This window comes from Streptomyces sp. NPDC110618 (genome assembly GCF_055657065.1).
The window spans coordinates 169982-282155 of sequence record NZ_JBVKBN010000002.1; the positions used below are offsets into that span (position 1 = coordinate 169982).

Consider the following 112174-nt stretch of genomic DNA (forward strand, 5'->3'; position numbering starts at 1 on the left):
AAGGTGCGGCTGCTGTACAAGCCGCACCCGCTGACCGGCTCGGTCGACCCGCGCGCCGGCGCCGCCGACCTGCGGATCCGGGAGCTGGTCCGGGCCGCCAACCGGGGGCGGTCGGGGCCGCGGCCCGCCGACAACGGCGAACTGGCGCGGCGCACCGCCGAGTTGGACCGGATCACCGCGACCGACTTCCGGGCCGCCGCCGACCAGGTCGAGCGGATGCTGGCCCAGTCGGCGCCCGAGGAGGGGCGGGCGCGCGCGGTGGCCGAGGCCACGGCCGCCTGGGAGGACGCCTACTGGGCCTCACTGCCGGAGTGGGAGCACCAGATCGTGCTCGGCCCCCGGCCCACCCTCTTCTCCTGCTTCAACCACTCCGACCTGCTGGTCAGCGATGTCTCCAGCGTGGTCAGCGACTTCCTGGCGAGCGGCAAGCCGTACGCGGTGGCCAACACCAGCGGTCTGGCGGAGGACGTGTTCCGCAAGACCTTCCCGACCGTCCGGGCGGCGACCGTGCTGACCCCGGACGCGGCCGGGGTGCCCGCTCTGCTGGCGTCGGTGCGCGATCCCGAGCTGGACGAACTGGCCGGGGCGCGGGTGGAGTTGAAGCGGTATCTGCTCGGCCCGGACGAGCCGACCTCCCAGGAGCGCTTCAACGCGGCGGTACGCGCCCTGTGTTCGGCCGCCGAGGAGCGCAGGGTGCGGACGGCGGCCCAGTCCGCGCCACCCGTCCCGACCCCGCGGGACGAGCGCGAGGCCCGGACGCCGGACGGCACCAGGACCTCATGACCCGGGACAACTGAACCCTGACAGGGGGCGGCGATTTCGCCGCCCCCTCGCGCATTCCCGGATGACGCAAGAGCAACGACCGGCAGCAGCCCCACCCAAAAACGCCTCATTGAACATGTCTATGACATGAGCACATATGGCAACATCCGTTCGACACAAGCATGTTCGAACGAATGTAGGGGTTCTGTTGCGCTCAGCATCACGCCACGTTCTCGGCCGCTCCGCCGCGGTCTGCCTCTCACTCTCCCTCGCCGCGGGATTACAGGTCGGCTTCGCCGGCGGGGCATCCGCGGCCGTCACCGCGGGACCGGTGTTCAACGATCCGACCGGCACGGTAGCCCAGCAGCGGGCGATACGCACCACGTTGCTGGACTACATAGGCCAGTCGCCGGCCGGGTCCTCCATCAAGGCGTCCGTCTATCACCTGTGGGACGCCGGGCTCGCCCAGGCTCTCGCCGACGCTCACGCGCGCGGCGTGCACGTCCAGTTGATGATGGACAGGACCACGGTCAGCGACAATCCCGACAACACCTCCTACGGCACCCTCGCCGCGGCCCTCGGCACCGACCTCACCAAGAGCTCGTTCGTGGGGCTCTGTCCGGCCGGCAAGTCGTGCCTGGGCGACCCGTCGCTCGGCACGTCCATCAACCACAACAAGTTCTGGCTCTTCTCCCAGCTCGACGGGGCCTCCGACGTCGTCGTCCAGACCTCGTCGAACATGACGCCCTCCAGCTACAGCCGGTTCTGGAACGACGCGTACGTGCTCACGAACAACGCGACCATGTACGCGGCGTACAGCACCTACTTCACCAAGCTGGCCGGCAAGAAATGGCAGAACTGGAAGTACAGCCACACCGCCAGCAGCCCGTACAAGGTGTACTTCTTCCCGCGCCCGGCGTCCGACCCCTCGCCGGGTGACACGATCACGGGCGTGCTGGACAACGTCTCCTGCACGTACACGGAGAGCGGCGTCACGAAGCACACCAAGGTACGGGTGGCCATGTTCAGGCTCACGCGGCTGGCCGTGGCGCAGAAGCTCGTCTCGCTGAAGAGGGCCGGGTGCTCCGTCGACATCGTCTACTCGGAGACCGACAGGGGGTCCAGCGGCACCTGGGGGGCCCTGCACACCTCCGGCGGCCCCACCCTGCGCTGCTACAACTGGGACGACGACAACGACCCGGACACCGCTTCACGCATCGTCCACTCCAAGTACCTGCTGATCGAGGGCAAGTACGACGGCGTCACGGGCCAGAAGGTGCTCTGGACGGGCAGCCACAACTACTCCGGCCCGGCGCTCACGAAGAACGACGAGGCGCTGCTCAAGGTCGACAGCAACAGCGCCCATGACACCTACGTCGCCAACTTCAACGCGGTGAAGGCCGCCGCGGTCCCCGGCACGGCCGACGCCACGAACGCCTGCAAGGGCATCTCCGGTACGGCGGGCGACGACTGAGCGCCGACGCCGGTGCCGGGTCAGGGGGTCAGACCCTCGCCCTCGCCCTCGCCCTCGCCCGCTCGGGCCGGGTGGCCCTGCGCAGCCTGCGGGCGGCCCGGCGCAGCACGGAATCGTTGTCGTCCTCGCGGTACCCGGGCACGCCCCGGGCCTCGCGGGGCCCGGCGAGATAGACCGAGTCCGGTATCCCCGCGGCGGCGTCCCGGAAGTACGGATACGCCAGGTACAGTCGGCGGCCCTTCTTCTCCAGCAGGGCCGCCGGCTGCTTCTTGGCCTTGGTGAACTTCAGCACCTCCAGCAGCCGTTCGGTCTGCCGGGTGGCGACCAGGTGCACGCGCAGCCGCTCCTCGACCTTCAACTGGCGGGCCACGCCCTCGTGCCAGTGGGCGGCGAGCAGGGGCGCGGCCAGCTCCATCTTGTGGCGCCGGACCTGGTCGCTGTCCTTGAGGAACTTCGGGCCGAACTGCGGCAGCAGGGTGACGGCGAAGGGGCGGACCATCAGCGTGTCGCGCCGGGGGCCGGCCGGGACCATCTCCGTGATCAGGTTCATCAGGGAGCGCGCGGAGTCGAACCGCAGGGTGTAGCCGCCGCTCTTGGTGACCTGCTTGCCGTCCTCGCGGCCCACCAGGTAGTAGCAGGTGTAGTCGGCGAGCACGGAGACGCCGTCGGCCCGCAGGTACGCCTCCATCGTGAACAGCGCGTCCTCGCCGGTGAACAGGGACTCGTCGAAGCGCATGCCGTGCCGGGTCAGCAGCTCCCGGCGGAAGAGCTTCTGGGCGCTCAGCGTGAACTTGATGTTGGAGGAGAAGACATCGGTGCGCTCCAGTGTCCGGTGCCACATCGACTTCGGCGCCCCCCGGTTGACGCCCTCGATGCGGCCGAGAACCACATCGGTGCCGTTGCGATCGGCCATGGCGACCATCCGCTCCAGCGCCTCGTCGCCCAGCCGGTCGTCGGCGTCGAGGAAGAAGACGTACCGCCCGGTGGCCTTGCCGAGGCCGACATTGCGCGGGCCGCTCGGGCCGCCGGAGTTCTCCTGCCGGATCACCGTCACCGGCATGGGCGCGCGGGCGGCGAACTCCTCCAGGCAGTCACCGGTTCCGTCCGTGGAGCCGTCGTCCACCGCGATGACCTCGATCCGCGCCGGGTCCAGCGTCTGCGCCTCCAGGGACGCCAGGCACTCAACCAGATACGGCATCGCTTCGTACGCGCCGATGATGACGGACACATCAGGCTGCGTCACGGTCACGTTCCCCCCAAACAGACGGGTGCTATTTCTCCCGTTTCTCCTTTTCGCTACCTAGAAGACGGTTCAGCCCTGAGCAAGGTTGCCTTCTGATGCGCCATTTGTGACTCACATCACCGCAGCGAAGCGGTTGTGAAATGCCGTCGGCCCCCGCGGAGTTGGACTCCACGGGGGCCGAACAGGGCTTGTTCCAGGGCGAGTTGTCAGCCGGTCAGTTCCGCCGACTCCGACGCGGCGATCCGGGCCTCCTGGCCGAGGTTGCGGGTCTCGGCCTTCAGGGCGAGGTCCGCGACCGCGGTGTTGAACTGCTCGATGGAGGGCGGCTCGTCCGGGCCGAGCAGATACCGCTTCAACTCGACGCGGTCCTCGGCCAGCGGGTCGGCGGACGGGTCGCGGACCGCGTCCAGCAGCCCGCCCAGCTCGGCGGCGCTGTTGGAGAGGATCACCGCGGCGCGTACCGCGGTGTTCTGCCGCTTGAACTCCTCCTCGCCGAGTCCCGCGGAGTCCGTCACCGCGTACGGCTTGCCGCTGGCGATGAAGTCGGAGACCACGCTGGAGATGTCGGAGACCATCGCGTCGGAGACGTTGAAGCAGTCGTACAGCCGCGGCTCGGCGCCGGTGATGACCCGGTGCTCGTGGGAGCCGAAGGACCGCCAGTAGGCGTCGTTCCACTCCGCGCGCAGCCGGGCGATCTCCTCGTGCCGGGCCATGTCCACCAGACCGTCACGGCTGGCCTCGGCCTCGTCGCCGCGCTCCTTGCCGCTGCCGGCCAGTTCGGCCAGGCGCGCCTCGATCCGGGCCAGCTCGGCCTTGGCGGCGCTCTGCGCGGCGGCGTCGACCGTGAAGCGCGGGTCGCCGGCGCGCTCCACGCCGGCCCTCTCCACCAGCGCGGTGATCCGCGCGTGGGCGGCCTTGGCCTCGGCGCTGACGGTGCCGGTGAAGGGGTGCGGCTTGTACAGGACGCGGACCGGCGGATCGGCCTTGACCAGCCGCTTGACGATGTTCTCGCCGGCCAGCACCAGCGAGGTGTTGCCCGGGTTGCCGTCCCAGCCCTCCCAGGTGGGCGCGTACAGCACGGTCGGGATACGGCCCTCGGGCACGCCCTGCCAGCCCTGGATGGGCGCCAGCTGCGGGCGGCCGACCTCGGCGATGTCCTCGTCGCGCACGCCGACGTCCGCTATGGCGTACCGGTCGCGTCCGGCGCGGCCCGCGGTCCACACCTCGTCGTAGACCTTGCTGAACGGGTTGACGCTGGCGAGCTTGTCGCTGTCGCCGTGGCCGATGAAGACGTGCTTCATGGTGGGCACGCGCAGCAGGTGGATGTTCTTGCCCACGTTGGCGGCGTACAGCGCGACACGGACGGTGCTCAGGTCCATGTTCATCAGGTGCACCCCTCCGGGCACGCAGATGACGGGGACCGTGGTCGGGGCGAGGTTGGCCAGGATGACCCGCTCGCGCAGGATGATCAGCGGCTTGGAGTCGAGCTGCTCCATGGTCTCCAGCCACATGTTGACCTGGTAGGCGGAGTCCTTGGAGCCGGAGAAGTACAGCACCGTCTCGGGGCGGTACTCGGCCAGCCAGTCGTCGACGGCGGCCAGCACGGCGTCCGCGTTCGGCGGGATCCGGCGGCCGCGGATGTACGGCACCAGGGCGAGCACGTAGAGGGTGCCCAGGACCAGGGTGAGGCCGATGCCGATGAACCCGGCGAGCGGCTCGTCGAGGAAGGCCGAGACCAGCACGCCGATGACGGCGGCCAGGTCCAGGTGGAGCATCTTCTCGGCGGACCGCTCCAGCAGGACGCGCGGCGGGGCGTCCGGGATGCGGATGCGCGAGGCCAGGTCGACGTTGCGGGTGGCGACCGGCATCCGGCGGCGGTTGCGGATCAGGGTGACCAGCGCGCCGTGCGGGGCCTGCAGTCCGTAGAAGGCGATGAAACCGGCGACGGCGGCGTAGTAGACCAGGTTGTCCGAGAGGTCCAGGCGGGCCAGCAGCAGGACCAGCAGCAGCTGTCGGATCAGGAAGCGGATCGACAGCCCTGCGCGCACCTTGCTCAGTCGGTTGACCAGGTAGCTGCCCTTGCGGTGCAGATAGTGGTCCGCCAGGTACGTCACTGCGGCACCGGCCGCGAAGGCGGGAACGCTCGGGACGAGCGCGGCCACCATGAGACAGGGGAAGCCCAGCATCATGAGGACCGCCGCGGCCAGCTCGGCCGCGCTGCCCACCCGGGCGACGCGTATAGCGGTGGAGATCACGGATAAACCTGCTCTGGGGGAGGGGTTGCCGGTCTGAGGAACGAGGGCCCAAGGACTCAGGCCCCTGTGAATTCTTCGTCAGAAGAAACAGGGGCCTGAATTCCGTAAGGCGTATTAACTGTTGATTATGCCACGCCGTCCTGACGGTCCAGCACACTGGCCAGCGCCGCCTCGAAGCCGGAGGCCTGGCCCGCGGCGGCCGTCGGGTCCTGCTGGCGGACGTCGATGACATGGCCGGTCAGCTCGGAGAGCAGCACGTCGAGCGAGGTGCGGGCGACCGCCTCGGAGGAGAGCAGGGTGCCCGCCGGCTCCTGGCCGAACGCCTTGGTCCGCATGGGGGTGGCGGTGCGCTCGGGATTGATGCAGTTCACCCGAACGCCGTCACCCGCCCACTCGTCGGAGAGCGCCTGGGTCAGGTTGACCATGGCGGCCTTGGTGGAGGAGTACAGGCTGTACTCGGCGCGGCCCCGGGTGTAGCTGCTGGAGGTGTACAGCAGCAGCTGGCCCTTGGTCTCGGAGAGGTACTTGTACGAGGAGCGGGCGATCTGCACCGGCGCCAGGTAGTTGACCTTCAGCGCCTCCTCGATGGTGGCGTTGTCGGTCTCGGCCAGCTTGCCGATGCGCAGCACACCGGCGGTGTTGACGACGTAGTCGATCCGGCCGGTCTCGGCGTACGCCCTGGACAGCGCGTCGTCGACCTCCTCCGGGTTCTCCACGTGCGTACCGGTGGTGGAGCGGCCGAGGGCGTACACCTTGGCGCCGTAGGACTCGGCCAGTTCGGCGATGTCCTTGCCGATGCCGTAGGAGCCGCCGAAGACGACGACGGTCTTGCCGGTCAGCAGCTCGCGGTAGGCCTCCTCGGAGACCTGCTCGGGCGCGGCGGTGGAGGCCAGCTGGAACAGCTTGTCGGCGATGAAGACGTCGACCGGCTGGGTGACCTTCATGTTGTACTCGTCGCCCGCGACCACGTGGATCGGCACGTCCGGCAGGTACTTCAGCACGACCGTGCAGTCGTCGGTGGCCTGGAAGTTCGGGTCGCCGGCCGCGACCTCGTAGGCCCGCCGGATGGTGGACAGCTTGAACGCCTGCGGCGTCTGGCCGCGGCGCAGCCGGGAGCGGTCCGGGATCTCGGTGATGAACTCGCCGTCCTCGCCGTGCGTGCGGGTCACGATGATGGTGTCCGCGGACGGGATGGCGACGTCGACGGCCTGGTAGCGCTCCAGGGCGGTGACACAGTCGTCGATCACACGCTGTGACAGCAGCGGGCGCACGGCGTCGTGGAAGAGGACGTTGCGGTCCTCACCCTCCGCGAGGCCCTCGCTGAGCGCCGCGATGGCCCGCTCGGTGGTCTCGTTACGGGTCGAGCCACCCTCGATGATCTTGGTGACCTTCTTGAACCCGGCCTTGGCCACGATCTTCTCGACGTCGGGCACGTAGCCCGGCGCCATCAGCACGATGATGTCGTCGATCGAGTCGGCCTTCTCGAAGGTGGTCAAGGTGTGCTCGATGACTGCCTTGCCGGCGATCTTCAGCAGCTGCTTGGGGATGGAGAGACCCACGCGCTGACCGGTACCACCGGCCAGGATCACTGCGGTGGTACGGGGCTTGGCTATGTGCTGGGACACAGGTGACCTACCTTGTGGCGACTGGGAACGCGGAAATGGTCCCACTTCCGGTAACCGCTGTGCAAGGTGAGCGCCGCCCGCCGCATATGGGCGCGCAACCCGTCATTCACCTCGCACTCCTGGTGACGGTCGGGAATGCCTTCCCGGTTCCCTCGGGAATTGCTGGGCGTAGCTGTGAGTAACCGCACAGATCAACGGCGACGCAGCTTCTTCAGGCAACGATGCCCAAGGACCTTCACCAGTTCCTTGGACGACGTCTGGTGAACCGTACGCGCCTGCGCGGGCACGGAGCTGCGCACCGGCGCCGCGGCCGCCGCGGCGAGCGCCCCGTAGAGTGCCTGTGCCGCGACCTCGGGCGCGAGGCGCGGCTCGGCGCCCGTCGGGGCGTCGGGCTGTCCCGGTACGGCGGACAGCAGGGCGAGGTCCCCGATCACCCGCACGCCCGTCGCGCCGATCCGCTCCGCCGCTTCCGCCCCGATCCCGGCCGCCGCCTCGACGGCCCACCGGGGGGTGCGGATCTTCACGTCACCGGGACCGGGAGTGCACGCGTTCTTCATATGCATCACGGCGCCATATCGGACGAGTTGTGAATACAGCTCCTCGGGCAGCTCGTTCCCGCGGAATTCCACATTAAGATTCCGCAGCATTTCGGTCTCGGCGAGGGTGAGGGAACGGTTGGCGGCGTCCGGAACCTCCTGGAGGACATTCTCCGGGAGCCCCAGCAATGCCTCGAAGGTACGCATCAGGCCACCGCGGTCGGTGTCGTCGACCACCACGACGGTGACCCGTCCGGGGCCGACCACCCGGGCCCACCGCTCGACCAGCCGGTCGTGCCGGTGCCGCCGCCAGAAGCTGGGGTTGGGCTTCTCGTACGGCGGCTTGCGCAGCATGTGCTCCAGCCAGTCCTCGTAGCCCATGCGCAGCCCGTTCTGCACGTACTGCTGCCACTGCGAGGGCATGATCCGCGCCAGCGGGCGCAGGGTGACCAGGACGTGCACCCGGTCGCCGCCGAGGTCCTCGACGATCCGGGCGATCGTCGCGTCGTCGGGGGCGTCGGCGAAGAACTCACTGCTGACCACCGAGGTGCGCCGGCCGGTGGCGGCGACCTGATCCACCAGGGTCTCCCAGTGCCGGTCGCTCGGCTTGCTGTTGCCCAGCATCCCGGGGCGGGAGCACACCGCCAGGGCTGCCGACATGGGGTGCCTGCTGGTGGCGGGGAAGTCGACGCCGTGCTCGGCCATCGCCTCCTTGGCCGCGAACAGCGCGCCCTGGATCGCGGTGGTCCCGGTCTTGTGCGGCCCGATGTGCAGCAACCGTGTACCGGCCGCCGGCGGAGTCACCGCGCGGCCGGCCGGTACCTCGTCTCTCGTACAGTCCGTCTCCATGGTCAGGGGACGGTAGGAGGTGTTCCTGAGCGTGGGATAAGAGCGGAATGTGGATGCGGTGAGGGCCGCGTCCGACGGGTGTCACTCCGTGAAGCGGTCGCCGAACCGTGTCTCGGCCGTAGTCATCCCGAACGAGCCCCCGCCGTAGGAGATCGTGCTCTTCGGCCCGAAGAACCACACGCCGCCGGCCCAGCTGTTCTCGCCGACGGCCGCCACGACCGGCTCGGGCCGCCCGTCACCGTTGCTGTCGATGACCTGGAGCCGGGTGCCGAAACGATCCCTCGTCTCGGCGCTGCCCGGCACCCCGGGGCTGGCCTGGCTGTACGCCCGGGAGCCCGCCCCGGTCGGCCCGTCCGGCCCGCCCGGTACGACGGTGAAGGTGCCCGCGTCGGTCCTGCCGTCGAAGTCCTCACCCGGAGCACCCGCCAGGATGTCCCCGTAGCCGTCGCCGTCGACATCGCCCACCGCGACCAGGGAGCCGAAGGCGTCGGCCTTCTCCGTGGCGCCGGGGACACCGGGGGTGTTCTGGGTGATGACGCGGGTGCTGCCGCCGTCGATGATCCTCAGGTCGTTCTCTCCCCCGGTGACGATCTCGGCCGGCCTGTCGCCGTCGACGTCGCCCACCGCCAGGGACTCCTGCCAGGGTTCGGCCGTGCTCAGCTCCGCCACGACCGTCGGCGCGAGCAGCCCGTCGCGACTGCCGCGGGCCACGCTCACGGTGTAGCCGTACTTGCGGTCCTCGACGTACTCGTAGCCCCGGGAAAGCGCCACGACATCCGTGATCCCGTCGCCGTCGACGTCCCCGGCGGCGATTTCGGTGATCATCTGGTTCGTGTCGAGCTGGACGCCCTGCCGCACCGAGGCGGCGGCGCCGTCGCGGCCGAACGGCCCGTAGCGCACCTCGCCGTCCTTGGCGAGGTCCATGTGCCCGTCACCGTTGAAGTCCCCCGCGATGTACCTGCCGCCCTGGCCGAGGGCGTCCGTCAGCACGGGCAGCACCGTGCCGGAGGAGAGCCCGCTCCGGCTGCCCCACAGCACGATGCTGTTGCCGTCGCGGGCGATGCCGCCGTACGTCCACTGCTCGTTGTCGGTCTCGACCAGCAGATCGGTGATGCCGTCGCCGTCGAAGTCCCCGGCGGTGAGATGGCCGCCGAACATGTCGTGCGACTCCGGGCTGCCCGGCACGCCCGGCGACGCCTGTGTGTAGACCTTCTTGGTGCCGGGGCCCTTCGCCGAGCCGTAGACGACGGCGACGTATCCGGCCCGCGTCTTCCCGGCCACCTTCCCATTGGTGACACCGGTGACCTGGTCCTCGTGCCCGTCACCGTTGAAGTCCTGCCGCACGGGCTGGGACTGGGCGTGCGCGAGGGGTGCTGTACCGACGGTCGCGCCCAGCAGGGCGAGCGCGACCACCAAACCGCGGCGTACGGACACATCGGCTCCGGGAATCAGAAGGGTTCGGGGAGTGCCACGAGGACCGGGAACCCCCGCGGGGTTCCAAGATCCTCATCAGCCGCCCTCTACGACTCGCCGGACCCGCGGTTGGTTGTGCCGCGGCACACCCCGACTTCGGCCCGTCAGCCCTCGAACGGGTCGAAGTCGTCGAACTCCCGCTGGTACTCGTCCCGTTCCGCCTGCTTGTCCCGGCGGCGCTGGGCCGCGGGGCGGGGCGCCTCGAAGCGGTGGTCCTCACCGCGGCGGCCGAGCATCTCGGCACCGGCCATGACGGTCGGCTCCCAGTCGAAGACCACGGCGTTGTCCTCGGGGCCGATGGCGACGCCGTCGCCCGCGCGGGCGCCCGCCTTCATCAGCTCCTCCTCGACACCGAGGCGGTTGAGCCGGTCGGCGAGGTAGCCGACGGCCTCGTCGTTGTTGAAGTCGGTCTGCCGCACCCAGCGCTCCGGCTTCTCGCCGCGCACCCGGAACAGCCCGTCGTCCTCGCGCACGACGGTGAAGCCCGCGTCGTCCACGGCCTTGGGCCGGATGACGATCCGCGTCGCCTCCTCCTTCGGCTTCGCCGCGCGTGCCTTGGCGACCAGGTCGGCGAGGGCGAAGGACAGCTCCTTCAGCCCGGTGTGGGCGACCGCGGACACCTCGAAGACGCGGTAACCGCGCTCCTCCAGGTCCGGCCGCACCATCTCGGCGAGGTCCTTGCCGTCCGGTACGTCGATCTTGTTCAGCACGACGATCCGCGGCCGGTTGTCCAGGCCGCCGTACTCGCGCAGCTCCGCCTCGATGACGTCGAGGTCGGAGACCGGGTCGCGGTCGGACTCCAGGGTGGCCGTGTCCAGGACATGCACCAGCACGCTGCATCGCTCCACGTGGCGCAGGAACTCCAGGCCCAGGCCCTTGCCCTGGCTGGCGCCCGGGATGAGGCCCGGCACGTCGGCGATGGTGTAGACGGTCGAACCGGCGGTGACCACACCGAGGTTGGGCACCAGCGTGGTGAAGGGGTAGTCGGCGATCTTCGGCTTGGCCGCGCTGAGCACCGAGATCAGCGAGGACTTGCCCGCGCTCGGGTAGCCCACCAGCGCCACGTCGGCGACCGTCTTGAGCTCCAGCACGATGTCCTGGAGGTCCCCGGGCTCGCCGAGCAGCGCGAAGCCGGGTGCCTTGCGGCGGGCGGAGGCGAGGGCCGCGTTGCCGAGGCCGCCCCGGCCGCCCTGGGCGGCGACGAAGGACGTGCCGTGGCCGACCAGGTCGGCGAGGACATTGCCCGCCCTGTCCAGCACGACGGTGCCGTCCGGGACCGGCAGGACCAGGTCCTGGCCGTCCTTGCCGGAGCGGTTGCCGCCCTCGCCGGGCTTGCCGTTGGTGGCCTTGCGGTGCGGGGAGTGGTGGTAGTCCAGCAGCGTGGTCACGGACTGGTCGACGGTCAGGATGACGTCGCCGCCGCGCCCGCCGTTGCCGCCGTCCGGTCCGCCGAGCGGCTTGAACTTCTCACGGTGGACGGAGGCACAGCCGTGGCCTCCGTTACCCGCGGCGACATGCAGTTCGACGCGGTCCACGAAGGTGCTCATGGTTCAGTGCCTCCAGTTACGTACGAAATGTCTCGGTGTGCTGTATGTGTCTCTGTCTACATCACGTCTACAACACGTCTACAACACGCGAAAGGCGGACCCGCCTTCCCGACCGGGAAGTGAGGTCCGCCTCGCGAAAGCTTCCGATCAGCCTGCTCAGGCGACCGGAACGATGTTCACGACCTTGCGGCCACGGCTGGTGCCGAACTGCACCGCACCGGCCTGCAGGGCGAACAGCGTGTCGTCGCCGCCACGGCCGACGCCCGCGCCCGGGTGGAAGTGGGTGCCGCGCTGACGGACCAGGATCTCGCCCGCGTTGACGACCTGACCGCCGAAGCGCTTCACGCCGAGGCGCTGAGCGTTCGAGTCGCGGCCGTTACGGGTGGACGATGCGCCCTTCTTGTGTGCCATCTCTCCTCAGTCCCTTACTTCGCAGCCGCGGGGATCTCAGTGACCTTGATCGCCGTGTACTGCTGGCGGTGGCCCTGACGACGGCGGTAGCCGGTCTTGTTCTTGTAGCGCAGAATGTCGATCTTCTGGCCCTTGTGGTGGTCCACGACCTCGGCCTGGACCTTGATGCCGGCCAGCACCCACGGGTCGCTGGTCACGGAGTCGCCGTCGACGACGAGCAGGGTCGAGAGCTCGACCGTGTCGCCCACCTTGGCGGTGGAAATCTTGTCAACCTCAACGATGTCGCCGACAGCAACCTTGTGCTGGCGACCACCGCTGCGCACGATGGCGTACACGCGGATCTCACTCTCTCGCTCGGGAACGGCACCCCCGCAGTCCAGCCGCCCGGCACGCGGACAGCCTCTCCAGGACACCCAGTGCTCCGGAGGAAGAGGTTTACGGGGATGTGGCGCGCCTATATCCACGGACACGCCGACGGTCAAGGTTACGGGGCCGCGCTTGGAGGGTCAAACCGGGCTCGTGCGGTCCCGTAGCCGTATGCTCACGCAGCGGAGCCGATCACCGGAGGGCGCAGAAGTGAGCTACAGGGTCCAGCCCGGCGCACAGGTCGACGACACCGCCGAGATCGGCGCCGGAAGCAGTGTGTGGGAGCTGGCGCAGATCCGCGAGCACGCCCGTCTCGGCACGGGCTGTGTGATCGGCCGCGGCGCGTACGTCGGCTCCGGGGTGCGCATGGGCGACAACTGCAAGCTGCAGAACTACGCCCTCGTCTACGAGCCCGCCGAACTCGGCGACGGCGTCTTCATCGGCCCCGCCGTGGTGCTGACCAACGACCACAACCCGCGCTCCGTGGACCCCGAGGGCCAGCAGAAGCGCGGCGGCGACTGGGAGGCGGTCGGGGTGCGGATCGCCGAGGGCGCCTCCGTCGGGGCGCGGTCGGTGTGCGTGGCGCCGCTGACCATCGGCCGCTGGGCCATGGTCGCCGCGGGCGCGGTGGTCACCAAGGACGTCCCCGACTTCGCCCTGGTCATGGGTGTCCCGGCCCGGCAGGTCGGCTGGGTCGGCCGAGCCGGCGTCCGCCTCACCGAGCGCCCCGGGGAACCGGGCGGGTGGGAGTGCCCGCGGACGGGCGCCCTGTACGAGGAGAAGGAGGGCGTGCTGACCGAGCGGGGGGTGTGAGCAGCGGCCGACGGGGGCTGCGGGCAAGCGCGACGGGCGGCCGCGGCCGCCGACCGACCGTGAGTGGCCGATTCGGGCGCCCCTGGTCCCTGCCCCGCGCTGCCTCGGCGACCCGAATCCGCCACTCACCGCCCCGACGGGACCGCGCCGCCGCCGTCAGCCCCCGATGACCACCCTCCGCACGCCCTTCCACGCCTCCGGGTCGGTGGTGCGGCGGCCGTCCACCAGGACCGTGACTCCGGGCAGGTCGGCCGGGGTCAGCTCGCGGTACTCGGCGTGGTCGGCCTGGACGACGGCCGCGGTGACCCTCTCGCCCCGGTGCGGGGGAAGCCCCAGCGCGCCCAGCTCCTCCGCCGTGTAGAGCGGATCGGAGACGTACGGCACCGCGCCGCGCGCCCGCAGCGCCTCGACGGTGGCGAAGACCCCGGAGAAGGCGGTCTCCTTCACACCGCCGCGGTAGGCGGCGCCGAGCACGAGGACGTCCGCCCCGCTCAGGTCGCCGTACGCGGCCTCCAGCAGGTCGACGGCGTACGCCGGCATCGCGGCGTTGGCCTCGCGGGCGGAGCGCACCACGGTGGCCGCCGGGTCGTTCCACAGGTACATCCGCGGGTAGACCGGGATGCAGTGGCCGCCGACGGCGATCCCCGGCTGGTGGATGTGGCTGTAGGGCTGGGAGTTGCAGGCCTCGATGACCTTCAGGACGTCGATGCCGTGGGCGTCGGCGAAGCGCGCGAACTGGTTGGCCAGGCCGATGTTGACGTCCCGGTACGTCGTCTCGGCGAGCTTGGCCAGCTCGGCGGCCTCGGCGGTGCCGAGGTCCCAGACGCCGTTGGGCCGCGGCAGGTCGGGGCGCTCGTCGAAGTCGAGGACCCGCTCGTAGAACTCCACGCCCCGGGCGGTCGACGCCTCGTCGATGCCGCCGACCAGCTTCGGGTAGCGGCGCAGGTCGGCGAAGACCCGGCCGGTGAGGACCCGCTCGGGCGAGAAGACCAGGGGGAAGCCGTCCCCGGCGCGCAGTCCCGAGCCCTCGGCGAGCATCGGCGCCCACCGGGTGCGGGTGGTGCCGACCGGCAGCGTCGTCTCGTACGACACCAGCGTGCCCGGCCTGAGGCCCTGGGCGATCGCCTTCGTGGCCGCGTCCATCCAGCCGAAGTCCGGCACGCCCTCGGCGTCGACGAACAGCGGGACGACCACCACGACGGCCTCGGAGGCGGCGACCGCGGCCGCGGTGTCCGTCGTCGCGGTCAGCAGCCCGGCGTCGACGGCCCGCTTGAGCCGTACGTCCAGGTCGTACTCGCCGGGGAACGGCTCGGCACCGGCGTTGACCAGCTCCACCACCCGCTCGTCGACGTCGGCGCCCACGACCCGGTGGTCCTTGGTGGCGAACTGCACGGCCAGCGGGAGTCCGATCTTGCCGAGCGCTACTACGCAGATGTCCATGGCGGTCCTACGGCTTCCTCTTGGCGGCGGCCCGCGAGGGCTGCGCGGCGCGTGCCAGGCGCGCCCGCACCCGCGCGGTCAGGGACGGCTTCGGCGGGAACATCCGCGCGGTGTCGATCACCACGCGCCCCTTGGCGTTGACCAGCGCCGAGGCCCGGTACGGGTCCTCGTAGGCCCCCCACCGCCGGGCCAGCGGCATCGGCTTGCCCCGGCCCCGCACGGGGATCTCGTACGTCGCCCCGGCGACGTCCACGTACACGCGCACGCCCAGCCGGGCGTCGCGCCGCTCCAGCGGGACGCGGGCGTGCAGCACCGTGCCGGAGCCGTCCTCGGTGGGCTCGGTGCGGAACTCCCCGACCGGCTCGGGCAGGCGGTGCCCCTCGGGCAGCCTGCGGGCGCCGGGCTTGTCGGCCGACGCCGGCATGGCCCCGCTCACCAGCCGCACAACGGCGCCGGAGACCTCGCCGACGACGCCGATGCGCACCGACGCCGTGTAGATGATCTGCTCGCCCCGCTGCTCCCAGTCGGAGGCGAGCAGTTCGGTGCCCTCGGCCAGCCGCCCCGGCACCGACTCGCCCACGAGTTCGAAGCACCGGTCGGACAGACCGACGTCCGGGTCGCGGAACCCCGGGTAGCGGGCGTAGCCCCGCTCGCCCTCCAGGACGAACGTCGGTGCCCCGCGCAGCCTCTCCGAGGTGATCGCCTCGCACAGCGTCTCCACCGCCCCGGCCCGCGCCAGACAGATCCGCACCCGGCGCCTGACGTCCATGGCGTCCCGGATGCCGTCGGTGAAGTAGGCGTCGGCGAGCCGGGCGATCCCGGCGCAGATGTCCCGCTGGAGCGCCCGGTCCAGGGCCGGGAAGTCGTCCTGGACGAGCTTGGCCAGCTCCCAGGTGAAGTGGCGGCGCAGCACCGCGTCCCGGCGCGGCCCCGCCTCGACGAGCCGTGCGGTGAGGTCCATGATCTCCGCGGTGCACCGCAGCCGGGCGAGATGGTCGGCCCGGTAGGTGATGTTGCCGGCGTCGCCGCGTTTGACCGCGTAGTAGCAGGTGTAGTCGGCCAGCACCGAGATCCGCCGGGCGCGTACGCACGCCTCGATGGTGAAGGGCTGGTCGCTGCCGACCGGCAGATGCTCGGGGAAGCGCAGCTTGTACCGGTCGACCAGTTCCCGCCGGAACAGCTTGGTGTTGGCGAGGGTGAAGGGCAGCGCGGAGTCGTACAGGCTGACGTCGGCCGCGTTCTCCCGGTACAGCGCCTGGTGCACGTACCGCCCGTTGACGCCGGTCATCCGGCCGGCGACGACGTCCGAGCCGTGCTCGTCGGCGAAGGACACCATGCGCTCCAGCGCCTCCTCGCCGAGGTAGTCGTCGGAGCCGACGAAGTACACGTACCGGCCCCTGGCCACCTCCAGGGCGCGGTTGCTGGGGGCCGCGGGGCCGCCGGAGTTGGCCTGGTGGAGGACGGTCACCGTGCCGGGGTGGAGTGCGGCGAAGCGGTCGAGTTCGGCTCCGCTGTCGTCGGTGGAGCCGTCGTCGACGGCGACGATCTCCAGCCGGTCGGTGCCGATGCTCTGCCTGATCAGCGAGTCCAGGCACTCCGTCAGGTAGGGCATGGTGTTGTAGACGGCGACGATCACGGTGACGTCGGGGGTGGTCATGCCCGCGTCCCCGGCGCTCGCTCGGCGGCGAGGCGGGCGTAGACGCCGTCCAGCACCTCGGCCTGCGCCTCCCACGTCCACGTGTCGAGCAGCCCCGGCGCGTCGTACGCGGCGCGGTACCGCTCGGCGTCGCCGAGAACCGACTTCACCGCCCGTACGTAGTCCTCCAGGTCCTCGGCGCGGAACACCTCGCCCTGGCCGGTCCGGGTCACCGTGGCGCCCATCGTCCGCACATCGCTGACCACCAGCGGCAGCCGGGCGTGGGAGTACTCGAAGAACTTGGTGATGAGCGCGATCTCGTGGTTCGGCCAGTGATGGATCGGGATGACCCCGACGTCCGCGGCCGACAGGAACCGCGCCACCTGGTAGTGCGGCACGTACGGCACCATGTGCAGCCTGCCGTCGACCCCCAGCTCCTCCGCCCGCGCCCGCAGGCTCCGCAGGTACCCGGACTCGGGGTTGAGCACGACGAACGCCGTGTGCACCTCGGGCAGCAGCGGCAGGGACTCCACCATGATGTCGAGGCCGCGCTGCGGGGCGGCCGAGCCGCTGTACACGGCCAGCGGCACCCCGGGTCCGACCCCGCACAGCTCGCGCAGGTCCGGGACGGGCTCACCGGCCTGCTCCGACGGGATCTCGGCCTCCGGGGCGTTGAGGACGACCGTGGGCCGCTCCCCCAGCCCGTGCCGTTCCTGGAGCATGTGGGCGAGGGTCTCGGAGACCGTGGTGACCGCGTCGGCGTGCCGGGCGTACTCCCGCTCGTGCCCGCACTGGGCGACGTGCCAGCGCGGATGCGGGCTCCACGGCTTGATGCCGGGCAGGTACTCGTGGGCGTCCCAGACCAGCCTGACGTCCCTGCCGCGGGCGCCGGCCCGCAGCTTGGCCCGGGCTCCGACGCCGAGCATGCGGAAGTCGTTGGCGTGGATGATGTCCGGTTCGAGCGCGTCGACGACCTTGCCGAAGGCCAGTTCGATGTCCCACAGGTGCGGGTCGAGGCGGCGCCAGCTGCGGTCGCCCATGGTCCTGAGCCAGAAGGCCGTCGTGAACCGGTCCAGGGGCGCGTCCATCTCCTTGCGGCGCTTGTCCAGCGCCCGCGTCCTGCGGTGCCGCAGCTTCACCCAGGGGTACGTCAGCCGCGCGGTCAGCCGGGGCACCGTCAGCCACAGCCGGGCCGGGGCGGAGCCCTCCTGCCGGGCCAGGATCAGCCGGATACTGAGGTCGGCGCGCCAGGCCTTGACGCGCTGCCTGCGGTACTCGGCCAGCGGGCCGGGCCGGTAGGCCAGCGGGGAGCGCAGCACGGCGCGCCGGTACTCGTGGCGGCGCCGGGCCATCGGTCCGGGCACGGGGATCAGCCGGACCTCGGCCGAGCCGATCTGCCAGGTCTCCCCCTTCTTGCCCCTGGCCCGGCCGAGGAGGACGACGTCCCAGCCTGCCTCGGCGGCCGAGCGGGCCTCCTTCTGCACGCGGGAGTCGCCGTGCACGCCGTTGTCGACGAGCATCACGATCCGTCCGCGCGTGGGGCGCGGCGGCGGGGCCGTGGTGCCGTACTCAGTTGCCGTATCGGCCCGCGGCGGGGTCTCAGCGCCCTGCTCGGCTGCCGTGGTGGCCCGCGGCGGGGTCCCGGTGCCGTACTCAGTTGCCATGGGTCGCCAGCTCCTCCGTCTGCAGCTCGACGCTGCGTCCCGAGACCGCCGACTCCAGGACCGCCGCGGCCACCTCGACCGTGCGCATGCCCTGGCGCAGGGTGCAGATGTCGGACGGTCTGCCGAGCACGGCGTCCCGGAACAGTTCGTGCTCCACCAGCAGCGGCTCCCGCTTGGGGATGGCGTAGCGGATCATGTCGCCCTCGGAGACGCCGCGGAAGGCGCGCAGCGCCTCCCACTCGGTGGCGACCGCCGCGTTGGAGTGGAAGGTGAGGTCGGCGGTGAGGGTGTCGGCGACGAAGCAGCCGCGCTCGCCGGTGACCGAGGTGAAGCGTTCCTTGAGCGGACTGAGCCAGTTCACCAGGTGGTTGACCATGGTGCCGTCGTCCAGCCGGCCCACCGCGGAGACCATGTCCTCGTGCGGGCGGCCGCTCTTGGACACGATGTGCGCCGCGACCGACACGTACACATGGCCCGTCACCCAGCCGGTGAGGTCGATGTCGTGCGTGGCCAGGTCCTTGACCACGCCGACGTCGGCGATGCGGTGCGGGAACGGGCCCTGGCGGCGGGTGACGACCTGGTAGACATCGCCCAGCTCGCCGGCTTCGAGGCGGGCGCGCAGCGAGCGCAGCGCCGGGTTGCACCGCTCGATGTGACCGACACCGGCCACCAGTCCGCGCGACTCGAACGCCTCGACCAGGCGGCGGGCGCCCTTGACGGTGTCGGCGACCGGCTTCTCGATCAGCGCGCACACCCCGGCCTCGGCGAGCCCGAGGCCGATCTCCTCGTGCCGCGCGGTCGGGCAGGCGACGACGGCGTAGTCGATGCCGAGCGCCAGCAGCTCCTCCACACCGGCGAGCACCGGAGTGCCCTGCGCGGCGCCGTTGGCGTCGCCCATCGGGTCGACGGCGCCGACCAGCTCGACGCCCTCCAGACCGGCCAGGACCCGGGCGTGGTGACGGCCCATCGAACCGAGGCCGACCAGTCCGGCCCGCAGGGGTCTCGAATTGCTCACAGCTGTACCCCCAGGGTGTTCACAGCGGTCACGACGCGGTCCAGCTCCCGCCGGGTCAGGGCGGGGTGGACCGGGAGCGAGACGACCTCGGCGGCCGCGCGGTCGGTCTCGGGCAGGTCCCAGCCCCGGCCCGCCTTCTGGTCGGGCTCCCAGTACGGCTTGAGCCGGTGGATCGGGGTCGGGTAGTACACGGCGCTGCCGATCCCGGCCTCGGTCAGCCGGGCGCTCGCGGCGTCCCGGTCGCCCCGGACCCGCACCGTGTACTGGTGGTACACATGCCGGGCGCCCTCGGCGGCCTGGGGCGTCACCACGTTCGGCGCGGTGATGTGCTCGGTGAGGTGGGCGGCGTTGGCGATCCGCCGCTCGGTCCACCCGGGCAGCCTGGCCAGCTGCACCCGGCCCACCGCGGCGCAGACATCGGTCATCCGGACATTGGCGCCGACGATCTCGTGGGCGTAGCGCTGCTCCATGCCCTGGTTGCGCAGCAGCCGCAGGGTGCGGGCGATCTCCGCGTCGGCGGTGCAGACCATGCCGCCCTCAAGGCTGTGCATGTTCTTGGTCGGGTAGAAGCTGAACGCTCCGGCGACCCCGAACGCGCCGACCGGTGTGCCGTGCAGCGCGGCGGCGTGCGCCTGGCAGGCGTCCTCGACGACGGCGAGCCCGTGCCGGCCGGCGACCGCGGTGATCCGGTCCATGGCGGCGGGGTGGCCGTAGAGGTGGACCGGCAGGACGGCGGCGGTGCGCGGGGTGACGGCGGCCTCGACGGCGTCCGGGTCCAGGCAGAAGGTGGTGGCGTCGATGTCGGCGAAGACCACGTCGGCGCCGGCCAGGCGCACGGCGTTGGCGGTCGCGGCGAAGGAGAAGGAGGGGACGATCACCTCGTCGCCGGGGCCGATCCCCAGGGCCATCAGCGTCAGCTGCAGGGCGGAGGTGCCGGAGTTGACGGCGACGCAGTGCCGCCCGCCCACCAGCGCGGAGAACTCCTCCTCGAAGGCCCGGACCTCGGGCCCCTGGACGACATGCCCGCCGCGCAGCACGCGCACCACGGCCCCGATCTCCTCCTCGTCGACCACGGGCCTGGCAGCCGGTACCGGCTCCTGGGCGTCACTCATGGGACTCCCTCTCCTCCTCGGCGGCCGCAAGAGGGCGCACCGCGTCGTGCCGGGCCGGGGAGGGACGGTCGTCGAGCGCAGTGCGTCCGCATCCCTGGACGTTCTCGCTGCGGCTCGGAAAGCCACGGAAAGTGGAGAAAGGGTGACCGGGAGGAAACCGGGACAAACGGGTTACGGCGGGTAATGACGCGACGGGAGGAACGCGAAAGCGCGGGGCACCGGTGTTCACCGGTGCCCCGCGCTCGGGCCGGACCGGGGTCGGACGACCCCGGAGCGTTGTGTCAGGCCTCGTCGGTCGTGGCCGAGACCGACGGCGCGGTCTGCTCCGCCGCCACGGTCTTCTTCGCCGCGGCCTTCTTGGCCGTCGCCTTCTTCGCGGTCGTCTTCTTCGCGGCCGTCTTCTTGGCCGCGGTCTTCTTGGTGGCGGCCTTCTTCGCCGTCGCCTTCTTCGCCGTCTTGCGCGCCGCCGCCTTCTTGGCCGGGGCGGGCTCCTCCTCGGTGGCCGGGGCGGTTGCCGCGGCCTCCTCGGCGGGCGTCTCCGTGACGGACTCCGTGACCGCCTCCGCGGCCGCGGGGACGACCACGACGGCCGCCTCCTCGGACGCGGTCGGCGCGGTGGCCTTGCGCACCGCACGGCGGCGCGGACGGGCCGGGGCGGCGGGCTCGGCGGGCTCCTCGGCGACCGGCTCGGGAGCCGGTTCGGCGACGGGCTCGACGGGCGCGGGCGCCTCCTCGGGCTCGCTGCTCACGGTCACCACGGCGGCCTCCGCCCCCGCGGGCGAACCGGCGGGCGCGGTCGCCTTGCGGGTCGCACGGCGTCGCGTACGGCCCTTGGGCGCGGCCTCCTCGGCCGGGGCGGCCGGGGTCTCGACGACCGCGTCCTCCACGGCGGCGGGCTCGGCCTGCGCCTCGGCGGCCGGCTCCGGCCGCACCGGACGCTCGACCTCCTGCTCGACGGTCACGTCCTGCGCGGTCGGCGCCTGCTCCTGCGCCACGGCCCCGGTTTCCGCCTTGAGGGCCTCCGCCTTGGGCGCGCCGGCCGGGGCCGAGGCGCGACGGCTCGCGCGGCGCCGGGTGCGGCCGCCGCGGGCGACCGCGGCCTCCGCCTCGGCGACCGAGCTGTACAGCTCCTCGTCCGGGGTGAACTCCGGCGCGGGCAGCGCGACCGGCTCGGCGACCTCGGCCGCCACCTCGGCGGCGGTCTCCGTCTCCGGCTCGGCCGCCTCCACAGCGGCCGTCGCGGCCTCCGCCTCGTGCACGTGCCCGTCACCGCCGCGCCCGCGCTTCTTGCGCTTGCCGCCGCCCCCGGCGGAGGTCGGCTGCTCCATGTGGACGATGACACCGCGGCCGTTGCAGTGGACGCAGGTCTCGGAGAACGACTCCAGCAGGCCCTGGCCGACCCGCTTGCGGGTCATCTGGACCAGCCCCAGCGAGGTCACCTCGGCGACCTGGTGCTTCGTACGGTCCCGGCCCAGGCACTCCAGCAGGCGGCGCAGCACCAGGTCCCGGTTGGACTCCAGCACCATGTCGATGAAGTCGATCACGATGATGCCGCCGAGGTCGCGCAGCCGGAGCTGGCGCACGATCTCCTCGGCCGCCTCCAGGTTGTTCCTGGTGACCGTCTCCTCCAGGTTGCCGCCCTGGCCGGTGAACTTGCCGGTGTTGACGTCGACGACGACCATCGCCTCGGTCCGGTCGATCACCAGCGAACCGCCGCTGGGCAGCCAGACCTTGCGGTCCAGCGCCTTGGCGAGCTGCTCGTCGATCCGGTACGTGGCGAAGACGTCGACCTCACTGGTCCACTTCTGGAGCCGGTCGGCGAGGTCCGGGGCGACGTGCGAGACGTACCCGTGGATCGTCGACCAGGCCTCGTCACCGCTGACGACGACCTTGGAGAAGTCCTCGTTGAAGATGTCCCGGACGACCCGGACCGTCATGTCCGGCTCGCCGTAGAGCAGCGTCGGGGCGTTGCCGCTCTTGGCCTTCTTCTGGATCTCTTCCCACTGCGCCTGGAGCCGTTCGACGTCGCGGCGCAGCTCGTCCTCGCTCGCGCCCTCGGCGGCCGTACGGACGATGACGCCCGCGTCCTCGGGGACGATCTTCTTCAGGATGGTCTTCAGCCGCGCCCGCTCGGTGTCGGGCAGCTTGCGGCTGATGCCGGTCATGGAGCCCTCGGGCACGTACACGAGGTAGCGGCCCGGCAGGGAGACCTGGCTGGTCAGACGCGCGCCCTTGTGCCCGATCGGGTCCTTCGTCACCTGGACGAGCACCGACTGGCCGGACTTCAGGGCGGACTCGATGCGGCGCGGGCCGTTGGCCATGCCCAGCGCCTCGAAGTTGACCTCACCGGCGTAGAGCACGGCGTTGCGGCCCTTGCCGATGTCGATGAAGGCGGCCTCCATCGAGGGCAGCACGTTCTGCACCTTGCCCAGGTACACGTTGCCCACGTACGAGGTCGACTGCTCCTTGTTGACGTAGTGCTCGACGAGCACGCCGTCCTCCAGGACGCCGATCTGCGTGCGGTCGCCGTGCTGGCGGACCACCATCACGCGCTCGACGGCCTCGCGGCGGGCCAGGAACTCGGCCTCGGTAATGATCGGCACCCGGCGGCGGCCCTGCTCGCGGCCCTCGCGGCGGCGCTGCTTCTTGGCCTCCAGACGGGTCGAGCCCTTGATGGACTGCACCTCGTCGGACGGCTCGGCCTTCGGGCGCGGCTCGCGCACCTTGACGACGGTGCGCTCCGGGTCGTCGGCGGACGGCTCGGCATCGGTGGAGCTGTCCCCGGCCCGGCGGCGACGACGACGGCGACGGCGGCTGCTGGAGGTGGAGGAGCCACCCTCCTCGCCCCGGGCCTCGTCGGCGTCCTCTTCCTCCTGCTCGGCGGTGTCCTCGGCGTCCTGCGCGGCCTGCTCGGCGGCGGTGTCCTCGGACTCGGCGTCACCGGCCTCGCCGCCCTCGGCGTCGGAGTCGGCGGACTCACCGCGGCGACGGCGACGGCCGCCCCGGCGACGGCGACGGCGCGACCCGGTCTCCTCGGTGTCCTCGCCCTCGGCGGCGTCCTCCGCGGCCTCCTCGGCCTCCTCCGCCTCGTCCTCGGCGGTCTCGGTACGGGCGATCTCGGTACGGGCGGTCTCGGTCTCCTCGGCCAGGGCGGAGCCCCGGCGACGGCGACGGCGGCGACCGCCGGTCGGCTCCTCCGGGAACTCCTCGGTCTCCTCGGCCTCGACGGGCACGTCCGTCGCCTCGGCGGCGGCCTCGGCGGCGGCGCGCTCCGGGGTCTGGAACCTGGGCTCGGTGAAGACGGGCGGCTGGAACACGGCGACGGCGGGCCGTGCCGGACGACGCGGGGCCGGCTCCTCCTCGGGCTCCGCCTCCGCGGGCCGCGCGGGCTCGGAGAACGTGGCCGCGGCGCGCACGACCCGGCGGCGACGGCGCGGAGCCGCCTCCTCGACGGCCTCGGTCTGCTCGGACCCGGCCTTCTCGGATCCGGTCTTCTCGGCCTCTGCGGCGGGCGCGGGCGTCTCGGTGCCGCTCTCGTCCGTGGTGCTCTCGTCAGGAGTGGTCACGGCAGCCTCCACGCTGTCGGGCGCCCCGGCGGGCGCGGACGCACGACGCGTGGCACGCCGACGGGTACGACGGGGGGCGGCGTCCTCGGACGCGGCCGGGGTGTCTTCGGCGGGGGGCTCGGTGGACTCGGTTTCGGTGGCGGCCTCGGCGGCGGGCGGCTCGGCGGGCGCGGTCGTCTTCCGCGTCGCGCGGCGGCGCGTACGGGCCTTGGGCGCGGCGTCCTCCTCGGCCTGCGCGGGCTCGTCGGCGGCTGCCGTCTGCGCCGTGTCCGCCGTTTCCTCGGCGGGGGCGGGCGTGGTGACCGTGCGGGTGGCGCGGCGGCGGGTGCGGCGCGGTGCCGCCTCCTCCACGGCCGCGGCACCGGAGGCGGCCTCGACGGCCTCGGTGGCGGGCGCGGGCTCCTCGGCGGGGCTGTCGGCGGGAACGATGGTCTCGGCGGCCTCGACGCTCACGGGCGCACCGGCGGGCGCGGAGGCCCGGCGGACGACACGGCGGCGGGTACGGCCGACGGCGGGCTCGTCGGCGACGGCGACGGCCTCTTCCTTCTCGGCCTCCTCCGCGGCTTCCTCGTCCTCGGCGGCGGCCTCTTCGGCCACGGTGACCTCTTCGGCCTGCACGGCCTCGGCGATCGCGGTCTCCTCGACCGCCGACTCCACGGCCTCGGTCTTCTCGGCCTCGGCGTCCGGTATGGCCGGAGCGGCCCCGGTCACGGAGTCGGTGGTGGAGGCAGCGGCCGGCGGGCCCGCCGGCCGGGACGCGGCACGCCGCCGACGGCGCGGCGGCAGGGTGTCGCTGGGGGTGTTCGGTTCGGAGCCCTGGGTGGGCTCGGTCGGTTCGAGCATGCGGGCGTATCTCCCGTCAGGCTCCCGGGCGCCGCGCCTGGTCCGGCGGTGTGCCGGTGACGTCCGCGGCTCGCGTCGTGCGCGACTGCCGCCGTCCGGGGCGCGGGCGCCGCACGGGAGCTCTCTGTGTCCTGTCTCGCCGGTTCCGTACGCCTCATGCGCACGGCCTGGCGAAAGTCTTCTGGTCGGTGCGCTGCCCGACCCAGGTGGCTCCCGAGTACGAGGGCGGCGCTACGACGTCCGTCCCTTCGCGGGACCTTCCTTACGCCGGTGCCTTCGCGGCGGCAGCGGATCCGGCCGCAGGGGCCGTCGCCGCCTCGCGGTCGGGCGCGAGCGGGTCGGTCACCGTGCCGGTCTCTTCATCGAGCAGCCCCTGCGCCAGCCTGGTCACCGCTGCGGGGACCGGCGGCGCCAGGTCGGCCACGGCGCGGAGACCGGACAGGACGTCGTCGGGTCGTACGGCAGGCGTCACGTGCCGAACAACCAGCCGCAGTATCGCACAGGGCTGGTCGGTCGGCCTATCAGCCGTCGTACTGTGCGTGGCAAGATCCACGACCGCCGCGCGGGCGTCGAAGGTGCGGACGCCGTTCTTGGTCAGACGCTGGACCTCGACGGTCTCGGCGGCGGTGAACGCGGCCACGGCCCGCTCGGCCTCGGCCTCCTCCACCCCGTCGAGCCGCAGTTCCCACTCGGACGCCGTGAGCCGGTCGGCGAGCCCGGAGGTGCGGGCCTCGACCGCCTCGATGACATCGAGCCCGGCGGGCAGCGACTCGTCGAGCGTCCGCCGGAGCTGCTCCGGATCCCGCGCCTCGGTGAGCGCGATCTCCAGGTACTCCGCCTCACTGCCCGTGCCGGTGGGTGCGGCATTGGCGTACGACACCTTCGGATGCGGCGTGAACCCCGCCGAGTACGCCATGGGCACCTCGGCGCGGCGCAGCGCACGCTCGAAGGCGCGCTGGAAGTCACGGTGGCTGGTGAACCGGAGGCGGCCGCGCTTGGTGTAGCGCAGTCGGATGCGCTGCACCGCGGGAGCGGGCGGCGGGCCTTCGGGCTGTCGCTTGCCCAGTGTCGTCATTCCTTCGTGAGAACGGTCGTGCTGCTACCAAGAGTACGCGTCCCGGCGCCCCGGGGTTCCCGCCGGTCCACCGCTTCCCGCTTACGGGGCTCCCCGAACAGCATGCGCCGGAAGTCGGCGCGGGCCTGCCGTACGGACTCGCGCGCGGAGGCGAGCGCCTGCCGGGTGGCCCGCCCGACAGCGCGCGCGGCCTCGGCGCAGGGCCGCAGCACCGCGTCCCGTACGGCGTGCCCGACCGGGGTGAGGACGGTGCGGTACAGCCAGCGCACCGGCTCGACGAAGATCCACCGGAAGAGGGTCCCGAAGAACCGCCCGACGGCGAGCGAGATCCGTCCGGCGACCCGCCAGGCGTGCCCGAGCGCGTCCCATATCTCCCGCCCCACGACGGCCAGCGCCCGCCCGACGGGCGCCAGGACCCACCGCCACAGCCCGAGCACGGGCAGCACGAACAGCACCCGCCCGATCCAGTACAGCCCGAGCCCGATCCCCCGCGCGGTCCACACCAGGGCGTGCCCGATCGGCGTGAGCACCCACTGGTACAGCCACAGCGCCGGTACGACGAGCAGGTACCGCACGAGCCAGGCGACGGCCGTGAACACGGCGGTGCCGAGCGCGACGAGCCCGATGCCGATGCCCCTGAGCAGCCACAGGAAGGCGCGTCCGACCGGGGTCAGCAGGCTCGCGTACACCCATGCCAGCCCGGCCACGATGCCGCGGCCGACCCACAGGAAGCCGTGCCCGATGGGCGTGAGGACGGCCCGGTACAGCCACCCGAGTCCCGCCACGAACCCCCGGCCCACCCACAGGAAGCCGTGCCCGATCGGCGTCAGCACGCGCGCGTACAGCCACCCGAGCCCCGCCACGAACCCCCGGCCCAACCAGAGGAATCCGTGCCCGATCGGGGTCAGCACGGCCCGGTACAGCCAGACCACCGGCACCACGACGAGTACCTTCCCGAGCCAGGCGAGCCCCCTGCCGAGCGGTACCAGTACGTACCGCCACAGCCCCACGAAGGGCCACACGAACAGCGCGCGGCCGAGCCAGGCGAGGGCGCGGCCGGCGGGCCGGAACACGGTGTCGGTCAGGAACCGCCAGGCGACGACCAGGGCGTCCCACACCATGCGTACGGGCAGGACCAGCACCAGAACGACGATCCGCACGGGGATGCGGACGGCGGTGACCAGGCAGCCCTCGGGCTGCCCCTCGGGGCGTCGGGGCTCGGGCAGAGGTTTCCGCGGTTCCATACCGCTCAAGACGCCTGCCTGCTCGGCACGGATGCGCCCCGGGTGTTGCGAAGCCGTCACGGGTTCACGCCGTCACGCTTTCACCGGCCCGCTCGGTGCGTCGCACTTGTGCGCTAGACCGTTGTACCGATTTGACGGCGCGTCCCTTACGGAAGCGACAGCGCTCGCGGCGGCCACGGGTCACTCTCGCAGCGAGGTCCGGGACTCCCCCGGACCCGTTTCGTGCAAGGAGCAAGCCCATGAGTCCTCGACCCAGACCGTCGTTGCTCGGGCCGGTCGCCCGGGCGAGATTCCAGCAGGCAGGCGTGGTCTCCTCGCTGGCCCTGGTCATCGCGGCCGGCGTGGTCACACCCGCCGCTGCCGCCGCCGGCGCCGTGTCCGGCGCCCGGTCGTTCGCGACGTCGTACACCGACAAGGACTGCAAGCCCCAGAAGCCGCACAAGCCGCGAGCGGTCGAGGGGGCGTCGTACGCGGGCAAGGACAAGTGCCGCGGCGCGACCGGCGCCACGGGTGCCACCGGACCGAAGGGCCCCACCGGGGCGACCGGTGCGATGGGCCGACCCGGCCCGAAGGGCGCGACGGGCGCCACGGGTGCGACCGGTGCCACGGGCGCCATGGGCCGGCCGGGCCCCGCTGGGGCGACGGGTGCCACGGGGGCGACCGGTGCCACGGGCGCCATGGGTCTTCCCGGCGAGGACGGCGCGACAGGTGCCACGGGTGCCCCCGGGGCGACCGGCCCCGCGGGTGCCACCGGGGCCACGGGCGCGACGGGCGCCACCGGGGCCACGGGTGCCACCGGCGCTCCCGGCCCCTGTGCGGACATCGACGCCTCCCGCGACTCGAACAACTTCGAGCTGCGGGCAGCGCTGACCCCGGCGACCATGGCCGACCCGATCAACCGGGCCTACGCGGGCATCCGTGACCTCCAGCCCGACCCGGGTCCGTTCCTGTGGACCGACCTCAGCGGCCTCGACGGCTACCCGAGAAACGCCTGCGGTATCTCCGTCTCCCAGCAGGCCCTGGGCGGTGGCACCGAGGGCGACATGGCCATCGAGGTCATGACCACCACCGGTGCCGTCTACCAGACCACCTGCGACATCGACACCAGCGATGTCCTCCTGACCTGCGAGAACCCCTGGGCCCTGGTGAACCGCCAGCCCGCTCCCGGCGCGGAGAACGGCGGGACGATCGTCCCGTAACACGCCCCGCAAGGGGGTGGCCGGCGGAGCGTCAGGGCTGCCGGACACCCCCTGCCGCGTCGACGCGCTCCAGCAGGCTCACCGTCATCCCGGTCACCGGCGTGCTCTGCTTCACGGTGTACCGCTTGCGCAGGGCGCCCGCCTGCGCCGGATCCATCGAGTTGAACGGGAACTCCCCGCCCTCCGTCAGCAGCCAGATCCGCCGCTCGTCCTTCAGACACCGCTCGGGTTCGGCGCACTGGACCGCGTAGAGGTCGTCGATCTCTGCCGGGGTCCGCGCCAGGAAGACGTCCCGCAGCCGCAGTTCGCGCGGCAGGTAGTACGTCACTCCCCCGTCGAGCTGCCAGGTGTCGTGCCGGTCGTACACGACGGCGTCCCCGGGCCGGTGACCTCGCTCCACGATCTCGGCGGCCGCCGCGTAGTCGAGGGGCACGGGCTCGTTGTGCGCGAACCGCTCCCGTACCTGCCGGTGGTCCGGCAGCGTCAGCAGGGCGAGCACCGCCACCCCGGCCGCGACGGCCTTCCACGAGCGCCGAACGGCGTCCAGTCCGCAGCCCGCGAGCAGCGCCCACGCCGGGAGGGTGAACAGGACGTACACACCCCGGAAGTACGACACCTCCCCGTGCGAGAGGGCCCAGACCAGCAGCGGCGGCAGCAGCGCCCAGGCGCCGCACAGCACCAGCGCCGACCGCCGCTCGGAACGGGCCGCCAGTGCGAGGGCGGCCAGGGCACCGGCGCACAGGGCGGAGGCGAACAGTTCCTGGGCAAGGGCGAGCAGGGCCCAGCCGTCCGGCTCCGGAACCCAGTACAGCTGGCGTGCGGCCTGGGACCTGCCGAGCAGGGCGAACGGGGTCACGCACGCGGCGACCGCGGCCAGGGCGAGCGCCGAGCGCCACCACAGCGCACGGTCCTGCCGGGCGCGGGCGGCGAGGAGGCAGGCGTGTGCGCACACGACGGACAGGGCGATGAGGTGGAGAGCTCCGGTGAAGACCAGCGCGAGGACGTAGGACGCCCACCTCAAAAGGCTGTTGGGCCGGTCCAAAACCCGCAGTACCAAAAGCGTGGCGACACAGACGGCGAGCAGCACCAGGGCGTACGAACGGGCCTCATGCCCGTAACGGCTCACCGCCGGTACGCAGGAGAAAAGCAGACCGGCGAGAATACCGGCCCGATATCCGAAGAGCCGGTTCCCGAGCAGTGCGATGACGGATGCGGCACCCGCGACCGCCAAGAGGGACGGCAGCCGAAGGGCGAGAACGGAATCCCCGAACAGCGAGATCCATCCGCGCATGAGCAGGTAGTAAGCCCCGTGCACGGCGTCGACATGGCGCAGGGTGGCCAGGATGCGGCCGGTGCCCCGGCCGGTCATGTCCCAGGTGACCAGTTCGTCGCGGCCCAGCAGCGGGCCGGTCAGCCCGAACGAGACCAGCACCAGCGTGAGGACGAACGGCGCCAGCCAGAGCGCCACCCGCCCCCGCGCGGACCGGTCCGCGGCGGAGGATCGGAATTCTTCGCGGGGCGGGGGCAACTGCGCGGTGATTACCATAAGAAATTCTCCGGTCCGGCAGCAGGAACTCCCCACTTATACCGGCCGGTCGGCCGGTGGCTGCTTGTGCCCGCCTCCACGGCTCGATAAATTCACCGGCCGGTCCTTTTCTCCGGAGAAAAGAAAAAGCCATGAAAACGGTCTGCCTCAATATGATCGTCAAGGACGAGGCCCATGTGATCCGCCGCTGCCTCGAATCCGTACGGCCGCTCGTCGACACCTGGGTGATCCTGGACACCGGCTCGACCGACGGCACCCAGGACATCGTCCGCGAGGCCTTCGCCGACCTGCCCGGTGACCTGTACGAAAGCCCCTGGCGCGGCTTCGGCGCGAGCCGTACGGAGGCCATCGAGCGCGCCCGGGACCGGGCGAGCCACCTCCTTTTCATCGACGCCGACGACGTACTGGAGACCGACCCCGGCTTCACCCGCCCCGACCTGGCCCACGACTGCTACGACATCGAGGTCCACCACGGCCCCGTGGTCCACTGGCGCCCGGCCCTGGTCTCGACCCGCCTGCCCTGGCGGTACGTCGGTGTCCTGCACGAATACCTGGACTGCGGGCCGGAGTTCACCCGCTCCCGCCTCAACGGCGTCCGCATGCGCATCATGGGCGGCGGCGCCCGCTCACAGGGCACCACGCGGGCGAAGTACCTGCGCGACGCCGCGATCCTGAAGGACGGTCTGGCGAAGGAACCCGGCAACACCCGCTACGCCTTCTACCTGGCCCAGAGCTATCGCGACGCCGGCGAACCCGCGAAGGCCCTGGCGGCGTACGACCGCCGCGCGGCGATGGAGGACGGCTTCGCCGAGGAGGCGTTCTGCTCCCGCCTCTACGCGGCCCGCCTGGCCATGACCCTGAACCGCCGCACCCCGGAGGTCATGAACCGTTTCCTGGAGGCCCACGAATCCCGCCCCACCCGGGCCGAACCCCTGGGCGAACTGGCCCGCCTCTGCCGCACCCAGGGCGAACGCTGGCCCCTCGCCTACCTCTTCGCCCGCCGGGCCGCCGAACTCCCCCTCCCCGACGACATCCTCTTCGTGGAACACGCCTGGTACGACTGGCAGTGCCTGGACGAACTGGCCGTCGCCGCCTACTGGATGGGCGCCTACCAGGAGTCCCTGGAAACCTGCGAACGACTCCTCGACACCACGACACTCCCCGAGGAACACCGCGACCGCGTCAAGGCCAACCACGACTTCGCGCGCACGAAACTGGCGATGTCGGCACCGCGACGACAACCGGCCTAACCGCCGTCAGGAAGCACCCAACTCGGCGAGCTGCTCCAGCACCAGCTCGGCATGCCGATCCGGCTCGGGCACCGGGTGGATCAGGGACCGGACCCGGCCCTCCCGGTCGAGGATCACGGCGGCACGGTCGAACAGTGCCCGCCCCTCGGCCCGCACCTCGGGGACGCCGAGGGCGCGGCCCAGGGCCAGATCCTCGTCGCCGACCAGCGGATACCCCAGCGCGCGCTCCTCGGCGAACTCGGCCAGGTGCCCCGGCGCATGGGCACTCACCCCGAGCACCCGGGCCCCGGCCCGCCCGAACCGCGCCGCCGCGTCCCGCGCCGAGCACAGCCCTGTCGTACAGCCGCCCAACTCGGGCAACCGCTCCCCGATGCCGGGCTCGGTGATGAAGAACACGACGGTCCACCGGTGATCGGGGGACGGGACGGGGAGGGGGCCGTCTGTGGTGAGGACGGTGCGCTGCACGTGATGTCTCCGGGTGGTTGTGGTGATGTCCGTCTGCCTACTCGACTTCGATGCCGTACTCCTGGACCAGCTGCTCCAGTCCTCCGGTGTAGCCCTTGCCGCCCAGGACGAAGTCCCAGTCGCCGTTGGACCGGTGCCTGAAGGAGCCCAGGACCAGCGCCGTCTCACCGGCGCGGCCGTCGGAGACCTCCAGGCGGCCGAGTTCGGTCAGCGACGGGTCCAGCAGCCGGATACAGGCGTCGGTGAATCCGGAGAGGTCGGCATGCGGGTTCACCTCGGGGTCGATGGCGGCGACCAGCACGAAACGGTCCGCGTCCGCCGGAAGCGCGTCGAAGGAGACCCGGATCGCCGCCTTGTCCGGCGCCGTCGGGGGCACCGCCCGCACCGTGCCGTCCGGGGTCTGCGGATTGTTGAAGAAGACGAAGTGGTCCTCGCTCAGAACACGGTTGCCCCGGCAGACGAGGGCACAGACGTCCAGCGCGACACTGCCCGACCACGTCATCCCGAGCACGTTGTAGTCATCCGCAGGAGCCGCCGGCCCCGAGGGCTCCGGCCGCGCGGGGGCCGCCGGACGCCCGCCCTCCCCCAGCCGTCCGCGCAGCCCGTGCCGGTGCAGCAGGTCGACGAGTTCCGTGCCCGAGATCAGCTCCAGGGGCTTGCCGCGGGCGAAGGTGTGCGAGCCGGGGCCGAAGCCGGACGTCGTCACCAGGACGCCCTTGTTGGCGCCCACGTCCTGGACCGTGCCGTACAGATCACGCACCGCCGTGGGCGGCACCGTGTTGCGGTAGCGCTTGACCTGCACCACGATCTTGCCGCCCCGGATGGGCGTCGGGTCCAGCGCGTCGACGTCCACCCCGCCGTCGTTCGACCGTTGCGTCGTCACCGCCTGCATGCCCATGGCGCGGAACAGGTCGGCGACGAGCGACTCGAAGGCGATCGGATCCATGTCGTACAGGTCGGGCTCGTCCCTGCCGTCGCCACGGGGGACCGCCTGACTGGCGACATCCTGGGGCTGCCGACCCGGCCGCACGGAGGTGAGCTGGTCGGGCTTGGCCGTCAACTGCCCCCGCAGCGCGTCCGTCAGGCAACTGGTGGGGTCCACCTGCTCCAGATGCAGATCGGTGAAGGCCGCCCGCTGCGCCATGACGGTGGCCAGGTAGATACGCGTCGGCCTGCCCGTCGCGGGATCGGGGGCGTCCACGAAGCCGTTCAGCGCGACCGAGTCGAGGACGCCGTACTCGTCGGCGCCGAAGAGCTGGTGCAGCACCAGCAGCACGCTCTGCGCCAGCACCTCCCGGTACAGCGCCCGCCGCTGGGTCGCCGGACGCGCCGTCTCCTTGTCCTGGTTGTCGGCCTGGACGAACCGCACCGACTTCGCCGCCGGAACGATGTCGTACCCCGGCATCTCCCAGTCCAGCACCAACTGCCGCGCCGCCGAGTCGAAGGCCGCCGACACCTGCCTCGGGAAACCCTCCGGCCAGACCGCCGATGAGTAGAGCGCAGCAGAGAAGAACTCCACCACCGACTCCGGATCCCCCCGCCGCACCCCCGCGACAGCCTCAGTGACCCCCGCGTTGTGCCGTCGCACCTCAGCACGCTGAGCCTCCGCCCGCTGGGCGTACTCCCGCTCGGCGGCGGCCAGTTGCTGAACACGCTGAGCCTCCGCCGCCTGCGCCGCGTGCCAGTCCCGCTCGAAGCGGGCCCGCGCCTCGGCCTGGGCCTGCGCCCGCCGGTTCGCGGTCCAGCCTCCCTGCGCCTGGTACTGGTTCGGGTCCGGCATCCGTACGGGCACGGCGAGCCGACCGGGGTCGAACGGCGGAATCTGCTCCGCGCGCATCAGGGACGACGCCCGGAACGCCGGCACCCGACACCCCGCGGTGAGCAACCCCTGCAGGGTCGCCACCTGCTCGTCCAACTCCGCCGTCCGCCTGCGCGCCTCCGCCTGCCGGAACTCCCGGTACTCCTGAGCGGCGTGTCTCTGACGGAGCCGCGCCTGACGGGCCTCTTCCCGTCGCCGCCTCTCCTCGGACTCGATCTGACGTTGATGCTGCCGCTGCATCTCGGCCCAAGCACCGATGAAACCAGCAGAGCGACGACTCATCCGCTCAAGCCCTCCCCAGGACGTCGGCAACGCCGACCGAACCCCGGCCGCCCCCGCAACCAGGTGTAACAAGCCGACTTTATCCAGCAATCACCGCCCTGGACATCAACTTGCCAACGGCAGCCCTCATCGACTGTCGCCGCAGGTCAGCGGATATGGCTATCAGGTCCTGCTCAGTAGCTGGCCGTGCGGTTGAAGTCGGTGATGTTGAGTTTGATGCCCTGCACCGTCTTCAGCGTCGTGGGGTACTGCCCCGTGGCGGTCTGGCCCGGTTGCACGTCCGTCTCCAGTTGCGTGCCGTTCTCCACCCGAGCGCCGTCGGCGTCAACCGCCTCCCAGTCCCAGGAGTAGTCGGACTTCTCGCTGCTGTTGTTCTTGATCGTCCAAACCACCCAGATATTGGTGAATCCGCCCTGCGAACGGTCGTCCAACTGGAAGCTGACGAGGTCGGCTCGTTCCCCCTTGGGTGCCTCCGGCCGCTCCTTCGCCGACTTCGTGGCAGGGGTCCTCGTGGGCGCCGCAGTGGTGCCCTGGTCGTCGTCATCGCCCAGCGCGATCACCAGCACGACGAGGAGAACGACGACCACCGCCGCCAATGCGCCGACACACCCCCAAAGACAGCCGCGGCTCCGCTCCTTCTTCTGCGGCGGCCCGGGCGGGGGCGCCCATTGGCCGGGAGGGGGCGAACCGCCGTCGCCCGGGTTGTGCCATCGAGGCCCACTCGCAGGCGGCTCATTCGCTGACATGGTGCCTCCTCCGTAGCCGGTACGGCCACGCCAGGAAGCCGGGAGCCTCACGGCGAACGGGGAGCACCCACTCAGGCGACGTGTCGCACCTCTTCGATACCTGTCAAGGCATCCCCAGACGCCAATGTGCCCTCTCCCAGCTGGGAGAGGGCACATTGAGCCGACTCAGATCCGCTCGGCCTCGGGGGCAACGCGTGCCCAGGTCACCTCAGTGCGCGTGGCCGCTGGGCGCCGGTGCCGCGTTCTTGACCGTCAGGGGCAGGAGCTTCTTGCCCGTGGGGCCGATTTGGATGTGGGTGTCCATCTGCGGACACACACCGCAGTCGAAGCAAGGCGTCCAACGGCAGTCCTCGACCTCCGTCTCGTCGAGGGCGTCCTGCCAGTCCTCCCAGAGCCAGTCCTTGTCGAGACCGGAGTCGAGGTGGTCCCAGGGGAGGACCTCCTCGTAGGTGCGCTCGCGGGTGGTGTACCAGTCGACGTCGACGCCGTAGGGGGCCAGCGCCTTCTCCGCGCACTGCATCCAGCGGTCGTAGGAGAAGTACTCGCGCCAGCCGTCGAAGCGGCCGCCGTCCTCGTAGACCGCGCGGATGACGGCGCCGATGCGGCGGTCGCCGCGGGACAGCAGGCCTTCCACGATGCCGGGCTTGCCGTCGTGGTAGCGGAAGCCGATGGAGCGGCCGTACTTCTTGTCGCCGCGGATCTTGTCGCGGAGCTTTTCGAGGCGGGCGTCCGTCTCTTCCGCGGAGAGCTGCGGGGCCCACTGGAAGGGGGTGTGGGGCTTGGGGACGAAGCCGCCGATCGAGACCGTGCAGCGGATGTCGTTCGAGCGCGAGACCTCGCGGCCCTTGGCGATCACCTTGGTCGCCATGTCGGCGATCTGGAGGACGTCCTCGTCCGTCTCCGTCGGCAGGCCGCACATGAAGTACAGCTTCACCTGGCGCCAGCCGTTGCCGTACGCCGTCGCGACGGTGCGGATCAGGTCGTCCTCGGAGACCATCTTGTTGATGACCTTGCGGATGCGTTCCGAGCCGCCCTCGGGGGCGAAGGTCAGGCCGGAGCGGCGGCCGTTGCGGGTCAGCTCGTTGGCCAGGTCGATGTTGAAGGCGTCGACGCGGGTGGAGGGGAGGGAGAGGCCGATCTTGTCTTCCTCGTAGCGGTCGGCCAGGCCCTTGGCGATGTCGCCGATCTCCGAGTGGTCCGCGGAGGAGAGGGAGAGGAGGCCCACCTCTTCGAAGCCCGTCGACTTCAGGCCCTTCTCGACCATCTCGCCGATGCCCGTGATCGAGCGCTCGCGCACCGGGCGGGTGATCATGCCGGCCTGGCAGAAGCGGCAGCCGCGGGTGCAGCCGCGGAAGATCTCCACCGACATGCGCTCGTGGACCGTCTCGGCCAGCGGGACCAGGGGCTGCTTGGGGTAGGGCCACTCGTCGAGGTCCATCACCGTGTGCTTGGACACACGCCACGGGACGCCCGACTTGTTGGGGACGACACGGGCGATCCGGCCGTCGGGCAGGTACTCGACGTCGTAGAAGGCCGGGATGTAGACCCCGCCCGTCTTCGCCAGGCGGAAGAGGACTTCCTCGCGTCCGCCGGGGCGGCCCTCGGCCTTCCACTCCCGGATGATCTTCGTCATGTCGAGCACGGCCTGCTCGCCGTCGCCGATGATCGCGGCGTCGATGAAGTCCGCGATCGGCTCGGGGTTGAAGGCCGCGTGGCCGCCGGCCAGCACGATCGGGTCGTCCAGGCCGCGGTCCTTGGACTCCAGCGGGATGCCCGCGAGGTCCAGGGCCGTGAGCATGTTGGTGTAGCCCAGCTCGGTGGAGAAGCTCAGGCCCAGCACGTCGAAGTCGCGCACCGGGCGGTGGCTGTCCACCGTGAACTGCGGGACGCCGTGCTCCCGCATCAGGGCCTCCAGGTCCGGCCACACGCTGTAGGTGCGCTCGGCGAGGACGCCCTCCTGTTCGTTCAGGACCTCGTAGAGGATCATGACGCCCTGGTTGGGCAGCCCGACCTCGTAGGCGTCGGGGTACATGAGCGCCCAGCGGACATCGCAGTCCTCCCACGGCTTGACCGTGGAGTTGAGCTCGCCGCCCACGTACTGGATCGGCTTCTGCACATGCGGGAGCAGGGCTTCGAGCTGCGGGAACACCGACGCAGCGACTTCGGCAGGCATCTCGCGTACCTTCATGGGCTGGACTGAAACGGACAGGGGTGACCATCCAGCCTAACGCGAGCGCGGCGGTGCCCCGTACGCTCAGAAGGCCGACCGCTCCTTGATCGCGTCCCAGGCGGCCGGCAGCTCCGCCTCGTCGTCCGCGGCCCGGCGCTCCTCCCTGCCGTAGAGCACCCCGTAGGTGAAGGAGCTCTCCCCCGCCGCCTGTGCGGTGCGGGCCAGCTCGCGCAGGGCCTGCCGGGTCATCACGCTGTCCTGGTGGTCGCCGAGCAGGTTCTGCAGGTTCTTCATCGACTTCAGCAGGTCCTGGGCCCGGTCTGCGAGGGCCGGTACCGCCGCCTCGGCCGAGTAGCGGGTGCGCTTGGCCTTCTTGCGGGCCTCGTGCAGGGCGAGGTCCCGGTCGGGGCCGGGCGGCAGGGCCAGGGCCTCGTCGATGCGGGCTGACAGCTTCTTGAAGTCCTTCGCCACCGCCTTCCCGATCACCTTCTCCGGGTCCTTGGCGGCCGCCTTGCGCAGGGGCGGCCGGTCCACCAGTGCGTCCAGCGCGCCCAGCAGCTCCAGGTACCGCTTCCCGTCGAGTACGGCGATCAGGCGTCGGCGCGAGCCGCCGCGGCGGGCGTGGGTCCAGGTGCGCAGCCGGGTGCGGACGGGGCCGGCCAGCAGGGCTCTGGGGAGGTCGTCCAGGGCGGCGGTCAGCCGCTCGGTGAGGACTTCCCGGTCGCGGTCGACGCCCAGTTCCCCGGCCAGCCACTTCAGCTCCTCGCCGATCGGGTCGGTGACGGAGCGGTCGAGGACCTTGCCGAAGGACCGGAAGGCGCTGCGCATCCGCCGGGTGGCGACCCGCATGCGGTGCACGGAGTCGTACTCGTCGCGCCGCACGGCCGGGTCCAGTTCGACGATGGCGTCCCGCTGGGCCCGGAGGTAGGCCAGGACGTGGTCGCCCGCGGTGACCAAGGGCGGTTCGGCCCGTTGCCGAGGGCCGCTCCCGGTCTCGGCGAGCGCCCGGGCGAGTTTCGAGGACGATCCCGATGGCTGTACGCCCGCCTTGCGCAGCCGCTTGTCGATCTTGCGGAGGACGACGGGGTCGCGGCCGTCGGCCAGTTCGACCTCTATCTCGGTCCACTGGACCTGTGCGCCGGTGCCGAGGCGCTCGGCGCGTACGGCGTCCACGCAGACCTCGGCGAGCAGTACTCCGTCGGCGTCCACGAGATGGCGGACGTCGCGTTCGGAGCGCAGCCGGACCAGGGGCAGCAGGGCGTGGTCGCGGACGCGGGAGCGGACCAGGCCGGTGAGGGTGCGCGGGACGGTGTCGGACAGGGGCGCGTGGATCTCGTCGCGGACGCCGGTGGTGACGGGGAGCTTGAGGTGCCAGCCCGCGTCCGTGCCGCCGGTGCGGCGGCGCAGGGTGATCGAGGCGGCGGCCAGGCGCTCGTCCTCGGTGTCGTAGTAGGTGGCGTCCAGATGGGCGACGCCCTTGTCGATGACGGCCGCGACCCCGGCCACGCCGGTCAGGTCGGGCAGACCGCTCTCGTCGGACTCGTACTTCCGCTCGATCTCGCGCTTCGTGTCCGCCATGACCCGAATCTAGTGTGAGTCATGGCGGGACAACAGGGCTCGCCACGGCCAACCCCCAGGTGGAGCGGGGGTGGCCGGGGCTATGCGGACATCGGGCGTTGCACGCGGATCGACTGCAACAGGCCGACCGCCACCCACACCGCGAACATCGAGGATCCGCCGTAGGAGACGAACGGCAGGGGCAGTCCGGTGACCGGCATGATGCCGAGGGTCATACCGATGTTCTCGAAGGCCTGGAAGGCGAACCAGGCGACGATTCCGGCCGCGACGATGGTGCCGTACAGCTCGGTCGTCTCGCGGGCGATGCGGCAGGCACGCCACAGCAGTATGCCGAGCAGGAGGATGATGAGCCCGCCGCCGACGAAGCCCAGCTCCTCCCCCGCCACCGTGAAGACGAAGTCGGTCTGTTGCTCGGGCACGAACTGTCCGGTGGTCTGCGAGCCGTTGAACAGTCCGGCGCCGGTCAGTCCGCCGGAACCGATCGCGATGCGTGCCTGGTTGGTGTTGTAGCCGACGCCGGCCGGGTCGAGCTCGGGGTTGGCGAAGGCGGCGAAGCGGGCGATCTGGTACTCGTCCAGGATCTGCAGCTGCCAGACCGCGATGCCGCCGAGGGCGCCCGCCGAGAGCAGGCCGAGCACCCAGCGGTTGGAGGCGCCGGAGGCCAGCAGCACGCCGAGCACGATGACGACCATCACCATGACCGAGCCGAGGTCGGGCATGAGCAGCACGATCGCCATGGGGACGGCGGCCAGGCCGAGGGCTTGGAGGACGGTGCGGTGGTCGGGGTAGGGCTTGTCGCCCGCGTCCACGCGGGCCGCGAGCAGCATCGCCATGCCCAGGATGATCGTGACCTTCACGAACTCCGAGGGCTGGAGCGAGAATCCGCCGGGCAGCTTGATCCAGGAGTGGGCGCCGTTGATGGTGGAGCCGAGCGGGGTGAGCACCAGCAGGATCAGGAACACCGAGACGCCGTACAGGATCGGCACAGCCGTGCGCAGGGTGCGGTGACCGAGCCAGATGGTGCCGATCATCAGTGCGAAGCCGATGCCGGTGTTCAGCAGGTGCCGGACCAGGAAGTAGTACTGGTCTCCCTGGTTGATCTCGGTGCGGTTGCGGGTGGCCGAGAAGACCAGGACCGAGCCCATGAGCGACAGTGCGAGCGCCGCCGTCAGTATCGGCCAGTCGAGCCTGCGGGCGAGGGAGTCACGGGCGAACAGGCGGGTCCAGCCCGCCCGCTCCGGCCCGTATCCCGAGACCTGGAAGCTGTTGGCGCCGGTCACGTCAGCCTCCTCGGCCTGCGTCGGCGGCCCTGTCGGCGGCGGCGTGTGTCACGGTTCTCGTTGGTGGGCGTGCCCACGGTGGCTCCCTGCTGGTCGCCGTCGGCGCCGTTGTTCTCGGGGGTGCCCTCCTGGAGAGCGCGCTGCTGCTTGGCCGGGTCCTTGGCGACCTTCGGGGAGTCGATGGACCCGTCCGCCTGGATCTTCGGCAGCTTCTTCTGCGGCTGGGGCAGCAGGGCGTTCTTCTTGTTGATGGTGCCGTCGTCGGCGACGCCGTAGAGGGCGTCGTAGATGTTGCGGACGGCGGGGCCGGAGGCGCCGGAGCCCGTACCACCCTGGGAGATCGTCATGACGATCGCGTAGTCCTTGGTGTACGTGGCGAACCAGGACGTGGTCTGCTTGCCGTAGACCTCCGCGGTACCGGTCTTGGCGTGCATCGGGATCTTGTCCTGGGGCCAGCCGCCGAACCGCCAGGCGGCGGTACCGCGGGTGGCCACGCCCTCCAGGGCGTCGTCCATCTGGGCCAGGGTCTGCTTGCTGACCGGCAGCTTGCCGTGCGACTTGGGCTTGATCTCGGTGACCTGCTTGCCGTCGGCGCTGATGATCGCCTTGCCGACGGTCGGGTTGTACAGGGTGCCGCCGTTGGAGATGGCCGCGTAGATGGTGGCCATCTGGATGGGGGTCACCAGGGTGTCGCCCTGGCCGATGGAGTAGTTGATCTCGTCACCGGCGCGCATCTTGTTGCCTTCGAGGCAGTTCTCGTAGGCGATCTTCTCGACGTAGTCGCCGTCCTTCTTGCCGGTCTTGCACCAGGCGTCCTTGTTGGCCTTCCAGTAGTTCTGCTTCCACTGACGGTCCGGGACCCGGCCGGTGACCTCGTTGGGCAGGTCGATGCCGGTCTCCTTGCCGAGGCCGAACTGGTGGGCGGCCTTGTAGAAGTAGTCCTTCGGCTTGCCCTTGGGGTTGATGCCGCCGTCCTTCTTCCACTCGTTGTGCGCGAGGGCGTAGTAGACGGTGTCGCAGGAGACCTCAAGCGCGCGGCCGAGGCTGATCGGGCCGTGGTTCTGCGACTCGAAGTTCTTGAAGGTCTGGCCGCCCACGGAGTAGGAGCTGGAGCAGTTGTAGCGGCCGTCGAACTCGTAGCCCGCCTGGACCGCGGCGGCCGTGGAGACCACCTTGAAGATCGAGCCGGGTGCGGCCTGACCCTGTATGGCGCGGTTCAGCAGCGGGTAGTTGGAGGACTTGCCGGTGAGCTTCTTGTAGTCCTTGGCGGAGATGCCGCCCACCCAGGCGTTGGGGTCGTAGGACGGGTTGGACGCCATGGCGACGACCCGGCCGGTCTTGGCCTCCATCACCACGACCGCGCCCGCGTCGGCCTTGTACCGCTCCTGCGTGTTGCGGTCCCACTGCTTGCGCGCTTCCTTCATCGCCTCGTTCAGCTCGTACTCGGCGACCCGCTGGACGCGGGCGTCGATGCTGGTGACGAGGTTGGCGCCGGGCTGGGCGGGATCGGCCTCGGCCTCGCCGATGACCCGGCCGAGGTTGTCCACCTCGTAGCGGGTGACGCCGGCCTTGCCGCGAAGTTCCTTGTCGTACTGGCGCTCCAGGCCGGAGCGGCCGACCTGGTCGGAGCGCAGGTAGGGCGAGTCGGTGTCCTGGGCCTTGGTGATCTCCTCGTCGGTGACCGGGGAGAGGTAGCCGAGGACCTGGGCGGTGTTGGACCCGCCGGGGCCCGCGTACCGCCGTACGGCCTGGGGCTCGGCGGTGATGCCGGGGAAGTCCTCGGCGCGCTCGCGGATCTGCAGGGCCTGTTTGGCGGTTGCCTCGTCGGTGATGGGGATCGGCTGGTACGGCGAGCCGTTCCAGCAGGGCTGGGGGGTCTCGGCGTCGCAGAGCCGGACCTTCTCCATCACGTCCTTGGGCTTCATGCCGAGGACGCCGGCGAGCTTGGTCAGGACGGCCTTGCCGTCGTCCTTCATCTTCAGCAGCTCGGTGCGGGAGGCGGAGACGACCAGCCGGGTCTCGTTGTCGGCCAGGGCCACTCCGCGCGCGTCCAGGATCGAGCCGCGCGGGGCCGGGTCGACGACCTGCTGGACGTGGTTGCCGGACGCCTCCTTGGCGTAGGCCTCGCCCTCGCGGATCTGGAGGTACCAGAGCCTGCCGCCGAGCGTGCCGAGCAGCGACAGGACAAGGATCTGGATCATGACGAGCCGGATCTGGACCCGCGGGGTCCGTCCCGTCTCGGGAATGTTGGTCATGCCGCCCCCTCTCAGTGCGCCGGCGAGCAGTTGTGTTCAGTGACGGTGACGGTGCCGCCCCCGGTGACGGCGCCTGTGCATGATGAACGCCCGACCTGTGAATCGGCGTTCCGCGTCCGTGAACCCGTTCGAGTGAACTCGCGCGCCGTCACAGCCGCTTGACCCCCTTGATGCGCCCGGCGCGGGCGGTGCGGGCCCGCGCCGCCTTCACCTTCAGCCCACCGCGCTGGCTGCCGATGCGCAGCCCGGTGCCGCCGGAGAGCCAGCCGCTGGCGATGTTGGACTTCGCCGCGGAGTTGGTCTCGGCCAGGGGGTCGTTCTCGGCGCGTCTGGCCAGCCACATGATTCCGGGCACCACGAACGGGGCGAGCAGCAGGTCGTAGAGCGCGGCGGTGAACAGCAGGCCGCTGAGGCCGACATGGCGGGCGGCGGTGTCGCCGACGAGGGCTCCGACTCCGGCGTAGAGCAGGGTGGAGCCGAGGGCGGCGGCGACCACCACGACCATGGGTCCGGTGGCCGACTTCAGCCGGCCGTTCTCCGGCTTGATGAGCCCGGCGAGGTAGCCGATGACGCACAGCACGAGGGCGTAGCGGCCCGCGGCGTGGTCGGCGGGCGGGGCGAGGTCGGCGAGCAGGCCCGCGCCGAAGCCGATGAGGGCGCCGCCGACATGGCCGTAGACCATGGCCAGGCCGAGGACGGTCAGCAGGAGCAGGTCGGGGACGGCACCGGGCAGGTGCAGCCGGGCCAGGACACTGACCTGGACGACCAGGGCGACGACGACCAGCGAGGAGGAGAGCAGGATCCGGTTGACGCGCATGGGGCTTCAGCTCCTACTGCTCTTCTTGCGTGAACTGGCCGTCCGCCGGCGGCTGGCCGGACGGGGTGACGGTGACCGTCACGGTCGGCGTGGGGGTCGGCTTGGGCTTGGCGGGCAGGACCGTGTCGCGCGGGTCCTTCTTCGGGGCCTGGACGACGACGCCGACGATGTCCAGCTTGGTGAAGCTGACGTACGGCGTGACGTGCAGGGTCCGGGTCAGGTCACCGGAGGAGGGGTCGACGCGGCTGACCACGCCGACCGGGACACCGGGCACGAAGGGCTTGTCGGCCTGCGACCCGAAGGTGACCAGCCGGTCGCCCTTCTTCACCTTCGCCTTGCCGTTGAGGAGTTCCACGCGCAGCGGTCCGTCGCCCTGCCCGGCGGCGAAGCCGAGTTCGTCGTTGCCCTCCATGCGGGTGCCGACGGTGAAGTCGGGGTCGCTGGCGAGCAGCACGGTCGCGGTACTGGGGCCGACGGTGGTGACCCGGCCGACCAGGCCGTCGCCGTTGAGGACAGTCATGTCGCGTTCGATGCCGTCGTTGGCGCCGGCGTCGATGGTGATGGTCCAGGAGAAGCCCTGGGCCGCTCCTATGGCGATGACCTCGGCGCCCTTGATGCCGTACTGGCCCTGGCCCGCGACCTTCAGCAGCTTGTCGAGCTGCTTGAGTCTGCTGCGGTTGCGGTCGTCGCTGCCGAGTTTGGCCTTGAGAGCGGCGTTCTCCTTCTCCAGCTGCGCGATCCGGTCGTGGCGCTCGCCGGAGTCACGGATCGCGGAGACAGCGTTGCCGACGGGATCGACGGCGGACGAGACACCGTCCTCGATCGGACCGAAGACGGTGGCCGCGGCCTGGCGGGCACCGTCGACCGGGGAGTCCTCCCCGCCTCGGATGTCCACCGTGATCAGCGCGAACGCGATCGCGATCAGCAGCACCAGGAGCAGCCGGCTCTCTCGTGTGTCCCTCACGTGCGGCGGCCGTGCCTTCCTCATAGGAATTTCGGTGAGCCCCCGGGAATCCCGAAGGGCTGCTTTTGTGGGAGCTTATGTCTCTATATCAACGATCCGCCGCACGAGAGGAGATCATCTCGTACGGCGGAATCGAAGAGTTATGTCATCTGCGCGGCTGGGCGTCCAGTACCTGCTGGAGCGCCTCGAACTCCTCGACGCACTTGCCGGAGCCGAGCGCCACGCTGTCCAGCGGGTCCTCGGCGATGTGGATCGGCATGCCGGTCTCCCGGCGCAGCCGCTCGTCGAGGCCGCGCAGCAGGGCGCCGCCGCCGGTCAGGACGATTCCGCGGTCCATGATGTCGCCGGACAGCTCCGGCGGGCACTTGTCGAGGGTCGTCTTGACGGCGTCGACGATGGCGTTGACGGGTTCCTCGATGGCCTTGCGTACTTCGGCGGCGGAGATGACCACGGTCTTGGGCAGTCCGGAGACCAGGTCCCGGCCGCGGATTTCGGTGTGCTCGTCGGTGTCGAGGTCGTACGCCGAACCGATCGTGATCTTGATCTGCTCGGCCGTCCGCTCACCCAGCAGGAGCGAGTACTCCTTCTTGATGTGCTGGATGATCGCGTTGTCCAGTTCGTCGCCCGCGACGCGGATGGACTGGGCGGTGACGATGCCGCCGAGGGAGATGACCGCGACCTCCGTGGTGCCGCCGCCGATGTCGACCACCATGTTGCCCGTGGCCTCGTGGACCGGCAGGCCGGAGCCGATGGCCGCGGCCATGGGCTCCTCGATGATGTGCACCTGACGGGCGCCGGCCTGGGACGACGCCTCGATGACGGCGCGGCGCTCGACGCCGGTGATGCCCGAGGGCACACAGACGACGACCCGCGGACGAGCCAGATACCGCCGCTTGTGGATCTTCAGGATGAAGTAGCGGAGCATCCGCTCGGTGATCTCGAAGTCGGCGATGACGCCGTCCTTCAGCGGACGTACGGCAACGATGTTGCCGGGCGTGCGCCCGATCATCTTCTTCGCTTCGGCACCGACCGCGAGGATGCCACCGGTGTTGGTGTTGATCGCGACCACGGACGGCTCGTTGAGTACGATCCCGCGACCCCTGACGTACACCAGCGTGTTGGCGGTCCCGAGGTCGACAGCCATGTCACGGCCGATGAACGACATTGAGTTCCCCATCAGGATTCGTCTGGCCTTCCTGGGAGCTTTTGAGGGCTTTTCAGGTCGGCGAAGCGGGTGCTGTGACGTGAAGGCTTCCATCGTAGACGCGCCTTCGCGAACACGGCGTGAGGGTCCTTCGCCATTGTCAGCAGATGATGCGCGGGTCCGCTTGTGGAGACGAGCGTTCGGGGGCTCTCGTTCCCCCATACGCCCCGCATATGCCAGAAAGTCCGGGGGCATTGCCCCCGGGCCTCCCTGTCCCTGCCGCTTGTGGCGGTCTCCGGCTCAGGCGCGGCCGGGGAAGAAAATCTTGACCTCGCGCTCGGCGGACTCCTCGGAGTCCGAGGCGTGGACCAGGTTCTCACGCACGATGACGCCGTAGTCACCGCGGATCGAGCCGGGCTGGGCGGCGATCGGGTCGGTGGGGCCGGCGAGCGCGCGCACGCCCTCGATGACCCGCTCGCCCTCGACGATCATGGCCACGACCGGGCCGGAGGACATGAACTCCACCAGGGGCTCGTAGAACGGCTTGCCTTTGTGCTCGCCGTAGTGCTGCTCCAGCGTGTCCTGGTCCAGGGTGCGCAGTTCCAGCGCGGTGATCCGCCAGCCCGCCTTGCGCTCGATGCGGCTGATGATCTCGCCGGTCAGGCCACGACGGACGGCGTCGGGCTTGAGGAGGACGAGGGTGCGCTGGCTCACGAGGGGCTCCTTAGTGCATCTGGTGTGCGGGGTAGACGAAGGTTACCCGGCGTGTCCCGGCCTTCGTCACGCAGCGTCAGGTGTAGAGGCGTCGGCCTGCGCCGCGAATCTCGCCTTCGCCTCGTCGATCTTCCGGCCGTAGTGCACCGAGGCCCACCACAGGGCCGCGAAGGCCACGCCGAGGACGAACATCGACGGGACGACGAACCCGGAGGCGATCAGCACGGCCTGGAGCACCCAGCCGAGGGCGACACCGCCGGGCCGGGTCACCAGACCGCACAGCAGCAGGCACAGGAACATCGCGGTCCCGCTGACCGTCCACACCGTCGCCATGGACAGATCGGGGTCCTTCATGGCGACCAGACCGGCGAACCCGATCACGAAGAACTCGCCGATCAGGGTCGACGCGCAGAGCGTACGCATGCGTCAGAACCTCAGCCCTTCCCGAGCAGCAGTCGTGCCTCGCCGACGGTGATGACGGAACCGGTGACCAGCACCCCGCCGCCGGTGAACTCGCCCTCCTCCTCGGCCAGCGTGATCGCGGCCTCCAGGGCGTCCGGCAGCCGCGGCTCGACCTGCACCCGCTCCTCACCGAACACCTCCACGGCGATCGCGGCCAGCGCGTCGGCGTCCATCGCGCGGTGCGTGGAGTTCTGGGTGACGACGATCTCCGCGAAGATCGGCTCGAACGCCTCCAGCAGCCCGCGCACGTTCTTGTCGCCGCTCGCGCCGACCACGCCGATGAGCCGGCTGAAGTCGAACGCCTCGCCGATCGCCTCGGCGGTCACCCGCGCGCCCGCCGGGTTGTGCGCGGCGTCCAGCACGACCGTCGGCGAACGGCGTACGACCTCCATCCGTCCCGGCGAGGAGACGGCCGCGAACGCCTTGCGGACGGTGTCGATGTCCAGCGGCTCGGCGCGCTGCGCGCCGACCCCGAAGAACGCCTCCACCGCGGCCAGCGCCACGGCCGCGTTGTGCGCCTGGTGGGCGCCGTGCAGCGGGAGGTAGACCTCCGGGTACTCGCCGCCCAGGCCGCGCAGGGTCATCAGCTGGCCGCCGACGGCGACCTGGCGGGACGTGACGCCGAACTCCAGGCCCTCGCGGGCGACCGTGGCGTCCACCTCGACGGCCTTCTTCAGCAGCACCTGCGCCGCGTCCACCGGCTGCTGGGCCAGGATGACGGTGGCGTCCTGCTTGACGATGCCGGCCTTCTCCCCGGCGATCTCGGCGGGCGTCGAGCCGAGCCGGTCGGTGTGGTCCAGGTCGATCGGGGTGACCACGGCGACATCGCCGTCGATCACATTGGTGGCGTCCCAGGAGCCGCCCATGCCGACCTCGACGACGGCCACATCCACGGGCGCGTCGGCGAAGGCGGCGTACGCCATGCCGGTCAGCACCTCGAAGAAGGACAGCCGGTACTCCTGCTGGGCGTCGACCATCTCCACGTACGGCTTGATGTCCTGGTACGTCTCGATGAACCGCTCGGCGGAGATCGCGGCGCCGTCCAGACTGATCCGCTCGGTGACGGACTGCACGTGCGGGCTGGTGTACCGGCCGGTGCGCAGTTCGAAGGCGCCGAGCAGGGCCTCGATCATGCGGGCGGTGGAGGTCTTGCCGTTGGTGCCGGTGATGTGGATCGAGGGGTACGACCGCTGCGGCTCGCCCAGCACGTCCATCAGCGCGGAGATACGGCTGACCGAGGGCTCCAGCTTGGTCTCGCCCCACCTCGTGGCGAGCTCCGCCTCGACGTCGCGCAGCGCCTTGTCGACCTCGGGGTCCTCGGGGCGGCTCGGCACATCGGCCTGCGGCGGACCGCCCTGGGTGCGCAGGGTACGGCTGCCGGCCTCGATCACCGCGAGATCGGGGTCGCGGTCGGTCTCTTCCGCGACGATCTCGTCGAAGGGGTCGCTCTCACTCACGGGGCCAGTCTACGGAGGCCCACTGACATACGACGGCCAAGGCCCCCGGAGCGGGCGGCTCCGGGGGCCTTGGTGCGGCGCTTGTGGCGTCACGCCTGCGGGAGGCGCTCCAGCTGGGCCTGGATACGGGCGATGTCCTCGTCCGCCTTGGCTAGCCGGCCGCGGATCTTGTCCACGACGTGGTCCGGGGCCTTGGCGAGGAAGGCCTCGTTGCCGAGCTTGGCGGTGGCCTGGGCCTTCTCCTTCTCGGCGGCGGCGAGGTCCTTCGCGAGGCGCTTGCGCTCGGCGGCCACATCGATCGTGCCGGACAGGTCCAGCGCGACCTCCGCGCCCGCGACCGGCAGGGTCGCCGTGGCGGTGAAGTTCTCGCCCTCCGGCTGCAGGCGCAGTAGCTGGCGGATGGCGGCCTCGTGCGGGGCGAGGGCGGTGCCGTCCAGGGTGAGCCGGGCGGGGACCCGCTGGCCGGGCTGGAGGCCCTGGTCGGCGCGGAAGCGGCGGACCTCGGTGATGACCGACTGGAGGGACTCGATCTCCTGCTCGGCCGCCTTGTCGCGGAAGCCGCTGTCCTTGGGCCACTCGGCGATGACGACGGACTCGCCGCCGGTGAGGGTGGTCCACAGGGTCTCGGTGACGAAGGGGACCACCGGGTGCAGCAGCTTCAGCGTGACGTCCAGAACCTCGCCGAGGACGCGCTTGCTGACCTCGGCGGCCTCGCCGCCCGCCTGGAACGTCGTCTTGGACAGCTCGACGTACCAGTCGAAGACCTCGTCCCACGCGAAGTGGAAGAGGGCGTCGGAGAGCTTGGCGAACTGGAAGTCCTCGTAGAGGGCGTCCACTTCGGCGACGACGGAGTTGAGGCGGGAGAGGATCCAGCGGTCGGTCGCCGACATGCGGGCGGCGTCCGGGAGTTCGCCCTCGACGGTCGCGCCGTTCATCAGGGCGAAGCGGGTGGCGTTCCAGATCTTGTTGGCGAAGTTGCGCGAACCCTGGACCCAGTCCTCGCCGATCGGGACGTCGACGCCGGGGTTGGCGCCGCGCGCGAGGGTGAAGCGGAGCGCGTCGGAGCCGTACTTGTCCATCCAGTCCAGCGGGTTGACCGCGTTGCCGAAGGACTTCGACATCTTCTTGCCGAACTGGTCGCGGACCATGCCGTGCAGGGCGATGGTGTGGAACGGCGGGGTGCCGTCCATCGCGTACAGGCCGAACATCATCATCCGGGCGACCCAGAAGAAGAGGATGTCGTAGCCGGTGACCAGGACGGAGTTCGGGTAGAACTTCGCGAGCGACTCGGTCTGTTCGGGCCAGCCGAGGGTGGAGAAGGGCCACAGGCCGGAGGAGAACCAGGTGTCCAGGACGTCGGTGTCCTGGTGCCAGCCCTCGCCGGTGGGGGCCTCGTCGTCGGGACCGACGCAGACGACCTCGCCGTTCGGTCCGTACCAGACGGGGATGCGGTGGCCCCACCACAACTGCCGCGAGATGCACCAGTCGTGGAGGTTGTCGACCCAGTCGAAGTACCGCTTCTCCATCTCCTGCGGATGGATCTTGACGCGGCCGTCCCGGACGGCGTCACCGGCGGCCTTCGCCAGCGGGCCGACCTTGACCCACCACTGCATGGACAGGCGCGGCTCGATGGTGGTCTTGCAGCGCGAGCAGTGGCCGACGGAGTGGACGTACGGGCGCTTCTCGGCGACGATCCGGCCCTCGGCGCGCAGGGCGGCGACGATGGCGGAGCGGGCTTCGAGGCGGTCCAGGCCCTGGAAGGGGCCGTGGGCGGTGATGACGGCGTGCTCGTCCATCACGGCGACGGCGGGCAGGTGGTGACGCTGGCCGATCTCGAAGTCGTTCGGGTCGTGGGCCGGGGTGACCTTGACGGCGCCGGTGCCGAACTCGGGGTCGACGTGGGCGTCGGCGACGACGGGGATACGGCGGCCGGTGAGCGGGAGTTCGATCTCGCGGCCGACGAGGTGGGCGTAGCGCTCGTCCTCGGGGTGGACCGCGACGGCGGTGTCGCCGAGCATCGTCTCGGCGCGGGTGGTGGCGACGACGATGGAGTCGTCACCCTCGCCGTAGCGGATGGAGACGAGCTCGCCCTCGTCGTCCTGGTACTCGACCTCGATGTCGGAGATGGCGGTCAGACAGCGCGGGCACCAGTTGATGATGCGCTCGGCGCGGTAGATCAGCTCGTCGTCGTAGAGGCGCTTGAAGATGGTCTGGACGGCCTGCGAGAGGCCCTCGTCCATGGTGAACCGCTCACGGGACCAGGCGACACCGTCACCGAGGCGCCGCATCTGCCCGGAGATCTGCCCGCCGGACTCGGCCTTCCACTGCCAGACGCGCTCGACGAACGCCTCTCGGCCGAGGTCGTGGCGGGACTTGCCCTCCTTGCCCAGCTCGCGCTCGACGACGTTCTGGGTGGCGATGCCGGCGTGGTCCATGCCGGGCTGCCAGAGCGTCTCGTAGCCCTGCATGCGCTTGCGGCGGGTGAGGGCGTCGATGAGGGTGTGCTCGAAGGCGTGGCCCAGGTGCAGGCTGCCGGTGACGTTCGGCGGCGGGATGACGATGGTGTACGGCGGCTTGTCGCTCTTCTCGTCCGCCTCGAAGTAACCGCGCTCTACCCAGCGCTCGTACAGCGGCCCCTCTACATCGGCCGGCGCGTACTGGGTCGGCAGTTCGGTGTTGGGCGCTGGTGGCTGCTGCTGAGCGTTCTCGGTCACGGGCTCAGTTTAGAGGTGTCGCGGGCGTGTCCCGAAACGGCTTTGTTCTGTAACGGTGCGCCCCCCGGTGCGCCGCGCGCCCCCGGTCTGGTCCAGGATGTCAGGACGACATAAGCATCTGGAGGGGAACCCAGTAATGAGCTACAACCAGCCGGGCCCGTACGGCGGGCAGCCCCAGCAGCCCGGACCGTACGGCCAGCCGGGTCCATACGGCCAGCAGCCGCAGGCTCCGCAGCCCGGCTACGGCTACCCCCAGCAGCCCCCGGCCCCGCAGCCGGGTTACGGCTACCCGCAGCAGGGCGCCCCGGTCCCACCCCAGCCCGGCTACGGCCAGCAGCCCCCTTACGGCCAGCAGCCCTACGGCGCCCCGATGCCTCCGGCGCCGGGGGGCGGCAAGAAGAAGACGGGGGTCATCCTGGGCTCGGTCGCCTTCGTGGCGGCGATCGCTGTCGGCGCGTACTTCGTGTTCGGGGGGAGCGGCAGCGCCAGCGGCTCGGAGGTGAAGGACGACGGGCCGCACAAGCTGACGACGCCGGAGACGCTGCTCGACGGCAAGTTCAAGCAGAGCTCGGATGCCGACAGCGGCGGCTTCGACACGAGCGATGTGAAGGAAGCCGAGAAGCACGGCGTGAAGAACGCCAAGGACGTCAGCTCCGGTTACGAGGCAGGGGACGAGGACAACCCCCTGGCCATGGAGATGATCAACTTCATGGGCGTGTACGGCGAGATCGAGGACCCGGAGAAGGTCGTCGACGCCATGTTCGCCGAGATGAAGAAGGAAGCCGCCAAGGACGAGGGCGAGCTCGTCGGCAGCCCCAAGGCGTACTCGCCGAGCAGCCTCAAGGGCGCGGTCCTCAAGTGCCAGGAGACGAAGGTCAAGGGCGAGTCTGGCGGCCCGGACGAGATCAGCGTGCCCGTGTGCATCTGGGGCGACCACAGCACCCTGGGCGTGATCATCAACGTCGACCTGGCGAGCGCCCTGGGCGGCAAGGCCGCCGACCTGGAGAAGGTCGCCGAACTGACGGCCAACGTCCGCAACGAAGTACGCGTCAAGATCTGACGCCTCCTCGCTCCGCAGCGGAAGGCGGCTCGGGTGTGCACCGGGCCGCCTTCGCCGTATGTCAGGCTCGCTTGCAGGCCGGTTGGGACACGCTGCCGGGCACGTCCAGCTCCGCGAGCCCGAGGATGCAGGCCGGGTTGGCCACCTTCGACACTCCCGTGTCGATCGCCTTGTGGCCGCAGGCTGCCTTCACCTTCGGTCCGGCGAAGTACCCGTGGGTGGCCACGTAGTTGGTGCAGGCGGCTTGCGTGGCGCTCGCCGGCGAGGCCGCGAGGATCGGCAGCGTCCCCGCCGCGACAGCTACACCGGCTGCGGCCACCACGACCTTCGCCTTCCGGAGCATGGACAGTCCTCCCGTTTTCAAACGTCGCGATTCGAACAAAGAATCGACGTGGTCGCCTTCATAAGATCACGGCGGCAGCCACGGGCGCTCGTTCCGCAGCCCGATTGACGTGATCTCTCCGCACGGCGACGCAAAAAGGGCCTTGGCGCGAGCACCGCGCCAAGGCCCCAGGCTGGGACGGGCTGTTACGCCGTCTTCTGCTCCCCCGGCCCCCGCCCGTTCCGCGCGTCCCGCGGGATGAGGGTCGGGTTGACGTTGGAGTGGACGACGTCGGCGGTGATGACCACGCGGGCCACGTCCTTGCGGGACGGGACCTCGTACATCACCGACATGAGGACTTCCTCCATGATGGCGCGCAGGCCGCGGGCGCCGGTCTGGCGGAGGATGGCCTGGTCGGCGATGGCTTCGAGGGCCTCGCGCTCGAAGTCCAGTTCCACGCCGTCGAGTTCGAAGAGGCGCTGGTACTGCTTGACCAGGGCGTTGCGGGGCTCCACCAGGATCTGGAGGAGGGCTTCGCGGTCCAGGTTGTGGACCGAGGTGATCACCGGGAGGCGGCCGATGAACTCGGGGATCATGCCGAACTTGACCAGGTCCTCGGGCATGACGTCCTCGAACTGGTCCTTGGCCTCCAGCTCCCGCTTGGAGCGGATCGTCGCGCCGAAGCCGATGCCCTTGGCGCCGGCCCGGGACTCGATGATCTTCTCCAGTCCGGCGAACGCGCCGCCCACGATGAACAGCACGTTCGTCGTGTCGATCTGGATGAACTCCTGGTGCGGGTGCTTGCGGCCGCCCTGCGGCGGGACCGAGGCGGTGGTGCCTTCGAGGATCTTCAGCAGGGCCTGCTGCACGCCCTCGCCCGAGACGTCGCGGGTGATCGAGGGGTTTTCACTCTTCCTGGCGACCTTGTCGATCTCGTCGATGTAGATGATCCCGGTCTCGGCCTTCTTGACGTCGTAGTCGGCCGCCTGGATCAGCTTCAGCAGGATGTTCTCGACGTCCTCGCCGACATAGCCCGCCTCGGTCAGCGCGGTGGCGTCGGCGATGGCGAACGGGACGTTCAGCATGCGGGCCAGGGTCTGGGCGAGGAGGGTCTTGCCGGAGCCCGTGGGGCCCAGCAGCAGGATGTTGGACTTCGCCAGTTCGATCGCGTCGTCGCGGCCGCTGCCCCCGCCGTTCTCCCCGGCCTGGACGCGCTTGTAGTGGTTGTACACCGCGACCGAGAGGGCCTTCTTGGCGGCCTCCTGGCCGACCACGTACCCCTCAAGGAACTCGTAGATCTCGCGGGGCTTGGGGAGTTCCTCCCAGCGCACCTCGCTGGTCTCCGCGAGCTCTTCCTCGATGATCTCGTTGCAGAGATCGATGCACTCGTCGCAGATGTACACACCGGGCCCTGCGATGAGCTTCTTGACCTGCTTCTGGCTCTTGCCGCAGAACGAGCACTTGAGCAGATCGCCGCCGTCACCGATGCGTGCCACGGTGTGCTTCCCCTTCGCCTGGGAGACGACTGGACGCTTGACGAATCCAGCGGCTCCTGGTGCTGCCTTATGTCCGACGGTACCTTGCCGGGGCCCTCGTTCGGGCCCCCCTTGGCACGGTTCACTTTGTCGTGCACCGTGCCAAGGAGCGGCCGACGATACAGCCTCCGCGTCAGCGCACTGCGGAGTTGTTCATCTTCCGGGTCGAGATGATCTGGTCGATCAGGCCGTAGGAGAGCGCCTCCTCGGCCGTGAGGATCTTGTCGCGCTCGATGTCCTCGCGGATCTTCTCGATCGGCGTGGTGGAGTGCTTGGCCAGCATCTCCTCCAGCTGCGCACGCATCCGGAGGATCTCGTTCGCCGCGATCTCCAGGTCCGAGACCTGGCCGCGCCCGGTCTCTGAGTACGGCTGGTGGATCAGCACCCGGGCGTTCGGCAGCGCCATCCGCTTGCCGGGCGTGCCCGCGGCCAGCAGGATCGCGGCGGCGGAGGCCGCCTGGCCCATGCAGACCGTCTGGATGTCCGGCTTCACGAACTGCATCGTGTCGTAGATGGCCGTGAGCGCGGTGAAGGAGCCACCGGGGCTGTTGATGTAGACCGAGATGTCCCGGTCGGGGTCCATCGACTCCAGGCACAGCAGCTGCGCCATGACGTCGTTGGCGGAGGCGTCGTCGATCTGGACGCCCAGGAAGATCACGCGCTCCTCGAAGAGCTTCGCGTACGGGTCGTACTCGCGGATGCCCTGCGAGGTGCGCTCCACGAAGCGCGGGATGACGTAACGGGACTCGGCGGCCGGGCCCGTGTACTCGGCGCGCGTGCGGTCGTACAGGCCGCTGCCGGGGAAGTCGTTCACTGTCTGTCTCCTAGGGGCTGAGGCGGTCGGCTGGGGGCTGTGCTGGGGCCTCAGGCCCCGGTGCCGCCGCCGCCCGGCATGTTGGCGGCCGTGGTGATGACGTCGTCGATCAGCCCGTACTCCTTGGCCTCCTCGGCGTCGAACCAGCGGTCGCGGTCGGAGTCACGGGTGATCTGCTCGAACGTCTGGCCGGTGTGCTGAGCCGTGAGCTCGGCCATGCGCCGCTTGGTGTGCAGCAGCCGCTCGGCGTGGATCTTGATGTCCGACGCGGAACCGGCCAGGCCGGCCGACGGCTGGTGGATCAGGATCTCGGCATTCGGCAGCGCGAAGCGCTTGCCGGGGGTACCCGCGCTGAGCAGGAACTGGCCCATCGAGGCGGCGAGGCCCATGGCGATGGTCACCACGTCGTTCTTGATGTACTGCATGGTGTCGTAGATCGCCATGCCGGCCGTGATCGAGCCGCCGGGGCTGTTGATGTAGAGGTAGATGTCCTTGTCCGGGTCGGCGGCAAGGAGCAGCAGCTGCGCGGTGATCTTGTTGGCAATGTCGTCGTCCACCGGCTGGCCGAGGAAGATGATCCGCTCGTTGAGCAGCCGGTTGTAGACCTGGTCGCCGAGGCCACCACCGATGGAAGGCTCGCCGGCGGCGGAGGGCATCAGATTCGTCACGTATCCACCTGCTCGTCTTACGACGGCGCCGGGCCGTCTCACGTTTCCCTGCGGGGCGTGGGCCTCGACGATTACGCCGACTTCCCTGCCCTCGTATTCATGGACCCTAACGCGCTGGTTCCTTCGGGGAATCCCGGAGCCGGGAGTGTTCGCCGGGGGCGTAGCGCGGTGGTGACATTTCGTACACGGGCGGCTGCGGCGCGCGGGGAGCTCGGCCCGTTCCGGCCGCCCCGGACGGGGAAGGCCCCTGGGAACACGTCCCCAGGGGCCTTCCTACGGCGTCACAGGCGCGGTGGGCCCGGATCAGCCCTCGTTCTTCTCCTCGGCCGGAGCCTCGGCGGCGGCGTCGGTGGCGTCGGCGGCGTCGCCGTCGGTGGCCTCGGCGGCGACCTCGGCGGCCGTCTCGACCTCGTCCTCGTCGTCCAGGTCGATGATCTCGCCGTTGGTGTCCTTGACGGTGGCCTTCTCGACCACGACGGCCAGGGCCTTGCCGCGGGCGACCTCGCCGACCAGGAGCGGAACCTGGCCGCCCTCGACGACGGCCTGGGCGAACTGGTCGGGGGACATGCCGGAGGAGGCCGCGCGCCGCATGAGGTGCTCGGTGAGCTCCTCCTGGTTGACGTTGAGCTTCTCCTGCTTGACCAGCTCGTCGAGGACGAACTGGGTCTTGATGCCCTTGACCGCCGCTTCCTTGGTCTCGGCGTCGAACTCTTCCTCGGTCTTGCCCTGGATCTCCAGGTACTTGGCGAGGTCGAGGCCCATCTGGCCGAGCTGGTGGTGCTCCAGGTTGTGCTTGCGGGTGTTGATCTCGTCCTCAAGCAGCTTCTCGGGGACGGGCACCTCGACGAGCTCCAGCAGCTTCTCCAGGACGCGCTCCTGGGCCTGCGTGGCCTGGTCGTACTGCTTCATGTTGGTGAGGCGCTTGCGGCTGTCCGCCTTCAGCTCCTCCAGGGTGTCGAACTCGGAGGCGAGCTGCGCGAACTCGTCGTCCAGCTCGGGCAGTTCACGCTTGGCGACCTGGGTGACCTTGACGGTGACCTCGGCCTCCTTGCCGGCCGCCGAGCCGCCCTTGAGCTCGGAGGTGAAGGTGGCCTCGCCACCGGCCTCCAGGCCCTTCACGGCGTCGTCGATGCCGTCCAGCAGCTCACCGGAGCCGATGGTGTAGGAGACGCCGTTGGCGATGCCGTCCTCCAGCACCTTGCCCTCGACCTTGGCCTCAAGGTCGATCGTGACGACGTCGCCGTCCTCGGCGGCGCGCTCGACCGGGGTGGTGGAGGCGAAGCGCTCACGGAGCTGCTCGACCGACTTGTCGACGTCCTCGTCGGTGACCTCGATGGCGTCGACCTCGACCTCGATGCCGGAGTAGTCCGGGATCTCGATGGCGGGGCGGACGTCGACCTCGGCGGTGAAGTTCAGCGTCTCGCCGTCCTTCAGCTCGGTGATGTCGACCTCGGGCTGGCCGAGGACGCTCAGCTCGGCCTCGTTGACCGCCTCCGTGTAGAACTTCGGAAGCGCGTCGTTGACGGCCTCCTCCAGCACGGCGCCACGGCCGAACCGCTGGTCGATGACCCGCGCGGGGATCTTGCCCTTGCGGAAGCCCTTGACCGTGACCTGCTGGTTGATCTTCTTGTACGCCGCGTCGAGGCTGTCCTTGAGCTCCTCGAAGGGCACCTCGACAGTGAGCCGAACCCGGGTCGGGTTCAGGGTCTCCACGGCGCTCTTCACGGTTCGGTCTCCTTGTGGCTGACTGCTTGGTTTCTGCCGGTACCAGACTGGCCCGGCGGATCGCCGCCCGGAGGACTTCAGGGAGTGAGGACACACGGGCGCGCAGCTTGCATAGTAACCGCAGCGGCGGAACGACCCAAAGGCGATCACTGGGGATGATCGAGCAGGTGGTCGGGGTGGCGGGATTTGAACCCACGGCCTTCCGCTCCCAAAGCGGACGCGCTACCAAGCTGCGCCACACCCCGTCTGGTGCGACACGTAGGGTACATGCACGCAGGCAGTGGAGCCGCCGCATTTACGGGGTGTGCGTCAAAGGGGTCGAACCCGCTACGATGCCTCCTGTGCCGCGGTCACCTGACCTGCGGCGCGTCCTGTGCGGGCGTAGCTCAATGGTAGAGCCCTAGTCTTCCAAACTAGCTACGCGGGTTCGATTCCCGTCGCCCGCTCTGTGCGGCTCAGGGCCGGGCCGGATCTCGATGATCCGGTCCGGCCCTGAGTGGTTTCCGGGCCCGGTCGCGGGCGTGCGCGGGCCCGCCCTCCGCCGGGTGGGCGGGGTGGGCGGGGCGGTGGCTAGAACTGGATGGAGTTGATCGTCTCGGCTATTGAGTCGAGGAAGCGCTGGATGTCGTCGGCCATGCCGGTGGAGGCGAGGAAGAAGCCGAACAGGACGGCGACGATGGCCGGGCCGGCCTTGAGGGAGCCGCCACGGATCAACACCACCATGATGATCGCCAACAGCAGCACCACTGACAGCGAAATGGCCACAACTGATCACACCCTCGCTCGGTCCTCTCCCGACCCGGGGGTGCCGGCCCCGCACACCCCCGCCAGAACCATCGTGCCACCAACGGGCCCGCCCTATGCGACAGGTGGGGCATCGGTGACCTCAACTGCGGCCGCCGCGACCACGACCGGACCCCACGGTCGGCCATCGCGCCTATCTCGTACGGCAATTCGAATGGGCACCCGTACGAGGAATTCCGGGTGATCGTTTCCATGGCCACGCATCTCGCGCGCGGGCATATTCGAATTCCCGCCCGGGGTGACTTCAACTCCGGCCCACACCTTGCCTTATGTACCAATTCGGCTGGATTAAACGGTGCAAGGTGGACACGTCTCGGTTGGGCCGGAGTCCTGGTCGGTCACCTCAAGCGCTAATGACGCGGCGCGTTTTACTCATTGGCACAGGCGCCACTAGGGTGCCTCAAATGTTGCACGCTGCCTCGTCCTCACCCACGACACAGCAAGGCCACCCGAAAGAACCGGTCCGGACCCAGCCGAGACCGGACGCACCCGGCGGCAAGCGGCGCGACGCGTTCTTCGACAACGCCAAGTTCCTGGCGATCGTCCTGGTGGCCGTCGGCCACGCCTGGGAGCCCCTGCGGGACGGCAGCCGCACCGTGGAGACGCTGTACACGTTCGTGTACTCCTTCCACATGCCGGCGTTCATCATCATCTCCGGCTACTTCTCGCGCAGCTTCGACGCGAGCCCCGGCCGACTGCGCCGGCTGATCACCGGCGTCGCCGTCCCGTACATCGTGTTCGAGACCGCGTATCCCCTGTTCAAGCGGTTCGTCGGCGGCGATCCGGACATGGAGATCAGCCTGCTGGACCCCTGGTACCTCACCTGGTTCCTGGCCGCGCTGTTCATCTGGCGGCTGACCACCCCCGTCTGGAAGGTGGTCCGCCAACCGCTGCCGGTCGCCCTCGGCATCGCGATGCTCGCGTCCGTCAGCCCGGAGATCGGCGACGACCTCGACCTCCAGCGGGTCCTTCAGTTCCTGCCGTTCTTCGTGCTGGGCCTGACCCTCAAGGCCGAGCACTTCCAGTGGGTGCGGCGGCGCTCGGTACGGATCATGTCCGTGCCGGTCGCCGCGGCGGCGCTGGTCATGGGCTGGTGGGCCGCGCCGCGGATGACCGGCGCCTGGTTCTACCACCGCGACGCCGCACAGGAGCTGGGCGCGCCCTGGTGGACCGGGCCCGTGATGGTGCTCGCCCTGTTCGGCTGCTCGCTGGTGCTCACCGCCTGCTTCTTCGCCTGGGTGCCGGGCCGGACCATGTGGTTCACCACGCTCGGCGCGGGCACGCTGTGCGGCTATCTGCTGCACGGGTTCCTGGTGAAGGCGGGGGACTACCAGGGCTGGTTCGAGCCCGCGTGGCTGCACAGGCCGCTCGGCGAGATCTTCGTCACCCTCGTCGCGGCGGCGGTCGTGACGCTGCTGTGCACCCCGCCGGTGCGGCGGGTCTTCCGGTGCGTGCTGGAGCCGGAGATGAAGTGGGCGTTCCGCCGGGACGCGGCGGAGGAGGCCCGGGAGCGGCAGCGGTCCAAGACCGACGTCCGCACGGCTTCGTCGGCCTCGTAGCGGGGGTTCTCAGCGCTCCAGGCCGAGAAGTGCGCGCATCCGTGCGTACTTCTCGGTCAGGCGTAGGCGCGTGGGCTCGTCCAGGATCGCCAGGCGCGCCGGGTCGGCGTTGTGCGCCAGGTCCGACTCCTTCACCAGGCGGGCGCCCGGGGTGGCCAGGATGCGGGCGGCGTACTCCTCCGGCGGCTCCCCCGGCCGCTTCGTCAGCGCCAGGACGATGTCCTTCGTACGGCGGCTCAGGTCCGCCTCCTGGAGCCAGCGCCCGGTGAGCGCGTCGTCCTCGATCGCGTCGTGCAGCCAGGCGGCGGCGATCTGGTGCTCGTCGCCGCCGCGGGCGCGCACACCCTCGGCGACCGCCGCCAGGTGCTCGGCGTACGGCCGGCCGGACTTGTCCGTCTGCCCCTCGTGCGCGGACCGGGCGATCGCCTCGACCTCGTCCGGTGTCAGCGTCATGCGTGCACCCCCGACTGTGCGGTGACCGTCGGCCCGTCGCGGCAGATCAGCAGCAGGGCGCGGTCGTCGTTGACGTCCTTGGCCACGGCCTCGATGAGGTGCCAGGCGGCGCCGTGGAAGCCGCCGGCGACATAGCGGTCGGCCTCGCCGGTGAGGCGGTCGATGCCCTCGACGATGTCGCGGTCGGAGGTCTCCACGAGCCCGTCCGTGAACAGCATCAACACGTCCCCGGGCCGCAGCGAGCCCTTCACGGGGTCGAACTGGGCGCCGTCGTACACACCCAGCAGCGGGCCCTCGGCGGCCTTCTCCTCCCAGCGTCCGCTGCCCGCGCTGAGCTGGAGCCCCGGCGGATGGCCCGCGGAGTACAGCTCGTAGTCGCCGGAGTCGAGATCCAGGACCAGGTGGATGGAGGTGGCGAAGCCCTCGTCCCAGTCCTGGCGCAGGAGATAGCCGTTGGCCGCCGGGAGGAAGGCGTGCGGGGGCAGCGAGCCGAGCAGGCCGCCGAAGGCGCCGGAGAGCAGCAGGGCGCGCGAACCGGCGTCCATGCCCTTGCCGGACACGTCGGTGAGGACGACCTCCAGGGTGCGGCCGCCGTTCGTCCGGGCCGCGACAACGAAGTCACCCGAGAACGACTGGCCGCCCGCCGGGCGCAGCGCCATCTCGCGGTGCCAGCCGCTCGGCAGTTGCGGCAGCTTGCTCTGCACCCGGATGCGTTCGCGCAGGTCGAAGAGCATGGTGCCGCCGCGCCGCCAGGGCACGCCGACCCGGCTGCGGAACTGCGCGATGAGCAGACCGACGAACCCGCAGGCCGCGACCACCAGCACCACGCCGGGCGTGACCCGCGCGGCGCCCTCGGTGTACGGGCCGAGTTGCACCGACTCCACGATGAGCGCGGTGGCGGCGGCCGCGTACAGGCCGAGCAGGCTGGCCGGGCGCAGCAGCAGTCCGCCGGCCACGATCGGCAGGACCAGCGCGGCCGGGGCGCACCACACCGGGTTGGCCAGCGTGGTGGCCGCGATGACCGGGACGGTGAGCAGCAGTCCGGCGAGCGCGATCCAGTCGGAGCCGTCGCCGCGGAAGTAGTCCACGGCGCTTCGGCGCAGGCCGACGCGGACCCGGTGCCACTGGATTCGCAACCGGGCCGTGAACGTCTCGGCGGCCGTGCGCCGCTGTCGTCCTGCTGCCATTAGTTCGGGACCCTATCCATCGGACCTGCCCGTTGGCACGGGAGGTCCCACTTGTCCCCCGTCCGAGGCTCAACTTCACAGTGAACTTCACGAGAAGACATCTCGCGGCAACCAAGGGGAAATTCCCTGGCTCGTCCCGCATTGCCCTGATAGGCATGGCACATGGGGACTCAATTCACGACCGGTTCCACGATCGAGCTCCGGGAGCTGCGGCCCGAGCAGTGGGACACCTGGTACGACGTCCTGCTGCGCGCCTTCGGCGGGGTGCCCGAACCTTCCGAGGAACGTGAACTCTACCGGGAACTCACCCAGTTCGACCGTTCTCTCGCCGCCTGGGACGGGGAGCTGTGCGTGGGCTCGGCGGGGGCGTTCCGGTTCGCCGTGACGGTGCCGGGCGGGGCCTCGGTGCCCGCGGCGGGCGTGACGATGGTCTCGGTCGCCGCCACGCACCGGCGGCGCGGGATCCTCACCTCGATGATGCGCAGGCAACTGGACGACGTACGGTCCTGGGGCGAGCCGCTGGCGGTGCTGACGGCCTCCGAGCCCGCGATCTACGGGCGGTTCGGGTACGGCGTGGGGACGTTCCAGCTCTCCGCCGAGATCGATACGAGCCGGGTGCGGCTGTCGGTGCCGGACGGTACGGATGACGTACGGCTGCGGTACGCCGAGCCCGCGGACGTCGTGGACGCGTGCGAGGCGGTGTACGCGGCGCTGGTGCCGGTCCGGCCGGGGATGCTCGCCCGGGTGCGGCCCGGCTGGGAGCGGGTCGGGGTGCTCGACCCCGAGCACGGGCGGGACGGGGCCTCGCCGTTGCAGTGCGTGCTCGCCGAGCGGGACGGGGAGCCGGTGGGGTACGCCCGGTTCGCCATCAAGCCGGACTGGGGGGTCGGCGGGCACAAGGGAGAGGTGCGACTGCGGGAGCTGGCCGCGCTGGACTCGGCCGCGGAATCCGCTTTGTACCGGTTCCTGTTCGACATCGACCTGACGTCCACTTTGCGGATGTACGGGCGGCCCATGGACGAGGGCTGGCAGTACCGGGTGTCCGACATCCGGCGGTGCCTGCCGCGGTTCCGGGACGGGCTGTACGTCCGGCTCGTCGATGTGGGGGCGGCGCTGCGGGCGCGGACGTATCAGGCGCCGGTGGATGTGGTGTTCGAGGTCGAGGATGCCTTCTGTCCCTGGAACAGCGGGCGTTGGCGGCTGTCCGGGGACGCGAAGGGGGCGTCCTGCGAGCGGACCCGGGACGCGGCGGATCTGGCGCTGTCCGCACGGGAGTTGGGGTCGGCGTACCTCGGCGGGGTGAGCCTGGCGTCGCTCGCGGGGGCCGGGCGGGTGCGGGAGGTGCGGGCGGGGGCGTTGGCGGAGGCTTCGCTGGGGTTCGGGGCTGTGGTGGCGCCTTGGCTCCCGCACGGGTTCTGAGCGGGGGGCGGTGGGTCTTCTTCCGGTTGTTCTTCCGGCTGTTCTTCCGGCTCGTCTACCGGCTGTCCTTCTGGCACTTCGGGCACCAGAACAGGTTGCGGGCCGCCAGGTCCGCGGTGCGGATGTCCGTACCGCAGATGTGACAGGGGAGGTTCGCCCTGCGGTACACGTAGACCTCGCCGCCGTGGTCGTCCACGCGGGGCGGGCGGCCCATCGCCTCCGGGCTGTGTTCCGGGCGGACCGTGTCGATGCGGTTGGTGCGGACGCCCTCGCGCATGAGGGCGGCCAGGTCCTGCCAGATCGCCTCCCACTCGGCGGGAGTGATGTCCTTGCCCGCGCGGTACGGGTCGATTCCGTGCCGGAAGAGGACCTCGGCACGGTAGACGTTTCCGACGCCCGCGATGACCTTCTGGTCCATCAGGAGGGCGGCGATCGTGGTGCGGCTGCGGGAGATGCGGCGGTACGCGGTGGTGGGGTCGGCGTCGTCGCGGAGGGGGTCCGGGCCGAGGCGGTCGTGTATCGCCTGCTTCTCCTCCGGGGTGATCAGGGCGCAGGTCGTCGGGCCGCGGAGGTCCACGTATGCCCTGGTGTTGGTGAGGCGTAGGCGGACCGTGTCGGTGGGTGGGGGTGCGGGGGTGGGGCCGAAGGTGACCTTGCCGAAGAGGCCGAGGTGGATGTGGATCCAGTCGGTGTCGCGGAAGGCGAGGAAGAGGTGTTTGCCGTGGGCCTCGGTGGTGGTGAGTTGCGTGCCGGTGAGGAGGGCGGCGGCGTCGGAGAACTTGCCCTGGGGGCTGGTGACTTGGGGGGCGGTGCCGGTGAAGGCCTCGGCGTAGTCGTGTGCGAGGCGGTGGATGGTGTGCCCCTCAGGCACGGTGTGCTCCTTGGTGGTTGTTGGGGGGCGGTGCCCGCAAGGTGGTGGTGCGTTTTTTCGCCCCCACCGCCCCTTCCCATTCCCGTCCCCAGGGGCTGCCGCCCCTTCGACCCCGCCCAGGGGGCGTTGCCCCCTGGACCCCCATCGGCCCTGAACGGGCCTCGTCCTCAAGCGCCGGACGGGCTGGGGTGCCGGCCGGGGTGGGCGGGGATCGGTCGAGGGACGGGCCTCGTCCTCAAGCGCCGGACGGGCTGAAGCACGCCGGCCGGCGTCAGGATGTACCCGCCTACTGCTGCGGGTGGTGCGCCGGGATCGGGGGGAGGTCGCCTGTTGTTTCGTAGGTCGACAGCATGTCGATGCGGCGGATGTGGCGGGTGTCCTCGGAGAACGGGGTGCTGAGGAACGTCTCGACGAACTTCGTCGCCTCGTCCTGGCTGTGCATGCGGGCGCCGACCGCCACCACGTTGGCGTTGTTGTGCTGGCGGCCCAGGGCCGCGGTCTCCTCGCTCCAGGCGAGGGCCGCGCGGACGCCCTTGACCTTGTTCGCCGCGATCTGCTCGCCGTTGCCGGAGCCGCCGATCACGATGCCGAGGGCCTCGGGGTCAGCCGCCGTGCGCTCGGCGGCGCGCAGGCAGAAGGGGGGGTAGTCGTCCTGGGCGTCGTAGATGTGGGGGCCGCAGTCGACCGGGTCGTGGCCCGCCGCCTTCAGCCACTCGACGAGGTGGTTCTTGAGTTCGTAGCCCGCATGGTCGGAGCCGAGATACACGCGCATGGGACGAGTGTGGCACGGACGGTTTGGGGCGGCTGCCCCGGGGTTGGCCCCTGAAACTGTGACCAGAATCGCAGAACCTCAGGAAAACCTCAAGTAACGATATGGATTCGAAGGTTCAAATCCTCGATGGCCTCCGTTTCACTGGACCGATCCGTTCCGACCCGTACTCCGCTCGTACGGGGAAATGCTCACCAGGCGCAAAGGAATCCCCCCTATGACCTCCACCGGCGAACCCGGTAACGGACTTCAGGCAGGGCTCAAGAGCCGGCACCTGTCGATGATCGCCATCGGCGGCGTCATCGGTGCCGGACTGTTCGTGGGATCGAGCTCGGGCATCGCCACCGCGGGCCCGGGCATCCTCCTGTCGTACGCGCTCGTCGGCACGCTCGTGGTGCTGGTGATGCGCATGCTCGGCGAGATGTCCGCCGCCAACCCGACCTCCGGCTCCTTCTCCGCCCACGCCGACCGCGCCCTCGGCAGCTGGGCCGGTTTCTCCATCGGCTGGCTGTACTGGTTCTTCTGGGTCGTCGTGCTCGCCGTGGAGGCGACCGCCGGCGCGGTGATCCTGGAGGGCTGGATCCCGGCCGTGCCCCAGTGGGCCTGGGCGCTCATCGTGATGGTGGTGCTGACCGCCACCAACCTGGTCTCCGTCGGCTCCTACGGCGAGTTCGAGTTCTGGTTCGCCGGGATCAAGGTCGTCGCGATCGCCGCGTTCATCGTGATCGGCGGGCTCGCGGTGTTCGGCGTGCTGCCGGGCGTCGACTCCGAACAGGCGGGGCTGAGCAACCTCACCTCGCACGGCGGCTTCCTGCCCAACGGGCCCGGCGCCATCCTCACCGGTGTGCTGCTCGTCGTCTTCTCCTTCATGGGCAGCGAGATCGCCACGCTCGCCGCGGGCGAGTCCGAGAACCCGCAGCAGGCGGTGACGAAGGCCACCAACAGCATCATCTGGCGTGTCGCCGTCTTCTACCTCGGCTCGATCCTCGTCGTGGTGTCCCTGCTCCCCTGGGACAGCAAGGCGATCGCCGAGGACGGCTCCTACGTCGCCGCGCTGGACTCGCTCGGCATCCCGCACGCCGGTCAGATCATGAACTTCATCGTGCTGACCTCGGTGCTGTCCTGCCTCAACTCCGGTCTGTACACCGCCTCCCGGATGGCCTTCTCCCTCGGCCAGCGCGGTGACGCGCCGAAGGCGTTCGCGCGGACGACCGGGCGGGGTGTGCCGCGGACGGCGATCCTCGCGTCCGTCGCGTTCGGGTTCGTGGCCGTGTTCTTCAACTACGAGTTCCCGGACTCCGTCTTCCTCTTCCTGGTCAACTCCTCCGGCGCCGTGGCGCTGTTCGTGTGGCTGGTGATCTGCTTCTCGCAGCTGCGCATGCGGAAGATCATCCAGCGTGAGTCGCCGGAGAAGCTGGTCGTGCGGATGTGGCTGTACCCGTACCTGACCTGGGCGACGGCGGCGCTGATCATGTTCGTGCTCGGGTACATGCTGACCGACACCGAGCACGACGGCCGCAAGACGGTGCTGCTGTCGCTACTGGTGGCGGCGCTGGTGCTGGCCGTGGCGTTCGTCCGGGAGAAGGCGAAGCGCCGCCGCCGGGCCGAGGGTCTCGGTGCGGCCGGGCGCGACCTCGACTCCGACGCGGTGAAGGTCGACGTCGGCTGAGCCCGCGGGCACGTCGTACGGAAGGGGGTCCTTCGGGTCCCCCTTCTCGCATGCTCCGACGGGCGGGCTAGAGGAGGGTGAAGCTGTCCTTGACCGACTCGTACGTCTGCAGGGCTTCCTCTTCCATGTCCGGCTGGTACCAGGTGTTGATCTGGTACGACTTCCCCTTCTCGTTGAAGCCCAGCAGCTGTGCGTGCCAGGGGACGCCCTGGAGGGTGAAGGTGTACTCCCACACCACCGCCGGGTAGCCGCGGAACGTGGTCTCCTCCAGGCGGATCTTCCGGTACGCCTGGCCCTGGTGGGCGTTCTGTTCCGAGGTCTGCCAGGTCTCCATCAGGTCGCCGCGGGCGAGGGAGGACTTGGCGACCAGTTCCTGTTTGCCGTCGGGTGAGGTGTAGTGCACCTCCGCGCCGGTCTTCACGTCCCGCCGCCAGCCGTCCGGGGTCACCCAGGCGAACCCCCCGGCCTCCTTACGGGCGCCGGGCGGGAGGCTCCTGGGGCGCGAGGTGCCCTCGACGGTGGGCGAGGAGGAGGCGGAGGGCGTCGTCGTTCCCCCCTTCGCCTTGTCGTCCCCGGGCGAACCGCCCGAGTTCAGCGCGATCACGACGGCCACGACCGCTCCGACGGTGACCAGTGCCACGGCCACGAGCACTCCGGTACGGCGTCGGCGGGGCGCCTGCCCGGTCGGCGCGGGGCGCAGTTCCGTCCGCGCGTCGGCGTTCACCGGCGCTGCCGGTTTGCTCTCCGACCGCACCTCGAAGCGCGCCGCCTCGGAAGCGGCCTCGGTGGACGCGTTGGGCGTACGGGGTCCGGTGCGCCGCCCGAACTCCCGGGTGGGGCGGGATTCTTCGGGGGTGGGTGCCGCCGCCTCCGGAGCGGGGCTCCGCGGCCCGGCTGCCGTCCGCTCAAGCCGCTCCGCGACCGGGGATTCCCCGGTCACCGGCTCCGTCGTCTCCACCAGGGCCGTCGTCCGGACCTCCGCGGCGTCTTCCGGTGCCGGCGGTTCCGGCCACGCCGTATCCGCGACCGCCACCGCCTCCGGGGCCCCCGGGGGCTCTTCCGGACCCCCGTCGTCCCCCGACCTCCCCGGCTCCCCCGGTGCGTCCGCCACCCCCACCGCCACAGTCGGCGTGGGCGTGGGAAACGCGACCGCGTACAGGGCGGACTCCAGTTCCGCCAACCCGGGGCGGGTCTCCGGCTCCTTCCGGAGCAGGGACGTCAGTACCTCCGTCAGCGGGCCCGCCGAGGCGGGGAGTTCGGGCTCCTCGTAGAGAACCGCGTGCAGTGTGGCCAGGGTGGTGTCGCGGGAGAAGGGGGAGCGGCCGCCCAGGGCCGCGCAGAGCGTGGCGCCGAGGGACCAGAGGTCGGACGGGGGGCCCTGGGGGCGGCCGGAGATGCGTTCGGGGGCCATGTAGTCGGGGGAGCCGACCAGCATGCCCACCATGGTCAGCGCCTTGGCGTCCTGGATCGCCGCGATGCCGAAGTCGGTCAGGACGACGCGCCGGGCCTGCTCCTCGACCAGGACGTTCCCGGGCTTGATGTCGCGGTGCAGGACGCCCCGTTCGTGGACCTGGCGCAGCGCCGCGACCAGGCCCAGTCCGATACGGGCCGTTTCGGCGGGGTTCAGCGGGCCGGATTCCGTGATGAGGCGTTCCAGGGAGCGGCCGGCGACCAACTCCATGACGATCCAGAGCCGTTCGCCCTCGTCGACGACGTCGTAGACGCGCACCACGTTGGGGTGGTCGGTGCGGGCGGTGGCGCGGGCCTCGCGCAGGGTGCGTTCGCGGCGGGTGCGGGTGTCCTCGGCGTCGAGTCCGTCTATCCGGATTTCCTTGATCGCCACCGGCCGGTCGAGGATTTCGTCGGCGGCTCGCCACACCCGCCCCATTCCTCCCTGGCCAATACTCTCGACCAACCGATAGCGCCCGGTCACCAGCAACCCTGGAATCCCGCCGCTCCTCGTGTTTCCCGTATTCCCCGGCAATCCGCTGCACCCCCTCAAAATCCCCACTGCGCCTGTCCGTTTGAAACACGATGGTCACACTTCGCGCCGTCCAAGCATAGTGCGGAGAAATCTTGTGGTACCTCTTCAAGTACTGCGAATTCAGGCGCAGCCAAGGGGGACGAACATGAGTTCTCGTCGTAGGACGACTATCGCGGGATCGCTGGTTGCAGCATCTTTTTCGGCAGTGATGATCCTTCCGTTCACCGCCGCCGCGGATGACGAGGGACCTCAGAGCAGCAAGGGGGGAAAGGCCGTCGACGAGGCTCCGGCGGGCGTGGAACTCACCACGACTCTGCCCGAGAAGATCTCGGTCGACAACGCGTCGGAGGAAACGGCGATCACCGCCACGGTGAAAAACGAAGGGACCAAGGACAGCGGAGAGATCAGGCTACTTGTCGTCGGGTTCGACGGCCTCACGGTCACGAATGTGCAGGGCTGTTCGGAAATCGCCGAAGGTGATCTGCCGGAGGGTTCGAACAGTGGTTTCGCCTGCGCGCTGGACAATCTCGCGGCCGGTGACTCGAAGTCGTACGACGTCGAGGCGACGTACGACCTGAGCAAGAAGGGCAGGATCTGCCTGCCCGTCCAGACCGCCACGGGAGACAAGACCTTCTGGCAGCAGGGCCCGGTGCCGTTCGGTACGACGAACCCGTCGCCGAACGCCCCGGCCACCCCGCTGCTGCTGGGCACCGACAACCAGCCGGTGGCCCCCGGCGGTGACGAGCTGGCCGAGACCGGCGCCAAGCGGGACGTGCTGCCGCTGGGCGCGGCCGGGGCGGCGCTGATCACCGCGGGCGCGGCCGGGCTGTGGTGGTCGCAGTTCCGGCGTCCGGTGCGGCAGCAGAACTAGGACCTGCCGGTTCCGACCGGGGAAACGAAAAGAGGCTCGCCGGGGTCGAGGCGGTGTGCGACCCCGGCGAGCCTCTTCGGAGGAGCCGTTACTTCTTGAGCAGCTTCCAGGCGGTGGGCAGCAGGCCCATCGCCAGGGCCGCCTTGAGGGCGTCGCCGATCAGGAAGGGGGTGAGCCCGGCCGCGACCGCCGCGGAGGCCGACAGGTCCGCGGACAGGGCCAGGTAGGGGACGCCGATGGCGTAGATGACCGCCTCGCCGACCAGCATCGTGCCGGCCATGCGCGGCATCGAGCGGTCGGCGCCGCGGCGGGCCAGGGCGCCGACGGCGGCGGAGGCCAGGATCATGCCGAGGATGTAGCCGAAGGAGACACCGATGCCGTGGCTGCCGCCCGCGAACCACGGCACACCGGCGAGGCCCGCCAGCGCGTACAGGGCGAGCGCGGCGACACCGCGGCTCGCGCCCAGGGTGGTGCCGACGAGCAGCGCGGCGAAGGTCTGGCCGGTCACCGGGACCGGGGAGCCGGGCACCGGCACGGCGATCTGGGCGGCGAGTCCGGTGAGCGCGGCGCCGCCGACGACCAGCGCGATGTCCCGGACGCGGGAGGCCGGCAGCAGGTCGGCGAGGACGTGCCCGGTGCGGGCGGGGGCGGCGACAGCGGCGGTGCTCATGTGGGACTCCGGTCAGGAGGGCAGGTCGGGACACGGCGACGCTATCCCAGCGGCGGCGCGGTGATCACCGTCAGTGGTCGACAAAGGCCGGAACGTGGGCTTGGTGGGCTCCGCACAAAGGGCCGCGGCTAACGTGATACCGGTCACTGAGGTGAGGACACGCAGGTCACGAAAGGAACGGCGGGCGATCTGTAGGTTTCCGCCAACCAGGCGCGGTGAGGGGTCCCGTACGCTCTGTCCCGTACCTGTCCGGATAGTGGGCGCCGTATCCGTCTGAGCGGACAACGCCCTCAGACTGACGGGGTTTTGCCCATCTCACGCATTGGACGAGCCGCGCCCATGCCCAGCACCACCACCGGGACTCCGCAGCAGCAGGCGGACGCCTCCCTCTCCCACGGCCTCAAACAGCGCCATCTGTCGATGATCGCCCTCGGCGGTGTCATCGGGGCCGGTCTGTTCGTCGGCTCCGGCGCCGGTATCGCCGCCGCCGGTCCCTCGATCGTCGTCGCCTACGCCCTCTCCGGTCTCCTCGTCATGCTGGTGATGCGGATGCTGGGCGAGATGTCGGCCGCGTATCCGTCCTCCGGGTCCTTCTCGGCGCATGCCGAGCGGGCGTTCGGGCCGTGGGCGGGGTTCACCGCGGGCTGGTCCTTCTGGGTCCTGCTCTGCACGGCCGTCGGCCTGGAGGGCATCGGCGCCGCGAAGATCGTCACGGGCTGGCTGCCGGGCACGCCGGAGTGGGCCTGGGTGGCGCTGTTCATGCTGGTGTTCTGCGGCACGAACCTGGCCGCGGTGAAGAACTTCGGCGAGTTCGAGTTCTGGTTCGCCGCGCTGAAGGTCGCCGCGATCTCCCTGTTCCTGGTGCTCGGCACGCTGGCCGTGCTCGGGGTACTGCCCGGCACGGACTCCCCCGGCACGTCCCACCTCACCGACTTCCTGCCCAACGGCGGTGAGGGCCTGATCATCGGTCTGCTGGCCTCGGTCTTCGCCTACGGCGGCATGGAGACGGTGACCATCGCGGCGGCCGAGTCGGAGAACCCGGTCAAGGGCGTGGCGAGCGCGGTGCGCACAGCGATGTGGCGTATCGCCCTGTTCTACATCGGCTCGATGGCGGTCATCGTGACCCTGGTCCCGTGGGACTCCAAGGAGGTCGTCGAGAAGGGCCCGTACGTCGCGGCCCTGGACGAACTGGGCATCCCCGGCGCCGGCCAGCTGATGAACGTGGTCGTGCTGGTGGCCCTGCTCTCCGCGATGAACGCCAACATCTACGGCTCCTCGCGCATCGCGTACTCGCTGGTGCAGCGGGGGCTGGGACCGGCGGCCCTGGGCAAGGTGACGTCCGGCGTGCCGCGTATCGCCGTCCTCGCCTCCTCCGTCTTCGGCTTCGCCTGCGTGCTGCTCAGCTACTGGCGCCCGGACGACGTCTTCCCCTGGCTGCTGAACATGATCGGCGCGGTCATCCTCGTCGTCTGGATCTTCATCGCCGTCTCCCAGCTCCGCCTGCGCGCCCGCCTGGAGCGCGAGGCGCCGGAGAAGCTGACGGTGCGCATGTGGGCGTTCCCGGTACTGACGTGGGTGGCGCTGGCCGGCATGGCGGCGGTCTTCGTCCTGATGGCCCGCGAGCCGGACACCCGCGTGCAGCTGTACTCGACCGGCGGAATGACCCTGTTCCTGGCGGCGGCGGGCTACGCCTGGCAGCGGGCGCGCGCCACGAAGGACTGACGCCCGGCGCCGCGAAGGGCCGGCGCCCGCGCGACACCCCGAAGCCCCCGCGCCTCTGACGCGGGGGCTTTTTGCTGCTAGCTTGTTATTGCGAACTACTTGCAATAAGAGCCCGGCCCGGAGGGGACGTTCACGCATGCCCGTCTACACGCTGCCCGAACTGCCGTACGACTACTCGGCGCTGGCGCCGGTGATCAGTCCCGAGATCATCGAGCTGCACCACGACAAGCACCACGCGGCGTATGTGAAGGGGGCCAACGACACGCTGGAGCAGTTGACGGAGGCGCGGGACAAGGAGGCGTGGGGGGCGATCAACGGGCTGGAGAAGAACCTGGCCTTCCATCTGTCCGGGCACATCCTGCACTCGATCTACTGGCAGAACATGACGGGTCCGAAGGAGGGCGGCGGCGGTGAGCCGCTGGCCGCCGACGGTGTGGGCGAGCTGGCCGACGCGATCGCCGAGTCCTTCGGGTCCTTCGCCGGATTCAAGGCGCAGTTGTCCAAGGCGGCGGCCACCACCCAGGGTTCGGGGTGGGGTGTGCTGGCGTACGAGCCGCTGAGCGGGCGGCTGATCGTGGAGCAGGTCTACGACCACCAGGGCAACGTCGGCCAGGGGGCCACGCCGATCCTCGTCTTCGACGCCTGGGAGCACGCCTTCTACCTCCAGTACCGCAACCAGAAGGTCGACTTCATCGAGGCCATGTGGCAGGTCGTCAACTGGCAGGACGTGGCCCGGCGCTACGCGGCCGCGAGGTCCCGCGCGGATGTGCTGCTGCTGGCGCCCTGAGCCGCCGTGCCGCCTGAGTGTCCTGCCTCGTGATCGTCTTCTCACCTTTCACACGGGCAGGCAGAGAAACGGAAGCCCCCGCGAGGACGTGACTCGCGGGGGCTTCCCGTTGTGGCCCACGGACCGGGCGGACAGCGCCTACGCTGCCCACTCCGAGCCGTGCGCACAACCCTCGACAGCGGGGAGGCCGTATGCCCGCCTGGATCCACTGCCCCACGTGCCCGGGCGGGAGGGCTTACCCCTTCCGCAGGGTCGACAAGGCGGAAGAGGAGCACATCGCGTCCGTCCTCGGGACGAAGGACGCCCCCGGCTTCTTCCGGTGCACGGGCGACACGTCCACGGGCCAGTGCCGCTGGGTGCAGCCCCGCTGGAACCAGAGCAAGGGGTTCAGTCTTCCCGAGGAATTCGGCTGACCCGGTGGCTCAGAGGTTGCTGAAGTCCGGCCCCTTCGTACGGGTGCGCTTGATCTCGTAGAAGCCCGGGACCGAGGCGACCGCGAGGGTGCCGTCCCAGAGGCGGGCAGCCTCCTCGCCCTTGGGGGCGGGCGTGACGACCGGGCCGAAGAAGGCGATCTGCTCGCCGTTGTCACCGGGGACCGCGATCACCGGGGTGCCGACGTCCTGGCCGACCTTGTCGATGCCCTCCTTGTGGGAGGCGCGCAGTTCGGCGTCGAACTCGAAGTCCTTCTGGTCGAAGTACTCGATGAGGTCGGCGGGCAGACCGACGTCGGCCAGCGCGCCGGCGACGGCCTCGCGGGTCGGGCCCTGGCCCTCGTTGTGGATGCGGGTGCCGAGCGCCGTGTAGAGGGGGCCGAGTATCTCGGAGCCGTGCTTCTGCCAGGCCGCCGTGACCACCCGGATCGGCTGCCACGCCTTGGTCTCCAGCAGCTCGCGGTATTCGTCGGGCAGCTCGTCGAGCTTGGGCTCGTTCAGCACGGCGAGGCTCATGATGTGCCAGCGGACCTCGATGTCGCGGACCTTCTCCACTTCCAGCACCCAGCGGGAGGTCATCCACGCCCAGGGGCACAGCGGGTCGAACCAGAAGTCGACGGGAGTCTTCGCGGGCATCGTCGCGGTCTCGGACATGCGTCTCCTCGGGAAGCGGTGTTTGAAAGTCGCAACACCCGACACCGCGTCCCTCATTCCCCCACTGCCCCACTTCCCCCCGCCGTGCGAAGATCTCCATCGTCCGCATACTGAACACCCTGTGAGGGAGTGACCGCCGTGCCCGGTGAGAATCTGTCCCGCGACGAGGCCCGGGAGCGGGCCGCACTGCTGTCCGTCGACGGGTACGACATCTCCCTCGACCTGCGCTCCGCGGTCGGCGCGGACACCTCCGACGGGCCGCGCACCTTCCGCTCGGTCACCACGATCCGCTTCCGCTGCGCCGAGCCCGGCGCCACCAGCTTCGCGGACCTGATCGCACCCGAGGTCACCGCGGTCTCCCTCAACGGCCGCGACCTCGACCCGAGCGAGGTCTTCGACGGCTCCCGCATCGCGCTGGAGGACCTCGCCGCCGAGAACGAGCTGGTCGTCGACGCGCAGTGCGCCTACTCCCGTACCGGCGAGGGCCTGCACCGCTTCGTCGACCCCGAGGACGGCGAGGTGTACCTGTACACCCAGTACGAGCCCGCCGACTCCCGGCGGGTCTTCGCCAACTTCGAGCAGCCCGACCTCAAGGCCCCCTTCCGCTTCGAGGTGCGCGCGCCCGAGGGCTGGACGGTGTGGAGCAACGGCGCCGGACGGCTCGCCGACGGGGTGTGGCGGTTCTCGGAGACCAAGCCGATCTCGACGTACATCACCTGTGTGGTGGCGGGCCCGTACCACTACGTCACCGACACCTACACCCGCGCCTTCGACGACGGTACGACGCTGGAGATCCCCCTCGGCGCCATGTGCCGCAAGGGCCTCGCGCCGCACTTCGACGCCGACGACGTGTTCCTCGTCACCAAGCAGGGCCTGGACTTCTTCCACGACCACTTCGACTACCCGTACCCGTTCGGGAAGTACGACCAGGCCTTCGTGCCCGAGTACAACCTCGGCGCGATGGAGAACCCGGGCCTGGTCACCTTCCGCGAGGAGTACATCTTCCGCGGCAAGGTGACCCGGGCCTCCTACGAGGCGCGGGCCAACGTCATCCTGCACGAGATGGCGCACATGTGGTTCGGCGACCTGGTCACCATGGAGTGGTGGGACGACCTGTGGCTGAAGGAGTCCTTCGCGGACTTCATGGGCACCTTCGCCAACGTCGGCGCCACCCGCTTCACCGACGCCTGGATCACCTTCGCCAACCGCCGCAAGGCCTGGGCGTACCGCGCCGACCAGCTCCCCTCCACCCACCCCATCACCGCCGACATCCGCGACCTGCAGGACGCCAAGCTCAACTTCGACGGCATCACCTACGCCAAGGGCGCCTCCGTCCTCAAGCAGCTCGTGGCGTACGTCGGACAGGACGCGTTCCTGGAGGGCGCCCGCCGCTACTTCAAGCGCCACGCCTACGGCAACACCCGGCTCGGCGACCTGCTCGCCGTGCTCGGTGAGACCAGCGGCCGGGACATGGCCGCCTGGTCCCGCTCCTGGCTCCAGACCGCCGGCGTCAACTCCCTCACCCCGCAGGTCCTGCTGGACGCCGAGGGCCGCGTCGCCGAACTGGCGGTGCTGCAGGAGGCCGCCGAGTCGCACCCCGAGCTGCGCCCGCACCGGGTCGCGGTGGGCCTGTACCGGATGAACGGCGAGGCGCTGGAGCGGTACGCGCGCGTGGAGGCCGACGTCGACGGCCCGCGTACGGTCGTGGCGGAGCTGGCCGGGGCCGGGGCGCCGGACCTGGTCCTGGTCAACGACGACGACCTGACGTACTGCAAGACCCGCTTCGACGAGACCTCGCTGGCGGCGCTGCGCGCGGGCCTGGGCTCGATCACCGATCCGCTGGCGCGGGCACTGTGCTGGTCGGCGCTGTGGAACATGACCCGGGACGCGCTGCTCCCGGCACGGGACTTCATCGACCTGGTGCTGCGGTTCGCGGCCAAGGAGACCGACATCGGCGTGCTGCAGATGCTGCACACCTGGGCGGAGTCGGCGGCCGTGCACTACACCGCCCCGGAGCGCCGGGCGGTGGCCGGACGGCTGCTCGCCGAGGGCGCGGCACGCGAGCTGCGGGCGGCCGAGCCGGGCAGCGAGCACCAGCTGGCGTGGGCGCGCTTCTACGCCCGGGCCGCCGGGTCGCCCTCCGACTTCGAGCAGCTCACCGGACTGCTCGACGGCACCGTGACCCTGCCCGGCCTGGACGTCGACCAGGAGCTGCGCTGGGCGTTCCTCGACGCGCTCGCCGCGCACGACGTGGTCGGCGAGAAGGAGCTGGCCGCCGAACTCGCCCGCGACGACACCGCGTCCGGCAAGCGCCACCAGGTGCGCTGCCTGGCGGCCCGTCCGCAGGCCGCGGTGAAGGCCCAGGCGTGGGCGCAGGTCGTGGAGTCCGACGAGCTGTCCAACGCGCTCGTCGAGGCGACCATCGCGGGCTTCGAGCGGGCCTCGCAGCGGGAGTTGACGGCGCCGTACACGCCGAAGTACTTCGCGGCGATCGAGCGGGTGTGGGCCGAGCGGTCCATCCAGATCGGCATGCTCGTGGTGTCGGGCCTGTTCCCCTCGCTCCAGGAGTCCCAGGAGACCCTCGACGCCACGGACGCCTGGCTCGACGCCCACCAGGACGCGGCCCCTGCCCTGCGCCGGCTGGTCGTGGAGGCACGGGACGACCTGGCGCGGGCGCTGCGAGGGCAGGCGTGCGACGCGGGGGCGGAGGAGTAGGCCCAGAGGATCACTTCTTGCGCCGGGCCTCCATGTGGACGTGTTGGACCACGGAGTTGTCGTCCGCGGTCACGGTCTGCTCGCTGTCGCTGTCGGCACGCATGGTGATGTCCTCGGCCCGTGAGTGGCCGGTGGCCGTGACCGACTGGACGACGTCCTTCGTGAGCAGACCGGCCAGTTGCGCGCGGCCCTGGTCGTCGCCGGTGAGCAGGTGCGCGAGCCGGGCGGCGCAGGCTTCGGCGGCCGGTCTGCTGCCCGTGTCCAGGACCAGCAGGTCCCAGGAGCGGGCCAGTACGGCGTCGTGCCCGTACCGGCCGGTGAGCCACTGCCACACCCGGGCGGACGGGAGACTGTTCGTGGCGGCGGTCCGGGCGTGCAAGTCGGGCAGGTCGGGGGTGAGCGCGGCCACGGTGCGTGTGGCGAGCGCGGCTGCCGTGGTCCCGGAGTCGTTCATGGCTGTCTCCTCGGCCGCGGTGGTCGGTGCGGTGGGCGTGGTCGGTGCGGTGGGCGTGGTCGGCGCCGTGGACGTCGTCGGCGCAGTGGGCGTCGCCGGTGCGATGGGCGTAGCCGGTGCGGTGGGCGTCGTCGGGATGCAGTGGGCCAGCAGTTCGTCCAGCAGGCGGCGCTGTGCCGGGGTCACGGGGCCGGCCTCGGCCAGTCGGCGGTGCAGCAGCGGGGCGACCTCTGCCGCGCGGCCCGCGTGGTGGAGGAGCCAGCCCAGGTGGCACAGGGCTTCCGCATGCTCCAGGCTCTGGCCGTTGCGGGCTGCGGCCGCCAGTTGCTCGCGCAGGATGCGCTCTCCGGCCGGGACATCTCCGGCCATCGCCGTCAGCGCGCCGACCACGGTCACGTGGGAGGCGGGCCAGGCCACCGTGTCGTACCACGGACGTTCCCCGGCACGTTCGTCCGACCAGCGCAGGCGGCCCAGGGTGACGCGGAGTTCTTCGAGCAGTTCGGCCGCCAGGGATCGCGCCTGCGGGTCGCGGTTCGCCCGCTCCTGTTCCAGGAGCAGCAACTCCACGCGTGTCTTGAGGACTTCGAGCCTGGCCTGCTCCTTCAGGACCGTGGCGCCCTCCGCCTCGTGCTCCTGCAGTTCCAGTGCCCGCCGCAGACTGTGGGCGGCCGCTTCTTCGTCACCCACGCCGAAGTGGGCCACAGCGATGGAGCGGTGGCCCTGACTGTGACTCTGGCCGTCCGGCCAAGCCGGCATCTCCTCCAGGACCCGGCGGGCTTCGTCGCGTTCGCCGGCGAGGGCCAGGAGACCGATGCGCAGGATGCGGAAGGCCCCGAGGTAGGGGGAGTCCGGCTCGGCGAGCTGTTCCGCGAGGTCGAGCCGGTCGGCGCAGTACGCCAGATCCGCTCGGTCGACGGCCAGCAGCGCGGCGAGCCAGGCCGTGTACGACAGGCGTCTGTCGCGTTCCTCCGCGGGGCCGTCGGCCTCCGCCGCTGTCTGCGTCCGCTCGAACTCGGCGCGGGCCGCGCGCTGGTCCCCGCGTTCGTAGTCGAGCAGGACGAGGGTGCTACGGGCCTCCACGACGGTGTTCATGTCCCCGGCCCTGGCGGCCTGTTCGGCCCAGTCCCGCAGGGTCCGCCGGTACTCCGCGTGGTTGCGGCGCAGGGCGAACAGGGCCTTGGCCCGGATACCGAGGATGAGCGCGCGGGCGCCGGCGCGGTAGACCTCGTCGTAGGCCTGTGCGGCGGCGGGTGAGTCCAGCAGTTCCAGGACCCGCTCGGTGTGCGGCAGTACCTCGGCCTCGCGCCCGCAGTGCAGCAGGGATCCGGCGACCCCGGTCAGCGCCCGGACCTCGACGGCCGGGGTCTCGTACCGGCGGGCCACCTCCGCCCATTCCAGGAGCTCCGTCAGCCCGCCCCGTGTGACGATCGCGCCCGGTTCCTCGTTCTCGACGGCGACCCAGCGGTCGGTGACGGCCTCGGCCTGGACGATGCCGTCGTGGTGGTCGGGGAAGGCGGAACGGGCGAAGTCCCGCACCTCCTGGGCCTCTTCGGGTCTGCCGAGGGCGTCGCAGTCGTCCGCGTAGCCCACGCAGATGCGCAGCACGGTGTCCGCGTCCTCCAGGGACAGCTCGGCGAGGTCGATGGAGCGGGCCAGTTCGACGGCCTCGGCGAGCGCTTCGGCGGCCTTCTCCCGTCTGCCGCTGTCACGGTGGTAGTTGGCGTAGTTGCCCAGGTGGGTGATGAGGGAGATGGCCGGGTAGATCAGCCTGACCTCGTCCAGGTACGCCTCGTACGCCTCCCCCACGTCCGCCGGGTCACCGGCCATCCGGCGCAGCAGGGCGCGCTGGTAGCGCAGTTCGGTGTCGCTGAGACGGTCGGGGTCCAGCTCCATCATCCGGTCGACGCAGTCCAGTGCCTCCTGCGGACGCCCGGTCTTCGCGGCGGACTTCGCCAGCCACTCGTAGAGGATCATGCGCTGCTCGCCGGGTGCCCCGGATGCCTCGGCCGCCTCGACGGCCTTGCGCGTCCAGTCGGCCAGGTCGGCGTAACGGCGGCGCCAGGCGCAGTAGTCGGCGGCCAGGTCCGGCAGGTCGAGGAGGAACCTCCGCCAGCGCGGGGAGGAGTCCCAGCGCCGTGCCGCTCGGTGCGCGACCTGATTGAGCTGGCCGTAGCCGCTGTCCAGCCGAGCGACGGCCTGGGCGGCGCGTCCGCCTTCGGTCCGGCAGGCGGGTGCGTTCTCGCGCAGCAGGGCCTCGTAGTGGGCGGCGTGTCTCTCGTAGGCCGCGGCGGGCGGCCGACGGGCGAGCAGGTAGGCGTGCACGACCTCGTGGATGCGGTAGCGGCGGTGGCGTGCGTCGTACTCGACCAGGCCGTTGTCGACAACGGCGCGGCCCCAGGCGGTGGCCGTCTCCGCGGGGAGCGGCACGGGCTCGGGGAAGGCCCGGTCCCTGGCGTCGGCGGAGCCGTTGCGCAGCGGCATCCCGAAGCGCCGCCTGGGCGGTCTACCCCATACGGCGCTCAGGGCGGCGAAGTCGAAGTCGAGGGGGACGGGGCCGAAGACGGCGAGCTCCGCCGCACGGGCGCGCACGGCGGACGGCAGTCTGTCGTAGCCGAGGCTGATCAGCGCCTCCAGGGAGGCGGAGCCGTCGCTGGTCAGGGCGGGGTGGGCGGTCAGTCCGCGCAGTTCCCTCAGCCGGTCGCGCCAGGTGCTGAGCAGGTCCTGCGCGGGCTGCCCGGAACCCTGGGCGCGGGCCAGCAGCCGGCCGGCGAACGAGACGGCGCCCGCGAGTCCGCCGAGCGACGCGGCGAGCGCGGCGCATGCCTCGGGCTCGGCGTCCACGACCGAGGGTGCGTGCAGCCTGAGGATCTCCAGCCGGGCGTCGATGTCGACCGGGGGGACCTCCAGCAGGCCGACGGTGGCGTACTCGCCGGCCGTGTCCCGGCTGCGGCTGCTGAGCAGGACCCGGCTGCCGGGCGGCACGCAGGACAGCACGAGGGCGGTGACCCGCTGGTCCTGGGGCCACACGTCGTCGATCACCAGCAGGGCGGGGCTCGTCGAGAGACGGGCGCGGATCAGCCCGGCCGCCTGCTTGAGCGGGACCTCACCGTCGAGGCTCAGGCTCAGCTGATGGCACCAGCCGGTGAGGACGTCCGTGTCGCGGCCGACGCCGCCGAGTTCGGCGTACAGGACGCCGCCCGGGAAGTGCGCGCGGACCCGGATGTCCCAGCCGACGGCGCGCACCAGGTCGGTCTTGCCGGTGCAGGGGGCGCCCCAACAGGCGGTGACGACGGGGCCGTCCGGGGCGAGGAGCCGGGCGATGACGGTGTCGCGGACCGCGTCCCGGCCGATGAGGCGGGGGGCGCGGGGCATCGGGGCGGTGGGCACGTCGGCCGCGTGCCGGGGCTCCAGCAGGATCGTGCAGTTCTGGAAGGCGAACTGGTTGATGTCGCGCAGCTCGGAACCGTGGCTCTCGATCGTGTTCGTCACTCCGGGGGCCACCGCTGTCCGCGCGCTGTCCGCCGCCGGCCCCACGACGACACTGCCGCGCACCCGCTGCCCGGTGAAGGTCACGGGCTCGGTGAGCGGTGCGGCCTCGGGCAGCCGTGCCAGACGGGCGCCGCATTCCTCTCCGGTGATACGGCCGTTCATGTACGCGTCCAGGATCTCGGCCAGCGCGTCGGCGATTCCGGCCGGACGCAACACCCCTAAAGCGGCACGTATGTTGGCCTTTTCCCCCATTCAGGAACCATAGCATTCAGGTCATTTGACGGGTATGACTCTTGCATGACGATATCTCGCCCCCTGGCCACGGCGGTGGCGTCGGTAACCCTGGGCACCTGTACGGGAGTTCTCACCAACCTGGTCACCGAGACCTGGACGTGGACGCTCGGCTGCGCGCTGCTCGCCTGCGTGGCGGGGCTCACCCTGGTCCAGTGGCGGGCGGCGGTGCCACGCACCGAGTCCCGGCGGACCAGCCTGCGCCTGGAGGTGCGGGACCACTCCCGGGCGGAGGACATCCGAACGGTGGCGTCCGACGGGGCCTCGGTGCACACGGAGGTCGAGGGCGGGTCCGCCTACCTGGACTCCACCGACCGGGCGCGGGACGCGGACATCACCCGCCGGATCGAGGGCGGTTCAACGGTCCGCCGGACGGACACGGAGGCCGGCCCCTGAGCGGACCCGGGATCGCGGCCGCGACTGTTGCAGAACGCGCGCAGTCACGGCCGTAACCCCCGGCACCACCCGAACGGACCAGGGATTTTCCCGGCCTATCGGCATCCGAACACCCGTCCTTTAGGGCGAGCTTGTCCGGGTTTGTCGACGGGCGTGTAACAGCGGTTAGGGGGCGGATCGGGGGCGGGAATCTGCGGGTCATGAACCACAACACCCCGCTCTCCCCCCGCCCCCTCCACCAGCTCGCCGACGCCCCCCGCCGGGTCCTGACGGCAGCGCAGTTGCGCGCACACGGAGTCGCCGCCGCCGAGATCAACGAGCAGTGCCGGGCCGGTGGCCCCTGGCAGCAGTTCCTGCCGGGCGTCTACCTCCTCCACCCCGGCCCGCCCACCAGCGAGGAGCGGCTGAACGCGGTCCTGCTGTACGCGGCACGGGAGCGGACGTCCGGGGTGCCGTCCCAGCCGGACGCCGACCAGCCGCGCCGGCCGGTGTACGCGGAGGCGATGATCACGGGGCTCGCGGCCCTCAACCTGCACGGTTTCTCGGCCACTCCCCCACTGACCTCCTTGGACCGCATCGACGTCCTGGTCCCCCGCCTGCGCCGCCTGCGCTCCACGGGCTGCGCCCGTATCGTCCGTACGCCGTCGCTGCCGAAGGCGGAACAGGTCACGGGGCTGCCCGTCGCCCCGGTACCGCGGGCTCTCGCCGACGCGGTGGCGGAACTCTCCGACGCCGGCGCCGTCCGTCGCCTGCTGACGGAGGCGGTACGCGGGGGACACTGCGAACCGGCGGCGGTGGTACGGGAGTTGACCGCGGCGAAGCTGCTGAGCCGACCGCACGTGGTGGACGCCGTGGATTCCCTGCTGGCCGAGGGCCGCGCCATCGCGGAGGACCGCCTGTACACGATGGTCCGCGAGTACGGCCTGCCCGACCCGGTCTGGAACGTCGACCTGCGTCTGCCGGGCGGGCCCCACCTCGGGGGCCTGGACGCGTACTGGCCCGAACACGCGGTTGCGGTGGAACTGGACACACGGGCGCCCCGCCAGGACGAGGACGCCCTGTGGTCGGAGTACGCCCGCAAGCGGGAGCACCTGGAGCGGCTGGGCATCACGGTCGTGTACATCACGCCGAAGAAGCTCCGCGAGTGCCTGGAACAGCAGGCGGCCGTGGTCCGCACGGCCCTGATGGCGTCGGCGGACCGCGATCCGGCGGCTTATGTCGTGGTGTTGCCCCGGTAGGCACGGCAGGGGGACATCAGGAGGGGAGAGGAGGGGCCGCCGGGCCTATCGGCGGCCCCTCCTCATGTGCGTGCGCAGGCGGGTCAGGAGGGGCGGGCGGTGGACAGCGGAGAGAGCGGGCACGGAGGGCCGGGGCCGGGCTGGGCCGCTTTCGGCGTCCGGGACGAGACCACCGACATCCACGCACAGCACGCCTTCGTCGTTCACCAGACAGATCCTGGTGCCGGAGGCGGCGATGGCTTCGGGCGCCATGTCCAGGGCGAGCGCGGCGAGGGGTCCGGCCGGCCGCAGCGGGTCCCACAGCCGCAGGAAGCCGTCGACATAGGCCACCGCCAGCACCAGGCGACGCCGGTCGCCGGTGCCCGCATGAAGCACGGCCAGGTCCGCGATGATGTCGTTGTGGTCGTGGTGGCCGAGTGTCGCGATCCGCCTGCGACTCGGGTAGTCCCACAGCATGACCTGGTAGTCGTCGCACACAGCGAGCACCGGTCCCGGCAGATCAAGAACCGCTGCGCCCTTGTGGTACGAGGTGGATACCTCGGTCAGGATCCAGACGTCCTTCGGGTGGTCGTGGTCGACCACGATGGGGTGGTCCCAGTAGTGCGCCACGATCAGCGCCCCGCCGCCCGGTTTGTGCAGTGACCGGATCTGGGTGGGATTGCCGATGTCACCGGGACGGACCTGACAGTCCACCCGCCACTTCTCCCGCTCACGCGGTACCTCGTGGCAGACGATCTTCCGCCTGTTCCCTCTCAGGTCGAATTGGGCGAGCAGCAGGCGGCCGTCCGAGCTCAGGAACGGGACACTCCCCGGGGGGTAGGGGCCGGCCTCGGGCAGCGGCCTGCGGCCCTCCCGCTCGGTCCAGAGTTCCTCGTCGCGCGAGTTGATCAGCAGCGGTCCTCCGGGAGGTCCCATGACTTGCCTCGTGTTCCCTGTGCGCTCGCCCAGTGGAGCGCCGGTCGCCACCGAGCGGAACCCGAACTCCCCGCCGCGGGAACAGACGGCGAACGCATCGCCCTGGCCGGGCAGATGGACGGCATGCACGCTCACGGTGCTGTGCCGCGGCCCGGCGCCGCTCTCCGAGCGCAGAGCGTCCGGCCCGACCACCTCGACCGTGACCTCCCGGTCGTGACCCGTGAGGGAGATCAGCAGAAGCTCACCGTCGGAGCCTCGAACGAGCGTGAAGTCTCCCCGGTAGGCGAGGTCCACCATGATCGGCAGCTCTGTGGTGGAGCCTCGTTTCGCCTCCCAGACGCTGACCGGCCTTCGCCCCACGGACAACGGCGTCAGCAGAACCCGGTCCGGTTCTCCCGGGACCGGCGTCATCGACTCCGCTTCCCCTCCCATGACGACTACGTCGACCGGTGCTTCGCGCACATCGACCTTGCGGGGGATGGGGGTGGACGAGAACTGGCTGGCAACCACAAGGCGATCGGAGCCGTCCTCTCCCGGCAGAGCGACGAAGGAGCCGACGTTATTGCGCATGTCGACCGAGGTCACACGCCGTGATCCCGGCTCCCAGAAGTGGATCCGCCCCTCCACCAGGAGGGCATGGGCGAGCAGCAGTCGGCCGTCGCGGGTCCGCACAGCCGAGAGGTCCTGGAGAACGAAGTCGGGCCCGGTGGGCAGGCCGTCCACCCGGGTCCTGGTGCGCGGATCCCAGATCTCCAGACCGTTCCTGCCCCCGACGGCCAGATGATCACGCTCGTCCTCGGCGGGTACCGCCGCCAGCCGTACGGTGGTCAGCTTCGGGACGTTCAGTGGCTCCCCGATCCGGGACTGGGCGACCGGATCCCAGAAGTGCACGCGGCACGGTTTGTCCTCCGCGAGCGCCACCACCGTACGCCCGTCCCCCCAGCGCAGCGCGGTGAGTGCCGTCAGCTTCCCGCAGTCCAGTGTGAACACGCTCGTCGTAGGGCTGCGCAGCCGCTCGAAGTCGGCCCAGAGGGGCACCCAGCGTGCGTCCGGGGAGTGCCAGGTCTCCGGGTCCGGCAGCCGGCCCGTGAACTGGGCTTCCGCGATGGCGCGCAGGGAACCTCGTTCGCTCGGCCGTACCGCCTCCAGCCGGTGATGGGCCGCGCGGATCGCCGAGATCGCTCCCGGCAGCGGGGGCGAGCCGGGGCGCGGGCGGGCCGCCTGAGCGGCCACCGCGCCCGGTGCCAGATGGTCCAGCAGGCGCGGCCGGGAGACCAGAAAGGCCCAGTCGTCGGCGGCGGCCACATGGCCCGGCAGGTGGTGGACGACGTACGGATTCGGCGTGGACGGAAGTACTTCGTCCGCCGACTCCGACAGGCCCCGCGCGATCAGGCGGTGCCGGAACGGGAGTTCGGGCGCCCTCGCGGCGAAGTAGTGCTCCTGGAACGTGCGGTGGGCCAGGCGGTACACGCTCTGGCCGTGTTCCGCGTCCAGCATGACGTACGGGGCCGCGTCCGCCAGCAGTGCGTCCACGGACTCCTCGTCGATGGCCGCCGTGCCGTCCAGTGCGCGGGCCGCGATCTGCCAAACGCCGTCCGTCCGGGGCAGTCCGCGGCCCTGTCCCAAGGCCAGGGCCTCCAGCAGCGGTGCGAATGCCGGATCGCGGTCACCCAGTCGCCGTACCGCCGCCGCGAACAGGGCCCGGTAGTCGTGGGCCAGGAGCTCCGCGCGCTGGTCCCGGTGGGTGGGCTCCAGCAGCTCCGGGCGGGCCATCAGCTCGTGGACCGCCAGGCGGGCGTACAGGAAGTGGCGTTCCCGGGACGCGATTTCCTCGCGTACCGCGTCCAGTTCGGTCGGGGCGATCGTGGGGATGCCGGCCAGGAGGCGGCGGCGTACGTACTCGTCCGCTGCCGCGCTGTCCCGGCCCACCTTCACACACAGCGACGGCTCCCTCAGCGCGTCCAGGATGTCCCTGTCCTCCCCCGCCGGGGAGTCCGGGCCCTCCTTGGTGGAGCTGCGGGTGCCGACCAGGACGCGGACGCCGTCGATACCCGCGATGGGCGCCAGCAGTTCGCGAGCCACCGTCAGCGGGTCCTGGGCCTCGTCCAGCGCGTCGACCAGCACCGTGAACGGGGACTCCCGGTCCGACAGCCGCGCCGCCAACTCCTCCGTGTCCTCGATTGATTCGTCCCCCGCCAACTGCCGTACGACATCCCCCGTCGTCGCCCCCGTCAGATGCAGCACCGCGTCGAAGACGTGCGGTGGGGGCAGCACCGCCCCCTCCGTGCCGTCCGTCATTCCGGCCCGCGCCAGTAGCGCGCTCAGCTCCGGGTTGGCCTGGACGACCACGTTGCCCAGGAGCGCGGACTTGCCGGAGCCCGCCTCGCCCGTGACGACGAGCATGCCCTGAGTGGCGGTGTGCAGCCACTCGGCGATGCGGGCTCCCTCCTGCCTGCGGCCCATGAAATACCAGGCCAGCTCGCCCTGTTCGGCGCCCTGGGCCTTCGGCAGGAAGTGGCCGCGTTCGTCGGGGGTGAGGGTGGCGACGAAGTCGCGGAGTTCGGCGTAGACGTCGAGGGGCGCGGTGACCCGGCCCGTGGAGCGGCGGCGGCGTGGGAGCGGCGGGGCCTGGTAGAGGCCGAGGTCGGCGACCATGCCCTGGTCGCCGAGCCGGTCCTGGACCCGGCCCACCAGGTCCCGCAGGTGGATGGCGTCGTCGTTGTCGCTGTACCCGGCGAGCGCGTCCGACAGGACCTGCCGGAAGGTGCCCAGATACCCGGAGCCGTAGCCGCCGACTCCGATCACCGCGAGCCGGTCCATGCCGCCCTCGTCGTAGAGGCGGGAGAGCAGGATCTCCACGAAACGGCGGGCCCCGCACGCCTCGACGACGACAAGAGCCCAGGCCTCCTCGTCGAGGGAGCGGTGCCGCCACTCCTCGATGACGTACTCGGCGAAGGACTCGGGGTTGACCGCGTTCACGGTCATCGGGTCGGGGGTGTCCTCCACGGCCAGCCACGCCTTGGGGCCCAGCGCCTGCCCGTGACCGGCCCAGTAGAGCATCGAGCTGCGCGGGGCGGGCGGATTCGACCACTGTCGCAGTCGGCCGGCGACCGCGGAATGGTCCCGCGGTCCCGGTTCCCAGTGCTCCTCGCTCCCGCCGATCTCCTCGACCAGGTCGGCGATCCGGGCCGCCTGGTCGTCGGCGTCCAGTGCCGGGAACGTCGGCTGCTCGTACCGTCCGATGGGGACGGGTACGAAGCTGAACTCACTCATCGGGCGTGACCACGAGCACCAGCTGGCTCACCGCCGATGCCCCTCCGGACTTGGCCAGGACCCGGTACAGGCCCGGTCCGGGCAGGGGCACCTCGGTGTGCAGGCGGCCGTCGCGCGGGGTCAGGCGCGGGCGGGCGATCTCCAGGTTGCGGGCGACGTCCACGACCCGGCAGGCCACCGCTGTCGGGTTGTCGACCTGGTCCACCTCGATCGGGCAGGGGTCGCCCGCCGTCAGCACGTCGGGGATGTGGAGGCCGGGTTCGCCGGCGCCCAGCGGTGGTCCGAGGGGGCGTTCGGTGAGGACCGAGGCGACGTAGGCGATGGCCTCCTCGCTCTGGGCGACGGCCCCGTGGGTCTGCGGGAGCGCGAAGGGGCGGGTTCCGGCGGGGGCGGCGGCGTCGCGGTAGACCGTGCCGTCGCCGCGCCGGTCGGTCCGGGTCCCGCCGTCCGGGACGTATGCGTACGTCTGGGCCGTGCCGTCCCGCAGCCGCAGGCTCTGCGCGGTGGGCTGGCCGACGCCGATCACCGCGCGCAGGTCCGGCAGCGGGGGCGCGGTGCGCAGTCTCTCCTGTCGCTCGAAGCCGAGCTTCGCCAAGTCGCGGTCGCCGCCCAGGGCTTCGGCGTCGGACGGGGTGAACCGGCGGAAGACTCCGGGGGTTTCCTCCACGCAGCGGTAGCTCGGCAGCAGTTCGTGGAGGCCGGGGAGGGTGCGGGCCAGGGCGCGCAGTCGGCGGCGGGGCAGGGGGAGGGGCGTTCCCTCGCCGGTGGAGAGCAGGGCGGCGGCCTTGACCGAGCCGTAGTAGGGGGTGCCCAGGGTGATCAGGGTGCGCAGCTCGCTCGCGCCGCCCAGTTCGGTCAGGAAGCAGTGGGCGACGAGTCCGCCCATGGAGTGGGCGACCAGGGTGAGCCGGGCGTCCCGGCTGCCCTGGGGGTGGGACCGCCAGGACCGTAAGTGGGCCTCGGCGGCGCGCGCCAGTTCGGTGGCGGCGTGGGTGACGGGCAGCCGCCAGTCGTAGGCGAACTCCAGGACCGCGTCCGGGTGCGCGGCGCTCGCCCGGACGCCCTGGAGCAGCTTGGTGTACGGCTCGAAGCCGTGCAGGACCGGGGCGAAGGCGGGGAAGCGCAGGGTTCGGGTCGCCCGGATCCGGCCCGTGCGCCCCTCCCGCTCGTCCTCGGTGACGTGCAGCTTCGTCAGTGCGTCGCCGCTCGTCCACGCGCTGCCGTACCAGCGCGCGTCGGACACACCCCACAGGACGTGTCCGGTCGCGCTCTCGATCAGCTCGCTGCCCATGATTCCGGGCAGGACCACTACCGCGTCGCGGTGTTCCGTCATCGCTGAACTCGCCACCGCGCTCCCCCGGGTGTTCGCGCCTCACGTGGGGAGCAGGATATCCATCGGGGCGGTTCGCGGGGTCGCTCGCGGCAGAACCTCACGGCCCTGCACGCTGCGAGCCTCGCGGGCCTACTTTCCGCAGAACTCCGCCTCCACCACCGCCTCCGTGTCGCCCGACCAGTCTCCGTTGAAGTTGAAGGAGAGCGAGTGGCGGCCGTCGGACGTGGTGACGGCCTCGGAGACCGAGCCGTGGATGCCGCCGCCGTGGCCCCAGACCTTGATGCCGCAGGAGAGTTCGCGTTCCATCAGGCCGAGGCCGTAGCCGGCGTTCGGGAACTCCTCGACCTTGATCGTGGTCTTCATGTCCTTGAGTTGCTTCCGGGGCAGGAGTTCGCCCTTCAGCAGGGCGCTGTAGAAGCGGTTCAGGTCCGAGGAGTTGGAGATCATCTCGCCTGCCGCGTGGGCGAGGGTGGGGCTGAGGGTGGTGACGTCGTAGGTGGGGCCCGTCGTCGTGGCGGCGAGCTTGCCGTACGCGCGGCTGCTCGGCCGGGGGACGGTGACCCGGGTGCCGGGAACCGAGGTCGCGCGCAGCTTCAGCGGGTCGAGGATGCGGGCGCGGATCTCGTCGCCGTAGGCGTGGCCCGTGGCCTTCTCGATGACCAGGCCCGCGAGGACGAAGTTGGTGTTGGAGTAGGACCAGTCGGTGCCGGGTTCGAAGACCGGCTTGTGGGTCATGGCGAGGGCGACCAGGTCCTCGGGGGGCTTGGTGTCGTAACGGTGCTGGAAGAAGCCGTCCTTGAGGAAGTAGGTCCGCACGAACGTCTCGTCGTCCGTGTAGTTGTGGATGCCGCTGGTGTGGTTGAGGAGTTGGCGCAGGGTGATGCGCGTGCCGTCGTGGCCGTTGCCCTCGACCAGGCCGGGCAGCCACTTGTCCACCGTGTCGTCCAGGGACAGCCGGCCCTCCGCCTCCAGTTGGAGCAGCACGGTGGCGACGAAGGTCTTGGTGATGCTGCCGACGCGGTAACGGTCGTCCGCCGAGCGCTTCTTGCCCGTCCTCAGGTTGCCCACGCCCGCCGTGGCGGACCAGGCGCGGCCGTTCTCCCGCGCGGTGGCCGTCACTCCCGGCACCCCGTCCTTGACCGCCGCCCGCATCGCCTCGCGGGTGGCGGAGTGGCCGCCGCCGCTCGGCTCCGGGGCGGCGACGGCGGGGCCCGCCAGGGCCGCCGAGAGTGCCACCGCCGTGGCCGCCACGAGCATCGTCCGTACGCGTGTGGTCATGTCTTCCCCCTTCAAAAGCCCGGCGCTCCGATCGCGTCGGGTCGGTCGGGAAGGCAGACCTGCGGTTGTTCGGGATGGTTGAGCCGCTGTGCGCCGGTTGAGTGAATTTCAGCCCTTTGGGCGGCACAGTGCGCTCGGAGGTGTTCTCAGGGTTGTTCCGGGTTGGCGGGCGAGTATTCGGGGGCGGACCAGCGCAGGGGGACGGCGGAGGGGATCTCGATCGCTTCGCGGAGGGTGAAGCGGACCCGGCGTTCCGGGGTGGGGTCCAGGTGGGCCTCGCCGGTGAGGTGCAGGGCCGTGCCCGACGTCCAGTCCAGGAGGAGCAGGCCCGCGCGGGGGTCGGTGGTGAGGTTGCCGAGGGACAGGAACATGGAGTTGCCCGGGTAGTCGCGCCAGCTCAGTTCGCGCGGGGACTCGACCCTGACGAAGCCCGGGTTGCCGCCGCGGTGACTGGCGTCGGCGCCGCCCGCGTGCACGCTGGCCAGGAAGAAGGTGTCGGCGGAGGCGATGAACTCCGCCTGGCGCGACGATAGTTCACGGTTGCGCAGCGGCTTTCCCGGGGGCCGGTCCGGTACGTACTCGTACGTCTCCCTGCGCTGCAGGTACTTCGGGCAATTGGCGAAGACCCGGTCCGCCTCGATCGCGAGGCCTCTCGGGGTCGGGCGCAGGGTGCCGTTCAGCCGCATGCGGCGCCGGGTGCGCGGGTCGAGGGCGAGGGTGCCGACGGGGGTGCCCTCGGTGGTCAGGGCCGCCGCGAGCGGGGAGGTCGAGGTGTCCCCGGTCGCGACGGAGATCTGGCGGGGGCCGGTGGCCCGGACGAACCCCGGGGTCCCGGCGAGCGGCGCCGCCCACACCCTGCCGTCCGCGGGGTCGGCGGCGCCGATCACCAGCAGCGGCTGGAGTTCCAGGAAGGCGGCGGCCACCGGCTTGATGCCGTCCCCGACGGACCGGCCGACGTGGGCGGCCAGGTCCCGCACGCCGAGCCGGTCCTGGAGGGCGAGCGAGCCCTCGTGATAGAGGCCCATGGTTAGAAGAATCCACAGGTCGGAGCGGACTCATGGGGCGCGGGCGCGCCCTCGGCGCCGCTCGGCACCGAGATCTCCAGGCGGACGCCGTCGGGGTCGAAGAAAAAGATGCCCCCGGATCCCGCCCCCTCGGCGTGGGCCACCACTCCGTCGTGGGCGAACTCCGCGCCGTACTCGCGCAGGGCCGCCTCGTACGTACGGACCCTCTCGACGGAGTCCACCTGGAAGGCGAGGTGGTGCAGTCCGGACCGGGTTGCGTCGTACGCCTCCCCCGCCTGCTGCCACAGCGTGAGGACGGGGGCGCCGCCGTCGCCGAGGAACGCGTACCGCCGGCCCTCCTCCTTGCCCTCCGCCAGCAGGGCGAAGCCGAGGACGTCGCGGTAGAAGGCGAGCGAGCGGTCCAGGTCGGTGACGTTCAGGCCTACGTGGCCGGTGCGCAAGGTCATGACTGCCCCCATGGGAAGTGGTGTCGCCTACGGATGGGTTCCGAGGATCCCGATTGGTTCTAACCCCTTAAATTGAGATTAGAGGTTAGAAGAGGGAGGTGTCAACCGGTCACGTACCCTTGACCGGTTAGTACGGAAGAGGAGCCCCGGCACGGAAAGAGGAGCCCCGCATGTCCGCGCCCCGCACCCCCGACCCCCGCCCCCACCTCGGCGAGCCGCTCGCGCTGGACCTGCTGAACACGCGCTGGATGCGGGACGGGGCCGTGCAGGACCTGCTCACGGACACCGCCGGACTCGCGGTCTGGCTCGCCGCCAACGGCCTCGACGGCGTCTGCCCCGCCGACGACACCGCCCTGCGCCATCTGCTCCAGGCCCGCGACGCGATCAAGGCCGCCGTCGACGGGTCACCGAAGGAGGCGGCACCGCTCGTCGACGCGGTGCTCGCGCACGGCCGTATCCGCGCCACCCTCACCGCCGACGGCCCCGGCGAGGTGCCCGAGTTCCACTCCTCGGCCTGGGGGCCCGCCTGGCTCGCCGCCCGGAACTACCTCACGCTGCTGGACACCGCGCCCGACCGGATCCGCGTCTGCGCCCACGAGGCCTGCGTCCTGTACTTCCTCGACACCTCGCGCAACGGCACCCGCCGCTGGCACTCCATGGCGACCTGCGGAAACCGCGCGAAGGCGTCCCGGCATTACGCCCGCACCAAGGAGGACTGAGGGGGACCGGGAAGGCGGACACCCGGCGGGGCGACTTGGGGGAGTTTGGCGAGGGTCACCCCGGAATACCGGAACTCGCCCGGGGATACCGGCGAACGCCCCGGAAAGGGATAGGGGGTTTTCCCCATTCCTCCATTTCGATTGTGTCAACTCTCCCCAAACATCCTTGCCTTGGGTAAGGCTGAGCGATCGCTCCACGATCGTTCCTTTACTCACAAGGGATGCCGATGACCCACACCCCCCAGCGCGAACCCGTACCGGGTGCCAGACGCGCGGCCCGAATAGCCGTCGCGGCCGGGCTGGTGGCCGCGCTCTCCGCCGCCGGGCCGATACCCCTGGCCCTCGCCGCCGACGCTCCGGCGCCGGCCGACCCGGTCGTCAAGTCCGCTGACGACAAGCTCGGTGCGGACGACGCCGACCTGCTCGCCGAGGCCAAGGCGGCCGGCGACAAGCACGTCACGATGATGATCGCCACCGCTCCCGGCAAGACCGAGCAGGTCGCCGAGCAGCTCGACGCGGTCAAGGGCGGCTCGGTCGGCCGCACCTACGACAAGCTCGGCTACGTCCGGGCCACGGTCCCGACCGGCAAGGCGGACGCCGCCATCGCCGCCGCGGCGAAGCTCTCCTCCGTGCACGGCATCGACCTGCGCGAGGAGATCCCGCTGGACGACCCGGTCGTCCGCACCAAGAAGTCCGGCTCCTCCGCGGCCGCCTACCCGGCGCCCGGCAAGAAGACGCCGGCCGAGAACCCGTACAACCCGTCCTTCGAGACCGGTGCCGTCGACTTCGTCGAGGACAACCCGAAGGCGGACGGCCGGGGTGTCACCATCGGCGTCCTCGACTCCGGTGTGGACCTGTCCCACCCGGCGCTGCAGAAGACCACCACCGGTGAGCGCAAGATCGTCGACTGGGTCACCGCGACCGACCCGATCATCGACAGCGACGCCACCTGGCGCCCGATGACGACCAATGTCTCCGGGCCCAGCTTCACCTTCTCCGGCCGCACCTGGACGGCACCCGCCGGGTCGTACCAGGTCAACCTGTTCCGCGAGTCGGTGACCGCGGGCGGTGACGCCAAGGGCGACGCGAACCGCGACGGCGACACCACCGACGCCTGGGGCGTGCTCTACGACGCCGCGAACGGCACGGTCCGGGTCGACCTGAACAACAACTTCGACTTCAGTGACGACACCCCGATGAAGCCGTACAAGGACGGCTTCCAGATCGGGTGGTTCGGCACCGACAACCCGGACACCGACGTCGCCGAGCGCCAGCCGTTCGTCGTGGAGATCCGCAAGGACGTCCCGATGGACCCCTACGGCGGTGACTGGGTCGGCCAGAAGCGCGACTTCGTCAACATCGGTGTCATCGAGTCCGAGCACGGCACGCACGTCGCCGGCATCACCTCCGCCAACGGACTGTTCGGCGGCAGGATGAACGGTGCCGCGCCGGGCGCGAAGATCGTCTCCTCGCGCGCCTGCACCTGGACCGGCGGCTGCACCAACGTCGCGCTCACCGAGGGCATGATCGACCTCGTCGTCAACCGCGGCGTCGACATCGTCAACATGTCCATCGGCGGTCTACCGGCGCTCAACGACGGCAACAACGCGCGCGCCGAGCTGTACACCCGCCTGATCGACACCTACGGCGTCCAGCTGGTGATCTCCGCGGGCAACTCCGGCCCCGGTGCCAACACCATCGGCGACCCGGCCCTGGCCGACAAGGTCATCTCGGTCGGCGCCTCGGTCTCCAAGGAGACCTGGGCCGCCAACTACGGCTCCCAGGTGACGAAGAAGTACGCCATGATGCCGTTCTCCTCGCGCGGTCCGCGTGAGGACGGCGGGTTCACCCCGACGCTCGTGGCGCCGGGTGCCGCGATCAACACCATCCAGACCTGGCTGCCGGGCGCCCCGGTCGCCGAGGCGGGCTACGACCTGCCGGCCGGCTACGGCATGCTGCAGGGCACCTCGATGGCCTCCCCGCAGGCCGCCGGTGCCTCCGCGCTGCTGCTGAGCGCCGCCAAGCGCAAGGGCATCGAGCTCACCCCGGCCACCCTGCGCACCGCGCTCACCTCGACCGCCGACCACATCAAGGGTGTCCAGGCGTACGAGGAAGGCGCCGGCCTGATCAACATCCCGGACGCCTGGAAGGCGATCAAGAAGGGCGCCACCGCGCACACCTACACGGTGAAGGCGCCGGTGGACACCGCGATCGACCAGTTCCTGAAGACGCCCGGCTTCGGCACCGGTCTGTACGACCGCGAGGGCGGCCTGAAGGCCGGTCAGAAGAAGACGTACGAGATCACCCTGACCCGTACGTCCGGCGCCGACCGCGCGATCCGGCACGAGCTGCACTTCGAGAACAACGCCGGTGGCACCTTCAAGATCGTCGGCTCCGACGAGGTGAAGCTGCCGCTGAACCAGCCGGTCACCGTCAAGGTGCAGGCCAACCCGAAGTCCGCCGGGCTCAAGAGCGCGATCCTGGAGGTCGACGACCCGCGCACCGAGGGCACCGACAAGCTGGTCATGACGACGGTCGTGGTCTCCGCGCCGCTGAAGTACAGCTACTCGGCCTCCGACACGGTGCAGCGCAACTCCACCCAGCACCACTTCGTGACCGTCCCCGAGGGCGCCAAGTCCCTTGAGGTCGCGATCGGCGGGCTGAAGGACAAGAGCCAGACCCGGTTCATCTCCATCCACCCGTACGGCGTTCCGGTCGACACCACGTCCACGCCGAACTGCTACAACAACTACCTCGACGGCAACGGCTGCCGCCCGGACGTGCGTTCGTACGCCGACCCGCAGCCCGGCGTCTGGGAGATCGAGGTCGAGTCGCGCCGTACGTCGCCGCTGCTCGACAACCCCTACAAGCTGGACGTCACCGTGCTCGGCGCGGACTTCGACCCGGCGACCCTGACCCTGCCCGAGGCCAAGGTCGGCACCCCGGTCGAGGCCTCCTGGAAGGTGACGAACAACTTCGCCGCCCTGGACGGCAAGCTGGCCGGCGGCCCGCTCGGCTCCTCCAAGACGGCCCGGCCGACCATCGCCGAGCACGAGACCCACACCACCACGGTCGAGGTGCCCGAGGGCGCCACGGCCCTGAACGTGGCGATCGGCAAGGTCACCGACACGGCCGCCGACCTGGACCTCGCGGTCTACGACGAGGCCGGCAACCGGGTCGCGCAGTCCGCCGACGGCGACTCCGAGGAGGCGGTCTCCATCGCCAAGCCGGCCGCCGGTACCTACACGGTCGAGGTCGACGGCTACTCGGTGCCGTCCGGCTCCACGGCCTACGACTACCTCGACGTGTTCTTCTCCCCCGCGCTCGGCTCGGTCACGGTCGACGAGTCGGCGCCGGTGAAGCTGGGCACGGGCGGCACCGCCACGGTGTCGGCGAGCGTCACCGCCAAGGCGGGCGCGCCGGAGGGCCGTGAGTTCTTCGGCCAGGTCCAGCTGGTCAACGCGCGCGGCACGGTCGCGGGCGCGGGCAGCGTGAAGATCGAGAAGGTCACGCCGTAGCGGATGCGGAGGTGACGAGGGCGGGCGTCCGAACGGGCGCCCGCCCTTTCTCGTGCCCCCGCTACGAACAGCCCAGGTCGGCCGCGTCCGACAGCGCGCGGTTGATCCGGTCCCGCTCCGGGGCGATCGCCTTCTCGCCGACGATCCACATGTCCGGCGGGGCCCCCTTCTCGGGTACGCCGATCATGACCTCGTCGCCGGTCCGCAGACCGGGGGCGGTGTTCTTGTCGATGACGTAGGTGAGGGGATCGTCCTTCACGCTCTTCGCGGCCGCGGGGGCCGCGGGCACGTAGACCTCGGTGGCCGTCACCTTCACGCGGACCAGTTCCGGGTCGTTCCCGGCCGGAGCGGCGGCGGTGACCGTGCCCTCGGCGACCAGGTACGCGCAGGCCAGGTAGCGAGGGCTGCTGAAGAACGTGCCGCCGTCCGAGTCGGCCTGTCCCTTCGCCGCTTCGGAGGCGTTGCCGCCGCTGTCGTCCGCGGCACCGTTCATCCCGGACTGCGACACCAGCCAGCCGAGCCCCGTCACCACGCTCGCCGCGGCGGCCACGGCGAGCGAGCCGAGGGCCACGCGGAACATCCGGCGCCTGGTCGGGCGTACCGGACGTGCCGGGCGAGGGGCGGGTTCCGGAACCGGGCGTGCCGCGGGGGCGCTCGGGTCGGACAGGGCGTGTCCGATGATGCCCAGCTGTTCGCGCAGGACGGCGAGGTCGGCCGTGGCCGCGCGGTGCTCGGCGCGGGTGGCGGCGTCCGCGTCCGCGGGCAGGGGTTCGTCGGTGATCGCGGCCATCAGCGCGTCGATGCCGCTGTGCTCGGCGGTCATGTCACACCACCTCGTCCTCGTGCAGGCGGGCACGCAGGGCCCGTACCGCCGTGTGCAGCCTGCTCTTGACCGTGCCCTCGGGGACGGCGAGCTGCTCGGCGATGTCGCGTACGGGCAGATCGGCGAAGAAGCGCAGCACGACCACCTGGCGCTGGGCGTCGGGCAGTTGGTCCAGGCCCTGGGCCACGGCGAGGGAGAGCACGCTGGTGTCCTCGCCGGACGGGTGCTCGGCCTGCCGCAGGGCGGCCAGGCGTTCGCCGAGCCGTTCCTGGCGGCGCTTGTTGCGGTGCCAGTCCATGGCGAGGTTGGAGGCGACGACCGCCGCCCACGCCGAGACGTCCCGCGGCGCCTCCTTGCCGCTGGCCGCCCGTTCCAGCAGCCGCAGGCGGACCTGCTGTACCCCGTCCAGCAGGTCCGCCTGCGGCACACCGCCGAGCGCGAGCACCGCCCGCACCCTGCGCTCCTGAGCCGCGTCCAGAGGATCGTCCGGCACCACCGGCACCCCGTCCCCCTGGCCGCGACGGGCCATTCTGCGCAGCACAGCCACCCTCCCCTCGCCGCGTTTCTCCTATGACGCGGGTGGGGTCGGAAACGTTCGGTCCATATCCCGGAATCCTCGGCATGGGTCGTACGTCACACCGGGGCCGAAGCCGCGAAGGTGCCGGTCGGCGGCCGACGGGGCGTTTCGCGGGGCGGCGGCTCGACGAAAATCTGTCCCGTCGCCGCGAATTCGCGGGTTCTTCCGCTCCGCGCCGGTTCCGGAGCCCGATCTTCCGGGTCCGCGGGGCGGAAGCCGCGGGGAACGGACCGCGCGGTCGGCAGGAGTGCCGTCCCATTCCGCGGGCAAACGATTGGACACAACCGCCGGGATGGGACGCATGATGGAAACGTCCAGGCCACGCAATCGCCACAGCGAAGGAGTCACCGTGAGGGTCGGAATCGTCGGAGCCACCGGGCAGGTCGGCACGGTCATGCGCAGGATCCTCACGGAACGCGACTTCCCGGTGACGGAGCTGCGTCTGTTCGCCTCGGCCCGGTCGGCGGGGACGGTCCTGGACGGGGTCACGGTGGAGGACGCGGCGACGGCCGACTACACGGGCCTGGACATCGTGCTGTTCTCCGCGGGCGGCGCGACCTCCAAGGCGCTGGCCGAAAAGGTCGCCTCGCAGGGCGCCGTCGTGATCGACAACTCCTCGGCCTGGCGCAAGGACCCCGAGGTGCCGCTGGTGGTGTCGGAGGTCAACCCGCACGCCATCGCGAACCGCCCGAAGGGGATCATCGCCAACCCGAACTGCACGACCATGGCCGCGATGCCGGTGCTGAAGGTGCTGCACGAGGAGGCGGGCCTGGAGGCGCTGGTCGCCACCACCTACCAGGCCGTGTCGGGTTCCGGCCTCGCGGGCGTGGCCGAGCTGCACGGGCAGGTGCAGAAGGTCGTCGCGGACGCGGACAAGCTCACGCACGACGGTGCGGCCGTGGACTTCCCCGAGCCGCAGGTCTACAAGCGGCCGATCGCCTTCAACGTGCTGCCCCTCGCCGGGAACCTCGTGGACGACGGGCTGAACGAGACCGACGAGGAGCAGAAGCTCCGCAACGAGTCCCGCAAGATCCTGGAGATCCCCGAGCTGAAGGTCTCCGGCACGTGTGTCCGGGTCCCGGTGTTCTCCGGCCACTCCCTCCAGGTCAACGCCCGCTTCGCGCGTCCGCTCAGCCCTGAGCGGGCGACCGAGCTGCTGGGGTCGGCGCCGGGTGTGGAGCTGTCCGACATCCCGACGCCGCTGCAGGCCGCCGGCAAGGACGCCTCGTACGTCGGCCGCATCCGCCGGGACGAGACCGTGGAGAACGGCCTCGCCCTGTTCATCTCCAACGACAACCTCCGCAAGGGCGCGGCCCTGAACGCGGTGCAGATCGCGGAGCTGGTGGCGGCGGAGCTGAAGGGCTGACGCCGAGCGCGGAAGAGGGCGGGCCCCTGGCACGACGGGGGGGCCGCCCTCTTTTTGTTTTTCGCCCCCGCCGCCCCTACCCGTTCCCGTCCCCTGGGGGCTGCCGCCCCCAGACCCCCGCTTCGGCCCTGAACGGGCCTCGTCCTCAAACGCCGGACGGGCTGAAACGCCGGCGGGCTGAAATCAGCCCCTCCGGCGTTTGAGGAGCGGGTAGGGGCCGCGGGGGCGAACACCATCGGGAAAACCCTCGTCGCCGTGGCCACGCTCCCATGGAAGGATGGCCGAACCCACACATAACGAGGAGATGACCGCGTGCCTGGCACAAACCTGACTCGCGAAGAGGCGCAGCAGCGGGCGAAGCTGCTCACCGTTGACTCGTACGAGATCGATCTCGACCTCTCGGGCGCGCAAGAGGGCGGCACCTACCGGTCCGTGACCACAGTGCGCTTCGACGTCGCCGAAAGCGGCGCCGAGACCTTCATCGACCTGGTCGCGCCGACCGTGCACGAGGTGACCCTCAACGGCGACCCGCTCGACCCGGCGGAGGTCTTCAAGGACTCCCGCATCGCCCTGCCGGGCCTGCTGGCGGGCCGCAACGTCCTGCGGGTCGTCGCGGACTGCGCGTACACCAACACCGGCGAGGGCCTGCACCGGTTCGTCGACCCGGTCGACCAGCAGGCGTACCTGTACACCCAGTTCGAGGTGCCGGACGCCCGCCGCGTCTTCGCCTCCTTCGAGCAGCCGGACCTGAAGGCGACCTTCCAGTTCACCGTGACGGCCCCGGAGGGCTGGACGGTCATCTCCAACTCGCCCACCCCGGAGCCCAAGGACAACGTCTGGTCCTTCGAGCCGACGCCGCGTATCTCGACGTACATCACGGCGCTGATCGTCGGCCCGTACCACTCCGTGCACAGCGTGTACGAGAAGGACGGGCAGTCCGTCCCGCTCGGCATCTACTGCCGCCCCTCGCTCGCCGAGTTCCTGGACTCGGACGCGATCTTCGAGGTCACCCGGCAGGGCTTCGACTGGTTCCAGGAGAAGTTCGACTACGAGTACCCCTTCAAGAAGTACGACCAGCTCTTCGTGCCCGAGTTCAACGCGGGCGCCATGGAGAACGCGGGTGCGGTGACCATCCGCGACCAGTACGTCTTCCGCTCGAAGGTCACGGACGCCGCGTACGAGATCCGCGCGGAGACGATCCTCCACGAGCTGGCCCACATGTGGTTCGGCGACCTGGTCACCATGGAGTGGTGGAACGACCTGTGGCTGAACGAGTCGTTCGCCACGTACACCTCCATCGCCTGCCAGGCCTACGCGCCGGACAGCCGCTGGCCGCACGCGTGGACCACGTTCGCGAACTCCATGAAGACGTGGGCGTACCGACAGGACCAGCTGCCCTCCACGCACCCGATCATGGCCGAGATCCGCGACCTGGACGACGTCCTGGTCAACTTCGACGGCATCACCTACGCCAAGGGCGCCTCGGTCCTCAAGCAGCTCGTCGCCTACGTCGGCATGGACGAGTTCTTCGCGGGCGTGCAGGCCTACTTCAAGCGCCACGCCTACGGCAACACGCGCCTGTCCGACCTGCTCGGCGCGCTGGAGGAGACCTCCGGGCGCGACCTGAAGAACTGGTCGGAGAAATGGCTCCAGACCGCCGGCATCAACATCCTGCGCCCCGAGATCGAGACGGACGCGGACGGTGTCGTCACTTCCTTCGCCATCCGCCAGGAGGCCCCGGCGCTCCCGGCGGGCGCCAAGGGCGAGCCGACGCTGCGCCCGCACCGCATCGCGGTCGGCCTGTACGAGCGGGACGAGGAGAGCGGCAAGCTGGTGCGCGACGAGCGCATCGAGCTGGACGTGGACGGCGAACTGACCAACGTGCCGCAGCTCGTCGGCAAGCGCCGCCCGGCGGTCGTACTGCTCAACGACGACGACCTGTCGTACGCCAAGGTCCGCCTCGACGAGCAGTCGCTGGCCCATGTCACCGAGCACCTCGGCGACTTCGAGTCCTCCCTGCCGCGCGCCCTGTGCTGGGCGTCGGCCTGGGACATGACGCGGGACGCCGAACTGCCCGCCCGTGACTACCTCTCGCTGGTGCTGTCCGGCATCGGCAAGGAGTCGGACATCGGTGTCGTGCAGTCGCTGCACCGCCAGGTGAAGCTGGCCATCGACCTGTACGCCGACCCCGCCTCCCGGGAGGCGCTGCTGGCCCGCTGGACCGACGCCACGCTGGCCCACCTGCGGGCCGCCCCGGCCGGCGGGGACCACCAGCTGGCGTGGGCGCGCGCGTTCGCGGCGACCGCCCGTACGCCGGAGCAGCTGGACCTGCTGGAGGGTCTGCTGGACGGCACCCAGTCGATCGAGGGCCTGGCCGTCGACACCGAGCTGCGCTGGGCGTTCGTCGAGCGGCTCGCGGCGGTGGGCCGCTTCGACGAGGCGGAGATCGCGGGCGAGTACGAGCGGGACAGGACCGCGGCGGGCGAGCGGCACGCCGCGACCGCGCGGGCGGCCCGGCCGACCCCGGAAGCGAAGGCGGAGGCGTGGGCCTCGGTCATCGAGTCCGACAAGCTCCCGAACGCGGTGCAGGAGGCGGTGATCGGCGGCTTCGTCCAGACCGACCAGCGTGACCTGCTGGCGCCGTACACGGAGAAGTTCTTCGAGGTGCTGCAGGACATCTGGGACGCCCGTTCCCACGAGATCGCCCAGCAGATCGCGGTCGGTCTGTACCCGACGATCCAGGTCTCCGAGGAGACCCTGGCCCGCACGGACCGCTGGCTGGAGGAGGCCGCCCCGAACGCGGCCCTGCGCCGCCTGGTCTCGGAGTCCCGCTCGGGCGTGGAGCGCGCCCTGAAGGCCCAGGCCGCGGACGCGACGGCAGCCGCCGCGCAATAGGGCGAGCGGGTCGAGCCGGGGGCGCTCCGCCATCGTGGCGGAGCGCCCCCGCTGCTTACCGTCGCAGCGCCGGCTCCCTCGGGGCCGTGTTCCCGGGCAGGTGCACGGACCGCACCGTGCCGCCCTTCCCGCCCTTCCCGCCCTTCCCGCCCTTCCCGCCCTTCCCGCCCTGCCCGCCCGGCACCAGTTGCCCCGCGACCGTCGCGCCCAGCGCCAGCGCCATGCCGATCAACTGGACCGGTGTCAGTGACTCCCCCAGCGCGGCCCAGCCGACGACCGCCGCGGTGAGCGGGGAGAGCGGGATCAGGAAGGTGACCTGGGTCGCGGTGAGGCGGCCGATGCCGCGGAACCAGAGCCAGTACGCGACCGCCGTACCGGCGAGGGCGAGGTACAGGTAGCCGCCGGCCGCCCGGCCGTCCAGCGCGGGCGGCGCGCCCTCGACCAGGAAGGCGACCGGTGCGATCAGCAGCCCGCCGACGGTGAGCTGCCAGCCGGCCAGCGCGGTCGGTCCGGCGCCCTCGGGGCGGCCCCACTTCTTGGCCAGCACCGTGCCGGTGGACATCGAGGCGGTGGAGGCGAGGGCCGCGAGCACGCCGAGCGTGTCCAGGGAGCCGATCGCTTTCAGCACGACCAGGCTGACCCCGAACGCGGCCGCCGCCCCGGTGACCAGGGCCCGTACCGTCGGCTTCTGCGCGAGCAGCAGCGCCGACAGGCCCACGACGAACAGCGGCCCGATCGAACCGACGACCGCGGCGAGCCCGCCGGGCAGCCGGTACGCGGCCAGGAACAGCAACGGGAAGAAGGCGCCGATGTTGAGCGCGCCGAGTGCCGCGGCCCGGCGCCACCAGATGCCGTGCGGCAGGACCCGGGCGAGCCCGAGCAGCAGCAGTCCGGCGGGCAGGGCGCGCATCAGGCCGGTGAACAGGGGGCGGTCCGGCGGCAGGAACTCGGTGGTGACGTAGTAGGTGGTGCCCCAGGAGACGGGGGCCAGGGCGGTGACGGCGATGAGCGCGGGGCGGCTGGTGACCATGGGGCGCACCCTTCAAATAGATCGATAGAAAGTAGCTTAGCTCTAAGCTACTTTCCGTCAAGCCACTTTCTTGCGGGCGACTCTTCCAGCCCCGATACTCGCCCCATGAACGCACGCCCTGGGCCGCGCAAGGACGCCGTCGACGCGATCATCGAGCAGTGGGCGGCCGTCCGGCCCGACCTGGACACGGCCGCGATGGAGGTGTTCGGGCGGATCAACCGCATCTCGCGCGCGGTGGGCGACCGCCAGGAGAAGGCGTACGGCCGGTTCGGGATCTCCGGGGGCGAGTTCGACGTCCTGGCCACCCTGCGCCGCTCGGGCGAGCCCTACACCCTCTCGCCCCGTCAGCTCTCGGCGACGCTGATGCTGACCACGGGCGGGATGACCGGGCGGCTGGACAAGCTGGAGCGGGCCGGGCTGCTGCGCCGCTCGCCCGACCCGCACGACCGGCGGGGGCTCCAGGTGAGCCTCACCGACGAAGGGCTGCGGCTGGTCGACGAGGCGGTGGGCGCCGGGCTCGCCGTCCAGACGGAGGCACTGTCCGCGCTGAACGGCGAACAGGTCGGCCAACTGGCCGACCTGTTGCGGGAACTGCTCGCCGGGGCGGCGTAGTCCGCCGCCTTCAGCGCGCCAGGCTGACGCGCTCCCCCACGTGCTCCTCGACCGCCGCCTCGATCTCCGGCAGGTCGGGGGCGTCCGCCGCCCAGGCCACATAGCCGTCGGGGCGCACCAGGACCGTCGTACGGCTGCCGGCGCCCCGGTCGGTGCGGCGGTCCACCGCGAGGCGGTCCTCCAGGCCCGTCTTGTCGGTGCACTCCTCCGGGGTGATCAGCACGAACCGGCCGCCGCGCAGCACCTCGTAGAGGCGCCCGCCCTCCAGCTTCACGTCCGCGACACGGGTGCCGACGAGGCGGTGGGCGCCGTCGGGGGCCGGGTACTTCACGCTGATCCCGGAGATCTGGAGGGCCAGCTTGCGGCGGATCGAGGTGACGGTGTTCAAGGTGGCCGTCAGGGCCGCCCGCATGCCCCGGGTCCAGGGGTACTTCGCCATGGCGAGCCGCACGATGACGCCGCTGCTGCGCATGGCCTCGGTGCCGACGGGGTGGCGCTCGGCCTGGTAGGTGTCGAGCAGGCTGTCCTCCGCGCGGCCCTGGAGGACGGCGGCCAGCTTCCAGCTCAGGTTGGCCGCGTCCTGCATCCCGATGTTCATGCCCTGGCCGCCGGCCGGGGTGTGCACATGGGCGGCGTCACCGGCGAGGAAGACCCGGCCGACGCGGTAGGAGGGCGCCTGGCGTTCGTCGCTGTGGAAGCGGGACAGCCAGCGGGCGTCGTACATCCCGAAGTCGTGCCCGGCGGCGGCCGTGACGGTCTGCCGGACCTCTTCCAGGTCCAGCGGCTCGTCCTCGCGGGTGTCCCGGCGGCGGTCCCAGGCGACGATGCGGTAGTAGCCGTCGCCGAAGGACGCGAAGAACACGAAGGCGTCGCCGCGGGAGTGCACGGAGAGCACGTTCTCGGGCGGCCGGGCCAGCCGGACGTCGGCGAGCAGGACGGAACGGATCACCGAGCGGCCGGGGAAGGGCAGGCCGATCGCGTTGCGGACGGTGCTGCGGAAGCCGTCGGTGCCGACGACGTACGCCGCGCGCAGGGACTCGGTGGTGCCCTCGGGGCCGCGGGTCTGGACGGTGACGCCCGCGTCGTCCTGGGCGATCCCGGTCACCTCGGTCTCGTAGCGGAACCGGACACCCGCGGCGAGGGCGCGGCGCTCCAGGATCGGCTCGATCTCGTACTGCGGGAGGACGAGGAGGTGCTGGAAGCGGGAGGGGAGGGTGTCGAACTCGACGGTGAGCCGGGTGAAGAGGTTCATCCGGTCCAGGGGCCTGCCGAGGGACTCCACCTCGTCGGCGAGGCCGCGGGCGTCGAGGAGTTCGAGGGTGCGGGCGTGCACGACGATCGCGCGGGAGAGGTTGCTGATCCTGTGCGGGCGCTTCTCGACGAGGGTGACGGGGACACCCGCGGCGGCGAGATCGCCGGCCAGCAGCAGTCCGGTGGGGCCGCAGCCGACGACGATCACGGAGCGGGTGGGGTCTTCGGCGCCCGGGTGGGGGGTGGGGTTCGGGTCGGTGCCGAGACCGGTGCCGGTGCCGTTCATGGTGGCCTCCTAGAGCCAACGCCTCAGATTTGCCAACGCCTGTTGGTCCACATTCATTGGCCAACACTCATTGACCAACACTCATTGGCCAACATTCGTTTGCCAACGCCTGTTGGCCAACGCTCGTTGACGACGATACGGCGGGGCGCGAGCGGAGTCAACACTTGTTGGCCTACGCGTGTTGGCCTACGCTTGTTGGCATGACTGGAAATGAACTCCCCGGCGCGACCGACCACGGGGGAGGCGGGCGCAGGCGGTCCGAGTCCACCCGGACCGCGATCCTCGCCGCGGCGCGCGAACGGTTCGCCGCCGACGGCTACGAGAAGGCCACCATCAGGGCCATCGCCAAGGACGCGGCCATCGACCCGTCGATGGTCATGCGCTACTACGGCAACAAGGAGGGGCTCTTCGCGGCGGCGGTCTCGGTCGACCTGAAACTGCCGGACCTGAGCCGGCTGCCCCGGCAGGAGATCGGGGAGGCGATGATCCTGCACTTCCTGCACATGTGGGAGGAGAACGAGGTCCTCACCGCGCTGCTCCGGGTCGGCGTCACCAATCAGGCCGGGGCCGAACGCATGCAGAGCATCTTCGGGGAGCAGTTGCTGCCCGTGGCCCGGCTGGTCTGCCCGGACCCCGAACAGAGCCCGGCGCGGGCGGCGCTGGTCGCGACGCAGTTGCTGGGGCTCGCCCTGACCCGCTACGTCCTACGCCTGCCGCCGGCGGTCGCACTGCCCGTGGAGGAGGTGGTGGCATGGCTGGCACCCACGGTCCAGCGCTATCTGACGGCCCCGAACCCCTGAGCCCGCCGGCGGAACCCGCGCCGGACGCGGAAAAGGCACCGCCCCCGGCGGCGTACGGCGAACTGCACGTACGCGCCCCGGGAACGGCGCCCTCGAAGAGTGCGGGTGGGGTCAGGCCTTCGCCGTGGCCTTCGCCTTCGGCTTGGCCTTGACCAGGTGGTCCTCCGACGAGCGGTCCAGGACCATCACGAGACCCACGATGACCGCGAAGATGGCGAGCGGGGCCACGACGAACAGACCCAGCGTCTCGATGACGCTCAGGCCGGGGCCGGGGTCGTCACCGTCGTCGCGGGCCACCGCGGCCGCGGGGGACGACATGAGCAGCATCATCAGCGCCGTACCGGCAGCCAGGGCGCCGGCGCGCAGGGCGTTCTTCTTGTCCACGGTGCCCAAAGTATCGAACCCCGAATGGGGGCGCTCGCCCGGGGGTGCGTATGGGGCCTCCAGGACTCGGTGATCTTGGACCGTGACCACCACGAACCCCACGCACACCCGCCCCGGCACCGCCCTCAGCCCGCCCTCAGCCCGCCCTCAGCCCGCCCGCATCACCTCCAGCAGCGCCCGCAGCCTGGGCGAGGCGGCCAGCTCCTCCAGGGTCACCGGCCTGCCCTCCGCGTCGCTGAGGGGAAGACGCCAGTTCGGGTACTGGTCCCAGGTGCCGGGGAGGTTCTGCGGGCGGCGGTCGCCCACCGTGTCGGGGAGCCAGATGCCGACCAGGCGGGCCGGGGTGCGCAGCAGGAAGCGGTGGACGGCCTGGATCTCGGCCTCCTCCTGGGAGCTGCCGTGTCCGCCGCCCGTGCCGTGGAGCAGGCCGAGCCGGGACAGCAGCGCCAGCCACTCCCCCGTGTCGGCCGCGGCCTCGGCGCGCTCCTCCTCCAGGGAGCGGGTCAACAGGCCCAAACGGTGGCGGAGTTCGACGTGCTCGCCGGTGAGACGGGCCGCGGTGGAGGGGAGGTCGTGGGTGGTGGCCGTCGCCAGGCAGTCCGCGCGCCACCGGTCCGGCGGCAGCGGGCGGCCGTCGCCCTCCCAGTCCCGCTCGAACCACAGCACCGAGGTGCCGAGCACCCCGCGGGCGCGCAGCGCCTCCCGTACGCCGGGCTCGACGGTTCCCAGGTCCTCGCCGATCACCAGGGCACCGGCCCGGGAGGCCTCCAGCACCAGGATCGCGAGCATGGCCTCGGCGTCGTAGCGGACGTACGTGCCGTCCGTCGGCGGGCGGCCCTCGGGGACCCACCACAGCCGGAACAGGCCCATGACGTGGTCGATGCGCAGCGCGCCCGCGTACCGGAACAGGGCCCGCAGCAGGCGCCGGTAGGGCGTGTACCCGGACTCGGCCAGCCGGTCCGGGCGCCACGGCGGCAGCCCCCAGTCCTGGCCGCGCGCGTTGAAGGCGTCCGGCGGCGCGCCGACCGACATCCCGGCGGCGAAGTACTCCTGCTGCGCCCACGCGTCGGCCCCGTCGGGATGCACGCCGACGGCGAGGTCGTGCACGATCCCGACCGGCATCCCCGCCTCCCGCGCGGCCCGTTGCGCGGCGGTGAGCTGGGCGTCCGTCAGCCAGGCGAGCAGCGAGTGGAAGTCGACCCGGTCCGCCAGCTCCCCGCGCGCCCGCGCGGTCTCCGCCGACCTCGGGTCCCGCAGTCCTTCCGGCCAGCGCCGCCAGTCGGAGCCGTGCACCTCGGCCAGTGCGCACCAGGTGGCGTGGTCCTCCAGCGCCTGGCCCTCGGCGGCCAGGAAATCGGCGTAGGCCGCGCGCCGGCCCGGCCCGAGCGGCACCTCGCGCACCAGCTCCAGCGCCTCGCGCTTCAGCTCCCACACCGCGTCCCGGTCGATCAGCGCCCCCTTCTCCAGCACCGACTCCCGCAGCAGCCGGGCCCGTTCCTGCAGCCCGCGCAGCCGTTCGCGGTCCTCGATCCGGGCGTACTCCGGGATGTCCTCGACCCGCAGGTGCACCGGGTCGGGGAAGCGGCGCGAGGAAGGCCGGTACGGGGAGGGGTCGGTCGGCGCCCCGGGCACTGCCGCGTGCAGGGGGTTGACCTGCACGAACCCGGAACCGAGGGCCCGCCCGGACCAGGCCGCCAGCTCCGCGAGGTCACCGAGGTCGCCCATACCCCAGGAGCGCTGCGAGAGCAGGGAGTACAGCTGGACGAGGAGTCCGTGGGAGCGTCCGGCGGGGGCGGGCAGCCGGGCCGGGGCGACGACGAGGTGGGCGCGGGCGGTACGGCCGTCGGGCGCGGTGGCGGTCAACCGGTGCACCCCGTGCGGCAGTCGGTCGACGGCGGCCCGGGTCTCCCCCTGCTCGGTCTCCACCCGCAGCCGGGTGCCGGCCGGGAGGCCGGTGAGCGCGGCGGGCAGGGGGTCGGCGCCGGAGCCGTTCCAGCACACCACGGTCGGCGGCAGCAGCCGCTCGCGCAGTTCGCTCTCCCGGGCGGCGAGGGAGCGGCGTACGGCGTCGGGGGTGCGGACGTCGACGTCGAGCGCGGCCAGCGCGGAGGTCAGCGCGGTGGCCGGGGCCCGGACCGTGCGGTCCGGGGAGGGCCGGTAGGAGGTGGCCACGCCGTGCAGTTCGGCGAGCCGTGACAGGTCGTCGGCGTTCGGGTCCTCGGCGGGCAGATCCGCGGCGGACAGTTCCTCGGCGGGCAGATCCGCAGCGGACAGTTCCTCGGCGGGCAGGTCCTCGGCGGGCAGGTCCTCGGACGGGGGTTCGGCCGACCGCTGTTGTGCCATCTACGGCCTCTCGGGGTCCTCGAAGTAGTCCTGGTCGCTGTCCCGGCCGTAGGCGTACGCCTCGCCGGTCAGCGGTTCGGCGGCGGCGAGCGGCGGCTCGCTGGTCAGCGGCAGCGCCTCGTGCAGGGGCGGCTCGCTGGTCAGGGGCTCGGCGGCGGGCAGCGGCGGCTCGCTGGTGAGCGGGGTCTCGGCACAGGCGCTCTCCGAGCTGAAGACGCACACATGCGGTTCGGGCCCGGTGAGCGCCTCGGGTTTGGACAGGGCGGTGAGCAGAAGGTGTGCCGATGCGGCCACGGGGGGCCTCCTTGTCGAGTACGGCGGCCTACGGCCTGTCCTGCGGATCGCGCCGGCCAGGCCCTTGCGGTTCCCTCGCGGGTCGAACGCAGCCGCGGGTTGATGCAGCCCTACCCAGCGGGCGCGACGGCAGACGTCCCCGGACGGACAACGTGCCTTGTGTCACATCGCGTTCCCGCCCCGGGGACTCTTCCAGGGTGAGGCAAACGGCAGGTCGCGGCCACTTCCGTCGACGCCTGCCGGACCATCGCGTCAGCCCGGTTCGACCTCCGTTCCACCCGTCGTGAACCGGCGCAGCCGGGGCCGTCGATAGACGGGGTGTGAGACTGTTCCGCCCCATGGGGGGCCATCGGGAGAAGGACGAGGGGGACGCGGCGCTGCTGCGGGCCGTCGCGGCCGGGGACTCGGCGGCGATGGCCGCCCTGTACGACCGGCACGCGGGATGGCTGCACACCCGGCTCACCCGGCGCTGCGCGGACCCCGAGGTGGTGCGCGAGGTGCTCCAGGACACCTTCGTCACCGTGTGGCGGTCGGCCGGGTCGCACCGCGGCGAGGAGGCGGGCGGCTGGCTGTGGACCATCGCGGCACGCCGGCTGATCGACGCGCGCCGCGCCCAGGAGCGGGCCGGACGCCTGGAGACCACCCCGATCGACGCCACCCCGCCCGGCGTCGAACCGGCCCCGTCAGCACCCTCCGCGGAGGAGAGGGTGCTGACGGGGCTGGAGTACGGCGATGTCGGCACCGCCCTCGACCGGATCTCCCCGGAGCTGCGGGAGGTACTGCGCGCCACGGTGGTGGACGGGCTGACCACCCGTGAGACCGCCCGGCTGCTCGGCATCCCCGAGGGCACCGTCAAGTCCCGTGCGATGCGCGCCCGTGCCGAACTGCGGACCGCGCTCGCCCAGTTGACCCCGTCCCCGATGGGAGGCCCGGCATGACCGACTGGCACGCACCCGAGTCCCTGATCGCGCGCTACGCCGACGGCTCCCTGCCCGACTCCGACGCCTGGTCCCTGGAGAAGCACCTGGAGTCCTGCGCCTCCTGCGCGGGCCGGGTGTCCGGGGCGGTACGGGCCACGGCGGCCGGGGCGGTACTGGCGGAGGTTCGCGGTGCCGTCCTGGACGCCGCGCCGCCGGTCCGGGCGAAGGCCCCGCTGCGCACCCCCCGCCTGCTGTGGGCCGCGGCCCCCGCCGTGCGCGGCGCCTGGCTGCCCGCGGTCCTGCTGGTGGCGCTCGGCGCCGTCCTGCTCGCCCACGTCGCCGACTTCCAGGGGGCCCGCCCCCTGCTGCTGGCCGTCGCCCCGGTCGTCCCGGTCGCCGGGGTGGCCCTGTCCTACGGCCGCCACGCCGACCCGCTGCACGAACTGGCCGCGTCCACCCCGTCGGCGGGCCTGCGGCTGGCGCTGACCCGCACCGTGATGGTGCTGGCGGTCAGCCTGCCGCTGCTGACGCTCGCCGGTGTGGTGCTGCCGGACTCGGACGCGCCGGGCGCCGCCGCCTGGCTGCTGCCCGGACTCACGCTGACGCTGGCCGCGCTCGCCCTCGGCGGCTGGCTGGGGCTGCGCACGGCGACGGCGGTGACCGGCGGCGGCTGGCTGTGCGCCGTACTGGCACCGGCGCTGGCGACACCCGACGGCGCGGTCTCCCGGCATCTGTCGGACCAGCTCGCCACCTATGTGGGCGGCGCCGCGACGCAGAGCGGCTGGGCCGTGGCCGCGGCCCTGTGCGCGGCCCTGCTGGCGGCCCGGCGCACGACGTACGACCGCCTCGAACGGCGCTGAAAGACCTCGCTTCCCCGTACTTCCCTTGGAGCTTCCTTGACCACCATCCAGGTGGCCGGTCTGCATGTCCGGCACCGCAAAACCGTCGCCCTGGACTCCCTCGACCTCGAATTCGGCCGCGGCGTGCACGGGCTGCTCGGCCCGAACGGCGCGGGCAAGACCTCGCTGATCCGTGTGCTCGCCACGGTCGCCGCCCCGACCGGCGGCCGGGTGCGGATGCTCGGCGAGGACATCGCCGACCCGCGCGCCCGCACCGAGGTCCGCCGCAGGCTCGGCTATCTGCCGCAGGAGTTCGGCTACTACCCGGGCTTCACCGTGCGCGAGTTCGTCGCGTACATGGCCTGGCTGAAGGAGATGCCCGCCGCCGGGACGCCGGCCGCCGTGGAGCGCGCCGTGGAGCGAGTCGGGCTGGCGGACCGGATCGACGCGAAGATCCGCACGCTGTCCGGCGGCATGGTCCGCCGGGTCGGCATCGCCCAGGCCATCGTCAACGACCCGGCGGTCCTGCTCCTGGACGAGCCGACCGCGGGCCTGGACCCGGAGCAGCGCGTGGAGTTCCGCGAGCTGCTGCGCGAACTCGGCGCCGAGGCCACGGTCCTGGTCTCCACGCACCTGGTGGAGGACGTGGCCGCGGCCTGCACGGAGGTCACGCTGATCGCCGGGGGACGCCTCGCCTACCGCGGCACCCCCGACGCGCTCACCGCCCTCGGCGCCGCCGCGGACGGCGTCGGCGACCACCCCATCGAACGTGGCTACACGGCCGCCCTGCGCGCCCACCGGGAGGTGGCTGTCCGATGACGCTCCTCATGGACAAGCCCAGGATCCTTGCCAAAGCCGGCCCCCTGCGCCCGGAGTTCCGGCGCGGCTTCGCCCCGCTCGCCGGCGCGGCGGTCCTGCTCACCCTGCTGGTCGCCCTGGCCGAACCGGCCGCGAGCTGGCAGGGCGGCTGGGCGGAGACCCGGGACCGTACGCACGCGGCCGCGGTCCTGCTCGGCATACCGCTGGCGCTGGCCGCGGGCTGCTGGCAGGGCGGGCGGGAACGCCGGTGCCGTACCGGCGATCTGCTGCGGACCTCCGTGCGCGGCGCACTCCCCCGCTTCCTCGCCTCGGCGGTGCCGGTCGCCCTGTGGGTGGCGGTGGGGCACCTGGTCGCCGCCGGGTGCGCGCTGCTGGCCACCTGGTACTGCGCCACGGGGGACAGCCCGTACCTGGCCGTGCCGTTCACCGACACCCTTCTCCTCTTCAGCGCGGCGCTCGGGGGCCAGGCGGTGGGCCGGGTCGTGCCCTGGCGGCTGACGGCGCCGGTGCTGGCGACGGGCGGGTACGTCGTCCTCGGCTTCCTCTCCTACGACCACCGCAACACCTACGCCGGCCTGTCCCCGCTGATCGACACCTCCGTCACCAAGCTGACGGTGTGGTGGCAGCCCTGGGTGTCGGTGCTGTGGGTGGGCGGGCTCGCCGCGACCGCGGTCCTGGCCCTCACCGCCCGCCGCCGGGCCGTCGCCCTGGTGCCGCTGGCCCTCGCCACGGCCGCCGCGGTCACCCTCGTCGAGGCCGACGAGCTGACCCGCCCCAACCCGGTCGCCCGCCGCCAGGTCTGCGACACCTCCACGACCCCGCAGGTGTGTGTGAACAAGCGGTACGAGGAGCTGCTGCCGCAGATCACCGAGGCGCTGTCCGGTCTGACGGGCCGCCTGAAGGGCGTGGACAACCTCCCCGTGCGCTTCGAGGACCGCGTGGGCCGCTCGCGCCCCGAGGAGGCACGGCTGCCGATGGTCACTCCGCTCGGCCGGTCGGTCGTACGCGGGAAGCTCACCGACCCCGAGCGGTACGCGTGGGAGGCGGGGATGTCGCTCGTCGGCCGCGCGGACTGCGACAGCACCGACCCCGCCGTCGACCGCACCGACCGTGCCGTTGAGCACTACCTGGCCCCGAGCCCGATGGAGAAGTACTTCGACGACCTGGCCGCCAAGGGCACCGAGGCCGACCGCGCCGACCTGAAGGCCACGCAGCAGGCCCGAGCCCGGCTGCTGGACACGCCGGAGGACGAGCGCCGGGAGTGGCTGTCGGAGTACTTCGCGACGGCGGATGTCTGCGACCCGAGCGGAGTGCCGACCCTGTGACCGGCACCGGCATCGTCCTCTACGCCCGCTCCCGGGCCCTTCCGCAGACGGTTCTCGCGCTCACCGCGACCGCCCTGCTCGCGGTCTGGGCCGCCCACGCCCTGGACTCCTACCTGGACCCGGAGCGCAGGGTCCCGGTGGTGGCCCTGGCCCCGCTGCTGGCGGCGGCCGCGATCGGCACCAGCCTGCACTCCGCCTCCGACGAGCTGGACCGCACGGCGGTACGCCCCTGGTGGCACCGCAGGCTGGCCCACCTGCTGTGCCTGACGGCACTGGCGGCGGCGCTGCTCCCGCCGGCGGTCCTGTCCGGCGCGCAGACCTTCGGCCCGCCCGCCATGGTCCGCAACGTCCTCGGCTGCACCGGCCTGACCGCGGGCGCGGCGGTGGTACTGGGCGCGCGCCTGAGCTGGCTGCCGGTGTTCGGGTACGTCAGCGCGGTGTACATGGGGATCTCGGGCGTGCGCACCACGACCCTGCCCGCCTGGGCATGGCTGCTGGAGCCGGGTACCGGCCCGGGGCCGTGGGCGACGGCGGCGCTGCTGTTCGCCCTGGGGGGCGGCGCGTACGTGGTGAAGGGGGCGCGCGGAACTCCCTGAGGAGGGAGCCGCGCCCCCGTACACCCGCGCGCCCCCATGCACCCGTGCGCACCCGCGATACGCGAAGGCCCGGAACCTCAGGCGGAAATGCCGTCGATCCGGGCCAAGGCGTCATCCGCCCCATACGGTTGCAAGTACGGCAACCAGCGCGGGTCACGATGACCGGTGCCGATGATGCGCCAGGCCAGCCCGGTCGGCGGGGCCGGTTTGTGCCGCAGCCGCCAGCCGATCTCGAACAGATGACGGTCGGCCTTCACATGGTTGCAGCGGCGGCAGGACGCCACCACGTTGTCCCAGACGTGCTTGCCCCCGCGACTGCGCGGGATGACGTGGTCGACGCTGGTTGCGACGCCACCGCAGTACATGCACCGGCCCCCGTCGCGCGCGAAGAGCGCTCGGCGGGTAAGAGGAACGGGCCCCCGATAGGGAACCCGGACGAATCGCTTGAGCCGGACCACGCTTGGTGCGGGGACTGTGACAGTTGCGCTGTGCATGAAGGCGCCGGACTCCTCAAGGCAGACAGCCTTGTTTTCGAGGACGAGGACGAGCGCGCGGCGGAGCGGTACGACGCCGAGTGGCTCGTACGACGCGTTGAGGACCAGGACATGCGGCACGGATGCCTCCTTGGGCGTCGGCGGCACGTGGCTCGTGCCGGGACGATCTGTAGTCAGTCTCCCCTCAGGCCGTACGAATGCGCCACCATGTCCAGGTAACGGGCTGAGAGTGTTTTCGACCACACCTTTCTTCATCCCCAGGTGAGAGCCGTCTCTCCCCCGAACATGACAACGATCCACACACAATGCACCGTTAGTGTGGTGGGTCTGCCCCTCCCGGTGACCATTCCGTGACCTTGAACCGCTTGACCCCCGACCGCCGTACCGGGAGGGCAGAAGCCGCACCTGGAGGTACCCGCCGTGTCCCTGTCCGCCGTCCTATTGGCCGCCGGTTCCACCCCGTCCCCCTCTCCCTCGGAGACGACTCCGGTGGTCCCCTCGCTCCAGGACGCCCAGGAGAGCGCGACCAACGCGGCCAGCTGGGTCGAGGAGAACTGGTCGACCTGGCTCGCGATCGGTCTCAGAGTGCTGCTGATCCTGGTGATCGCGGCGGTGCTGCGGGTCGCGGTGCGGCGGGCCATCACCAAGCTCATCGACCGGATGAACCGCACCGTCTCGGCGGTCGACGGCACCGCGATAGGCGGGCTGCTGGTCAACGCCGAGCGGCGGCGCCAGCGCTCGCAGGCGATCGGCTCGGTGCTGCGCTCGGTGGCCAGCTTCCTGATCATGGGCACCGCCGCCCTGATGATCCTCGGCACCTTCGAGATCAACCTCGCCCCGCTGCTGGCCTCGGCCGGTGTCGCGGGCGTGGCGATCGGCTTCGGCGCCCGCAACCTGGTCACCGACTTCCTCTCCGGGGTCTTCATGATCCTGGAGGACCAGTACGGCGTCGGTGACTCGATCGACGCCGGGGTCGCCTCCGGCGAGGTGATCGAGGTGGGCCTGCGGGTGACGAAGCTGCGCGGCGACAACGGCGAGATCTGGTACGTCCGCAACGGCGAGGTCAAGCGGATCGGCAACCTCTCCCAGGGCTGGTCGACGGCCGGGGTCGATGTCACGGTCCGCCCGACCGAGGACCTGGACCGGCTCAAGAGCGTGCTCGGCGACGTCGCCGAGCGGATGAGCAAGGAAGAGCCCTGGAACGAGATGCTGTGGGGCCCGGTCGAGGTCCTCGGCCTGGACAGCGTGCAGCTGGACTCGATGGTCATCCGGGTCTCGGCGAAGACGATGCCGGGCAAGTCGGTGACCGTGGAGCGGGAGCTGCGCTGGCGCATCAAGCGGGCCCTGGACCAGGCCGGCATCCAGATCATCGGCGGCTCGCAGCCCACCGAGGAGGAGGCGGTGCCCGACCCGACGGCGACCATCGCCGCCCCGTCGGTGTACGCCAACACCGCCTCGCCGCAGGCCCAGGCGGCGACGCCGCTGACCCCGCCGAGCGTGACGAAGTAGCGGCGAACCTCAAGACCTTCTGGCGGTTTCGGGGGGGGGGGGAGCGGGTTTTTTCTTGTTTTTTGTCCCCCCAAACACCCCCCCCTTTTCCTCTCCCCCCTCCCCTCGTTTTTTTGGTTCCCGGTTTGGTGTTTCT

General features: G+C 71.1%; 86 protein-coding genes and 2 tRNA genes (1 of these 88 only partly in view). 29 read left to right on the forward strand and 59 right to left on the reverse strand.

What is annotated here, in order from left to right; all coding sequences use genetic code 11:
• Together ACZ7L7_RS03895 and ACZ7L7_RS03900 are read left to right on the forward strand one after the other, a co-directional pair.
• Nucleotides 1–783: the 3' end of a hypothetical protein gene (locus tag ACZ7L7_RS03895; protein ID WP_453600124.1), read on the forward strand. The gene continues 1275 nt to the left of window position 1, outside the view; the window shows 783 of its 2058 coding nt (coding positions 1276–2058); its start codon lies beyond the left edge, outside the window; it ends in the stop codon at nucleotides 781–783.
• 310 nt (nucleotides 784–1093) lie between these two features.
• The gene (locus ACZ7L7_RS03900) at nucleotides 1094–2236 is read left to right on the forward strand and encodes a phospholipase D-like domain-containing protein (RefSeq protein ID WP_472074655.1); all 1143 of its coding nucleotides are present in this window, start codon (nucleotides 1094–1096) and stop codon (nucleotides 2234–2236) included.
• Nucleotides 2237–2264: 28 nt separating this feature from the next.
• Here ACZ7L7_RS03900 and ACZ7L7_RS03905 read toward each other — a convergent pair whose 3' ends face one another.
• The 8 genes from ACZ7L7_RS03905 to rplU all read right to left on the reverse strand — a co-directional run bounded on the left by ACZ7L7_RS03905 (nucleotide 2265) and on the right by rplU (nucleotide 12510).
• Nucleotides 2265–3485: a glycosyltransferase family 2 protein gene (locus tag ACZ7L7_RS03905; protein ID WP_472074657.1), complete on the reverse strand. Its 1221-nt coding sequence runs from the start codon at nucleotides 3483–3485 to the stop codon at nucleotides 2265–2267.
• Nucleotides 3486–3685: 200 nt separating this feature from the next.
• Entirely contained in the window at nucleotides 3686–5734 is a 2049-nt protein-coding gene (locus ACZ7L7_RS03910) for a hypothetical protein (protein WP_471429379.1), read from the reverse strand.
• A gap of 125 nt (nucleotides 5735–5859) precedes the next feature.
• Nucleotides 5860–7359: a bifunctional cytidylyltransferase/SDR family oxidoreductase gene (locus tag ACZ7L7_RS03915; RefSeq protein ID WP_285511118.1), complete on the reverse strand. Its 1500-nt coding sequence runs from the start codon at nucleotides 7357–7359 to the stop codon at nucleotides 5860–5862.
• Nucleotides 7360–7550: 191 nt separating this feature from the next.
• The gene (locus ACZ7L7_RS03920) at nucleotides 7551–8744 is read right to left on the reverse strand and encodes a hypothetical protein (protein WP_285511117.1); all 1194 of its coding nucleotides are present in this window, start codon (nucleotides 8742–8744) and stop codon (nucleotides 7551–7553) included.
• 81 nt (nucleotides 8745–8825) lie between these two features.
• Nucleotides 8826–10178: an FG-GAP repeat domain-containing protein gene (locus ACZ7L7_RS03925; RefSeq protein ID WP_471429382.1), complete on the reverse strand. Its 1353-nt coding sequence runs from the start codon at nucleotides 10176–10178 to the stop codon at nucleotides 8826–8828.
• Between the two features lie 143 nt (nucleotides 10179–10321).
• Nucleotides 10322–11764, reverse strand: a complete 1443-nt coding sequence (gene obgE, locus ACZ7L7_RS03930) for a GTPase ObgE (protein ID WP_472074660.1) — start codon at nucleotides 11762–11764, stop codon at nucleotides 10322–10324.
• A 156-nt stretch (nucleotides 11765–11920) separates the two neighbouring features.
• On the reverse strand, nucleotides 11921–12175 hold the full coding sequence (gene rpmA, locus ACZ7L7_RS03935; protein ID WP_073938528.1) for a 50S ribosomal protein L27: 255 nt from the start codon (nucleotides 12173–12175) through the stop codon (nucleotides 11921–11923).
• A 14-nt stretch (nucleotides 12176–12189) separates the two neighbouring features.
• Nucleotides 12190–12510, reverse strand: coding sequence for a 50S ribosomal protein L21 (gene rplU / locus ACZ7L7_RS03940; RefSeq protein ID WP_006132815.1), 321 nt, complete (start codon nucleotides 12508–12510; stop codon nucleotides 12190–12192).
• 241 nt (nucleotides 12511–12751) lie between these two features.
• Here rplU and ACZ7L7_RS03945 point away from each other — a divergent pair, with 241 nt between their 5' ends.
• Entirely contained in the window at nucleotides 12752–13354 is a 603-nt protein-coding gene (locus ACZ7L7_RS03945) for an acyltransferase (RefSeq protein WP_285511114.1), read from the forward strand.
• 156 nt (nucleotides 13355–13510) lie between these two features.
• Here the strand turns inward: ACZ7L7_RS03945 and ACZ7L7_RS03950 are convergent, their stop codons facing one another.
• From ACZ7L7_RS03950 to ACZ7L7_RS03985, 8 genes are all read right to left on the reverse strand, one after another.
• On the reverse strand, nucleotides 13511–14794 hold the full coding sequence (locus ACZ7L7_RS03950) for a nucleotide sugar dehydrogenase (RefSeq protein ID WP_285511113.1): 1284 nt from the start codon (nucleotides 14792–14794) through the stop codon (nucleotides 13511–13513).
• Between the two features lie 7 nt (nucleotides 14795–14801).
• Nucleotides 14802–16451, reverse strand: coding sequence for a glycosyltransferase family 2 protein (locus ACZ7L7_RS03955; protein WP_471429387.1), 1650 nt, complete (start codon nucleotides 16449–16451; stop codon nucleotides 14802–14804).
• Nucleotides 16448–18094, reverse strand: coding sequence for a glycosyltransferase family 4 protein (locus ACZ7L7_RS03960; protein ID WP_472074663.1), 1647 nt, complete (start codon nucleotides 18092–18094; stop codon nucleotides 16448–16450). The genes ACZ7L7_RS03955 and ACZ7L7_RS03960 overlap by 4 nt, the downstream gene beginning before the upstream one ends.
• Nucleotides 18084–19061 (reverse strand): Gfo/Idh/MocA family protein, encoded by a 978-nt coding sequence (locus ACZ7L7_RS03965; protein ID WP_285511298.1) that lies wholly within the window; start codon nucleotides 19059–19061, stop codon nucleotides 18084–18086. The genes ACZ7L7_RS03960 and ACZ7L7_RS03965 overlap by 11 nt, the downstream gene beginning before the upstream one ends.
• 44 nt (nucleotides 19062–19105) lie before the next feature.
• On the reverse strand, nucleotides 19106–20221 hold the full coding sequence (locus ACZ7L7_RS03970; protein WP_285511111.1) for a DegT/DnrJ/EryC1/StrS family aminotransferase: 1116 nt from the start codon (nucleotides 20219–20221) through the stop codon (nucleotides 19106–19108).
• 281 nt (nucleotides 20222–20502) lie between these two features.
• A complete protein-coding gene (locus ACZ7L7_RS03975; RefSeq protein ID WP_472074665.1) occupies nucleotides 20503–24630 on the reverse strand; it encodes an Rne/Rng family ribonuclease in 4128 nt (1375 codons plus the stop codon).
• A 262-nt stretch (nucleotides 24631–24892) separates the two neighbouring features.
• Nucleotides 24893–25654 (reverse strand): TIGR03936 family radical SAM-associated protein, encoded by a 762-nt coding sequence (locus ACZ7L7_RS03980; protein ID WP_285511109.1) that lies wholly within the window; start codon nucleotides 25652–25654, stop codon nucleotides 24893–24895.
• Between the two features lie 47 nt (nucleotides 25655–25701).
• A complete protein-coding gene (locus ACZ7L7_RS03985; RefSeq protein ID WP_453605606.1) occupies nucleotides 25702–26949 on the reverse strand; it encodes a hypothetical protein in 1248 nt (415 codons plus the stop codon).
• 239 nt (nucleotides 26950–27188) lie between these two features.
• Between ACZ7L7_RS03985 and ACZ7L7_RS03990 the strand changes: the two genes are divergently transcribed.
• Complete coding sequence (locus ACZ7L7_RS03990) at nucleotides 27189–28148, forward strand: hypothetical protein (protein WP_472074667.1); 960 nt, start codon at nucleotides 27189–27191, stop codon at nucleotides 28146–28148.
• Nucleotides 28149–28179: 31 nt separating this feature from the next.
• Here the strand turns inward: ACZ7L7_RS03990 and ACZ7L7_RS03995 are convergent, their stop codons facing one another.
• Complete coding sequence (locus ACZ7L7_RS03995; protein WP_471429394.1) at nucleotides 28180–29616, reverse strand: glycosyltransferase family 39 protein; 1437 nt, start codon at nucleotides 29614–29616, stop codon at nucleotides 28180–28182.
• Nucleotides 29617–29825: 209 nt separating this feature from the next.
• On the opposite strand from ACZ7L7_RS03995, the gene ACZ7L7_RS04000 reads away from it, so the two are divergent.
• Entirely contained in the window at nucleotides 29826–30944 is a 1119-nt protein-coding gene (locus tag ACZ7L7_RS04000) for a glycosyltransferase (RefSeq protein ID WP_285511105.1), read from the forward strand.
• Nucleotides 30945–30950: 6 nt separating this feature from the next.
• Here ACZ7L7_RS04000 and ACZ7L7_RS04005 read toward each other — a convergent pair whose 3' ends face one another.
• The 14 genes from ACZ7L7_RS04005 to ACZ7L7_RS04070 all read right to left on the reverse strand — a co-directional run bounded on the left by ACZ7L7_RS04005 (nucleotide 30951) and on the right by ACZ7L7_RS04070 (nucleotide 49811).
• Nucleotides 30951–31409: a redoxin domain-containing protein gene (locus tag ACZ7L7_RS04005; protein WP_453605600.1), complete on the reverse strand. Its 459-nt coding sequence runs from the start codon at nucleotides 31407–31409 to the stop codon at nucleotides 30951–30953.
• A gap of 37 nt (nucleotides 31410–31446) precedes the next feature.
• Nucleotides 31447–33510, reverse strand: coding sequence for a restriction endonuclease (locus ACZ7L7_RS04010; RefSeq protein ID WP_453605598.1), 2064 nt, complete (start codon nucleotides 33508–33510; stop codon nucleotides 31447–31449).
• 173 nt (nucleotides 33511–33683) lie between these two features.
• Entirely contained in the window at nucleotides 33684–34097 is a 414-nt protein-coding gene (locus ACZ7L7_RS04015; protein WP_285511102.1) for a hypothetical protein, read from the reverse strand.
• Nucleotides 34098–34464: 367 nt separating this feature from the next.
• Nucleotides 34465–36429 carry a TIGR03960 family B12-binding radical SAM protein gene (locus ACZ7L7_RS04020; RefSeq protein ID WP_472074670.1) on the reverse strand — a complete coding sequence of 655 codons (1965 nt, stop codon included), beginning with the start codon at nucleotides 36427–36429 and terminating at the stop codon, nucleotides 34465–34467.
• An 81-nt stretch (nucleotides 36430–36510) separates the two neighbouring features.
• Nucleotides 36511–38004: a CYTH and CHAD domain-containing protein gene (locus ACZ7L7_RS04025; protein ID WP_472074672.1), complete on the reverse strand. Its 1494-nt coding sequence runs from the start codon at nucleotides 38002–38004 to the stop codon at nucleotides 36511–36513.
• A gap of 80 nt (nucleotides 38005–38084) precedes the next feature.
• A complete protein-coding gene (gene rodA, locus ACZ7L7_RS04030) occupies nucleotides 38085–39284 on the reverse strand; it encodes a rod shape-determining protein RodA (RefSeq protein ID WP_472074673.1) in 1200 nt (399 codons plus the stop codon).
• Nucleotides 39281–41539 (reverse strand): penicillin-binding protein 2, encoded by a 2259-nt coding sequence (mrdA, locus tag ACZ7L7_RS04035; protein ID WP_472074674.1) that lies wholly within the window; start codon nucleotides 41537–41539, stop codon nucleotides 39281–39283. The genes rodA and mrdA overlap by 4 nt, the downstream gene beginning before the upstream one ends.
• Nucleotides 41540–41687: 148 nt before the next feature.
• On the reverse strand, nucleotides 41688–42356 hold the full coding sequence (gene mreD / locus ACZ7L7_RS04040) for a rod shape-determining protein MreD (RefSeq protein ID WP_472074675.1): 669 nt from the start codon (nucleotides 42354–42356) through the stop codon (nucleotides 41688–41690).
• A gap of 13 nt (nucleotides 42357–42369) precedes the next feature.
• Nucleotides 42370–43320, reverse strand: a complete 951-nt coding sequence (mreC, locus tag ACZ7L7_RS04045) for a rod shape-determining protein MreC (protein ID WP_472074676.1) — start codon at nucleotides 43318–43320, stop codon at nucleotides 42370–42372.
• Nucleotides 43321–43465: 145 nt separating this feature from the next.
• Nucleotides 43466–44485, reverse strand: a complete 1020-nt coding sequence (locus ACZ7L7_RS04050; protein ID WP_006133575.1) for a rod shape-determining protein — start codon at nucleotides 44483–44485, stop codon at nucleotides 43466–43468.
• Nucleotides 44486–44764: 279 nt separating this feature from the next.
• On the reverse strand, nucleotides 44765–45178 hold the full coding sequence (ndk, locus tag ACZ7L7_RS04055; protein ID WP_285511095.1) for a nucleoside-diphosphate kinase: 414 nt from the start codon (nucleotides 45176–45178) through the stop codon (nucleotides 44765–44767).
• 66 nt (nucleotides 45179–45244) lie between these two features.
• Nucleotides 45245–45601, reverse strand: coding sequence for a DUF4233 domain-containing protein (locus ACZ7L7_RS04060; protein ID WP_285511094.1), 357 nt, complete (start codon nucleotides 45599–45601; stop codon nucleotides 45245–45247).
• Between the two features lie 11 nt (nucleotides 45602–45612).
• The gene (gene folC / locus ACZ7L7_RS04065) at nucleotides 45613–47097 is read right to left on the reverse strand and encodes a bifunctional tetrahydrofolate synthase/dihydrofolate synthase (protein WP_472074679.1); all 1485 of its coding nucleotides are present in this window, start codon (nucleotides 47095–47097) and stop codon (nucleotides 45613–45615) included.
• Between the two features lie 89 nt (nucleotides 47098–47186).
• Complete coding sequence (locus ACZ7L7_RS04070) at nucleotides 47187–49811, reverse strand: valine--tRNA ligase (RefSeq protein ID WP_472074681.1); 2625 nt, start codon at nucleotides 49809–49811, stop codon at nucleotides 47187–47189.
• Nucleotides 49812–49947: 136 nt separating this feature from the next.
• Here ACZ7L7_RS04070 and ACZ7L7_RS04075 point away from each other — a divergent pair, with 136 nt between their 5' ends.
• Nucleotides 49948–50871: a hypothetical protein gene (locus ACZ7L7_RS04075; RefSeq protein WP_472074683.1), complete on the forward strand. Its 924-nt coding sequence runs from the start codon at nucleotides 49948–49950 to the stop codon at nucleotides 50869–50871.
• 61 nt (nucleotides 50872–50932) lie between these two features.
• Here the strand turns inward: ACZ7L7_RS04075 and ACZ7L7_RS04080 are convergent, their stop codons facing one another.
• From ACZ7L7_RS04080 to ACZ7L7_RS04105, 6 genes are all read right to left on the reverse strand, one after another.
• On the reverse strand, nucleotides 50933–51214 hold the full coding sequence (locus tag ACZ7L7_RS04080; protein WP_285511090.1) for a hypothetical protein: 282 nt from the start codon (nucleotides 51212–51214) through the stop codon (nucleotides 50933–50935).
• Nucleotides 51215–51399: 185 nt separating this feature from the next.
• Nucleotides 51400–52689, reverse strand: coding sequence for an ATP-dependent Clp protease ATP-binding subunit ClpX (clpX, locus tag ACZ7L7_RS04085; RefSeq protein WP_058925301.1), 1290 nt, complete (start codon nucleotides 52687–52689; stop codon nucleotides 51400–51402).
• 172 nt (nucleotides 52690–52861) lie between these two features.
• On the reverse strand, nucleotides 52862–53542 hold the full coding sequence (locus ACZ7L7_RS04090; RefSeq protein WP_285511089.1) for an ATP-dependent Clp protease proteolytic subunit: 681 nt from the start codon (nucleotides 53540–53542) through the stop codon (nucleotides 52862–52864).
• Nucleotides 53543–53592: 50 nt separating this feature from the next.
• A complete protein-coding gene (locus tag ACZ7L7_RS04095) occupies nucleotides 53593–54198 on the reverse strand; it encodes an ATP-dependent Clp protease proteolytic subunit (RefSeq protein WP_176712012.1) in 606 nt (201 codons plus the stop codon).
• 315 nt (nucleotides 54199–54513) lie between these two features.
• Nucleotides 54514–55935, reverse strand: coding sequence for a trigger factor (gene tig, locus ACZ7L7_RS04100; protein ID WP_471591982.1), 1422 nt, complete (start codon nucleotides 55933–55935; stop codon nucleotides 54514–54516).
• A 168-nt stretch (nucleotides 55936–56103) separates the two neighbouring features.
• A tRNA-Pro gene (locus ACZ7L7_RS04105) sits at nucleotides 56104–56180 on the reverse strand.
• A 130-nt stretch (nucleotides 56181–56310) separates the two neighbouring features.
• Between ACZ7L7_RS04105 and ACZ7L7_RS04110 the strand changes: the two genes are divergently transcribed.
• A tRNA-Gly gene (locus tag ACZ7L7_RS04110) sits at nucleotides 56311–56381 on the forward strand.
• 124 nt (nucleotides 56382–56505) lie between these two features.
• Here the strand turns inward: ACZ7L7_RS04110 and ACZ7L7_RS04115 are convergent.
• The gene (locus tag ACZ7L7_RS04115; RefSeq protein WP_285511087.1) at nucleotides 56506–56700 is read right to left on the reverse strand and encodes a hypothetical protein; all 195 of its coding nucleotides are present in this window, start codon (nucleotides 56698–56700) and stop codon (nucleotides 56506–56508) included.
• A gap of 443 nt (nucleotides 56701–57143) precedes the next feature.
• Between ACZ7L7_RS04115 and ACZ7L7_RS04120 the strand changes: the two genes are divergently transcribed.
• Nucleotides 57144–58298 carry an acyltransferase family protein gene (locus ACZ7L7_RS04120; protein WP_285511086.1) on the forward strand — a complete coding sequence of 385 codons (1155 nt, stop codon included), beginning with the start codon at nucleotides 57144–57146 and terminating at the stop codon, nucleotides 58296–58298.
• 9 nt (nucleotides 58299–58307) lie between these two features.
• On the opposite strand, the gene ACZ7L7_RS04125 is transcribed toward ACZ7L7_RS04120, so the two are convergent.
• Together ACZ7L7_RS04125 and ACZ7L7_RS04130 are read right to left on the reverse strand one after the other, a co-directional pair.
• Nucleotides 58308–58751 (reverse strand): HD domain-containing protein, encoded by a 444-nt coding sequence (locus ACZ7L7_RS04125; protein ID WP_453605584.1) that lies wholly within the window; start codon nucleotides 58749–58751, stop codon nucleotides 58308–58310.
• Nucleotides 58748–59938, reverse strand: coding sequence for a PP2C family protein-serine/threonine phosphatase (locus ACZ7L7_RS04130; protein WP_453605582.1), 1191 nt, complete (start codon nucleotides 59936–59938; stop codon nucleotides 58748–58750). The genes ACZ7L7_RS04125 and ACZ7L7_RS04130 overlap by 4 nt, the downstream gene beginning before the upstream one ends.
• A 162-nt stretch (nucleotides 59939–60100) precedes the next feature.
• Between ACZ7L7_RS04130 and ACZ7L7_RS04135 the strand changes: the two genes are divergently transcribed.
• The gene (locus ACZ7L7_RS04135) at nucleotides 60101–61357 is read left to right on the forward strand and encodes a GNAT family N-acetyltransferase (RefSeq protein WP_472074687.1); all 1257 of its coding nucleotides are present in this window, start codon (nucleotides 60101–60103) and stop codon (nucleotides 61355–61357) included.
• 55 nt (nucleotides 61358–61412) lie between these two features.
• Here ACZ7L7_RS04135 and ACZ7L7_RS04140 read toward each other — a convergent pair whose 3' ends face one another.
• Nucleotides 61413–62228 (reverse strand): Fpg/Nei family DNA glycosylase, encoded by an 816-nt coding sequence (locus tag ACZ7L7_RS04140; RefSeq protein WP_471591980.1) that lies wholly within the window; start codon nucleotides 62226–62228, stop codon nucleotides 61413–61415.
• A gap of 286 nt (nucleotides 62229–62514) precedes the next feature.
• Nucleotides 62515–63000 carry a ribose-5-phosphate isomerase gene (locus tag ACZ7L7_RS04145; RefSeq protein ID WP_285511081.1) on the reverse strand — a complete coding sequence of 162 codons (486 nt, stop codon included), beginning with the start codon at nucleotides 62998–63000 and terminating at the stop codon, nucleotides 62515–62517.
• A 214-nt stretch (nucleotides 63001–63214) separates the two neighbouring features.
• Here ACZ7L7_RS04145 and ACZ7L7_RS04150 point away from each other — a divergent pair, with 214 nt between their 5' ends.
• A complete protein-coding gene (locus ACZ7L7_RS04150; protein ID WP_471429415.1) occupies nucleotides 63215–64666 on the forward strand; it encodes an amino acid permease in 1452 nt (483 codons plus the stop codon).
• Between the two features lie 67 nt (nucleotides 64667–64733).
• On the opposite strand, the gene ACZ7L7_RS04155 is transcribed toward ACZ7L7_RS04150, so the two are convergent.
• A complete protein-coding gene (locus tag ACZ7L7_RS04155; protein ID WP_472074690.1) occupies nucleotides 64734–66554 on the reverse strand; it encodes a serine/threonine-protein kinase in 1821 nt (606 codons plus the stop codon).
• A 241-nt stretch (nucleotides 66555–66795) separates the two neighbouring features.
• Here ACZ7L7_RS04155 and ACZ7L7_RS04160 point away from each other — a divergent pair, with 241 nt between their 5' ends.
• Nucleotides 66796–67521 (forward strand): hypothetical protein, encoded by a 726-nt coding sequence (locus tag ACZ7L7_RS04160; RefSeq protein WP_453605573.1) that lies wholly within the window; start codon nucleotides 66796–66798, stop codon nucleotides 67519–67521.
• An 88-nt stretch (nucleotides 67522–67609) separates the two neighbouring features.
• Here ACZ7L7_RS04160 and ACZ7L7_RS04165 read toward each other — a convergent pair whose 3' ends face one another.
• Nucleotides 67610–68191, reverse strand: a complete 582-nt coding sequence (locus ACZ7L7_RS04165; protein ID WP_453607722.1) for a biotin transporter BioY — start codon at nucleotides 68189–68191, stop codon at nucleotides 67610–67612.
• Nucleotides 68192–68530: 339 nt separating this feature from the next.
• Here ACZ7L7_RS04165 and ACZ7L7_RS04170 point away from each other — a divergent pair, with 339 nt between their 5' ends.
• The 3 genes from ACZ7L7_RS04170 (at nucleotide 68531) to ACZ7L7_RS04180 (ending at nucleotide 71113) form a co-directional block, all read left to right on the forward strand.
• Nucleotides 68531–69913: an amino acid permease gene (locus ACZ7L7_RS04170; RefSeq protein ID WP_453607725.1), complete on the forward strand. Its 1383-nt coding sequence runs from the start codon at nucleotides 68531–68533 to the stop codon at nucleotides 69911–69913.
• Nucleotides 69914–70049: 136 nt separating this feature from the next.
• Entirely contained in the window at nucleotides 70050–70700 is a 651-nt protein-coding gene (locus tag ACZ7L7_RS04175) for a superoxide dismutase (protein WP_453607728.1), read from the forward strand.
• A 191-nt stretch (nucleotides 70701–70891) separates the two neighbouring features.
• Nucleotides 70892–71113, forward strand: coding sequence for a hypothetical protein (locus ACZ7L7_RS04180; RefSeq protein WP_453607731.1), 222 nt, complete (start codon nucleotides 70892–70894; stop codon nucleotides 71111–71113).
• Between the two features lie 9 nt (nucleotides 71114–71122).
• Here ACZ7L7_RS04180 and ACZ7L7_RS04185 read toward each other — a convergent pair whose 3' ends face one another.
• Nucleotides 71123–71785: a mycothiol-dependent nitroreductase Rv2466c family protein gene (locus ACZ7L7_RS04185; RefSeq protein WP_453607733.1), complete on the reverse strand. Its 663-nt coding sequence runs from the start codon at nucleotides 71783–71785 to the stop codon at nucleotides 71123–71125.
• Nucleotides 71786–71923: 138 nt separating this feature from the next.
• On the opposite strand from ACZ7L7_RS04185, the gene pepN (ACZ7L7_RS04190) reads away from it, so the two are divergent.
• Nucleotides 71924–74500 (forward strand): aminopeptidase N, encoded by a 2577-nt coding sequence (gene pepN, locus ACZ7L7_RS04190; RefSeq protein ID WP_472074694.1) that lies wholly within the window; start codon nucleotides 71924–71926, stop codon nucleotides 74498–74500.
• 10 nt (nucleotides 74501–74510) lie between these two features.
• On the opposite strand, the gene ACZ7L7_RS04195 is transcribed toward pepN (ACZ7L7_RS04190), so the two are convergent.
• Complete coding sequence (locus ACZ7L7_RS04195) at nucleotides 74511–78695, reverse strand: NB-ARC domain-containing protein (RefSeq protein WP_472074696.1); 4185 nt, start codon at nucleotides 78693–78695, stop codon at nucleotides 74511–74513.
• Nucleotides 78696–78740: 45 nt separating this feature from the next.
• On the opposite strand from ACZ7L7_RS04195, the gene ACZ7L7_RS04200 reads away from it, so the two are divergent.
• Both ACZ7L7_RS04200 and ACZ7L7_RS04205 read left to right on the forward strand, forming a co-directional pair.
• Nucleotides 78741–79130 (forward strand): hypothetical protein, encoded by a 390-nt coding sequence (locus ACZ7L7_RS04200; RefSeq protein WP_285511071.1) that lies wholly within the window; start codon nucleotides 78741–78743, stop codon nucleotides 79128–79130.
• A gap of 200 nt (nucleotides 79131–79330) precedes the next feature.
• On the forward strand, nucleotides 79331–80368 hold the full coding sequence (locus ACZ7L7_RS04205; protein ID WP_472074698.1) for a hypothetical protein: 1038 nt from the start codon (nucleotides 79331–79333) through the stop codon (nucleotides 80366–80368).
• Between the two features lie 45 nt (nucleotides 80369–80413).
• Here ACZ7L7_RS04205 and ACZ7L7_RS04210 read toward each other — a convergent pair whose 3' ends face one another.
• From ACZ7L7_RS04210 to ACZ7L7_RS04230, 5 genes are all read right to left on the reverse strand, one after another.
• Nucleotides 80414–84556: a hypothetical protein gene (locus ACZ7L7_RS04210; protein ID WP_472074700.1), complete on the reverse strand. Its 4143-nt coding sequence runs from the start codon at nucleotides 84554–84556 to the stop codon at nucleotides 80414–80416.
• Nucleotides 84549–85889 carry an esterase/lipase family protein gene (locus tag ACZ7L7_RS04215; protein ID WP_285511068.1) on the reverse strand — a complete coding sequence of 447 codons (1341 nt, stop codon included), beginning with the start codon at nucleotides 85887–85889 and terminating at the stop codon, nucleotides 84549–84551. The genes ACZ7L7_RS04210 and ACZ7L7_RS04215 overlap by 8 nt, the downstream gene beginning before the upstream one ends.
• 129 nt (nucleotides 85890–86018) lie before the next feature.
• On the reverse strand, nucleotides 86019–87167 hold the full coding sequence (locus ACZ7L7_RS04220) for a serine hydrolase domain-containing protein (RefSeq protein ID WP_453607747.1): 1149 nt from the start codon (nucleotides 87165–87167) through the stop codon (nucleotides 86019–86021).
• A gap of 146 nt (nucleotides 87168–87313) precedes the next feature.
• Entirely contained in the window at nucleotides 87314–88192 is an 879-nt protein-coding gene (locus tag ACZ7L7_RS04225; RefSeq protein ID WP_472074703.1) for a pyridoxamine 5'-phosphate oxidase family protein, read from the reverse strand.
• 2 nt (nucleotides 88193–88194) lie between these two features.
• Entirely contained in the window at nucleotides 88195–88638 is a 444-nt protein-coding gene (locus ACZ7L7_RS04230) for a VOC family protein (RefSeq protein WP_285511065.1), read from the reverse strand.
• Nucleotides 88639–88808: 170 nt separating this feature from the next.
• Between ACZ7L7_RS04230 and ACZ7L7_RS04235 the strand changes: the two genes are divergently transcribed.
• Nucleotides 88809–89357: a CGNR zinc finger domain-containing protein gene (locus ACZ7L7_RS04235; protein WP_285511064.1), complete on the forward strand. Its 549-nt coding sequence runs from the start codon at nucleotides 88809–88811 to the stop codon at nucleotides 89355–89357.
• Between the two features lie 227 nt (nucleotides 89358–89584).
• On the forward strand, nucleotides 89585–92875 hold the full coding sequence (locus ACZ7L7_RS04240; protein WP_453607752.1) for a S8 family serine peptidase: 3291 nt from the start codon (nucleotides 89585–89587) through the stop codon (nucleotides 92873–92875).
• A 61-nt stretch (nucleotides 92876–92936) separates the two neighbouring features.
• Here ACZ7L7_RS04240 and ACZ7L7_RS04245 read toward each other — a convergent pair whose 3' ends face one another.
• Nucleotides 92937–93698, reverse strand: a complete 762-nt coding sequence (locus tag ACZ7L7_RS04245) for a hypothetical protein (RefSeq protein ID WP_285511062.1) — start codon at nucleotides 93696–93698, stop codon at nucleotides 92937–92939.
• Between the two features lies 1 nt (nucleotide 93699).
• A complete protein-coding gene (locus ACZ7L7_RS04250) occupies nucleotides 93700–94245 on the reverse strand; it encodes a sigma-70 family RNA polymerase sigma factor (RefSeq protein ID WP_471429436.1) in 546 nt (181 codons plus the stop codon).
• A 379-nt stretch (nucleotides 94246–94624) separates the two neighbouring features.
• On the opposite strand from ACZ7L7_RS04250, the gene ACZ7L7_RS04255 reads away from it, so the two are divergent.
• Both ACZ7L7_RS04255 and pepN (ACZ7L7_RS04260) read left to right on the forward strand, forming a co-directional pair.
• Nucleotides 94625–95641: an aspartate-semialdehyde dehydrogenase gene (locus ACZ7L7_RS04255; RefSeq protein WP_285511060.1), complete on the forward strand. Its 1017-nt coding sequence runs from the start codon at nucleotides 94625–94627 to the stop codon at nucleotides 95639–95641.
• 312 nt (nucleotides 95642–95953) lie between these two features.
• On the forward strand, nucleotides 95954–98536 hold the full coding sequence (gene pepN, locus ACZ7L7_RS04260) for an aminopeptidase N (RefSeq protein ID WP_285511059.1): 2583 nt from the start codon (nucleotides 95954–95956) through the stop codon (nucleotides 98534–98536).
• Nucleotides 98537–98591: 55 nt separating this feature from the next.
• Here the strand turns inward: pepN (ACZ7L7_RS04260) and ACZ7L7_RS04265 are convergent, their stop codons facing one another.
• Nucleotides 98592–99566 carry an EamA family transporter gene (locus ACZ7L7_RS04265; protein ID WP_472074707.1) on the reverse strand — a complete coding sequence of 325 codons (975 nt, stop codon included), beginning with the start codon at nucleotides 99564–99566 and terminating at the stop codon, nucleotides 98592–98594.
• A gap of 105 nt (nucleotides 99567–99671) precedes the next feature.
• On the opposite strand from ACZ7L7_RS04265, the gene ACZ7L7_RS04270 reads away from it, so the two are divergent.
• Nucleotides 99672–100178, forward strand: coding sequence for a MarR family winged helix-turn-helix transcriptional regulator (locus ACZ7L7_RS04270; protein ID WP_471429441.1), 507 nt, complete (start codon nucleotides 99672–99674; stop codon nucleotides 100176–100178).
• Nucleotides 100179–100188: 10 nt separating this feature from the next.
• Here the strand turns inward: ACZ7L7_RS04270 and ACZ7L7_RS04275 are convergent, their stop codons facing one another.
• Nucleotides 100189–101715: an FAD-dependent monooxygenase gene (locus ACZ7L7_RS04275; RefSeq protein ID WP_285511056.1), complete on the reverse strand. Its 1527-nt coding sequence runs from the start codon at nucleotides 101713–101715 to the stop codon at nucleotides 100189–100191.
• Nucleotides 101716–101915: 200 nt separating this feature from the next.
• On the opposite strand from ACZ7L7_RS04275, the gene ACZ7L7_RS04280 reads away from it, so the two are divergent.
• Nucleotides 101916–102515, forward strand: a complete 600-nt coding sequence (locus tag ACZ7L7_RS04280; protein WP_285511055.1) for a TetR/AcrR family transcriptional regulator — start codon at nucleotides 101916–101918, stop codon at nucleotides 102513–102515.
• 111 nt (nucleotides 102516–102626) lie between these two features.
• Here the strand turns inward: ACZ7L7_RS04280 and ACZ7L7_RS04285 are convergent, their stop codons facing one another.
• The 3 genes from ACZ7L7_RS04285 to ACZ7L7_RS04295 form a co-directional block, all read right to left on the reverse strand.
• Complete coding sequence (locus tag ACZ7L7_RS04285) at nucleotides 102627–102899, reverse strand: hypothetical protein (protein ID WP_285511054.1); 273 nt, start codon at nucleotides 102897–102899, stop codon at nucleotides 102627–102629.
• Nucleotides 102900–103046: 147 nt separating this feature from the next.
• On the reverse strand, nucleotides 103047–105242 hold the full coding sequence (gene malQ / locus ACZ7L7_RS04290; protein WP_453608714.1) for a 4-alpha-glucanotransferase: 2196 nt from the start codon (nucleotides 105240–105242) through the stop codon (nucleotides 103047–103049).
• Nucleotides 105243–105536, reverse strand: coding sequence for a hypothetical protein (locus ACZ7L7_RS04295; RefSeq protein WP_285511053.1), 294 nt, complete (start codon nucleotides 105534–105536; stop codon nucleotides 105243–105245).
• A 338-nt stretch (nucleotides 105537–105874) separates the two neighbouring features.
• Here ACZ7L7_RS04295 and ACZ7L7_RS04300 point away from each other — a divergent pair, with 338 nt between their 5' ends.
• Genes ACZ7L7_RS04300 through ACZ7L7_RS04320 form a run of 5 tightly spaced genes read left to right on the forward strand, consistent with a single transcriptional unit; the run spans nucleotide 105875 to nucleotide 110035 of the window.
• Nucleotides 105875–106474: an RNA polymerase sigma factor gene (locus tag ACZ7L7_RS04300; RefSeq protein WP_285511052.1), complete on the forward strand. Its 600-nt coding sequence runs from the start codon at nucleotides 105875–105877 to the stop codon at nucleotides 106472–106474.
• The gene (locus ACZ7L7_RS04305) at nucleotides 106471–107316 is read left to right on the forward strand and encodes a zf-HC2 domain-containing protein (RefSeq protein ID WP_285511051.1); all 846 of its coding nucleotides are present in this window, start codon (nucleotides 106471–106473) and stop codon (nucleotides 107314–107316) included. Before ACZ7L7_RS04300 ends, ACZ7L7_RS04305 begins: the two co-directional genes overlap by 4 nt.
• A 36-nt stretch (nucleotides 107317–107352) precedes the next feature.
• On the forward strand, nucleotides 107353–108114 hold the full coding sequence (locus ACZ7L7_RS04310) for an ABC transporter ATP-binding protein (RefSeq protein WP_285511050.1): 762 nt from the start codon (nucleotides 107353–107355) through the stop codon (nucleotides 108112–108114).
• Nucleotides 108111–109439, forward strand: coding sequence for a hypothetical protein (locus tag ACZ7L7_RS04315; protein WP_453608709.1), 1329 nt, complete (start codon nucleotides 108111–108113; stop codon nucleotides 109437–109439). Before ACZ7L7_RS04310 ends, ACZ7L7_RS04315 begins: the two co-directional genes overlap by 4 nt.
• Complete coding sequence (locus tag ACZ7L7_RS04320) at nucleotides 109436–110035, forward strand: hypothetical protein (protein ID WP_471591434.1); 600 nt, start codon at nucleotides 109436–109438, stop codon at nucleotides 110033–110035. Before ACZ7L7_RS04315 ends, ACZ7L7_RS04320 begins: the two co-directional genes overlap by 4 nt.
• A gap of 77 nt (nucleotides 110036–110112) precedes the next feature.
• Here ACZ7L7_RS04320 and ACZ7L7_RS04325 read toward each other — a convergent pair whose 3' ends face one another.
• Nucleotides 110113–110649, reverse strand: a complete 537-nt coding sequence (locus tag ACZ7L7_RS04325; protein WP_086843133.1) for an HNH endonuclease — start codon at nucleotides 110647–110649, stop codon at nucleotides 110113–110115.
• Nucleotides 110650–110949: 300 nt separating this feature from the next.
• Here ACZ7L7_RS04325 and ACZ7L7_RS04330 point away from each other — a divergent pair, with 300 nt between their 5' ends.
• Complete coding sequence (locus ACZ7L7_RS04330) at nucleotides 110950–112038, forward strand: mechanosensitive ion channel family protein (protein ID WP_285511047.1); 1089 nt, start codon at nucleotides 110950–110952, stop codon at nucleotides 112036–112038.
• Nucleotides 112039–112174 lie beyond the last annotated feature (136 nt).

Coding starts and splice junctions, on each gene's coding strand:
- ACZ7L7_RS03920 (WP_285511117.1), bottom strand. CDS start 8,744: ATGGAGACGGACTGTACGAGAGACGAGGTACCGGCCGGCCGCGCGGTG.
- obgE (WP_472074660.1), bottom strand. CDS start 11,764: ATGAGCACCTTCGTGGACCGCGTCGAACTGCATGTCGCCGCGGGTAAC.
- rpmA (WP_073938528.1), bottom strand. CDS start 12,175: ATGGCACACAAGAAGGGCGCATCGTCCACCCGTAACGGCCGCGACTCG.
- ACZ7L7_RS03950 (WP_285511113.1), bottom strand. CDS start 14,794: ATGGACATCTGCGTAGTAGCGCTCGGCAAGATCGGACTCCCGCTGGCC.
- ACZ7L7_RS03955 (WP_471429387.1), bottom strand. CDS start 16,451: ATGACCACCCCCGACGTCACCGTGATCGTCGCCGTCTACAACACCATG.
- ACZ7L7_RS03960 (WP_472074663.1), bottom strand. CDS start 18,094: ATGGCAACTGAGTACGGCACCGGGACCCCGCCGCGGGCCACCACGGCA.
- ACZ7L7_RS03965 (WP_285511298.1), bottom strand. CDS start 19,061: ATGGGCCGTCACCACGCCCGGGTCCTGGCCGGTCTGGAGGGCGTCGAG.
- ACZ7L7_RS03970 (WP_285511111.1), bottom strand. CDS start 20,221: ATGAGTGACGCCCAGGAGCCGGTACCGGCTGCCAGGCCCGTGGTCGAC.
- ACZ7L7_RS03975 (WP_472074665.1), bottom strand. CDS start 24,630: ATGCTCGAACCGACCGAGCCCACCCAGGGCTCCGAACCGAACACCCCC.
- ACZ7L7_RS03985 (WP_453605606.1), bottom strand. CDS start 26,949: ATGGAACCGCGGAAACCTCTGCCCGAGCCCCGACGCCCCGAGGGGCAG.
- ACZ7L7_RS03990 (WP_472074667.1), top strand. CDS start 27,189: ATGAGTCCTCGACCCAGACCGTCGTTGCTCGGGCCGGTCGCCCGGGCG.
- ACZ7L7_RS04000 (WP_285511105.1), top strand. CDS start 29,826: ATGAAAACGGTCTGCCTCAATATGATCGTCAAGGACGAGGCCCATGTG.
- ACZ7L7_RS04010 (WP_453605598.1), bottom strand. CDS start 33,510: ATGAGTCGTCGCTCTGCTGGTTTCATCGGTGCTTGGGCCGAGATGCAG.
- ACZ7L7_RS04020 (WP_472074670.1), bottom strand. CDS start 36,429: ATGCCTGCCGAAGTCGCTGCGTCGGTGTTCCCGCAGCTCGAAGCCCTG.
- ACZ7L7_RS04025 (WP_472074672.1), bottom strand. CDS start 38,004: ATGGCGGACACGAAGCGCGAGATCGAGCGGAAGTACGAGTCCGACGAG.
- mrdA (WP_472074674.1), bottom strand. CDS start 41,539: ATGACCAACATTCCCGAGACGGGACGGACCCCGCGGGTCCAGATCCGG.
- mreD (WP_472074675.1), bottom strand. CDS start 42,356: ATGCGCGTCAACCGGATCCTGCTCTCCTCCTCGCTGGTCGTCGTCGCC.
- ACZ7L7_RS04050 (WP_006133575.1), bottom strand. CDS start 44,485: ATGTCGTTCATCGGCCGTGACATGGCTGTCGACCTCGGGACCGCCAAC.
- ACZ7L7_RS04060 (WP_285511094.1), bottom strand. CDS start 45,601: ATGCGTACGCTCTGCGCGTCGACCCTGATCGGCGAGTTCTTCGTGATC.
- ACZ7L7_RS04075 (WP_472074683.1), top strand. CDS start 49,948: ATGAGCTACAACCAGCCGGGCCCGTACGGCGGGCAGCCCCAGCAGCCC.
- ACZ7L7_RS04080 (WP_285511090.1), bottom strand. CDS start 51,214: ATGCTCCGGAAGGCGAAGGTCGTGGTGGCCGCAGCCGGTGTAGCTGTC.
- ACZ7L7_RS04095 (WP_176712012.1), bottom strand. CDS start 54,198: ATGCCCTCCGCCGCCGGCGAGCCTTCCATCGGTGGTGGCCTCGGCGAC.
- ACZ7L7_RS04120 (WP_285511086.1), top strand. CDS start 57,144: ATGTTGCACGCTGCCTCGTCCTCACCCACGACACAGCAAGGCCACCCG.
- ACZ7L7_RS04125 (WP_453605584.1), bottom strand. CDS start 58,751: ATGACGCTGACACCGGACGAGGTCGAGGCGATCGCCCGGTCCGCGCAC.
- ACZ7L7_RS04130 (WP_453605582.1), bottom strand. CDS start 59,938: ATGGCAGCAGGACGACAGCGGCGCACGGCCGCCGAGACGTTCACGGCC.
- ACZ7L7_RS04135 (WP_472074687.1), top strand. CDS start 60,101: ATGGGGACTCAATTCACGACCGGTTCCACGATCGAGCTCCGGGAGCTG.
- ACZ7L7_RS04145 (WP_285511081.1), bottom strand. CDS start 63,000: ATGCGCGTGTATCTCGGCTCCGACCATGCGGGCTACGAACTCAAGAAC.
- ACZ7L7_RS04150 (WP_471429415.1), top strand. CDS start 63,215: ATGACCTCCACCGGCGAACCCGGTAACGGACTTCAGGCAGGGCTCAAG.
- ACZ7L7_RS04155 (WP_472074690.1), bottom strand. CDS start 66,554: ATGGGGCGGGTGTGGCGAGCCGCCGACGAAATCCTCGACCGGCCGGTG.
- ACZ7L7_RS04160 (WP_453605573.1), top strand. CDS start 66,796: ATGAGTTCTCGTCGTAGGACGACTATCGCGGGATCGCTGGTTGCAGCA.
- ACZ7L7_RS04165 (WP_453607722.1), bottom strand. CDS start 68,191: ATGAGCACCGCCGCTGTCGCCGCCCCCGCCCGCACCGGGCACGTCCTC.
- ACZ7L7_RS04170 (WP_453607725.1), top strand. CDS start 68,531: ATGCCCAGCACCACCACCGGGACTCCGCAGCAGCAGGCGGACGCCTCC.
- ACZ7L7_RS04175 (WP_453607728.1), top strand. CDS start 70,050: ATGCCCGTCTACACGCTGCCCGAACTGCCGTACGACTACTCGGCGCTG.
- ACZ7L7_RS04180 (WP_453607731.1), top strand. CDS start 70,892: ATGCCCGCCTGGATCCACTGCCCCACGTGCCCGGGCGGGAGGGCTTAC.
- ACZ7L7_RS04185 (WP_453607733.1), bottom strand. CDS start 71,785: ATGTCCGAGACCGCGACGATGCCCGCGAAGACTCCCGTCGACTTCTGG.
- ACZ7L7_RS04195 (WP_472074696.1), bottom strand. CDS start 78,695: ATGGGGGAAAAGGCCAACATACGTGCCGCTTTAGGGGTGTTGCGTCCG.
- ACZ7L7_RS04200 (WP_285511071.1), top strand. CDS start 78,741: ATGACGATATCTCGCCCCCTGGCCACGGCGGTGGCGTCGGTAACCCTG.
- ACZ7L7_RS04205 (WP_472074698.1), top strand. CDS start 79,331: ATGAACCACAACACCCCGCTCTCCCCCCGCCCCCTCCACCAGCTCGCC.
- ACZ7L7_RS04210 (WP_472074700.1), bottom strand. CDS start 84,556: ATGAGTGAGTTCAGCTTCGTACCCGTCCCCATCGGACGGTACGAGCAG.
- ACZ7L7_RS04215 (WP_285511068.1), bottom strand. CDS start 85,889: ATGACGGAACACCGCGACGCGGTAGTGGTCCTGCCCGGAATCATGGGC.
- ACZ7L7_RS04220 (WP_453607747.1), bottom strand. CDS start 87,167: ATGACCACACGCGTACGGACGATGCTCGTGGCGGCCACGGCGGTGGCA.
- ACZ7L7_RS04225 (WP_472074703.1), bottom strand. CDS start 88,192: ATGGGCCTCTATCACGAGGGCTCGCTCGCCCTCCAGGACCGGCTCGGC.
- ACZ7L7_RS04230 (WP_285511065.1), bottom strand. CDS start 88,638: ATGACCTTGCGCACCGGCCACGTAGGCCTGAACGTCACCGACCTGGAC.
- ACZ7L7_RS04235 (WP_285511064.1), top strand. CDS start 88,809: ATGTCCGCGCCCCGCACCCCCGACCCCCGCCCCCACCTCGGCGAGCCG.
- ACZ7L7_RS04240 (WP_453607752.1), top strand. CDS start 89,585: ATGACCCACACCCCCCAGCGCGAACCCGTACCGGGTGCCAGACGCGCG.
- ACZ7L7_RS04245 (WP_285511062.1), bottom strand. CDS start 93,698: ATGACCGCCGAGCACAGCGGCATCGACGCGCTGATGGCCGCGATCACC.
- ACZ7L7_RS04265 (WP_472074707.1), bottom strand. CDS start 99,566: ATGGTCACCAGCCGCCCCGCGCTCATCGCCGTCACCGCCCTGGCCCCC.
- ACZ7L7_RS04270 (WP_471429441.1), top strand. CDS start 99,672: ATGAACGCACGCCCTGGGCCGCGCAAGGACGCCGTCGACGCGATCATC.
- ACZ7L7_RS04275 (WP_285511056.1), bottom strand. CDS start 101,715: ATGAACGGCACCGGCACCGGTCTCGGCACCGACCCGAACCCCACCCCC.
- ACZ7L7_RS04280 (WP_285511055.1), top strand. CDS start 101,916: ATGACTGGAAATGAACTCCCCGGCGCGACCGACCACGGGGGAGGCGGG.
- malQ (WP_453608714.1), bottom strand. CDS start 105,242: ATGGCACAACAGCGGTCGGCCGAACCCCCGTCCGAGGACCTGCCCGCC.
- ACZ7L7_RS04300 (WP_285511052.1), top strand. CDS start 105,875: ATGGGGGGCCATCGGGAGAAGGACGAGGGGGACGCGGCGCTGCTGCGG.
- ACZ7L7_RS04305 (WP_285511051.1), top strand. CDS start 106,471: ATGACCGACTGGCACGCACCCGAGTCCCTGATCGCGCGCTACGCCGAC.
- ACZ7L7_RS04315 (WP_453608709.1), top strand. CDS start 108,111: ATGACGCTCCTCATGGACAAGCCCAGGATCCTTGCCAAAGCCGGCCCC.